At 62.9% G+C, this 100,895-nt stretch carries 91 protein-coding genes and 1 tRNA gene; 38 read left to right on the top strand and 54 right to left on the bottom strand.

Annotated features, from left to right (window positions below):
- Nucleotides 1-321 precede the first annotated feature (321 nt).
- The 5 genes from ACT3UA_RS12040 to ACT3UA_RS12020 all read left to right on the top strand — a co-directional run bounded on the left by ACT3UA_RS12040 (nucleotide 322) and on the right by ACT3UA_RS12020 (nucleotide 5,008).
- Nucleotides 322-3,057 carry an aminotransferase class I/II-fold pyridoxal phosphate-dependent enzyme gene (locus tag ACT3UA_RS12040; RefSeq protein ID WP_255248311.1) on the top strand — a complete coding sequence of 912 codons (2,736 nt, stop codon included), beginning with the start codon at nucleotides 322-324 and terminating at the stop codon, nucleotides 3,055-3,057.
- Nucleotides 3,058-3,291: 234 nt separating this feature from the next.
- The gene (locus tag ACT3UA_RS12035) at nucleotides 3,292-3,801 is read left to right on the top strand and encodes a Dps family protein (protein WP_096283082.1); all 510 of its coding nucleotides are present in this window, start codon (nucleotides 3,292-3,294) and stop codon (nucleotides 3,799-3,801) included.
- Between the two features lie 172 nt (nucleotides 3,802-3,973).
- On the top strand, nucleotides 3,974-4,243 hold the full coding sequence (locus ACT3UA_RS12030; protein WP_444616641.1) for a DUF7218 family protein: 270 nt from the start codon (nucleotides 3,974-3,976) through the stop codon (nucleotides 4,241-4,243).
- Between the two features lie 20 nt (nucleotides 4,244-4,263).
- The gene (locus tag ACT3UA_RS12025; protein ID WP_444616639.1) at nucleotides 4,264-4,416 is read left to right on the top strand and encodes a hypothetical protein; all 153 of its coding nucleotides are present in this window, start codon (nucleotides 4,264-4,266) and stop codon (nucleotides 4,414-4,416) included.
- A gap of 337 nt (nucleotides 4,417-4,753) precedes the next feature.
- Nucleotides 4,754-5,008, top strand: a complete 255-nt coding sequence (locus ACT3UA_RS12020) for a hypothetical protein (RefSeq protein WP_096286620.1) — start codon at nucleotides 4,754-4,756, stop codon at nucleotides 5,006-5,008.
- A gap of 243 nt (nucleotides 5,009-5,251) precedes the next feature.
- Here ACT3UA_RS12020 and ACT3UA_RS12015 read toward each other — a convergent pair whose 3' ends face one another.
- From ACT3UA_RS12015 to cobA, 6 genes are all read right to left on the bottom strand, one after another.
- Nucleotides 5,252-5,698, bottom strand: a complete 447-nt coding sequence (locus tag ACT3UA_RS12015) for a hypothetical protein (RefSeq protein WP_444616637.1) — start codon at nucleotides 5,696-5,698, stop codon at nucleotides 5,252-5,254.
- 246 nt (nucleotides 5,699-5,944) lie between these two features.
- Entirely contained in the window at nucleotides 5,945-7,615 is a 1,671-nt protein-coding gene (gene hutU, locus ACT3UA_RS12010) for a urocanate hydratase (RefSeq protein ID WP_096286624.1), read from the bottom strand.
- A gap of 101 nt (nucleotides 7,616-7,716) precedes the next feature.
- On the bottom strand, nucleotides 7,717-8,505 hold the full coding sequence (locus ACT3UA_RS12005; protein WP_096286627.1) for an IclR family transcriptional regulator: 789 nt from the start codon (nucleotides 8,503-8,505) through the stop codon (nucleotides 7,717-7,719).
- A gap of 77 nt (nucleotides 8,506-8,582) precedes the next feature.
- Nucleotides 8,583-9,497, bottom strand: a complete 915-nt coding sequence (locus ACT3UA_RS12000) for a carbohydrate kinase family protein (RefSeq protein ID WP_444616634.1) — start codon at nucleotides 9,495-9,497, stop codon at nucleotides 8,583-8,585.
- A 242-nt stretch (nucleotides 9,498-9,739) separates the two neighbouring features.
- Nucleotides 9,740-10,861: a uroporphyrinogen-III synthase gene (locus ACT3UA_RS11995; protein ID WP_105552941.1), complete on the bottom strand. Its 1,122-nt coding sequence runs from the start codon at nucleotides 10,859-10,861 to the stop codon at nucleotides 9,740-9,742.
- A complete protein-coding gene (gene cobA, locus ACT3UA_RS11990; protein WP_444616632.1) occupies nucleotides 10,858-11,871 on the bottom strand; it encodes a uroporphyrinogen-III C-methyltransferase in 1,014 nt (337 codons plus the stop codon). The genes ACT3UA_RS11995 and cobA overlap by 4 nt, the downstream gene beginning before the upstream one ends.
- A gap of 501 nt (nucleotides 11,872-12,372) precedes the next feature.
- Here cobA and ACT3UA_RS11985 point away from each other — a divergent pair.
- Both ACT3UA_RS11985 and ACT3UA_RS11980 read left to right on the top strand, forming a co-directional pair.
- Complete coding sequence (locus tag ACT3UA_RS11985; RefSeq protein WP_444616630.1) at nucleotides 12,373-13,095, top strand: sirohydrochlorin chelatase; 723 nt, start codon at nucleotides 12,373-12,375, stop codon at nucleotides 13,093-13,095.
- 56 nt (nucleotides 13,096-13,151) lie between these two features.
- The gene (locus ACT3UA_RS11980; RefSeq protein WP_105552944.1) at nucleotides 13,152-13,820 is read left to right on the top strand and encodes an alpha-ketoglutarate-dependent dioxygenase AlkB family protein; all 669 of its coding nucleotides are present in this window, start codon (nucleotides 13,152-13,154) and stop codon (nucleotides 13,818-13,820) included.
- Between the two features lie 4 nt (nucleotides 13,821-13,824).
- Here ACT3UA_RS11980 and ACT3UA_RS11975 read toward each other — a convergent pair whose 3' ends face one another.
- Nucleotides 13,825-14,769 (bottom strand): endonuclease/exonuclease/phosphatase family protein, encoded by a 945-nt coding sequence (locus ACT3UA_RS11975; protein WP_181148404.1) that lies wholly within the window; start codon nucleotides 14,767-14,769, stop codon nucleotides 13,825-13,827.
- Between the two features lie 170 nt (nucleotides 14,770-14,939).
- On the opposite strand from ACT3UA_RS11975, the gene ACT3UA_RS11970 reads away from it, so the two are divergent.
- Nucleotides 14,940-16,184 carry an MFS transporter gene (locus tag ACT3UA_RS11970; RefSeq protein ID WP_444616627.1) on the top strand — a complete coding sequence of 415 codons (1,245 nt, stop codon included), beginning with the start codon at nucleotides 14,940-14,942 and terminating at the stop codon, nucleotides 16,182-16,184.
- A 67-nt stretch (nucleotides 16,185-16,251) separates the two neighbouring features.
- On the opposite strand, the gene ACT3UA_RS11965 is transcribed toward ACT3UA_RS11970, so the two are convergent.
- Nucleotides 16,252-16,686 carry a VOC family protein gene (locus ACT3UA_RS11965; protein ID WP_096286644.1) on the bottom strand — a complete coding sequence of 145 codons (435 nt, stop codon included), beginning with the start codon at nucleotides 16,684-16,686 and terminating at the stop codon, nucleotides 16,252-16,254.
- A 193-nt stretch (nucleotides 16,687-16,879) separates the two neighbouring features.
- Here ACT3UA_RS11965 and ACT3UA_RS11960 point away from each other — a divergent pair.
- A tRNA-Ala gene (locus ACT3UA_RS11960) sits at nucleotides 16,880-16,952 on the top strand.
- A gap of 98 nt (nucleotides 16,953-17,050) precedes the next feature.
- Here the strand turns inward: ACT3UA_RS11960 and ACT3UA_RS11955 are convergent.
- From ACT3UA_RS11955 to ACT3UA_RS11945, 3 genes are all read right to left on the bottom strand, one after another.
- Nucleotides 17,051-17,650 carry an NADPH-dependent FMN reductase gene (locus ACT3UA_RS11955; RefSeq protein ID WP_096286646.1) on the bottom strand — a complete coding sequence of 200 codons (600 nt, stop codon included), beginning with the start codon at nucleotides 17,648-17,650 and terminating at the stop codon, nucleotides 17,051-17,053.
- A 138-nt stretch (nucleotides 17,651-17,788) separates the two neighbouring features.
- Entirely contained in the window at nucleotides 17,789-18,055 is a 267-nt protein-coding gene (locus tag ACT3UA_RS11950) for a hypothetical protein (RefSeq protein WP_096286648.1), read from the bottom strand.
- A 13-nt stretch (nucleotides 18,056-18,068) separates the two neighbouring features.
- Nucleotides 18,069-19,265 (bottom strand): S8 family serine peptidase, encoded by a 1,197-nt coding sequence (locus tag ACT3UA_RS11945; protein WP_096286650.1) that lies wholly within the window; start codon nucleotides 19,263-19,265, stop codon nucleotides 18,069-18,071.
- Between the two features lie 575 nt (nucleotides 19,266-19,840).
- On the opposite strand from ACT3UA_RS11945, the gene ACT3UA_RS11940 reads away from it, so the two are divergent.
- Nucleotides 19,841-21,724, top strand: a complete 1,884-nt coding sequence (locus ACT3UA_RS11940) for a BCCT family transporter (protein ID WP_096286652.1) — start codon at nucleotides 19,841-19,843, stop codon at nucleotides 21,722-21,724.
- A gap of 201 nt (nucleotides 21,725-21,925) precedes the next feature.
- Entirely contained in the window at nucleotides 21,926-23,140 is a 1,215-nt protein-coding gene (locus tag ACT3UA_RS11935; RefSeq protein WP_096286654.1) for an NAD(P)/FAD-dependent oxidoreductase, read from the top strand.
- Here the strand turns inward: ACT3UA_RS11935 and ACT3UA_RS11930 are convergent.
- From ACT3UA_RS11930 to ACT3UA_RS11900, 7 genes are all read right to left on the bottom strand, one after another.
- Nucleotides 23,113-23,541, bottom strand: a complete 429-nt coding sequence (locus tag ACT3UA_RS11930) for a cupin domain-containing protein (RefSeq protein WP_096286656.1) — start codon at nucleotides 23,539-23,541, stop codon at nucleotides 23,113-23,115. The genes ACT3UA_RS11935 and ACT3UA_RS11930 overlap by 28 nt on opposite strands.
- Before the next feature lie 21 nt (nucleotides 23,542-23,562).
- The gene (locus tag ACT3UA_RS11925) at nucleotides 23,563-24,384 is read right to left on the bottom strand and encodes an IclR family transcriptional regulator (RefSeq protein WP_444616622.1); all 822 of its coding nucleotides are present in this window, start codon (nucleotides 24,382-24,384) and stop codon (nucleotides 23,563-23,565) included.
- Between the two features lie 55 nt (nucleotides 24,385-24,439).
- Nucleotides 24,440-25,783 (bottom strand): MFS transporter, encoded by a 1,344-nt coding sequence (locus ACT3UA_RS11920; protein WP_096286660.1) that lies wholly within the window; start codon nucleotides 25,781-25,783, stop codon nucleotides 24,440-24,442.
- A gap of 184 nt (nucleotides 25,784-25,967) precedes the next feature.
- Nucleotides 25,968-27,224 carry an aminopeptidase P family protein gene (locus tag ACT3UA_RS11915; RefSeq protein ID WP_444616620.1) on the bottom strand — a complete coding sequence of 419 codons (1,257 nt, stop codon included), beginning with the start codon at nucleotides 27,222-27,224 and terminating at the stop codon, nucleotides 25,968-25,970.
- A 299-nt stretch (nucleotides 27,225-27,523) separates the two neighbouring features.
- On the bottom strand, nucleotides 27,524-29,215 hold the full coding sequence (locus ACT3UA_RS11910; protein ID WP_444616644.1) for a BCCT family transporter: 1,692 nt from the start codon (nucleotides 29,213-29,215) through the stop codon (nucleotides 27,524-27,526).
- A gap of 52 nt (nucleotides 29,216-29,267) precedes the next feature.
- Nucleotides 29,268-30,062, bottom strand: coding sequence for a creatininase (locus ACT3UA_RS11905; RefSeq protein ID WP_096286664.1), 795 nt, complete (start codon nucleotides 30,060-30,062; stop codon nucleotides 29,268-29,270).
- Nucleotides 30,063-30,445: 383 nt separating this feature from the next.
- A complete protein-coding gene (locus tag ACT3UA_RS11900; protein WP_096286666.1) occupies nucleotides 30,446-31,105 on the bottom strand; it encodes a GntR family transcriptional regulator in 660 nt (219 codons plus the stop codon).
- Nucleotides 31,106-31,256: 151 nt separating this feature from the next.
- On the opposite strand from ACT3UA_RS11900, the gene glyA reads away from it, so the two are divergent.
- The 7 genes from glyA to ACT3UA_RS11865 all read left to right on the top strand — a co-directional run bounded on the left by glyA (nucleotide 31,257) and on the right by ACT3UA_RS11865 (nucleotide 39,761).
- Nucleotides 31,257-32,573 (top strand): serine hydroxymethyltransferase, encoded by a 1,317-nt coding sequence (gene glyA, locus ACT3UA_RS11895; protein ID WP_096286668.1) that lies wholly within the window; start codon nucleotides 31,257-31,259, stop codon nucleotides 32,571-32,573.
- A 2-nt stretch (nucleotides 32,574-32,575) separates the two neighbouring features.
- On the top strand, nucleotides 32,576-33,793 hold the full coding sequence (locus tag ACT3UA_RS11890) for a sarcosine oxidase subunit beta family protein (RefSeq protein ID WP_096286670.1): 1,218 nt from the start codon (nucleotides 32,576-32,578) through the stop codon (nucleotides 33,791-33,793).
- 16 nt (nucleotides 33,794-33,809) lie between these two features.
- The gene (locus ACT3UA_RS11885) at nucleotides 33,810-34,109 is read left to right on the top strand and encodes a sarcosine oxidase subunit delta (RefSeq protein ID WP_096286672.1); all 300 of its coding nucleotides are present in this window, start codon (nucleotides 33,810-33,812) and stop codon (nucleotides 34,107-34,109) included.
- Entirely contained in the window at nucleotides 34,106-37,015 is a 2,910-nt protein-coding gene (locus ACT3UA_RS11880; RefSeq protein WP_444616616.1) for a sarcosine oxidase subunit alpha family protein, read from the top strand. The genes ACT3UA_RS11885 and ACT3UA_RS11880 overlap by 4 nt, the downstream gene beginning before the upstream one ends.
- A complete protein-coding gene (gene soxG, locus ACT3UA_RS11875) occupies nucleotides 37,008-37,628 on the top strand; it encodes a sarcosine oxidase subunit gamma family protein (RefSeq protein WP_444616614.1) in 621 nt (206 codons plus the stop codon). The genes ACT3UA_RS11880 and soxG overlap by 8 nt, the downstream gene beginning before the upstream one ends.
- A gap of 182 nt (nucleotides 37,629-37,810) precedes the next feature.
- Nucleotides 37,811-38,302, top strand: a complete 492-nt coding sequence (locus tag ACT3UA_RS11870; RefSeq protein ID WP_096286678.1) for a universal stress protein — start codon at nucleotides 37,811-37,813, stop codon at nucleotides 38,300-38,302.
- 58 nt (nucleotides 38,303-38,360) lie between these two features.
- On the top strand, nucleotides 38,361-39,761 hold the full coding sequence (locus ACT3UA_RS11865) for a mycothione reductase (RefSeq protein ID WP_444616612.1): 1,401 nt from the start codon (nucleotides 38,361-38,363) through the stop codon (nucleotides 39,759-39,761).
- Here the strand turns inward: ACT3UA_RS11865 and ACT3UA_RS11860 are convergent.
- Together ACT3UA_RS11860 and ACT3UA_RS11855 are read right to left on the bottom strand one after the other, a co-directional pair.
- On the bottom strand, nucleotides 39,758-40,081 hold the full coding sequence (locus tag ACT3UA_RS11860) for a CHY zinc finger protein (RefSeq protein WP_096286682.1): 324 nt from the start codon (nucleotides 40,079-40,081) through the stop codon (nucleotides 39,758-39,760). The genes ACT3UA_RS11865 and ACT3UA_RS11860 overlap by 4 nt on opposite strands.
- Nucleotides 40,082-40,498: 417 nt before the next feature.
- Nucleotides 40,499-40,747, bottom strand: a complete 249-nt coding sequence (locus tag ACT3UA_RS11855) for a hypothetical protein (RefSeq protein ID WP_096286684.1) — start codon at nucleotides 40,745-40,747, stop codon at nucleotides 40,499-40,501.
- 25 nt (nucleotides 40,748-40,772) lie between these two features.
- On the opposite strand from ACT3UA_RS11855, the gene ACT3UA_RS11850 reads away from it, so the two are divergent.
- Nucleotides 40,773-41,321, top strand: coding sequence for a CGNR zinc finger domain-containing protein (locus ACT3UA_RS11850; RefSeq protein WP_096286686.1), 549 nt, complete (start codon nucleotides 40,773-40,775; stop codon nucleotides 41,319-41,321).
- A 66-nt stretch (nucleotides 41,322-41,387) separates the two neighbouring features.
- On the opposite strand, the gene ACT3UA_RS11845 is transcribed toward ACT3UA_RS11850, so the two are convergent.
- Nucleotides 41,388-41,813 carry a LysR substrate-binding domain-containing protein gene (locus ACT3UA_RS11845; protein ID WP_176484189.1) on the bottom strand — a complete coding sequence of 142 codons (426 nt, stop codon included), beginning with the start codon at nucleotides 41,811-41,813 and terminating at the stop codon, nucleotides 41,388-41,390.
- Between the two features lie 21 nt (nucleotides 41,814-41,834).
- Between ACT3UA_RS11845 and ACT3UA_RS11840 the strand changes: the two genes are divergently transcribed.
- The 5 genes from ACT3UA_RS11840 to ACT3UA_RS11820 all read left to right on the top strand — a co-directional run bounded on the left by ACT3UA_RS11840 (nucleotide 41,835) and on the right by ACT3UA_RS11820 (nucleotide 45,411).
- Nucleotides 41,835-42,218 (top strand): hypothetical protein, encoded by a 384-nt coding sequence (locus ACT3UA_RS11840; protein WP_176484190.1) that lies wholly within the window; start codon nucleotides 41,835-41,837, stop codon nucleotides 42,216-42,218.
- Between the two features lie 41 nt (nucleotides 42,219-42,259).
- Nucleotides 42,260-42,520, top strand: coding sequence for a hypothetical protein (locus ACT3UA_RS11835; RefSeq protein WP_141393542.1), 261 nt, complete (start codon nucleotides 42,260-42,262; stop codon nucleotides 42,518-42,520).
- On the top strand, nucleotides 42,517-43,668 hold the full coding sequence (locus ACT3UA_RS11830) for an ROK family transcriptional regulator (RefSeq protein ID WP_141393543.1): 1,152 nt from the start codon (nucleotides 42,517-42,519) through the stop codon (nucleotides 43,666-43,668). The genes ACT3UA_RS11835 and ACT3UA_RS11830 overlap by 4 nt, the downstream gene beginning before the upstream one ends.
- A 111-nt stretch (nucleotides 43,669-43,779) precedes the next feature.
- Entirely contained in the window at nucleotides 43,780-44,589 is an 810-nt protein-coding gene (gene ppgK / locus ACT3UA_RS11825; protein WP_096286693.1) for a polyphosphate--glucose phosphotransferase, read from the top strand.
- 6 nt (nucleotides 44,590-44,595) lie between these two features.
- The gene (locus ACT3UA_RS11820; protein ID WP_096286696.1) at nucleotides 44,596-45,411 is read left to right on the top strand and encodes an HAD family hydrolase; all 816 of its coding nucleotides are present in this window, start codon (nucleotides 44,596-44,598) and stop codon (nucleotides 45,409-45,411) included.
- A 145-nt stretch (nucleotides 45,412-45,556) separates the two neighbouring features.
- Here the strand turns inward: ACT3UA_RS11820 and ACT3UA_RS11815 are convergent, their stop codons facing one another.
- The 5 genes from ACT3UA_RS11815 to ACT3UA_RS11795 all read right to left on the bottom strand — a co-directional run bounded on the left by ACT3UA_RS11815 (nucleotide 45,557) and on the right by ACT3UA_RS11795 (nucleotide 51,449).
- Nucleotides 45,557-46,753 carry a serine hydrolase domain-containing protein gene (locus ACT3UA_RS11815; protein WP_444616607.1) on the bottom strand — a complete coding sequence of 399 codons (1,197 nt, stop codon included), beginning with the start codon at nucleotides 46,751-46,753 and terminating at the stop codon, nucleotides 45,557-45,559.
- 87 nt (nucleotides 46,754-46,840) lie between these two features.
- Complete coding sequence (locus ACT3UA_RS11810; RefSeq protein ID WP_096286700.1) at nucleotides 46,841-48,481, bottom strand: biotin carboxylase; 1,641 nt, start codon at nucleotides 48,479-48,481, stop codon at nucleotides 46,841-46,843.
- Between the two features lie 242 nt (nucleotides 48,482-48,723).
- On the bottom strand, nucleotides 48,724-49,935 hold the full coding sequence (locus ACT3UA_RS11805) for an amidohydrolase (protein ID WP_444616605.1): 1,212 nt from the start codon (nucleotides 49,933-49,935) through the stop codon (nucleotides 48,724-48,726).
- A 23-nt stretch (nucleotides 49,936-49,958) separates the two neighbouring features.
- Nucleotides 49,959-50,684, bottom strand: coding sequence for a hypothetical protein (locus tag ACT3UA_RS11800; protein WP_444616603.1), 726 nt, complete (start codon nucleotides 50,682-50,684; stop codon nucleotides 49,959-49,961).
- 15 nt (nucleotides 50,685-50,699) lie between these two features.
- A complete protein-coding gene (locus tag ACT3UA_RS11795; RefSeq protein ID WP_096286706.1) occupies nucleotides 50,700-51,449 on the bottom strand; it encodes a DUF5058 family protein in 750 nt (249 codons plus the stop codon).
- A gap of 188 nt (nucleotides 51,450-51,637) precedes the next feature.
- Here ACT3UA_RS11795 and ACT3UA_RS11790 point away from each other — a divergent pair, with 188 nt between their 5' ends.
- Nucleotides 51,638-52,591 (top strand): Lrp/AsnC family transcriptional regulator, encoded by a 954-nt coding sequence (locus tag ACT3UA_RS11790; RefSeq protein WP_444616601.1) that lies wholly within the window; start codon nucleotides 51,638-51,640, stop codon nucleotides 52,589-52,591.
- Here ACT3UA_RS11790 and ACT3UA_RS11785 read toward each other — a convergent pair.
- The 3 genes from ACT3UA_RS11785 to ACT3UA_RS11775 all read right to left on the bottom strand — a co-directional run bounded on the left by ACT3UA_RS11785 (nucleotide 52,577) and on the right by ACT3UA_RS11775 (nucleotide 56,813).
- Complete coding sequence (locus ACT3UA_RS11785) at nucleotides 52,577-53,992, bottom strand: NAD-dependent epimerase/dehydratase family protein (protein WP_444616599.1); 1,416 nt, start codon at nucleotides 53,990-53,992, stop codon at nucleotides 52,577-52,579. The two genes, ACT3UA_RS11790 and ACT3UA_RS11785, sit on opposite strands and share 15 nt — an antisense overlap.
- A 213-nt stretch (nucleotides 53,993-54,205) precedes the next feature.
- Nucleotides 54,206-55,711 (bottom strand): sodium/proline symporter PutP, encoded by a 1,506-nt coding sequence (gene putP, locus ACT3UA_RS11780; protein ID WP_444616597.1) that lies wholly within the window; start codon nucleotides 55,709-55,711, stop codon nucleotides 54,206-54,208.
- A 157-nt stretch (nucleotides 55,712-55,868) separates the two neighbouring features.
- The gene (locus ACT3UA_RS11775) at nucleotides 55,869-56,813 is read right to left on the bottom strand and encodes a LysR substrate-binding domain-containing protein (protein WP_444616595.1); all 945 of its coding nucleotides are present in this window, start codon (nucleotides 56,811-56,813) and stop codon (nucleotides 55,869-55,871) included.
- A gap of 259 nt (nucleotides 56,814-57,072) precedes the next feature.
- On the opposite strand from ACT3UA_RS11775, the gene ACT3UA_RS11770 reads away from it, so the two are divergent.
- Entirely contained in the window at nucleotides 57,073-60,594 is a 3,522-nt protein-coding gene (locus ACT3UA_RS11770) for a bifunctional proline dehydrogenase/L-glutamate gamma-semialdehyde dehydrogenase (protein WP_444616593.1), read from the top strand.
- Between the two features lie 107 nt (nucleotides 60,595-60,701).
- Here the strand turns inward: ACT3UA_RS11770 and ACT3UA_RS11765 are convergent, their stop codons facing one another.
- The 11 genes from ACT3UA_RS11765 to ACT3UA_RS11715 all read right to left on the bottom strand — a co-directional run bounded on the left by ACT3UA_RS11765 (nucleotide 60,702) and on the right by ACT3UA_RS11715 (nucleotide 72,460).
- Nucleotides 60,702-61,787 (bottom strand): peptidase C39 family protein, encoded by a 1,086-nt coding sequence (locus tag ACT3UA_RS11765; RefSeq protein WP_096286718.1) that lies wholly within the window; start codon nucleotides 61,785-61,787, stop codon nucleotides 60,702-60,704.
- A gap of 50 nt (nucleotides 61,788-61,837) precedes the next feature.
- On the bottom strand, nucleotides 61,838-63,979 hold the full coding sequence (locus tag ACT3UA_RS11760; protein WP_217990383.1) for an iron ABC transporter permease: 2,142 nt from the start codon (nucleotides 63,977-63,979) through the stop codon (nucleotides 61,838-61,840).
- 13 nt (nucleotides 63,980-63,992) lie between these two features.
- Entirely contained in the window at nucleotides 63,993-65,060 is a 1,068-nt protein-coding gene (locus ACT3UA_RS11755; RefSeq protein WP_096286720.1) for an ABC transporter substrate-binding protein, read from the bottom strand.
- A gap of 45 nt (nucleotides 65,061-65,105) precedes the next feature.
- Nucleotides 65,106-65,948 carry an ABC transporter ATP-binding protein gene (locus tag ACT3UA_RS11750; RefSeq protein ID WP_096286722.1) on the bottom strand — a complete coding sequence of 281 codons (843 nt, stop codon included), beginning with the start codon at nucleotides 65,946-65,948 and terminating at the stop codon, nucleotides 65,106-65,108.
- Nucleotides 65,949-66,065: 117 nt separating this feature from the next.
- The gene (locus ACT3UA_RS11745; RefSeq protein ID WP_444616589.1) at nucleotides 66,066-66,899 is read right to left on the bottom strand and encodes an AraC family transcriptional regulator; all 834 of its coding nucleotides are present in this window, start codon (nucleotides 66,897-66,899) and stop codon (nucleotides 66,066-66,068) included.
- A 62-nt stretch (nucleotides 66,900-66,961) separates the two neighbouring features.
- Nucleotides 66,962-67,102 carry a hypothetical protein gene (locus ACT3UA_RS11740; protein ID WP_444616587.1) on the bottom strand — a complete coding sequence of 47 codons (141 nt, stop codon included), beginning with the start codon at nucleotides 67,100-67,102 and terminating at the stop codon, nucleotides 66,962-66,964.
- Between the two features lie 519 nt (nucleotides 67,103-67,621).
- Nucleotides 67,622-68,248 carry a hypothetical protein gene (locus tag ACT3UA_RS11735; protein WP_141393544.1) on the bottom strand — a complete coding sequence of 209 codons (627 nt, stop codon included), beginning with the start codon at nucleotides 68,246-68,248 and terminating at the stop codon, nucleotides 67,622-67,624.
- A 47-nt stretch (nucleotides 68,249-68,295) separates the two neighbouring features.
- Entirely contained in the window at nucleotides 68,296-69,468 is a 1,173-nt protein-coding gene (locus ACT3UA_RS11730) for an ABC transporter permease (RefSeq protein WP_096286726.1), read from the bottom strand.
- A complete protein-coding gene (locus ACT3UA_RS11725) occupies nucleotides 69,465-70,346 on the bottom strand; it encodes an ABC transporter ATP-binding protein (protein ID WP_096286728.1) in 882 nt (293 codons plus the stop codon). The genes ACT3UA_RS11730 and ACT3UA_RS11725 overlap by 4 nt, the downstream gene beginning before the upstream one ends.
- A gap of 87 nt (nucleotides 70,347-70,433) precedes the next feature.
- Nucleotides 70,434-71,093, bottom strand: coding sequence for a response regulator (locus ACT3UA_RS11720; protein ID WP_096286730.1), 660 nt, complete (start codon nucleotides 71,091-71,093; stop codon nucleotides 70,434-70,436).
- Nucleotides 71,090-72,460 (bottom strand): sensor histidine kinase, encoded by a 1,371-nt coding sequence (locus ACT3UA_RS11715; RefSeq protein WP_176484191.1) that lies wholly within the window; start codon nucleotides 72,458-72,460, stop codon nucleotides 71,090-71,092. Before ACT3UA_RS11715 ends, ACT3UA_RS11720 begins: the two co-directional genes overlap by 4 nt.
- A gap of 164 nt (nucleotides 72,461-72,624) precedes the next feature.
- Between ACT3UA_RS11715 and ACT3UA_RS11710 the strand changes: the two genes are divergently transcribed.
- Complete coding sequence (locus ACT3UA_RS11710) at nucleotides 72,625-73,176, top strand: acyl-CoA thioesterase (protein ID WP_176484192.1); 552 nt, start codon at nucleotides 72,625-72,627, stop codon at nucleotides 73,174-73,176.
- Here ACT3UA_RS11710 and ACT3UA_RS11705 read toward each other — a convergent pair.
- Complete coding sequence (locus ACT3UA_RS11705) at nucleotides 73,173-73,784, bottom strand: phosphoribosylanthranilate isomerase (protein WP_096286734.1); 612 nt, start codon at nucleotides 73,782-73,784, stop codon at nucleotides 73,173-73,175. The two genes, ACT3UA_RS11710 and ACT3UA_RS11705, sit on opposite strands and share 4 nt — an antisense overlap.
- Nucleotides 73,781-74,782, bottom strand: coding sequence for an acyl-CoA thioesterase (locus tag ACT3UA_RS11700; RefSeq protein WP_096286736.1), 1,002 nt, complete (start codon nucleotides 74,780-74,782; stop codon nucleotides 73,781-73,783). The genes ACT3UA_RS11705 and ACT3UA_RS11700 overlap by 4 nt, the downstream gene beginning before the upstream one ends.
- A gap of 71 nt (nucleotides 74,783-74,853) precedes the next feature.
- Here ACT3UA_RS11700 and ACT3UA_RS11695 point away from each other — a divergent pair, with 71 nt between their 5' ends.
- From ACT3UA_RS11695 to ACT3UA_RS11685, 3 genes are read left to right on the top strand one after another with little or no spacing between them, the layout of a single operon-like run.
- Complete coding sequence (locus ACT3UA_RS11695) at nucleotides 74,854-76,584, top strand: ABC transporter ATP-binding protein/permease (protein WP_444616582.1); 1,731 nt, start codon at nucleotides 74,854-74,856, stop codon at nucleotides 76,582-76,584.
- Entirely contained in the window at nucleotides 76,581-78,350 is a 1,770-nt protein-coding gene (locus tag ACT3UA_RS11690) for an amino acid ABC transporter ATP-binding/permease protein (RefSeq protein ID WP_096286740.1), read from the top strand. Before ACT3UA_RS11695 ends, ACT3UA_RS11690 begins: the two co-directional genes overlap by 4 nt.
- Nucleotides 78,351-78,389: 39 nt before the next feature.
- Entirely contained in the window at nucleotides 78,390-80,153 is a 1,764-nt protein-coding gene (locus tag ACT3UA_RS11685; RefSeq protein ID WP_096286742.1) for an FMN-binding glutamate synthase family protein, read from the top strand.
- 7 nt (nucleotides 80,154-80,160) lie between these two features.
- Here the strand turns inward: ACT3UA_RS11685 and ACT3UA_RS11680 are convergent, their stop codons facing one another.
- The 4 genes from ACT3UA_RS11680 to ACT3UA_RS11665 form a co-directional block, all read right to left on the bottom strand.
- The gene (locus ACT3UA_RS11680; RefSeq protein ID WP_255248448.1) at nucleotides 80,161-81,189 is read right to left on the bottom strand and encodes an enoyl-CoA hydratase/isomerase family protein; all 1,029 of its coding nucleotides are present in this window, start codon (nucleotides 81,187-81,189) and stop codon (nucleotides 80,161-80,163) included.
- A 43-nt stretch (nucleotides 81,190-81,232) separates the two neighbouring features.
- Nucleotides 81,233-82,138 (bottom strand): LysR family transcriptional regulator, encoded by a 906-nt coding sequence (locus ACT3UA_RS11675; RefSeq protein ID WP_096286746.1) that lies wholly within the window; start codon nucleotides 82,136-82,138, stop codon nucleotides 81,233-81,235.
- Nucleotides 82,139-82,184: 46 nt separating this feature from the next.
- On the bottom strand, nucleotides 82,185-82,421 hold the full coding sequence (locus ACT3UA_RS11670; RefSeq protein WP_096286748.1) for a hypothetical protein: 237 nt from the start codon (nucleotides 82,419-82,421) through the stop codon (nucleotides 82,185-82,187).
- Between the two features lie 121 nt (nucleotides 82,422-82,542).
- Nucleotides 82,543-83,019 (bottom strand): Lrp/AsnC family transcriptional regulator, encoded by a 477-nt coding sequence (locus ACT3UA_RS11665; protein WP_096286750.1) that lies wholly within the window; start codon nucleotides 83,017-83,019, stop codon nucleotides 82,543-82,545.
- 241 nt (nucleotides 83,020-83,260) lie between these two features.
- On the opposite strand from ACT3UA_RS11665, the gene ACT3UA_RS11660 reads away from it, so the two are divergent.
- Nucleotides 83,261-84,511 (top strand): MFS transporter, encoded by a 1,251-nt coding sequence (locus tag ACT3UA_RS11660; RefSeq protein ID WP_096286752.1) that lies wholly within the window; start codon nucleotides 83,261-83,263, stop codon nucleotides 84,509-84,511.
- Between the two features lie 185 nt (nucleotides 84,512-84,696).
- Here the strand turns inward: ACT3UA_RS11660 and ACT3UA_RS11655 are convergent, their stop codons facing one another.
- The 3 genes from ACT3UA_RS11655 to ACT3UA_RS11645 all read right to left on the bottom strand — a co-directional run bounded on the left by ACT3UA_RS11655 (nucleotide 84,697) and on the right by ACT3UA_RS11645 (nucleotide 87,829).
- A complete protein-coding gene (locus ACT3UA_RS11655; protein ID WP_096286754.1) occupies nucleotides 84,697-85,689 on the bottom strand; it encodes an LLM class flavin-dependent oxidoreductase in 993 nt (330 codons plus the stop codon).
- A gap of 130 nt (nucleotides 85,690-85,819) precedes the next feature.
- The gene (locus ACT3UA_RS11650; protein WP_096286756.1) at nucleotides 85,820-86,023 is read right to left on the bottom strand and encodes a cold-shock protein; all 204 of its coding nucleotides are present in this window, start codon (nucleotides 86,021-86,023) and stop codon (nucleotides 85,820-85,822) included.
- A gap of 288 nt (nucleotides 86,024-86,311) precedes the next feature.
- A complete protein-coding gene (locus ACT3UA_RS11645) occupies nucleotides 86,312-87,829 on the bottom strand; it encodes an MFS transporter (RefSeq protein ID WP_096286758.1) in 1,518 nt (505 codons plus the stop codon).
- Between the two features lie 137 nt (nucleotides 87,830-87,966).
- Here ACT3UA_RS11645 and ACT3UA_RS11640 point away from each other — a divergent pair, with 137 nt between their 5' ends.
- Together ACT3UA_RS11640 and ACT3UA_RS11635 are read left to right on the top strand one after the other, a co-directional pair.
- A complete protein-coding gene (locus ACT3UA_RS11640; protein WP_096286760.1) occupies nucleotides 87,967-88,521 on the top strand; it encodes a TetR/AcrR family transcriptional regulator in 555 nt (184 codons plus the stop codon).
- 19 nt (nucleotides 88,522-88,540) lie between these two features.
- Nucleotides 88,541-89,794, top strand: coding sequence for an MFS transporter (locus ACT3UA_RS11635; protein WP_096286762.1), 1,254 nt, complete (start codon nucleotides 88,541-88,543; stop codon nucleotides 89,792-89,794).
- A 6-nt stretch (nucleotides 89,795-89,800) separates the two neighbouring features.
- Here ACT3UA_RS11635 and ACT3UA_RS11630 read toward each other — a convergent pair whose 3' ends face one another.
- Entirely contained in the window at nucleotides 89,801-90,457 is a 657-nt protein-coding gene (locus ACT3UA_RS11630) for a trimeric intracellular cation channel family protein (RefSeq protein ID WP_096286765.1), read from the bottom strand.
- 45 nt (nucleotides 90,458-90,502) lie between these two features.
- Complete coding sequence (locus ACT3UA_RS11625) at nucleotides 90,503-91,060, bottom strand: DUF1697 domain-containing protein (RefSeq protein WP_096286767.1); 558 nt, start codon at nucleotides 91,058-91,060, stop codon at nucleotides 90,503-90,505.
- Between the two features lie 75 nt (nucleotides 91,061-91,135).
- Between ACT3UA_RS11625 and ACT3UA_RS11620 the strand changes: the two genes are divergently transcribed.
- A complete protein-coding gene (locus ACT3UA_RS11620) occupies nucleotides 91,136-93,088 on the top strand; it encodes a S9 family peptidase (protein ID WP_096286769.1) in 1,953 nt (650 codons plus the stop codon).
- Here the strand turns inward: ACT3UA_RS11620 and ACT3UA_RS11615 are convergent.
- Both ACT3UA_RS11615 and ACT3UA_RS11610 read right to left on the bottom strand, forming a co-directional pair.
- The gene (locus ACT3UA_RS11615) at nucleotides 93,085-93,480 is read right to left on the bottom strand and encodes an RNA-binding S4 domain-containing protein (protein ID WP_096286771.1); all 396 of its coding nucleotides are present in this window, start codon (nucleotides 93,478-93,480) and stop codon (nucleotides 93,085-93,087) included. The two genes, ACT3UA_RS11620 and ACT3UA_RS11615, sit on opposite strands and share 4 nt — an antisense overlap.
- A gap of 27 nt (nucleotides 93,481-93,507) precedes the next feature.
- Nucleotides 93,508-93,864, bottom strand: coding sequence for a hypothetical protein (locus ACT3UA_RS11610; protein WP_096286773.1), 357 nt, complete (start codon nucleotides 93,862-93,864; stop codon nucleotides 93,508-93,510).
- A 93-nt stretch (nucleotides 93,865-93,957) separates the two neighbouring features.
- Here ACT3UA_RS11610 and ACT3UA_RS11605 point away from each other — a divergent pair, with 93 nt between their 5' ends.
- The 3 genes from ACT3UA_RS11605 to ACT3UA_RS11595 all read left to right on the top strand — a co-directional run bounded on the left by ACT3UA_RS11605 (nucleotide 93,958) and on the right by ACT3UA_RS11595 (nucleotide 97,797).
- Nucleotides 93,958-96,330, top strand: a complete 2,373-nt coding sequence (locus ACT3UA_RS11605) for a Tex family protein (protein WP_444616573.1) — start codon at nucleotides 93,958-93,960, stop codon at nucleotides 96,328-96,330.
- A 147-nt stretch (nucleotides 96,331-96,477) separates the two neighbouring features.
- Nucleotides 96,478-96,981, top strand: coding sequence for a ferritin (locus ACT3UA_RS11600; protein ID WP_096286777.1), 504 nt, complete (start codon nucleotides 96,478-96,480; stop codon nucleotides 96,979-96,981).
- A gap of 204 nt (nucleotides 96,982-97,185) precedes the next feature.
- Nucleotides 97,186-97,797, top strand: coding sequence for an SH3 domain-containing protein (locus ACT3UA_RS11595; protein WP_096286779.1), 612 nt, complete (start codon nucleotides 97,186-97,188; stop codon nucleotides 97,795-97,797).
- Here the strand turns inward: ACT3UA_RS11595 and ACT3UA_RS11590 are convergent.
- A complete protein-coding gene (locus ACT3UA_RS11590) occupies nucleotides 97,794-98,438 on the bottom strand; it encodes a response regulator transcription factor (RefSeq protein WP_444616570.1) in 645 nt (214 codons plus the stop codon). The two genes, ACT3UA_RS11595 and ACT3UA_RS11590, sit on opposite strands and share 4 nt — an antisense overlap.
- A gap of 534 nt (nucleotides 98,439-98,972) precedes the next feature.
- Here ACT3UA_RS11590 and ACT3UA_RS11585 point away from each other — a divergent pair.
- The coding region (locus tag ACT3UA_RS11585) for a choice-of-anchor G family protein (protein WP_444616568.1) at nucleotides 98,973-100,895 on the top strand (1,923 nt) is incomplete at its 3' end.

The raw sequence follows: 100,895 nt of genomic DNA, 5'->3' as shown, positions 1-100,895 counted from the left end.
CTCGCACTCGACAACGCATCTGTCTGGAATTTCGGACAAGGTGGCCGAGTGGATTCTAGATTTATAAATTTCAAAAATGTTCATCTCGTTGTCGCAAATCAATTCCCTAATTTCGTATATTTCATTCTGCGACAGAAAGGGAGAGCGATAGTTACGAGAATTTCGTGAATTGGCTTCATGAATACCAAAACTAAGATGAAGTTGACGTAGGCTCTGGAGATCAAGGCACAAAGACGTGGCATGGCCTTGTTAACAAACCGGTTAACGAGGCAACGAAGAACGAGCGAAGGACCGGCAACCGTGAGCGCAAGGTTGACCACAATGAAGAATCAAGTAACAGCAACACCAGAAAGCGCTTGGCGAAAGCGCAAGGATGCATGGGAGCACCTGGGATATGTACTTGGCGAGATCATTCGCGGTATCGACGACAAGGTCTCCGGCGAGCTGCATGAGCACGAGGCTACGCAACTACTGAGCCTTCTTTCTGCCATCGAACCCTACTGGGCCACGCCGGGCTTAGACTACTTCAACGAAGTTGAAACGTTGATGCACGATGGCCACTTCCGCGACGCGCTGAGCAAGGTATATCTGGCGAACCAGTCCTTCCGGACGCAGACCCAATACATCGATGGCGAAAGCAACGACAGCGATGCGGAGGAAGCCGAAGCTGCTGCCCAAAGCAACGAGCTCGGCGGTGGTGAGCCTCGATCAATCCATCGGAAATTCGTCCCCAGGGTTGAAATTCTCTTGGTGGACAACGGCCCCTCCGACGAGATCGAGCGATTCAAAATCGAGATGCTCGAACAGCGTCAGCGAACCGACTCATTCAACTACAGCTTCGTGGTCGTGCCCAGCGTCGAGGACGCGCTGGCCGCGATTGTCATCAACCCGACCATTCAAGCGGTTGTACTCACAGCCCGCTTCGAATTGGACACGCGTCGCCGCCTGAGCTCCACCCTGGGAAAGTACGTATCACGGCATACGGCCGGACACTTTTCCACGGCAAGGCAAATCGACCGGATCTTGGATCTGGAAGAGATCATCGATCTGCTCCGCCCAGAGATCCCGGTCTACCTGATCGCCGGTGTTGCCCTTGAGTCCATCGCGCATGAGATTACCGGTCGCTTCAAGCGCATCTTCTCACGTAACGATGGAATGGATCTGCATCTGTCGATCATTGCCGAGGTGCTCGAACGCTACAACACTCCGTTCTTCCACGCGCTGCAGAAGTACGCCAAACGCCCCGGCGGAGTATTCCACGCGATGCCAATTTCTCGCGGCGGTTCGGTGCAGAACTCCCCATGGGCACGAGACTTGGTGGACTTCTACGGGAAGAACCTGCTGTTGGCGGAAACGTCTGCCACCTCCGGAGGACTGGATTCCCTGTTGGATCCGCAGAGCTCCATCAAGGAAGCCCATGAGCTGGCGGCCCGCGCCTTCAACAGCCACCGCACCTACTTCGTCACCAACGGCACCTCCACCGCGAACAAGATCGTGCACCAGTCGATCCTTGCACCCGGTGACATCGTGCTGGTTGACCGCAACTGCCATAAATCGCACCATTATTCCCTGGTGCTTGCCGGCGCAAGCGTCAGCTATCTGGAGGCCTACCCGCTGAACGAGCACTCCATGTATGGTGCTGTGTCGCTGGAAGAAATCAAGGGACGGCTACTGGAGTTGCGCCGCCAGGGCCTGCTGCACAAGGTCAAAATGCTCACGCTGACCAACTGCACCTTCGACGGGATTATTTACGATCCGCGCCGGGTGATGGAAGAGTGCTTGGCCATCAAGCCCGATCTGGTCTTCCTCTGGGATGAAGCATGGTTCGCTTTCGCCGGGTTCCATCCCGTCTACCGTCAGCGCACCGGTATGTCCGCGGCCCAACGCATGCAGACCGCGTTTGAGACGTCTGAATATCGTGAGCGTTTCGCCGCGCAGCGAGCCGAACTGCCCGAACCGGGAACCCCGGATGACCCGGCAAACGACGAGGTCTGGTTGAAGACGCGACTGCTTGCCGATCCAGCAAAGACCCGCTTGCGCGTGTATTCGACGCAGTCCACGCATAAGACGCTGACCTCGCTGCGCCAGGGGTCAATGATTCACATTCACGATCAAGACTTCGCAGAACGTAACCGCAATACGTTCCGCGAGGCCTATATGACGCACACTTCGACCTCGCCGAACTATCAGATCCTCGCCTCGCTTGATATCGGGCGTCGCCAGGCCGAGCTTGAGGGCTATGCGTTGGTGCAGCGCCAGGTTGACTTGGCGCAATCGATCGTCCGGGCGATGTCACGTAATAAGCTGCTCAGCAAGTACTTCCAGGTACTCGATACGAGGGACCTGATCCCGCAGAAATACCGTTGCAGCGACACCGGCAACCCGGTTCGCGACGGGCTGGAAGTTTGGGACAGGTCTTGGTCCGAAGATGAATTCGTCGTGGACCCATCACGGCTGACCTTGGACATCAGCCGCACAGGAGTGGATGGAGACACGTTCAAGCACACCTATCTGATGGACGGCCACGCGATCCAGGTGAATAAGACCAGTCGCACCTCGGTCCTGTTGATGACCAACATCGGCACTAACCGTTCGGCGGTGGCCCACCTGATCGAGGTGCTGGTCAAGATCGCCGAAGAGCTGGAGCATAAACGCCGATTGGATGGCCGGGCGCTAGCGGACGGGAAGAAGGTTCCTCCGACGCAGATCCCGATGCCTGATTTCAGCTATTTCGCCGACGAGTTCAGCGGTGGTGGCGGCAGTGGCGATATGCGTTCGGCCTACTATCTGACCTATAAGGATCCGGCCACGCACTTCATTTTCTCACCCGAGATTCGTCAAAAAATTCAAAGTGGTGAACAGGTAGTCTCAGCGGCGTTTGTCACTCCCTACCCACCAGGGTTCCCGGTATTAGTTCCGGGGCAAGTCGTGTCGACCGAGATTCTCGATTACATGGATGTGCTCGATACCCGAGAAATCCACGGATATCACCGTGACTACGGGTATCAGGTCTTTACCCGTGAAGCATTGGCCGAGGTGGCAGCGAAGAAGTCGTGATTGTTCGTATGGGCGGGAATCTCAATTGAGATTCCCGCCCATACGTTTACCCACCGCCATGCAGGCAGTTCCTAGTAACTGCCGCTGACAACTGTGAAATTAGTCAGAAGGACGTGTGAGTATTTGGTCTGAGCTGGCTTCATTGGCTCGTTGCGGGTAGCGTCCGTAACGAGGGCTCGGCCCCGCTGGCTGAGTCAGATGCACGGTAACTTCACTGTAAAAGGAGAAGGATCTATGGCAAAAACCAAGAACACCCCGGCAAGCAAAACCTCAAAGGAGAACGCTGAAGGTGGTTTCGTTGCCACTGCTGCCCTCGGAGATGCCTTGCAGTCCGTGTTGGTGCAACTGCTGGACTTGCAGCTTGTTGGCAAGCAGATCCATTGGAATGTTGTCGGCCCAAACTTCCGTGACCTGCACCAGAACCTCGATGAGATCGTGGATATCGCGCGTCGCGGCTCGGACGAGATCGCAGAGCGTATGCGCGCTATGCACATCACTCCGGATGGCCTGGCCGGCACCGTAGGTAAATACAGCGAACTAGAGCAACCAAACAATGGCGAGATTCTGACAACCAAGGCCGTGGATATGGTGGTCAAAGCCCTGCAGAGCACCGTCGGAGTCATCCGAGATGTACATGACGCAGTCGATGAGGAAGACCCGACCAGCGCTGACATTCTGCACGAGTACATTGCAGGCCTTGAACAGCAGGCGTGGTTCATTAGCGCCGAAAATCGCAAACCATAGCATCACTGATTTAGGGGGAGCCGGGGCAACTGTTGCGTCGGCTCCCTCGCCGTTTTCGGGTGCCGTTCGAAAACTCGAAAACCCCTAGAATCTGCAGCACGAAGAGCCTACCGTTGAAGATAGACGACGTGTTCTCGCGACGTCTACACGTCAATTGAGAGGTGACTCATCTATGGCTATGGACAACGGGTCAAACCCAGTTAAGGACGAAGAACTCTACGAGAAATTGCGGGAGGAAGGAAACTCCAAGCAAAAGTCTGCGCGCATTGCCAATGCAGCCGCCCGGGACGGCCGATCGAGCGTCGGGAAACGCGGAGGCGAGTCTGGCAATTACGAGGACTGGACGGTCGAAGAGCTCAAGCTCCGGTCGAAAGAGATCGGTCTGACGGGCTACTCCGACAAGCGAAAGGCCGATTTGATCCAGGCCCTTCGAAACTCCTAGTGAACTAAGGACGTCGCGCCGTGAATAACAACGACATCATCGGAGGCCAATCCGAGCCGGAAGAGGGAGAGGAACTCAAGGAGCAGTATGTTGCCCGTCGAGGTCCGATTCACCACCCATCGGTCCAGGAGCTAGAGCAAGACGCAAATGACGACAGATTTGACGCCGGTTAAAACGCCTCCGGTTGCTGAAGGATCTGTGTGAACCCTCGTTGGAACGTCTTTTCGGGAGTATCGTGGTAAGTAGTAGCCGTGATCGGATGGCATGGCTACCCGGCCATTTAATGGTCGAAAATTGACCCGGAAGGGACCAACCTATGGGAGTTCAAAACAACGACGGTGACTAGGTCATCGACGTCATCGACGTAATTCGCGAGTCTCAATGTGAATTAACGTTATTCACGTCGAGGCCTTTTCGCTTCGCAGGCGGAGCCTTTCTTGCTGCACCGCCAACCCAATGGAAGATAGCCGATTCTAAGCCGGGAATACCGGTAAGAACAGGAGAGACGCCATGTCGACAATTCACGGAGCGTCCAGACCGCACAGCACACATTTGGGTTTGGGACTAGCCGCGGGCGGTGCCCTGCTTGCAGCCATGTTCCTAGCCATCATATTTTGGGTTCCCATGGGACTCATTCCCAGCATGAATCCCATGTGGATCGTCGTCGCATGGGGCGCCATGCTCATGTGCTGGGGTGTTTTCCGGTTGATCGCCGGGCCCAGCAGCCTAGACCATTTTAATGGCGGTACCAGCGCAGGCTCTTAGCCTCAGAGAGAGTGCTTTCTGCCGAAGGGCGGAGCACGAACTCACAGCTTAGAAAAACGAAGCCACTGTGCCACTTGAATTCGAAGTGGCACAGTGGCTTCGTAAAAGCTACAAAAGTGATACCTGCAGATATTGCGTCGCCGACGCGTCAGCTTCGGTTACTAGATCTCAATACCGGGATCTGCCCGTTTCCGGCATCAGTAGTCGACGAGGCCCTAATCAGTAGCAAGTACCACTTCGGTTCTAATTTCCGAACTGGTTGTCTTCTCCACCTTCGCTGCCGAAATCATTGCCACGATTGGCTGATTCCGTTGAGCCAAACTGATTTTCTTCGTCGTCGTCTCCACCGTAGGATCCCTGGCTGGAGTCTTGGTTGCTGTTGCTGCCGTAGGAACCTTGGCTGGAGTCTTGGTTGCTGTTGCTGCCGTAGGAACCTTGGCTGGAGTCTTGGTTGCTGTTGCTGCCGTAGGATCCCTGGCTGGAGTCCTGGTCGCTACCGCTACCGTAGGATTGCTGTCCACCACCGCTGCCGAAATCACTGCCATCGTTGGCGCTGTTTTCGGAATCTGGCTGGCGTTCGTCGTTGCCACCGCTATTCTCATAGCCACCCCGAGAGCCGAAGTCGCTGGTCCCCTCGGATTCGTTGTTGTCGAAGTTCCCGAACTGCTCACTTGAATCGTGCTCGGACATGATGTCCTCCTTGATCGTGTTGATCGTGGTTCCTGACTAGTTCCACGCTATGGACCCCTATCCGAAGTACGCAAGGTATGTGCAAGTTCTAACTGTGAAATGCTATGTAACGTTCAGGTAACGCTCACACTTGTTTCGAATTCCTCAACGGCGAGGCAAACTTCCGGTGAACAACTGACAGCCACGGGGACCTTCCTGCACTAGCGCTGAAGATCCCCGTGGCTCTCGAAATGAGAATGTACATTTCTATTTGTGGTTCATCGGAATGCGTACGCCGCGTTCGGCGGCAACCTCGATGGCGCGGTCATAGCCAGCATCAACATGGCGGATGACCCCCATGCCAGGGTCGTTGGTAAGCAGGGCCTCTAGCTTTGCGGCGGCCATTTCCGTGCCGTCGGCTAGGGATACCTGGCCTGCGTGGATCGAGCGGCCCATGCCCACGCCACCGCCGTGATGGATCGAAACCCACGAAGCACCGGAGCTCGTCGCGGTCAGGGCATTGAGCAGCGGCCAATCGGCGACAGCATCCGTACCATCGGCCATGGCTTCGGTCTCCCGGTATGGCGATGCCACCGAACCCGAGTCCAGATGATCGCGTCCAATGACGATCGGCGCAGAGACTTTCCCGTCGGCAACCAGCTGGTTGAATAGCAAGCCTGCCTTGTGGCGTTCCCCGTAGCCCAGCCAGCAGATGCGTGCAGGCAGGCCTTCGAATTCGACACGTTCCGCCGCGGCATCCAGCCAACGGTGCAGGTGTACGTTTTCTGGAAACAGCTCCTTGAGCGCTTGGTCAGTCACGCGAATATCCTCCGGATCGCCGGAGAGCGCAACCCAACGGAATGGGCCCAGACCCTCGCAGAACAACGGACGGATGTAAGCCGGAACGAAGCCAGGGAATTCGAAAGCACGCTCGTACCCACCCTTGCGTGCTTCATCGCGGATGGAATTACCGTAGTCGAAGACCTCGACGCCGAGGTCCTGGAACTCGACCATCGCCTCAACCTGCTTGGCCATCGCTGCTTGGGCCTTGAGGGTGAAATCGGCTGCGTCTGCGGCCGCGGCGGGGGCCCACTGGTCCAGCGTGTATTCCACCGGCAGGTAGCTCAGCGGATCATGGGCACTGGTCTGATCGGTGACGACGTCAATCGAGATCTCGCCTGCCTTCTGGCGCCGCAAGAGCTCCGGGAAAACTTCCGCCGCATTGCCGACGAAACCTACGGAGTGTCCGCGGCCTTCGGCCTTAGCCGCTGCTACCTTGGCTAGAGCCTTGTCGAGGTCCAGCTCCACCTCATCCAGGTAGCGCTTTGAAACGCGTCGGCGCAGACGCGACTCGTCCACATCCACAATCAGGCAGGCCCCCTCGTTCAAGGTCACCGCCAATGGCTGGGCACCACCCATACCGCCGCAACCGCCGGTGAGGGTCAGCGTGTTTGCCAGCGTACCGTTGAAGCGTTTCGCGCCGATAGCTGCGAAAGTTTCATAGGTGCCCTGCAAAATGCCTTGAGTGCCGATGTAGATCCACGAGCCGGCGGTCATCTGGCCATACATCATCAGGCCTTCGGCTTCGAGCTTGCGGAAGTGCTCCCAATTTGCCCAGTCTCCCACCAGATTCGAGTTGGCGATGAGCACACGAGGTGCCCACTTGTTGGTGCGGAAGACACCGACGGGCTTGCCCGACTGGACCAGCAAGGTCTCGTTTTCTTCCAGGTCCTTCAGAGTCTCGACAATTGCATCGAATGCTTCCCAAGAGCGTGCCGCCTTGCCGGTTCCTCCGTAGACGACGAGGTCTTCGGGGCGCTCGGCAACTTCTGGGTCGAGGTTATTCATCAGCATGCGCAGCGGGGCTTCGGTTGCCCAGGACTTGGCGTTCAGCTGGGTCCCGCGCGGGGCGCGGACGACTCGTGGTTCATGATTCATGATTGGCTCCTTTGGCAGCAGCGGAAGTAACTTTCTATCTTCCATCATTGGCCAAAGCAGGCAAGGAGGGTACGCCCTAGCACAGGGTCATGTCCGGAATTTCAGACTGGGCGTACCGGAGCGAGGCGTCGCCCATGCACCCGGCTGGTCAGCTGCCCTGCGGTTTGCCGAATCTGTTCGAGCAACGGTTCCCAACGTTCCTCGGGGACCCGATCACCGAGGAACGTCACCGCAACCGCGGCTACCGGCCAACCATTCGCATCCTGTATTTCGACGGCAAGGGAATGGAAGTCCGCGGTGACATCCCCGCGTTCTACGGCGAACCCGCGTTTTGTTGTCTGGTCCAGCTCGCGGCGTAGCTGCTGATAGGAATTAATCCCGCTATCTTGCGCGCGATTGCTGAAACTTGAGGTGCCCGGGTACAGCGCACGAACCTGTGACTTCGGCAGGGCAGCCAGAATCGCGCGGCCCGAGGCGGTCAAATGCGAAGGCAGGCGCACCCCGACGTCGGTGACCAGCGAGGGGCGGCCCTTGGCGCGTTCCTCTACGATATAGAGCACGTCAGGCCCGTGGAGCACGGCCAGATGGGCGCTTTCGCCTACCTTGTCCACGAGTTGCGCAATCAGCGGTGCTCCGAACCTAGCCAGAGGTTCTTGCCTGGTGTAGGCACTGGAGAGCTCGAAGGACGATACCCCCAAACCGTAGGCTTTCTCCTCGGGGTAATGGGCGATGAAACCTTGTTCGAGCATCACATTCAGCAGCTGGTACACACTGGATCTGGGCAGCTCCAGCAGCTTGGCGATCATCGCCGCCGGGGTCGGCGACTTTCGGCTTGCGAGTAAACGCAAGACGCGGAGCGTATTTTCCGCTGCCGGAACCTTGCTGCCCATCAATGACCCCTTAGTCGAAAAACGCCTACCTGCTAGGGAACTCTAGCAAGACTCTGAGCAAAGGAGCGTTTTCTTCCCTAGGAAATTTGGTCTTGAAAAGACTCGTTGAGCTGTTCGAGCCTTGGCGGGTGGGCCCCGGAAACCAGTACTGTCAGCTCCGAACAACGAGTCGCCTGAGTCAGCGCAGACTCCAATTCCTTCTGGTCCAAGGCTTCGCCCTTTGTGATGAGCGCCTGCGCCAACGAACTATTGAGCAGCCCATGAAGCAGGCCGGACATGAATGCGTCGCCAGCACCGATGGAGTCCACGACCTTCACCGCACGGGAATGGACGAGTACCTCGGTGTTCTTCGTGCGGGCGGTTGCGCCGCGTGCCCCGAAGGTCATCACGGCAAGCTTGGCGCCGCGTTCCAGAATATGATCCAGGATGCGTTGGCAGTCCCAACCGGGGTAGAGCCACAAGGCATCGTCATCGCTGAGCTTGACCACATGGGAGAGGCTCATCAGTTTTTCTACCTGCTTCAGCGCCGCGGCACGCTTGGGAATCAGTTGCGGACGCAGATTCGGGTCATAGCTGCGCAATTGCGTTGCCGGAGAGCCTTGGAATGCTTCCAATACTTTCTCGCATCCCGGTGCCAGCCATCCGGCGATAGATCCTGCATGCAGGAGTTGCGCCTCGGAACTTGGAACGCCGCCCGGAAGTTCCCAGGACAAATCGAATTCATAGCTCGCGTCGCCAACTCCGTCGACGGAAACTGTGGCGGTGTTCGTGGACCGCTGCGCGACGCTGCCGGCCGCGAGCGCTACACCGGAATCTTCGAGGTGCGCGGCGATCAACTTGCCGTACGCATCTTCGCCTAGCTCTGTATGCAATGTGACCTGATGGCCCAAGCGTCCTAGACCCACCGCGACATTCATCGGGGAGCCACCTGGATGAGCCACGTCATCAACGATATCGGCTAGAGCTTCGCCAACCACCTGTATCTGTGCCATGACTCGATACTACGGAAATTCACTTAAATAGCCATTTCCGGGGCGTGGGTTCGGCGCTTATTGCGCGGAACCTCACAAATGCAATGCAGGACCGTGGGAAATCGGTGAGCTAATTCGCGCTGGGCAACCAGGAACCACCGCCGTCGTGAGTCGCCTTCGGCACCGTGGCCCTGAACCGGCGGGGCAGGAAGTCCCGGCCCGCTGAATCCTGAACGTTTCCGGGATTCAGCAGGCCGGCGGACTCAATAGCGCGCGGCCTCGACATTCAGCCGGTAGCCGCGCTTGATAACGGTGGTGATCAGGTCCGGGTGCGGGAGCGTGCGCCGCAGCCGGCTGAGCGTCATGTCCAGCGCGTGCTTCGAAGACACCGTGGGCAGCACAGCGCCGAGCTCGTCGCGCGAGACGACCGACCCTCCGGCCTCCAGCAGGCAGCGCAGGATCTCGGTCTGTGCCGGGGTGAGCTCGCAGCGCTCATCGTTCAGGCTCAATGTGCGTCCCCGAAGTTCGCATTCCCCGAAGACCGTCGGCGCGCTGAGCGTGCCCAGCGCGCCCAGATGCTCGACCAGTTGCAGAATCATCGCGCCCATGCGGTGGCGTTCGGGAACCAACGCGCCGTGCACACCGGAGGACTGCAGCGGGGCCGCCGTCACCGGGCCCACCGTTGCCACCGCAACTCGTTCGTTCAGCGAGCGAATCAGCGCCTGGTAGCGATTGCGCGTGCGGGCCGCGGCGAACAGCGCATGCACGCTCGGCGCGCTGGTGAAGGTGATCGCGTCGAAATGCGCGGCGCAGATTCCTTCGACCAGAAGCGAAAGGTGCTGGTCAGAGCTGGTGTCCAGCCAGCGGTACGGCTCGACCTTCAAAACCCGCGACGCGCCCAGATCCCGCAGCGACTGGGCGAGCCCATGGTCGCTGTCCGCATGCAACTGCACCGCCACGGTTTGCCCCGCGATCGAAGGCCCCAGCAGCGGAAGCAGCCCGGCGGTGGTGCCGTCCTGGGCGACACCGGCGGCGTGGAATCCCAGGGCGCGCACCGCACCGTGGGCCTTCGCACCGCGAACGTAGAGCTTCGCCGCCTTCATGGACTGGCACAACTGGTGGCCGAGACCAGCGGCCTCGGCCGAATCGAACCAGCGCCGCAGCCCATAGGCGGTGGAAATGATGACCGCTTCCGGGCGCAACTCGATCAGCTTCCTGGTCTGCTCCACGAGCAGCGCCTCGTCGTCCAGCGGTGCGAGCTTCAGCAACGGTGCGTGCGTGACCTCGGCGCCGCGGCGCTCCAGCGCTTCGATGAGTTCGGCCGAACGCCGGTCGCTGGTCACCGCGATCCTGAAACCAGACAATGGCAGAGCCAGCGCGCTCATGCGATGGCCCCAAAATTTGCCATTTCCTCGGCCAGCAGCCGCTGCGGCAGGGCCGCCACCTCGCCGATGACGATCACCGCCGGATTCGCGCAACCGCGCGCCCGGGAGGTCGCCGTCAGGGTCGCCAGCGTTGCAAAGGTGGTGCGTTGGTCGCCGGTGGTCCCGGATTCGACGATTGCACAGGGCATGGTGGCTGCCATGCCCTGGCGCAGCAGGCCGGAAGCGGTGCTTTCCAGGGTTCCCATGCCCATCAGGATGATGATGGTGCCGCCCAGCCCGGTGAGCTGCTCCAGTTGCTGGCTTTCCAGCGGGTCGTGGCCCGAAATGACCGAGAATACCCGGTTCACACCGCGTGCCGTGACCGGAATGCCGGCGGCCGCGGGAACCGTGATGCAGGAACTGAGTCCGGGCACCACGCTGATGGCGATGCCTGCCTTGGAGGCCGCGGCCATCTCTTCGAATCCGCGGCCAAATACGAATGGGTCTCCGCCTTTGAGCCGAACCACATTTGAACCGGCCTTGGCGGCGGTCAGCATCTGCTCTTCGATCTGGGATTGGCTGACCTTGTGGTGCCCGGGCTGCTTGCCAACATCCACGATCACCGCCTGCGGGGCGAGCTTCCGCACGAGATCGCCGGGGCCCAACCGGTCAACGAAGACCATGTCGGCGTCGGCTAAGGCGCTGACCGCTCGCACGGTCAGCAGATCAAGTGCGCCGGGGCCACCACCGACCAGGGTGATTTGGCCGGAGTCGGCGGCCGGTTGGCGCGTCAAGACCGGCAGTCCCCGCCGCTGGGCCGCTTCGCGCAGCGGCTGGAAGCGCTGGGGCAAGGCATCGCAGATGACCAGCAGGTTCGCGGTTTCGAGCGCCACGAGTCCACCTTCCGGGGTATCCGCGGAAAGTACCTGCGCCCCCTGCGCGATGAAATGCTCCGCTGCCCCGCGTGCACCCCTCAGCCCGCCGGCGAGCAGCAGCGTGCAACCCTTGACCTCGAACGCTGTGCCGTTCATCGGATCGACTCCGCCGCGAGTTCGCAAGCCGTGTGGTCGGCGCCGAATAAGCCTGCTTGTCCAACAAAAACCTTTTTTCCGCTCGCCGCTTCGGTGATGCGGTGAGCGGGCAAGCAGTCGCCGGCAGTATGGGTCGTTTGATCATTTGAACGGTTTGACATGGGAAGTCAGCTCCACTTGATTCTCGATGGCTCGATGCTGACAACACTATCGAGGAACCTTTGCCCCGAAATTTCCCATTTGTTTCCATAGGAATAATTCATACATAAACTCGACGAGAACTACGGGGGTCGTGTTTGCGCCGCCGCGCAATGAAGCCTGGCCGTGGCCAATGCCGGTGAAACGAGATTTACCTGGGCGCAACAGAACCGTGCGATCGGCCGTAACAGGCGCTTCGTAGACTGCAACCACAGGCTCGTGACAACGAGCCTCGAAACTACCGAAGGGAAGAATCATGGGCCTACTCATTGCCCGCGAAATGCCGGAGCCCGGTCAGCCCGCATGAGCGGGGGATCAACAACCGAACCGCGAACCGAGTCCCTGGTGGCCGTCTCGCACGGCACCAGCGATCCGGCAGGCCAACGGGCGATCAACTCCTTGGTGGAGGAAATCCGCCGGGCGGCCGCAGTGGCCGTGCACCAGTCATTCGTCGACGTCCAAGAGCCCCGGGCAAGTACGCTGCTCCTCGGGCTGCCGGACGAAGAGCAGCACGCGGTCCTCGTGCCGCTGCTGCTTTCGCGGGGTGTGCACGTGGATCAAGATCTCACCGAGGCGGCGGCGCTTCGGCCCAATACTCGCATTGCACCGGCCCTCGGCCCGCACCCGTCGCTCGCTCTGGTTATCGAGCACCGACTCGTGCAGGCTGGATGGCGGCGCGGCGAACCTGTCATCCTCGCCGGTGCGGGGACACGGCTGGCCCAGGGCGTGCATGACTGCCAACAGGTTGCCAACCTGCTGGCCGGCCTGCTGGGGGTGCAGGTTACCGCCGCCTTCGTGGCCGCGGCGACCCCGTCGCTGGGGGAAGCGGTCGCCGCGGCCCGGGCGGCGAGCCCGCAACACCGCGTGGTCGTGGCCAGTTACCTGTTGGCGCCCGGCTACTTTCAGTCCCTGATCGAGCGCTGCGGCGCAGATCTGGTCAGCGATCCATTGCTTGCCCCGGACGCTGAGGTGCCCGCAGAATTGGTGAACCTCGTATTGCATCGCTTCCTGGCGGCGTTATCCTAGGCCCGGACCAACCTTCAGCACTTGCCGGCAAGGGCCAAGAACGGCACAGTGTAAACATGCAGTCGCTTTTCGATGACGGCGCCTTCGAGCGTCGGCCCCATACCGTGCGCGCGGGCGCGGTCCATCTGCCCAGCTGGCTAACCCGCGAGCAGCAGGACTGGATGACCGAACGCTTCCTGGATTGGGGCAATGGACCGGTCCCGCCGCATTCCACGCTGGTCAATGGACACCCGATGAAGGTCAAGACGGTATGCCTGGGCTGGCATTGGGGAAACTACACCTACACGCGCACCGCCGAAGACCTCAACGGCCAGCCGGTGCCACCGATGCCCGATTGGCTGGCGTCACTGGGACGGCGCGCGGTGCTGGAAACGACCGGGGACGGAGCAAAAGCCGCGGGCTACAACCCCGATGTGGCGATCATCAATTACTACCCGCCGGGCTCGACCATGGGCATGCACCAAGACGCCGAAGAGAAAATCAACGCACCGATCGTCTCGCTGTCCATTGGCGAGAGCGCGAACTTCCGCTTGGGCAACAACGAGACGCGCACCAAGCCCTACCAAGATGTGCGTCTGGCTTCCGGAGACTTGTTCGTCTTCGAGGGTCCCGCCCGGTGGGCCTTCCATGCGGTGACGAAGATCTATCCGGGTACGGCTCCGGCCGGCTGGTCGCTGGGCAGCGGCCGGATCAACATCACGCTGCGTGAGACGGGGATGGGCTAGGCCGCTATTCGGAGGCCAGATCGAGGGTGGCAATGACCGCCCGGTGGTCGGAATCTCCCACCGCCAACGTGTCCGAGGAGCCGGTATCGAGGCCGCGAACCAGCACGTGGTCGATGCCCAACATGGGCATCGGACGGTTCGGCCAGGTCATCCCGAACCCCCAGCCCTCATGCGGCACCTTGTTGAGCTGCTCCGAGACCGGCGAGAAATGGCGGTCGGCATTGGTCGCATTAAAATCGCCCAAGGCAATAATTTTCGCGCTCCGATCGGCGGCGAGCGTGCGTCCAAGATTGCTTAGCATCAGGTCGCGTTCCGCATGCTCCAGGGGCCGGGCCGAAGCCACGTGGACCGCGTACACCGTCACATCCCCGGCGTCGGTTCGAACGCGCAGCTTCACCGCCCGGGACCAACCCAACCCAAGGTCCAGCGGCTCTTCGTCGAGGATCGGATACTTGCTGTAGACCCCCACGGTTCCCACGGTGTACTGGTGCGGGTGGGTTTCTTCCAGCAGTGCAGCGACTTCCTGGGCCTGTCCTTCACCCAGTTCCTGCAGGCTTATCAGATCTGCGCCCGTGGCGAGGAGACCCTGTGCGGAGCTGTGCGCCCCGTCTTCGTGCACATTCTGCGTGGCGACAATAAATTTGGCGGCCGGTTCGGGGGCATTGGCCGGCAGGAACGCCGCGCCAAAGATCCACGACCAAGCCACCAACGGAAGCAGGAGCACCAAAAAAGAGATGCGGCCACGCGCCGCCAGCGCCCAGCAGAACAACAAGGGCACGCCGAGGCCTAGCCAGGGAGCCAAATTGTCCAGAAACAGTCCGAGCCCACCGCGTTCGGGGAAGCTGCGGTGGGCAACTAGCACTATGGTCAGTGCCAATGACAAAAGAACTATCAATAACCGGGCGGCCATCCGGCCGGCGGTGAGGCGTTTATGAGCTGCATGGGACATGAGAATTCCACAGTGCCACATGTTCCTCGCCCAGCCGTGGATTGAGCGTGGAATACCCGCACCGCGTTCTCTGTTGGGTACCCGAGAGGTATTGTCATTACGATTGATACGGGCGCCAACGTAGCCGTGCCATGAACACACCCGAATCGCAGCAAAGTAAGAGGCCCCCAATGAACCGTTTAGCGCCCCCGCGGTATTTAGAAGGCAGGACACTGCTCTTCGCAATTATTGCCCTAGGCATGGGTGGCTTTGGCATCGGTGTGACCGAGTTCGCCATGATGGGCCTGCTCCAGGAAGGCGCCGAGGACTTGAACGTCACGAATTCCCAGATGGGGCTCGTGATCAGCACCTACGCGATCGGCGTGGTTGTCGGTGCGCCGCTGTTGACCGCGGTCGCCGCAAAAATCCCGAAAAAGCGTGCGGTGCAGCTACTGATCCTGCTCTTTGCCGTGGCAAATCTTTCCTCATTCTTCGCTCCGGATTACGGAACCATGCTGTTCACCCGGTTCCTTTCCGGACTGCCGCACGGGGCCTACTTCGGGTTGGCAGGTGTGCTGGCAGGTAATTTGGTGCCCGGCAGCATGCGTGGGCGAGCCATCGCGTGGGTAATGCTGGGCCTGTCGGTGGCAAACGTCGGCGGTGTCCCCTTGGTGACCTTGCTGGGCCAGGAAGTCGGATGGCGTTCGATGTTCCTTGTGGTCACCGCGGTGGCGCTGCTCACCTTTGCCTTGATCACTATTTTCGTCCCGCTGCGCAGGGCCGAAGCGGGAGCAAGTATGCGCCGCGAACTTTCGGCGCTTAAAAGCCTGCAAGTCTGGTTGGCCATGGCAACCGGCATCGTAGGCTTCGGTGGGTTCTTCGCGGTCTACTCCTATATTTCTCCAACCCTCACCGACGAAACCGGGCTGGATATTGTGCTGGTTCCACTGGCCCTGGCGCTCTACGGGGTGGGCATGGTGGTCGGCTCGTTGATCGGAGGACGGCTGGCCGACTGGTCGGTGTTCGGAGCGATCAAGCTGGCCAGTGTGCTCATGGTTATCAGCATGCTGGTGTTTGCCGCCGTTGCCTCGTGGGTGATCCCAACACTCATCATGGTGTTCGTCCTGGGCAGCGTCGGTTCGCTGCTGATCCCGAGCCTGCAGACGCTGCTGATGGATTCGGCCCCACATGCGCAGTCGTTGGCCGCGTCGCTGAACCACTCGGCGCTCAACGTGGCCAATGCCCTCGGCGCTGCGCTCGGCGCGATCGTGATCAGCGCGGGCCTGGGCTACCGTGCGCCGTCGGTGGTCGGAGCCGGACTTGCGGCCCTGGGCTTGCTGATCGCGTGGATTACCCAGCTCCGAGCCCAGAAGCTTGGCCTGGTTATCGGCGCCGCAGCGGCTCTCGAACGGGTAGACGCACCGGAACAACGCTAAACGTCGAATGCTGACGAGTGCGGGGCGTGGATCCAATGGATCCATGCCCCGCACTCAGCTGTACTGGTCAGCCCTCTTGGCTTCCTACGGCGCCGATATTGAACATCCAACACACCCCGAACTTGTCGGTCAGCATTCCGAACGAGTCACCCCACGGGGCCTTGGCCAGAGGTTCATCGATGCGCGAACCCTCGGAAAGTTTCTCCCACCAGGCGGTGAGCTTCGCTTCGTCTGCTGGGTCGGTGGCATCGTTGCTCAGGGCAATGGTGCCGTTTCCGGTCACATTCATTTCCGGCAGGGCATCGGAACCCATCAGGTGCAGTCCTCGATCGACGAATAAGGAAGAGTGCATGATCAGGTCGGCGGTGGCGGGATTGCCGTCATCCATTCCTTCTTTGAATGTCATGGCGGAGTATTCTCCGCCGAAAACGGAGTGGTAGTACTCCATTGCCTCGCGGGCGACGCCGCCAAATTGCAGATAAGGGGTCATAGCAACGGACATTGGGAAGTGACCTTTCGCCGAAGTTCGTAGGACGGATCCGTCCACGAGGCACATTCTTCCACCGGAATTCGAGGATGGGAAGAGTGGCTGTGATTAGCCTCTCGGATTCCCGATTGGTATTTATCTGCAGGCTCCGGTAGAGTTATATCTCGGTTCGGAGGTCCAAAAGATCGTAAGAACTAAACCTTCATCTGGGGGTATGGCGCAGTTGGTAGCGCGTCTGCATGGCATGCAGAAGGTCAGGGGTTCGAATCCCCTTACCTCCACAGATTAAAATCCCGGTATCACTTGCAAAAAGTGATACCGGGATTTTTTCGCTTAAGCTTCTGCGGCCCTTTGCCGAATTCCGGGACGCGCCGGGCGTCTAGCCGTGCTGCGGGCTCGGGTCGCCGATATGGCCCTCGGCGCTGGCATCCAGCACGCGGGCGACAAAAGCTGCATACTCACCCATGTAGTGCTTCAGGAAGTCGGCCGTCGAATGATTGAGCACATTGCCCTCGGCGTCGAAGTCTTCCTGATTGAACGCCAGATAGACCTCGGGGGAGTTCAGCTGCGGGGAGTCGAGGAAGCTGAGCACGCCGCGCATCGAGGACTGCATCACCGCGGTGCCGATGGCACCCATTGAGGCTCCGACAAGTCCGCTGGGCTTGCGGGCGAACGAGTTGGTGCCCCATGGCCGTGAACCCCAATCGATCGCATTTTTCAGCGCACCGGGAATCGAGCGATTGTATTCGGGGGAGATGAACAACAACCCGTCCGAAGCTTCGATGGCCCGTTTGAGTTCGGTACCGACGGAAGGGTAATCCTCGTCGTAATCGTAGCTGTAGAGCGGCAGATCCTTGATCGGGATTTCGGTGAATTTCAGATTTTCCGGGGCCAGTTTGATCAGGGCCTTGGACAACGTGCGGTTGATGGAATTCGTGGCTAGCGAACCGACAAAATAGCCGATGCTGTACTGTCTCATGTCCCCAGTTCACCACCGTCGCCGGCATCCGTCTAGAGATTTTCGAAGAAGAAATTCGCCGGGCATCATTTCCTTGCGGCGCAATAGAATGACGCACGCCGAGAGCCTGCGTCATTCTATTGCGCCTCAGGTCAGCGACTACTGCAGGGGATCTTTCGGATTGGGCAGCCGATAAACTTTTTCATCATCCACCGACTGCACGCCTTCGACTTGCTGCAGCTGGGCACGCAGTTCCTCGTTGCCGTGACCGATCACCTGGCCCAGTGTGCCAAGTACCTTGTTGATCCGCAGCCCGGAGGCTTCCAGCGAACTGACCACCTGATCGATCCGAGCGGTATAGGTCGCCGTCACGGTCACGACATAGGTGTGCGAGGAGGCTACCCGATCATCGGATGATTCGCTCATGATCTCCGCGCCCCTAAGCTTCGGCCGGTGGCGGAGCTTGGGTGAGGCCTGATCCAACATCCACGGAGAACAGCTCCAACCGCTGGGCTTCCTGCACGAGCTCCGCCCACAACTCCCGCGCCCGGAAGCCGGTGGCCTCGGCAAGCAACGCCGCGATGCCGGCCACATGCGGGGTAGCCATGGAGGTGCCGCTGATGGTGTTGTACCGTTCGGCCCCCGGCCACGAGGAATAGACCGCTACCCCCGGACCGCAAATATCCACCTGGCCGCCACGGCCCGGCAGCGTGCGAGCGGAGAAGTCGGCTATGTCCAGCGTGTTATCCAGCGCGCCGACCGCCATTACGTAGGGGCTGTTGGCCGGTGCGCCGACGAACCCTGCGTTCCCCTGCGAGCGTTGGGCGTTATTGCCCGCCGCGGCGATGATCAGCGAACCGAGTTCCAGCGCCCGGCGTCCGGCGGTCACATAGGGCGGGTGCACCTGCGGCACATCGGCCCCCAACGACATGGAGATCACCTGGCATTCATTTTCCAAGGCCCAGTCGATACCGGCCAGGATGGTTGCGTCAGACCCGGAGCCGTCGGCGCCAAGCACCTTGCCCGCGTAGATATCCGCCCCGGAGGCCACGCCGTAGCCGCGTCCGTCAGCCAGGGTGCGCGGCCCGCAGGAGGAACCGATGCAATGGGTGCCATGTCCGTGGCCATCTTGGGCGTCCTCACCCTCGACGAAGGACTTGGACACCACCGTGCGTCCGGCAAAGTCGGGGTGGGCCAAATCAAAGCCGGTGTCCAGCACCGCCACCTTGACGCCGGCGCCGGTGAATTTGGAGTCGACCGCGGCTACCGCCTGCAGGCCCCAGGTCGCTTGGTCGGTGTCGTTGAAAGAATCGGAGGGCTGCGCGGCGGGCTCTGCCGACAAGGCGTAATAGACCATCTCGGGGACCACGCGGGTTGGCATCCGCCGGCTGGCGCAACGTGCCTGGAACTCGTCGAGATGCTCGGCGGCGCTGCTGACCACGGCAATGCCCAGCCGCGGGAAGTATTCGGTCAAGCCGTAGCCTTCGGACTCGAGAATCTGCGGGACATCCTCGGAAAGCGCGCGGAGTCCAACGCTTGCGCTCTCGGTTTGTTCGGCCGAATCGAAGACCAGCACGTAGCGACCAGGAATAGGGGTAGCGCTGGAACGGAGAAAGGGAACCTCTGGGGTGAACATGGTCGACTCCTTCAGAACAAGTCAGCTTCCAGCTCCGCGCCGCTAGGTGAATTCATCCGCTGCCGAAGCTGTGGGTACTTAGCACTGTACAGCTCTTGGTGTGCGCGTCACCACGATTTGGCATGAAACTTTTCGGCCTGCGCACTGCGGGGTTAAAACTGCCAGAAGATCCAGTGGATTGCGCTCTGATATCGGTCGAGTCGGAGATGAATGAATATTTCGCCCAGAATCGTGCCGCACAGAAGAGATGAATTTTCTCTCAATTACTTGACGTCTGGATTTGCGGATCAAGCGCCGGGAATCCGTGGAAATCTGCGGCTACGGCAGCGCGGGTTCTTCGCTAAATTTGTTTTTAGTCTCGACAAACGCACTAGTCAAGGTCGAATCAATGGTCAACCGAACGAGATTTCGAATATTTTTCGCCTGTGCGTGTCACGCAGAGCAAAGCTGATGCACAAGGCGCCGAACCCACAGGGATAATGGGACTAATTTTCCCGGTTCCACTTGTATCTTAGTCCGCGACGCATAAGGGTGTTAAACCATAGGGCAATACTCGCAGCAAAGGACAACTTACGATGACGCGAAATATAGACGAGGTCGAACCTCCCGAGAATCCGGATGGACTCGGGGTGGACGAGACTGTTTCGGACTCACCGCATACCGCGCCGATTCCGGTGCATATGCACATTGCCGAAAACGACACCGACGAACAGATCACCGCTAAGCTCCGCCGCCAAGGCGTGCGTTTGGGCAAGGGCGGAATCGCGCCAGCGGTCTTCTGGCCGTCATTGATCGTGATCGTGGCCGTGGCGCTTTTCGCCATTTTCCTGCCCAACGCGGCGGATACGGTGTTCAAAGGGGTCCAGAACTGGATCGTGACGAACCTGGGTTGGTACTACATGCTGATCGTCGGCGGCTTCGTGGCCCTGGTGATCGTGATCGGCTTCTCCAAGCTCGGGCGGATCACGCTGGGCAATGACGGGGAGAAACCGGAATTCGGCTTGTTCAGCTGGTTCGCGATGCTCTTCGCCGCCGGCATGGGCATCGGCCTGGTGTTCTACGGCGTCGGTGAACCGCTGATCTATGCCACGGTTGACCCGAAGCCCGGATGGGAAGGCACCGAAGCGGAGCTGGCAGGCCTTGCCATGGCGCAGACCTTCATCCACTGGGGCCTGCACCCGTGGGCCATCTACGCCGTGATCGGCCTGGCCCTGGCCTACGCAATCCACCGCCGCGGCCGTCCGGTCTCCATTCGCTGGGCGCTGGAGCCGATCCTTGGCGATCGCGTCAAGGGCTGGTTGGGCGACGTGATCGACGTGCTGGCCATCTTCGGCACGGTCTTCGGCGTGGCTACCTCGCTGGGCCTTGGCGTGCAGCAGATCAGCTCGGGCATGGAGGCCATCGGCCTGGTCGACTCGGTGGACAACACGCTGCTGGTCATCCTCATCGTCATCATCACCTTCCTGGCCACCATGAGCGTGGTCAGTGGCCTGGGCGCCGGCATTAAGTGGCTCTCGAATATCAACCTGTCCATGGCGGGCCTGCTGATGATCAGCGTGCTGCTGCTGGGACCAACCTTGTTCCTGTTCCAGAACTTCGTGCAGTCCATCGGCGTGTATCTGGCCAACTTGATGAACATGACCTTCGACGTAGGAGCATTCCAGCAGGGCGAAGCAGCGCAAACCTGGTTCTCCAGCTGGACTGTCTTCTACTGGGGCTGGTGGATCGCTTGGGCGCCGTTCGTCGGCATCTTCATCGCCCGCATCTCGCGCGGGCGCACCGTGCGCCAGTTCATCACCGGCGTGCTGCTGGTACCGACCATCGTCGGGTTCCTCTGGTTCTCGGTGATGGGCGGCTCGGGAATATTCCGCCAGTTCTTCGGCGCCGGGGATATGGTCCAGGACGGTGCGGTTTCCGCCGAGGGGTCACTGTTCCAGATCCTCGGGGACCTGCCGCTGGGATCGATCCTCTCGGTAGTGGCGATCATCCTGGTCGCGATCTTCTTCATTACCTCCTCGGACTCCGGCTCGCTCGTCGTGGATATGCTCGCCTCCGGCGGACACCCGAATCCACCGACCTGGTCCAGAGTTCTCTGGGCCGTGCTCGAAGGCGTGCTGGCCGCTGCACTGCTGATGGCCGGCGGACTTCAAACGCTCCAGGCGGGCTCGCTGGCCACGGCGCTGCCGTTCAGCGTTATCCTGATCCTGATGGCGGTGGCCACGCTCAAGGGCCTGCGCCACGAGAGCAAGGCCCTGGAAGTCATCGAGGCGAAGCTTCGGCTCGAAAAGGTCACCGAACATGTCTCCGACGAGCTGTGGGGCGCCCTGGATGACCAGCCGGAACTGCGCCGTTACGTCGATGACCGCATCGACTATCGGGTGACGCGCTCGCGCGGCGTTTTCGGCCGACGCGATGAAGGTAGCGGAAAGGCCCAGCATAAAAGGGGAACCGAGCAGTAGCAACGCCTTTCGGTAGGCTTTGAACGTCGGCTGGCGAGCCGACCGCATCTTGCGGTCGGTTCGCCAGCTTTTTCGTTACCGGTAGCTGAACGGCGCAAACCTTGCCAAGCGGGTCATGGAAGTGTGAGGATCGAAGAGACAAGCACTAATCAACTGCCGGCGGCAACATGCTTGCCGCCGGCAGAAGTTAAGGGGTGTTCGATGAGCCAGGAATCAATCGTCATCGTTGGTGCGGGTCTTGCCGCGGCCAGCGCCGTGAAGGAACTGCGCAGCTTGGGGCACACCGGGGCGATCACCCTGATCGGCGAGGAGCAGGAACTGCCCTATGAGCGGCCGCCCCTGTCCAAGGGCTACCTCCAGGGCCAGGAGAAGCTCGAGGACTTCACGGTTAATACCGCGCAGTGGTATGCGGACAATGAGGTGGAACTGCGGCTCGGGGTGCGGGTCGAGGAAATTGACCGGAAAGCACAGACGCTGGCCCTCGCCGATGGCAGCAGCGTCCCGTACGGCCAATTGGTCTTGGCCACCGGCGCCCGCCCGAACCTCGGCGGCGCCCATCCCTTCGCCGGCCATGACCTGCCCGGCGTGCACGTGCTGCGCACCGTACAGCAGGCGCATGCACTGCGCGAATCGCTGGACGAAGACACCCAGCTGGCGGTGATCGGTTCGGGCTGGATCGGCATGGAGGCCGCCGCGAGCGCCCGGCACCGCGGGGCGCGGGTCACCGTGTACTCCCCGGACGAGGTTCCGCTGGGCAAGGTCTTCGGCGACCGCTTCGGACATCACCTGCTGGAGCTGCATCAGCGCAACGGGGTAGACGTGCGCACAAGCACCCAGGTGGAAGCGATAAAGGAAACCGGCGGACACCTCGAGGTGGTCAGCAGCGCGGGAACCAGCCGCGCCGACGTGGTGCTCCTGGCCATCGGCGCGGTGCCGAATATCGAATTGGCGCAGCAGGCGGGGTTGGAGACCGATCGCGGGGTGATCGTCGATGCCGCGCTGCGCAGCTCGGATCCAAAAATCCTCGCAATCGGAGACATCGCGCAGGCCTTCAACAGCGCACTGCGCCGGCAGCTGCGCGTGGAGCACTGGGATAACGCCATCCGCCAGGGCAAGCTCGCCGCCGCGACCCTGGCCGGGAAGGACGCAAACTACGATTGGGCCCCGTACTTCTTCACCGACCAGTTCGATCTGGGCATGGAGTATGTCGGCTATGCGGCGCCGGAGGACACCACGGTGGTGCGCGGGGACACCGAATCGGGGGAGTTCATCGTCTTCTGGCTCGATGGCGGAAAGCTCACCGCGGCGATGAATGTGAACATCTGGGATGTGAACGAGACCTTGCGCGGATTGCTGGGACGGAGCATCGCCCCGGAGCGGCTCACCGATCAGTCGGTGGAGCTGGGTGAGCTCTGAGCCGCGCCGCGTAGCTGCTCCGCGCGGCGGTGCGACCCGTAGGGCGTGAGGTCGACGCTGCCCGGCGGGCCCCACACCACCAGCACCCGCAGCTCCGCGGGCCCGGTGTTCGTCAGGCCATGCAGCTCGGCGGGCCCGGCGAGCACCGAGTCCCCGGAAGCCAGCTCATAGGTTTTTGTGCCCACGCGCATGCGGCCGGTCCCTTCCAGCACCTGGTAGAACTCGACCAGCTGCTCGCCCTGGTCGTGCCGGTGGAGTCCCTCGAAGCCGCCGGGCGGGATCACCCAGGTTTGAATGGCCACCGGCAACCCGGTGTGCCCGCCGAAATGGTGGTGCAGCAGCATTTCGCTGCCCTCGTGAAGCCGGTAGCCGAAGCCATCGGAGTCGCGTTTTTCCAGCATCTTTCCTCCGTGACGGTAGCGCTAGGCCAGCTGGCGGGTATATCCCATGCGCTGGCTGATTTGGCGTGCCGTGCCTACGCACGCGGTGATCAGTTCGTCCAGGATTTCGGGCGTGATCCGGAAGAACGGTGCCGCGATCAAGACGCTGGCGACTACCTCGCCGCGATGATTGAATATCGGGGCCGCCACACCGACTTCCTCTGGTGAAGTTTCGCCGTAGTTCACCGCGTAGCCCCGGTTTTGTGCGACGCTGATCCGATCAAGGAATTGCTCCGCCGAAAGATCGCCTTGCAGGAGGATGCTGCCGTTCTCCAAGAGCTCCCGGGTGCTATCCGGAGTCTCATAGGCTAGAAACAGCTGAACCGTTGCGCTCAAGGCGGTGTTGTAGCGGCTGCCCATCGCGGAAGTGTGCTTGACCGGCCGCGAGGAGGGGATCTGCTCCACCGACACCGATTCGTGGCCATCCCAGATGTTGAGCACCGCGGTTTCCCGGACGCTCTCAGCGAGTTCCTTCAAGGGCAGATATGCCGTCTGGCGCACGTCGAGATTCGCCAGCAGCGGGCCGGCGATGGCGATCAATCCCAATCCCAGGCGGAATTTCCGGGTGGGCTCGTCGCGTTCCACGATGCGTTCCTGAACCAGTGCGGCAAGAATCCGGGACACGCTGGATTTATGCAGACCCACTTCCGCCGCAATCTCCGTCACGCCAACCAGCTGCCGCTCGACGGTGAAGCAACGCAAAACATCAATCACGTTGACGATCACCGATGCGCCGCGGACTTCGGGAGTCCGCTCGTCGTCGACGTGTGGTGCGCCCGATCCTTCGTTCTCGAATGCAGTCATGATTTCCTCAACCTGTACGTGCGGGTAATTCAGCTAATCCTAGCTGGCCAAAGAGCTAAGCTAGCGGCTTCTTGCTCGTTTCGACGGAGAGCGCCACGGCAATCAGCGAGACCACCGCAGCGCCCATCAGATACCAGCCCGGGGCAAGGACGCTGCCCGAGGAGGCGATGAGCAGAGTTGCGACGAAGGGCGCGGTGCCGCCGAAGAGGGCATTGGAGAGGTTGAAGGAGACGGCGAATCCCGAGTAGCGCACGCGGGTCGGGAACATCTCGGCCAGGAAGCTGGGCAGGGTTCCATCGTTCAGCGTCAGCATGGCGCCGAGCAGGACCTGGACCAGCAGGATCATGGCGAAGTTGCCGGACTCCAGCATCATGAAGGCGGGAACGGTGAACAGCACGAACAGCACCGATGCGGTGATCAGCACCCGGCGTCTGCCGAAGCGGTCCGAGAGCAAGCCGGTGAGGAAGATGAATCCGATGTACGTGGTCAGGGCCACCGTCGTCGCGATATAGGCCGAGGTGCGATCCAAGCCCAGCTCTTCGGACAGGTAGGTGGGCATGTAGCTGAGGATCACGTAGAAGCCCACGGCGTTGAGCAACACCGCTCCGGAGGCCTGGAGAAGCTGGCGCCAATGGTTCCGGAAGAGCGATGACACCGGAGTCTTGGAGGTATTCTCCTCCTTGGAAAGTTCCCGGAAGACGGGGGAGTCCTCGAGCTTGGTGCGGATGTAGCGACCGATGAGGCCCATCGGCGCGGCGAGCAGGAACGGGATGCGCCAGCCCCAGCTCTGCATCTGCGCCGGGTCCAGAAGCCCGGTGAGCAGGGCCGCCATCAGCGAGCCGAGCAGCAGGCCCGCCGCGGTGCTTGCCGGCACCACCGCGGCATACAGGCCGCGGCGATTGGCTGGCGCGTATTCGACCAGGAACGCCGAGGCCCCGGCGTACTCCCCGGAGGCGGAGAAGCCTTGCACCAGGCGAAGAGCGAGCAGCAGCAAAGGTGCGCCGATGCCGATGCTGGCGTAGCCCGGCAGCAGCGCGATGGCGAAGGTCGCTCCGGACATCAGCAGGATCGACCAGCTCAGTGCCTCGCGGCGCCCCACGCGGTCACCGATGTGGCCCCAGACGAAGCCGCCCAGCGGGCGGACCAAAAATGAGATCGCGAACAGCCCGAAGGTCAGCAGCAATGCCGTTTGGGGAGCCGATTCGGGGAAGAATACCGCGGCAATGGTCACGGCGAGATATCCGTAGGCCGCGTAGTCGAACCACTCCACGAAATTTCCGATGAAGCTGGCGGCGACCACCTTGCGGCGGGTCTGCGGGTCGACGGAAGCCGATGCCGGGCCGTTATCGGCCGAGAGTGCGGCTGCTGCGCCCGGTGGGTTGTTGTTGCTCTGGATCATGGGAGATGCCTCTGCATGGGGGCGGCGCCGGCCGCTTGGCCGCGATGCCGCGGGGATATCAGGTGGTGTCGGAACGCCGTTCGGAGCCCGATACTTGGCGCAGCGCCCGTGCATGCTGCGCATCAGATGGTTAAAGCAGCCGCGGGGCGGGGTTCGGGCCCCGCCCCGCGGTTATCGCTTGCCCTTAGGCATCGATGATGTTGTTCTCCGGACCGAAGCCGAACTTGGTGATGTTCTCGACGCCACCGTCCTCGCCGATGACCAGGATGTCGTGCTCGCGGTAGCCTCCGGCGCCCGGCTCGCCGTCCATGACGGTGAGCATCGGTTCCATCGAGACGACCATGCCCGGCTCGAGCACTGTGTCGATGTCCTCGCGCAGTTCCAGGCCGGCTTCGCGGCCGTAGTAGTGCGAGAGCACGCCGAAGGAGTGGCCGTAGCCGAAGGTGCGGTTGGGCAGCAGGCCGTGGGAAATGTAGATCTCGTTCAGTTCCGCGGCGATGTCCTTGCAGACCGCGCCGGGCTTGATGAGCTCCAGTCCGCGCTTGTGCACCTCGACGTTGACGTTCCACAATTCCAGGCTGCGGGCATCCGGCTCGCCGAGGAACAGGGTGCGCTCCAGCGCGGTGTAGTAGCCGGAGGTCATCGGGAAGCAGTTCAGCGAGAGGATGTCCCCGCGCTCAAGCTTGCGGGTGGTGGCCCAGTTGTGGGCGCCGTCGGTGTTGATCCCGGACTGGAACCAGACCCAGGTATCGCGCACCTCGCGGTGCGGGAAGGTCTTGGCGATCTCGTGCACCATCGCTTCGGTGCCGATCAAAGCTACTTCGTATTCGCTGATTCCTTCGCGGATGGCTGCCTTGATGGCTTCGCCGCCCAGATCGCCGATGCGCGCGCCGTGCTTGATGACTTCGATTTCCTCTGCGGACTTGATCATGCGCTGGCGCATGGCATCCTGCGAGACATCCACCAGCGCGGCACCACTGAAGCTGTCGGCGATCTGCTGGCGGGTCAACCCCGGCAGGGCGTCGTCCTCCACGCCGATCCGGGTCGCCTTCACACCGTCGCGCTTCAGCGCTTCCTGCAGGCCGTAGAAGAAGTTGTCGCGCTTCCAGTCGGTGTACACGATGTTCTCGCCGTAGCTGGTGCGCCATGGCATGCCGGCATCGATGTTCGCGGTCACCGTGGTGGAGTTCTTCGCGGTCACCACGAGCGCGTAGTTGCGGCCGAAGGTGGTGTACAGGAAGTCCGAGTAGTACTTGATGCCGTGGTAGCTGGTCAGGATGACCGCGTCCAGGGACTTGGCCGCCATGATCTGGCGCAGTCCGGCCAGGCGGCGTTCGAACTCGGCATCCGAGAAGGTCAGCTGCTGCTTGGCTCCGTTGTGCAGGGTCTTCAGTCGCGCCAGCTCGGAAACGTTGGTGGCGGTGTTTGCGGCGGTGGTCATGGTTTTGGCTCCTTGTAAGAAATGAAGTGTCAAGGTAGGCCGGCCCAATCAGATGGATTGCGAGGATTCATGGGAATCGCCGGTGAAGAGTTTACGAGTTGCAATGAACGCAACGTCGTTGCAAGAAGACTATGTGTGCTGCGGATCACTGTCAAGAAGTATTTTGGAAACCCTGCAGGCCCAAGTAAAAGAATCGGTGTGACTTGGAATGATCAATGCTTTCAGCGGAATGGATGAAGGCCGTGAGGCTCATTGTTTCGAGCTTCACGGCCTTCCTGGATGTACGGGTTTGCGCAGAACTAGCCCTGCTCGCCGTCCTTCGGCGCCTTCTTGCGGATGGCACCCTCCCCGTCTGGATCCGGGACGAAGACCAGGCTTGGATCCGGATTATTGATGTCCTTCTCCAGCTGCCTGATCGCCTTGTCTCGTTTGAGCAGCCGGCGGATCAGGTTGATGATCATCAAGATGATCACGAAGGAGAAGGGGAAGGCGCCGATGATCGTTCCGGTTTGCACGGTATCGACCACCGCGGTTCCACCCATGGTCAGCAGCACGGTCGTCACCGTAGCAACGGAGAGCACCAAGACGACACGGAACACCGGGCCGGACTTGTGCGGAGCCGAAACGAACTCACTCAGCGCATAAATCCCGGAGTCCAGCGAGGTGACGTAGTAGGTGGCAACCAGCACGGTGGCTACGACCAGCAGGACGGTTCCGATGACCGGTACCGAATCGAGCATCGCAAACAGGCCCGAGGAGGTATCGGCGGCCACGGCGTCGCTGATGCCGCGGTTGGACTGGTCGTCGTAGTAGATGGCGGCCGAACCGAGGATGGCTACCCAGACCATGACGATCAGCGATGGAATGATGGTCACGCCGAGAACGAATTCGCGAATGGTTCGTCCGCGCGAGATCCTGGCGATGAAGCCGGCCACAAATGGCGAGAATGCGATGACCCAGCACCAGATGAAGACCGTCCACCAGCCGTTCCAGCTGTCCTTCCAGCTCTCCAAGGTGGTGGCAGCCAACCCCGAATCGGTCCAGAGGCTCATAGTCGCGAAGTTCGTGAAGAAGCTGCCAAAGGTCTGGGACATATTTGAGATGATGAACAGCGATGGGCCGAAGACCAGTACCGCGGCGATCAAGGCGATGCTCAGAATTGAATTGAGCCCGCTGATCCGGGCCATGCCCTTGTTGATTCCGACGATGGCGGAGATCGAGGTGATGCCCGCGAAGACCAGGATGACCATCAGCCACATCATTGGGGTGGCGTTCAATCCGGTGAATGAGGTGAGGCCGGAGGAGAATTGCATGGCCGCAAAGCCGAAGGAGGTGGCCAGGCCGAGAACCGTCGCGATAATAGCCAGCAGCTCGATGACGACGCCCGCCCCGCGGCGCGACCAGCGCGGCAGGATATCAACCGTCGCCTCGCGGAAGGTGAGCGTCTTGCCCAGATTGTGGTGCGAATAGGCCAGGCAGACCGCGACGGCGCAGTACATGGCCCAGGCCGTCAGCCCCCAGTGGAAGTAGGTCCAGACGATGGCCCCCTCCTGGGCGCCATTCGGGCCGGATGGGATGACCGGATTCTCCTCGCGCAGCATGATCGGTTCGGCAACCGACCAGAAGATCAGCCCGATGCCCTGCCCGCAGGCGAAGAGCATCGAGTACCAGGCGAACTTGCTGTGCTGCGGTTTCGCCAGCGGCCCGCCAAGGCGGATCTTGCCCACGCGGCTCATCGACAGCCAGATGCAGACCACCACGGTGAACACGGAGTACAAGATGAACAGCCAGGTGAATTTCCCGGTCACGAAGGTGCGCATTTCGGAAATTGCGGCGGAGGCGGATGCCGGGTTGCCGAGCACCCAGATGATCACCGCAAGGATCAGCACCGGAGGGATTACGCGGATCAGCAATCGATCGATGGGCGGAATGTGCCGGCCCATGAATCGCGGAACCTCTACCTGTTGGCTTTCCCGGTCTCCTTGGCGCATGGCCTTGCCTGATTTTTTCCGGCCCTGGGACGTTGAGTGATCCACCGACATGCTAGTTCGCCTCCAGGGGCATGCCGCCGAGCAGCAATTCGTTCTTGAGGGCGTCGGCCACCTGGCTCGTGACGGTTTCGAAAAGCAGCCGCCCGCGCTCGGCGGTCGCCCCCTTTGCCGAAGAGAGGCAGCCGCTGTCCGGTGTCCGGGACGGGTCTTCGGGAAAAATGTCGTAGGGGGTGAGCTTTGCCGGTGGGTGGTCGACAACGCGATCCATGCTGACCAATTCGGGGTGCAGCAGCAGCATCAGCGACGTTTCGAGGATGCCTCCATGTTCTATGTCCCAGCCGAGGAAGCCGTCCGGGAAGACCTTGGACAGGGTCTCTTCGTCGACGAAGTCCCAGTAGGAAAGCAGCATGGCTCGGGCGGCGGATCCGGGATTGCGGGTGCTGGCCACCGCGTTGTCCAGGCCCTCGTAGATGAATTGGTAGTTCTCAAAATGCCCATTGAGCACGACAACATTGTCGAACCCCTGGGCTATGAATGAACCGACGACATCTTCAACCATCTGGCTGAGCGAGCAGCCGCCGAGGCTGACGGTGCCCGCGCGGTGGTTGCCGCCGCCGGAACGGGGCTGTGATTTGTAGCCGTAGCAAAGGGCAGGAGCGACCAGTGCTCCGGTTTTTTCTGCCACGGCTCCGGCGATGGTGCGTGAGAGCATTGCATCGACGCCCAGCGGCATGTGGGGACCGTGCTGTTCGGTGGCTCCGGCTGGAATGATAATGGTGGATCCGGTGCGTGCCAAGTGCTCCGCGTAGGTTTGGGCATCAAGCTCTTCGATGAATACTGAGTGCATGGAAATCTCCTGGCCCCAAGGGGCGCCGAAGCGCCGCGGAAGGGACTTGTTCTGTTTCGGAGTCTGGTTGCAGTAAACGCAACACTGTTGCACTGCATCATTTCAGTGGCTCAGGTCACAGTCAAGACCTCGCGTGAAATAATTTGACGCACCGGATGCACATTGAAGCCGCGCTGGATACCGGTCCGGAGGGGTTGCGGCGAGAAGCGCCGCTAGGCGCCAGGGCGCGAGGAAGCTGCCGATTGGCCTCCTGGATGCGCAGGCGATCGGCGGCATGCCTTGAGGGGTGCAACTCGGCGCGGAAATCCGCTGAGCCATTCGTTCCGCTGGCGGTCGCGCGCGGGGACGGCCCTTCGGCGACGAGTCGGGGTGGATCGGGGAATTTACAGGACCGCGCGCACCGACGACTCAAAGTGCACGATGTGTTCCAGCGCCAGCTCTTCGGCCGCATGGACGTCGCCGTCCAGAATGGCTTGGAGCAAGTTGGCGTGTTCTGAAATGTGCTCATCAACCGTGGGCATTCGGTCAAGCGTCATGCACCAGATGCGTGTGGCCAGGTTATCCAGTCGAATGAGGGTTTCTTCGAGGTGGTGATTGCCGGCCGCGCGATAGATCAGCCGGTGGACCTCCAGATCGTTCTCCATCAGCTCGCGGCGGGCAGTGGTCGAGTTCAGTGCGCCGACCGCCCTGACGGTGTCCTCCATCCGGGCGCGGGCGATCCCGCCGTGCAGGGCGGCGGCTTTTCCTGCCGCCAATGGCTCCAGGGCCTGGCGAACTTCGGTGATATCGGCCAGTTCGGTAATGTCAACGCGCGTGGCGAAGGTTCCGCGGCGCGAATAGGACTGCACGAGATGGTCGACTTCGAGGCGCTTGAGCGCCTCGCGCAGCGGGGTGCGTCCAAGGCCCAGCTCTTCGACCAGCCGGGCTTCGTTGATGGGGTCGCCCGGGGCGATGTCCATCATGATGAGCCGATCGCGCAGTACCAGATAAGCGCGTTCGGCCATGGACTCGCCGCCGCTAATCAGCTGAGCTGTCATGGTCATCGTGTCCTCCGAATTCCCGGCGCCATTGTGCCGAAATGCTATGCGTCAAAGAAATTCCAGCTAACCCATTGACTGGGTGTGACTCCCATCATACAGTGAATTACAGATTGATATATCAGTTGTCGGCAATTCATACATTTAGGAATGGGCAATGACTCTAACTACCTCCCTCGCAGCGGATTCGCTGACCGAGGATCTCGGAACCCTGGACCCGGAGATCGCGCAGCGCATCGACGCGGAGCTGGCTCGCCAGCAGCGTGGCTTGGAGATGATCGCTTCGGAGAACCATACCGCGCAGGCCGTGATGCAGGCGCAGGGTTCGGTGCTGACCAACAAGTACGCCGAGGGCTACCCGGGCCGCCGTTATTACGGTGGCTGCGAAGAGGTCGACGTGGTGGAGACGTTGGCGATCGAGCGTCTGAAGGCTTTGTTCGGTGCGGAGTATGCCAATGTGCAGCCGCATTCGGGGGCGCAGGCTAACGCGTCGGTGTTCCATGCGCTGGTTCGCCCGGGGGATACCGTGATGGGCCTGAACTTGGCTCATGGCGGTCATCTGACCCACGGGATGAAGATCAACTTCTCCGGTCGTCTGTTCAACATCGTTCCTTACGGTGTGGATGAGCAGACCTATGAGGTGGATATGGATGAGGTGGAGCGTCTTGCCGTGGAGAGCCAGCCGAAGATGATCGTGGCTGGTTGGTCGGCGTATCCTCGTCAGTTGGATTTCGCCCGTTTCCGTGAGATCGCTGACAAGGTCGGTGCGTACTTGTTCGTGGATATGGCGCACTTCGCTGGGTTGGTGGCTGCTGGGTTGCATCCTTCGCCGGTGCCTCATGCGCATGTGGTCACCTCCACGACGCATAAGACTCTTGCCGGTCCGCGTGGTGGCATCATCCTGACTAATGATGCTGATATTGCCAAGAAGATCAATTCGGCGGTGTTCCCTGGTCAGCAGGGTGGTCCGTTGGAGCATGTGATTGCTGGCAAGGCGGTGGCGTTCAAGATTGCTGCGTCGGCGGAGTTCAAGGAGCGCCAGGCGCGTACGTTGGCTGGGTCGCGGATTCTGGCTGAGCGTTTGGGCCAGGGGGATGTGGCGGCTAAGGGTATTAGCGTGTTGACCGGTGGTACGGATGTGCATTTGGTTCTGGTTGATTTGCGTCATTCGGAGCTTGATGGGCAGCAGGCCGAGGATTTGTTGGCGCAGGTGGAGATCACGGTGAATCGTAATGCGGTGCCGTTTGATCCGCGTCCGCCGATGGTGACTTCGGGTTTGCGTATTGGTACTCCGGCGTTGGCGACTCGTGGTTTCTCGGAGGCTGCGTTTGGCGAGGTGGCGGAGATTATTGCGCAGGCGTTGATTGCTGGTGCTGATGGTGATACTGGCGTATTGCCGGAGTTGAAGGAACGTGTTTTGAAGTTAGCTGCCGCTCACCCGCTGTACCCGAACCTGCCGAAGATTGGAGCATAATCATGGCTGACCTGCTTCCCGAGCACCCAGAATTTCTCTGGAACAACCCGGACCCGAAAAAGTCCTACGACGCGGTGATCGTCGGCGGCGGCGGGCACGGATTGGCGACCGCCTACTACCTGGCCAAGAACCACGGCATGACAAATATCGCCGTACTTGAAAAGGGCTGGCTGGCCGGCGGTAATATGGCCCGCAACACCACCATCATCCGTTCGAACTACCTGTGGGACGAATCCGCAGGCATCTACGAGCACTCCCTGAAGCTCTGGGAGCAGCTGCCCGAGGAACTGGAATACGACTTCCTCTTCTCCCAGCGCGGGGTCATGAACCTGGCCCACACCCTGGGAGATGTGCGCGAATCGGTCCGCCGCGTGGAGGCGAATAAGCTCAACGGCGTGGACGCCGAATGGCTGAGCCCGGAACAGGTCAAGGAAGCCTGCCCGATCATCAACATTTCCGACGACATCCGCTACCCGATCATGGGCGCCACCTACCAGCCCCGTGCCGGCATCGCCAAGCACGACCACGTTGCCTGGGCCTTCGCCCGCAAATGCAACGAGCTGGGCGTGGACCTGATCCAGAACTGCGAGGTCACCGGAATCCTCAAGGACGGCAACAAGGTCACCGGAGTGAAGACCAACCGCGGCACCATCCTGGCCGGCAAGGTCGCCCTCGCGGGCGCCGGCCACTCCTCGGTGCTGGCCGAAATGGCCGGCGTCGACCTGCCGATCCAGTCCCACCCGCTGCAGGCGCTGGTCTCCGAACTCTTCGAACCGGTGCACCCGACGGTGGTCATGTCCAACCACATCCACGTCTACGTCTCCCAGGCGCATAAGGGCGAACTGGTGATGGGCGCGGGCATCGACTCCTACAACGGCTACGGCCAGCGCGGGGCCTTCCACGTGATCCAGGAGCAGATGGCCGCCTCCGTGGAGCTCTTCCCGATCTTCGCCCGGGCCCACGTGCTGCGCACCTGGGGCGGCATCGTGGACACCACCATGGACGCCTCGCCGATCATCTCCAAGACCCAGGTCGAGAACCTCTACGTCAACTGCGGCTGGGGAACCGGCGGCTTCAAGGGCACCCCGGGTGCCGGCTGGACCTTCGCGCACACCATCGCCAACGACGAGCCGCACAAGCTGAACAAGCCGTTCGCGCTGGAACGCTTCGAAACCGGCTACCTCATCGACGAACACGGCGCCGCAGCCGTGGCCCACTAAGAAAGGGAACCAGCTCATGATGCTGATTGACTGCCCGAACTGCGGGCCACGCAATGAAACCGAATTCAAATTCGGCGGCCAGGCGCACGTCGCCTACCCGGAGGACCCGCAGGCGCTGAGCGACAAGGAATGGGCCCAGTACCTGTTCTACCGCAAGAACCCCCGAGGCATCAACGCCGAACGCTGGGTGCACGCCGCCGGGTGCCGCAAATGGTTCAACGCCCTGCGCGACACCGTTACCTACGAATTCAAGGCAATCTACGGTGCCGGCGAAGCCCGCCCGGCACTGCAAAACACCGAGGGAGGCACCCGATGAGCACCACCGATTCATACCGTCTGGACGCTGCGCAGGCAGCCGACGCCCGGGTGGACTACGCGCAGCCGCTCGACGTGAAGCTGAACGAGAAGCCGCTGTCCGCGCTGCGCGGGGATACCCTGGCCAGCGCGATGCTGGCCTCCGGCATCCGCCGGGTGGGCGACTCGCTGTACATGAAGCGCCCGCGGGGCATCTTCGCCGCCGGGGTGGAGGAGCCCAACGCGCTGGTCCACATCCACGCGCGGCACAGCGATGACGTGGACGAGTCGATGCTCGCCGCCCCGGTGGTTCCCGCCGCCCAGGGGCTGTCCGCCCGCACCCTGTCGGGCCTGGGCACCATGGATCCGCGCAAGGACGAGGCCTACTACGACCACGCGCACGTGCACACCGACGTGCTGGTGGTCGGCGCCGGCCCGGCAGGCCTGGCCGCCGCCCGCGAGGCCGCCCGCAGCGGGGCCCGGGTGATGCTGCTCGATGAGCGCGCCGAAGCCGGCGGAAGGCTGCTCGACGCCCCGGACGAACAGATCGACGGGATCGACTCCTGCCAGTGGATCGCCCAGGTCGCCGCCGAGCTTGACGCCGCGGAGGAGACCACCCACCTGCAGCACACCACGGCGCTGGGCAGCTACGACTCGAACTACGTGATCGCCGTGCAGCGCCGCACCGCGCATCTGGACGAAGCCCCGGCTCCGGGGGTCTCGCGCGAACGCGTCTGGCATATCCGCGCCGGTCAGGTGGTGCTCGCCACCGGCGCCCACGAGCGTCCGCTGGTCTTCGAGAACAACGACCGCCCGGGCATCATGCTCGCCGGCGCCGTCCGCTCCTACCTGAACCGCTACGGGGTGCGCGCGGGGTCGCAGATCCTCGTGGCCACCACCAACGACTCGGTCTACCCGCTGGTCACCGAGCTGGCCGCCAGCGGCGGGGTCGTCGCCGTCATCGACGCCCGTGAAAACGTCTCGGTGGCTGCCGCCGAGGCGGTTGGCACCGGGGTGCACGTGATCACCGGTTCGGTGGTCGTGGATACCGAGGCCGGCGCCAACGGCGAGCTGTCCGCCGTCTGGGTCGCCAGCCTGGATGCGCAGAACGATATCGGCGCCGCGCAGCGCCTTGAAGCTGACACCCTGGCCATCTCCGGCGGCTTCAACCCGGTGGTGCACCTGCACTCCCAGCGCCAGGGCAAGCTGGCCTGGGATGCCACCGTGCACGCATTCCTGCCCGCGGCACCCGTCGCCAACCAGCACCTCGCCGGTTCGCTCACCGGCCGCTTCGACACCGCCGGAGCGCTGGCCGGGGGAGCCGCCGCAGGTGCCGCGGCGGCCACCGCCGCCGGTTTCGAGACGATCGCCCGCGTGCCCGAAGCCATCGAGGTGGCTCTGGGCGAAACCCGCCCGGTCTGGCTGGTCCCTTCCCGCCTGGGCGAGGATGCGGTGCACTACAAGCACCACTTCGTGGATCTGCAGCGCGACCAGACCGTGGCCGAGGTGCTGCGCTCCACCGGAGCGGGCATGCGCTCGGTGGAGCATGTGAAGCGCTACACCTCGATCTCCACCGCCAACGACCAGGGCAAGACCTCCGGGGTGGCGGCGATCGGCGTGATCGCCGCGGTGCTGGGCATCGAGAACCCGGCGGAGATCGGCACCACCACTTTCCGTGCCCCCTACACCCCGGTCTCCTTTGTCGCCCTGGCCGGGCGGAACCGCGGCCAATTGCTGGACCCGGCCCGCGTCACCGCCATGCACCCCTGGCATCTGGCCCAAGGCGCCGCGTTCGAGGACGTCGGGCAGTGGAAGCGCCCCTGGTACTACCCGCAGGCGGGGGAGGACATGGACGCGGCGGTCTACCGCGAATGCGCCGCGGTGCGCGACTCGGTGGGCATGCTGGATGCCAGCACGCTGGGCAAGATCGAGATCCGCGGGGCGGATGCGGCCGAATTCCTCAACCGCATCTACACCAACGGCTACACCAAGCTGAAGGTCGGCATGGGCCGCTACGGGGTCATGTGCCACGCGGACGGGATGATCTTCGATGACGGGGTGACCCTGCGCCTGGCGCAGGACCGCTTCCTGATGCATACCACCACCGGGGGCGCCGCCGAGGTGCTGGATTGGCTGGAGGAGTGGCTGCAGACCGAGTGGCCGGAACTGGATGTCGTGTGCACCTCGGTCACCGAGCAGCTGGCCACCGTCGCGGTGGTCGGGCCGAAATCCCGCGCGGTGATCTCCAAGCTCGCCCCGGAGCTGGACGTGTCCAACGAGGCGTTCAAGTTCATGGCCTTCGCGGATACCACGCTGGAGAACGGCACCCCGGCACGGATCAGCCGGATCTCCTTCTCCGGGGAACTCGCCTTCGAGATCGCGGTGCCGAGCTGGTACGGGCTGGGCACCTGGGAGGCCGTCTACGCGGCCGGCGAGGAATACAACATCACCCCGTACGGCACCGAAACCATGCACGTGCTGCGCGCCGAGAAGGGCTTCATCATCGTCGGGCAGGACACCGACGGCACGGTGACCCCGCAGGACGCGGCCATGGGCTGGGTGGTCTCCAAGCTGAAGGATTTCGTGGGAAACCGCTCCTTCAGCCGCGATGACAACCAGCGCACGGACCGCAAGCAGCTGGTCTCCGTGCTGCCGGTGGACAAGACCCTGCGCCTGCCCGAAGGCACCGCGCTGGTCGGAGCCGGAACACCGTTCACCCCGGCCGACGGCCCGGTCCCGATGGAAGGCTGGGTCACCAGCTCCTACAACTCGCCCGCGCTGGGCCGGACCTTCGGCCTGGCCCTGATCAAGAACGGCTTCAACCGCATCGGTGAAGTCCTCAAGGCCCCCGTCGGCGACCAGCTGGTCGACGTCGAGGTCTGCGAAACCGTCCTCTACGACCCGGAAGGCAGCCGCCGAGATGGCTAAGCACAGCGTAATCGAACCAACCACCGATCTGCGCCGCTCCCCGGCCGCGCACCTGGCCGAGGCGATGGCCCGGGCCTCCGTCGCCGGGGCGCGCGCCGTCGCATTGCGCGAGATCGCGCTGGCCACCGCCGTGTCGCTGCGCGCGGTTCCCGGCAGCGCCGGGCACCAGGCGCTCGCGGCGGCCACCGGCGTGGGCTTGCCCGCCGGCGTCGGCGAGGTCGCCGGGTCCATCGAGGGCACCGCGGTGCTCTGGCTCGGACCGGATGAATTCATGGCCTTCAACGCCGCCGGGGAGGAGCTCACGCAGCCGCTGGACTCCGCCCTGGGCGAGGCGCCGGGCCAGGTCATCGACCTCTCGGCGAACCGCGCGGTGCTGGAGCTGCGCGGCGAGGCGGCCAGCCTGGTGCTGCGCAAGAGCTGCCCGGCCGATCTGCATCCGCGGGCCTTCGCGGTCAACCAGGCGATCACCACCACGCTCGCGAACGTGCCGATCCTGCTCTGGCGCACCGCGGAGAACAGCTGGTACGTCATGCCGCGCGCCTCGTTCACCGAACATGTGGTGCACTGGATGATCGACGCGATGGCCGAGTTCGCCTCGGACCCGGTCATCTAGCCGAAGCACGATCGGCAACAAGAGGGCACCTGGCGGGCCGGTCCATCTTCGGGCCGGCCCGCCGGTGTCCGGCGGCAAAAATTTGCGGACAAGACAGCGGCGCGCTGGCATACTGGGATTAGCGACGCAATCCCGTTGCGGCGGATGAAAATCCGCACTCGGCACGATCCGTGGGAGTCCTGATGACTGAGCGTATTTTGTTGGTTGGCGTTGAACTGGGGCAGGCACCGGCGGTCCTTGAAGCCGTCATCGAGCTGGCCGAGGCCACGGGCGCGAAGGTCATGTGCCTCTACGCGGACTCGGGCCGATTCGTCACCGAACGCCTGCCCACCGGAGAAATAGTCGAAGACACCACCTTCGACGGGGACGAACAGTTTCAGCAAGATTTCTCCCCGGCGCTCGCCGAACAGCTTTCGAAGGCCTTCGCCGGGACGAAGATCAGCTGGGCGGCGCGCACGGTCGCCGGAGATCCTGCCAAAGCTCTGATGCGGGTCGCCGCAGAGCTTGACGCGCAATTGATCGCCATCGGCACCCGGCGTCCGGGGCTGCGCAGCAGGATGGAAGAGCTGATGGATGGTTCGATCGCCGTTGCGCTGGCCCATCGGCAGTCCCGCCCGGTGCTCGTTGTCCCGCAGGTTCCCGGCTTCTTTGAGGCGCAGCCCGCCAAGTCATGAAACTTCGCTCGGCGGCGAAAATGTTTCTCTGGCTGGGCCGCTGGCCTACGATGAAGCCATGACTCGGCGTAACGTAGATCTTGCAATCATTGGCTCCGGTTCCGGCAATTCGCTGATTACCGACTACTGGGATGACAAGCAGGTAGCTATCGCCGAAGGCTCAACTTTCGGCGGCACCTGCTTGAATGTCGGTTGCATCCCGACGAAGATGTTCGTCCGCCCCGCCCATCTGGCCCGCGGGACCGAGGAAGCGGCCCGGCTCGGGGTGCAGATGGCCGTGGAGAAGGTCGACTGGCTGGCCATCCGCGACCGGATATTCGGGCGCATCGACCCGATCTCCGCAGGCGGCGAAGACTACCGCAAGCGGTTGGAGAACGTCGAGCTCATCTCCCAGTTCGTCACGCTGCGCGAAGGCAAAACCCTGCGGGCCGAAGACGGCACCGAAATCACCGCCGAGCAGCTGGTCATCGCCGCTGGTTCCCGCCCCACCATGCCCGAGCTGGAAGGCATCGAGCTGGACGGGGTGCACACCTCGGACACCATCATGCGGCTGGCGAAGCTTCCCGAACGGCTGGTGATCATCGGCGGCGGCTACATCGCCTGCGAATTCGCCGCAATCTTCTCCGCGCTGGGCACCGAGGTCATCCAGCTGGTCCGCTCCGGAGCGCTGATGCGCCACCTGGATGCCGAAATCCGCGGGGCCTTCAACGCAGAAGCGACCGGCCACTGGCAGGTGCGCTATCACACCGAAGCCCGCGCGCTGCGCCCGGCCGATTCCGGGCTGGACGTGGTGCTCGGGTCCGAAACGCTGCGAGCCGACGCGGTGCTGGTGGCCATCGGCCGCACCCCGAATACGGATCTGATCGGCGCGCGGGAAGCCGGCCTGGATCTGCACGAGGACGGCCGGCTGCAGGTGGATCAATACCAGCGGGTGCTGCGCGGCGGGCAGCCGGTGACCGGCACCTACGCGTTGGGGGACATCAGCTCACAAACGCAGCTGAAGCATGTGGCGAACTACGAGGCGCGGCTCGTCGCCCACAACTTGGAACACCCCGGGCAGCTGCGCAAGAACTCCGATCGTGCGGTCCCGGCAGCGGTGTTCACCCACCCGGAACTTGCCACCATCGGGCTCACCGAGGAAGAAGCGCGCGCGCAGCTCGGAGCGGAGCACCTCACCGTGAAGACGCAGAAGTTCGGGGACACCGCCTATGGCTGGGCGATGGAGGACCGCTCCGGTCTTTTCAAGGTGCTGGCCGACAAGCGCACCGGCCAGCTGGTCGGCGCGCACGCCATGGGGCCGGAGGCCTCGAACCTCATCCAGCCGGTGATTATGGCGATGAACCTGGGCATCGATGCGCACACCGCGGCCACCGGCCAGTACTGGATCCACCCGGCGCTGATGGAGGTCGTGGAAAACGCCCTGCTCGGTTTGGATGTCCCGGACTCTGGGCTGCTCTAGACCTCGAAATACAGTGCCAGGTGCAGCTTGCACCCGGGGTTGAAGAGCGCATCGCAGGCAGGGCAATGGCTCGCGCCCAGATAGTCCGTGACGCTCAGCTGCGCTTTGCAGACTCCGCAGAGCACCGCCGGTTCGCCGAAGCGCTCCGCGGGCCAGAGTCGTACCTGGTGGCCGGCAACTTCCGCGTGGCACAGGTGGCACGGATAGTACTGTCCGCAGCAGAAGTGCTTGATAGCGATGATATCGACGTCCTGATGATAGTGGGCGCAGCGCGTCTGCGGGTCGACCTCGACCCCGCGGACCGTGGGTGTATCGCTCATTTGTGCTCCTTGGTTCGTGCAGCGCCCGAGAGCCTGCGGTGCTCCTACGCTACCGCGAGGACGCGCGTTGCCGGGCAGAACCCGAAACCATTGTGCATTGATGCACGCTCGATGTGCGAAAGCGGAACCCGCAATGGGGCGCCAACACCTACCTTCCAAGGGTGATCCAGGACATACTCGTGATTGATCATCACAGGTGGGGTTCGGTGGCTGAATGAATAATATTTTTAGTCAGTGCCCTGGTTGGTGCGGTGCTAGGCAGGCATGCTGGTGGAGCGGGCTAGCCGTGTGGGGGTGAATGGAAAATTTATTCACTCATCGTCTTGCACCAGATTCGTGGATGGCGGTCCGGTCGCAGCGGAACGGCAGCCCGGTCTGCGGGTGCTGGGACTGTTGTTCGGTCCAGATGGGAAACCGTCAGTTGCTCCTCTGACTCACATTGCTCGATGCCCGACCTGGCAGGGGGTGCAGCTCGGCGCTCACCGGTGTTGGTACGAGGTTCGTTTGGTTCTGGATGTCCACTCGCCGCACTCCGCAGGCATTGCAACGCACGTAGATGACATAGCCGATCGAAGTAGGGTGCTTGGACTCGCTGATCCAGCTGTGCTCGTGGGTGCCGACGAGCGACGTGTTTTGCTGAGTTTTGATGTTCTGTTTAATGTGCATACTACTACCATGATGTAATGGTCTTATGCATCTCAACCCTTACGGAGAATATGCGGTTCTGCTAGCTGCCTCGCTCGCCTCGTCCTGGCCGGAAGACCGTGCCGGAATCGTCTCTCGCGCACGGGAATTCGGAATGACAGTTCCCTTTCCCGAGGAAACGGGGGACTACATTGCGGTTCGCCGTGTCATCGACGACTGGCTGACCGTGGTGGATGCACCGGACCCGCAAGAGCGTGCACGCATCCTCAATGAGCACATGGCCACCGCCTCTGCGTATCCGCGGCTTACCGACCACGATGATGAAGGGTGGCATCTGCACTACCGGGATGACGACGCGCGCGCCTTGCCCCACGTGCTCTCGGCTGTCTTCAGCGTGGGAACCGCCTTGCATCTCACCACCCGTGGGATGCACCGGCTGCACCGCTGTGCCGCGGGAGCGACGCCGGGGGATCCCTGCACGGCGGTGGTGGCCGATGTGACGCGCAACGGACGGCAGCAGTATTGCTCGGTGCGCTGCGCGAATCGGGCGGCTGTGCGCAGGCATCGTGCCCGAGCGGCGGCGGGCAGCGACTAGTGCGGACTGGCTGCAATCGAGGGGCAACGGGTTCGGGGCTGCCCTTTGCCTGGGTAGTGCGCCAGTTCAGCAGTCGAAGGGCGGGATGAACCAGTTGCCATTTGCGGCGGCATCGTTCAGCGCACGCACCGTCGCATGCACCGCCTTGTTGCGCAGCGCCTCCTCGCGGCCCACCAGCCAGTACTCCGAGGTGTAGGAGAACTGATCGTGCAGCACCGGCGCCAGGGTCGGGTACTGCTCGGAGAGGAAGACCGGCAGCAGGCCTAGTCCGGCGTGGTTCATTGTCGCGGCGAATTGCACCGCGATACTGGTGGAGGACACCGAGCGGCGCATCGGCGGAAATAGGCTGGTTGCGTCGTCGAGCTTGTCCGCGGTCAGCGCGGTGTCGATGTAGTAGTTCAGATAGTGCTCGCGCAGGCCCTCCAGCGTGGTGGGGGTGCCGCGCCGCTCCAGGTACTCGGCGGTGGCGTAGAGCCGCAGCTCATAGTCCATCAGCTTCGGGGAAACCGCGCGGTGAGCAACGCGGGCCGGCCGGTGCAGGGCCAATCCCTGATGGTGCTGGGCCTGGGCGGGGTGGGCATGGCGGCGCTGCTGGTAGCCATCGCCCATACCGCAGGCTGGAAGCGCCCGGCCCGGCTGATCGCGGTGGATATGAACCGCGAGAAGCTCCGGCGCGCACTGGAGCTAGGTGCCACCGAGGCGCTCACCCTCATCGGCTCCTACCTCGGCTCGGCCGTCCCCGCCCGCGACATCCCCTACTACGAACAGCTCTGGCGCGACGGGCTGCTGCCGGTCGAGGAATTGCTTACCGGCCAGCGCCCGCTGAGCGAAATCAATCTGGCCTTCGACGAGCTCGCCGATGGGAGCAGCATCCGCCAGTTGATCACCTTCGACTGACCACGCCAGACAACGGCGCCAGCCGTGATAGTTTAGCGATTATGTCCGTGAAGAATGAGCCGCCCGCCTTGCCGAACCTGCGTGAGGCCGGCGGGATTCCCGCCGCCTGGCTCGACTCCATGCGCACGATGCTGTCCGAAGAGCTTCGCCATCTGATGCTTGGCACCAGCGTCGCCGGGCTGGAGCGGGCCCCGGACCTGGGCATCGCGCAGCACGGTTCGCTCGGCGACTACCGGTCCGCCCACGGCTTGAGCACCCGGCGCTTCGAACGCCTCGCGGAGCGGCTGGTGGACTCCCGGTGAGCATCCCCGCACCGACCTCCGGTCCGCGGGCCTTGGCCACGCTGACCGACCGGCAGATCTTCGATTACCTGTGCCTGCGCCAGCCCGCCACGCGCACCGATATCGCCGATTCTCTGGGCCTTTCCAAACCCACCGCCTCCCAGGGGATCTTGCGCCTCCAGGAAAACGGCCTGGTCAGCTCCGTAGCTGCCGACTACGATCCGAAGGCCGCGGTCCGGCGCGGACGTGCCCCGGAAAGCTACGGAATCAACCAGGACTTCGGCCATCTGCTCGGCCTGAGTCTGGAAGCAGGCACGCTGCTGGGCCGTACCACCGATCTGTCCGGCCGCACCCTGGCCGACGCGCACCTCGCGGTGCCCACCGAGGCCAGCGCCGCGGCGGTGCAGCAACTAGCGGCGGACATGGTCCAGGAATTAATTGCCGCCAGCGCGGGGCAGACCCTGGCCGCGGGGGTATCGCAAAGTTCGCCGGTGCAGCGCGCCGGAGAGCAGAGCACGGCGCTGCCCACCCCGGTTTATGCCGGTTCCTCGGCCTCTGTGGCGCCGCTGGTGCGCGAGCAGACCGGGGCTCCGACCAGCTTGGACAATGACGTGAACTGGATGGCGCAGGCACAGATCGCACTCGATGCGGGCCGTGCTGCCGGGTCCTTCGTGCTGCTCTATGTGGGGCCCGGTATCGGCACGGCGTTGGTCATCGACTCCAAGGTGCACCGCGGCGCCAGCGGCACCGCCGGCGAGCTGAGCGCGCAACGCTTCGCGGAACACACCTTCCTGGAGCGATTGCGCGCCGCCGGGCTGACCGAGGCCGGCAGCTCCCGGGTGGATTGCGCCCGCCTGCTGCGGGCGCTGAGCGGGAAGGAACCGGACGATCACCTGGTCGCCGGGCTCACCGAGTTGCTGGCCGACGTGCTGGGCAACCTGCTGGCGTTTTTCGATCCGCACCGCTTGGTGCTCTGCGGTCCGCTGGCTCCCTTCGAGTCCTTCACCATTGGTCTGCAAAGTGCGCTGGCCCGTAGGATGGGGCTGGGAAGAACCGAGTTTGAGGTCAGCACGCTGGGCGAGGATGCGGCACTGCGCGGGGCGCTGCATGGGGCGAGGTCGAAGCATCTGGTTCGGCTTTGGTCCAGCTACCGGGCAGAAGCCGTCTAGGCGTTGACTGCGAACGCCGCCGCTAGCTATTGTTAAGAGTCCTTAATATAGTTTCTGGTTTGCTTTCCGTGGGTACCCCACGGCATGAACCACTTGCAGGGGAGTATCCTGATGGCAACATCTGACGCATCGGCAGCTGAGTCGCAGTACGCTGCCATCGGCCTTGACCTGGGCGGATCATCGATCAAATACGCCTTGGTCGACTCCGCCGGCAAGCTCGTGGAGAGCACCTTCGGCCAGGCCACCACCCCTGAGGGTGCCCACCCGGACGCCGTGGCCCAGGTGATGACGGAGATTATCGGCGAGCTGCAGCGGCTCACCGGCGAAGAGCTGGACGGCATCCCCGCCGGCGTCACCGTGCCCGGCGTGGTGATCGACGGGGTGGTGCATACGGCCGCGAATATCGATGAGGCCTGGATCGGATTGGATGCCACGGCGATGCTGGGCCAGCTGCTGGGCCGCGAAGTTTCGGTGCTCAATGACGCCGACGCGGCGGGCATGGCCGAGGTATACGCCGGCGCCGGCTCGCAGGACGGCCGGCCGATCAAGGGCAGCACCTTGTTGCTGACCCTGGGTACCGGCATCGGATCGGCGTTCTTCCGCGACGGGGTGCTCTTCCCGAATGTGGAATTCGGGCATCTGGAGATCGACGGCTTCAACGCGGAGAGCAAGGCCGCCGCCCGGGTGATGCGCGAAGAGAACCTCAGTTGGGAGCAGTACATCGCGCGCCTGCAGCGCTACCTGTCCCACGTCGAATTCCTCTGCAGCCCGGATCTGATCGTCATCGGCGGCGCGATCTCCGAAGACCATGAGCAGTTCTTGCCGCAACTGAAGCTGCGGGCCAAACTCGTGCCGGCAGAATACAACAACGCCGCCGGGGTGCTGGGCGCCGCGCATCGCGCCCTGCACTCGGGCACTTAGGAACCTATGCATACCATTGACCCGAACGCCCAAATCAAGCTCGTCGCCGTTGACATGGACGGCACCTTCTTGGACGGTGAGGGCCAAATCCCCGACGCGGCCTGGGCCGTGATCGACGAACTGCAGGATCGGGGCATCAGCTTTGTCCCGGCCTCCGGGCGGCAGTTCGCCACGTTGCGCGAACAGTTCGCGCAATTGGGCGAAATCGCCATCATCGCCGAAAACGGCACCGTGGTGATGCACGGCGAGAACGAGATCTATTCGAACATCATCGCCGGAGAGTCGGTCGCCGCGGTGATCGCCGCGGTCCGCGGCCAAGGGCAGCTGAATGCCGGGCTGGTGCTCTGCGGCCGCCGCACCGCCTATGTGGAACGCAGCGACGCGGCCTTCGCTGCCGCGATCGCCCCGTACTACCGCGCGGTGGAGGTCGTCGAGGACCTGGCCCAGGTGCAGGACGAGATCATCAAGATGGCGGTGAACGTGGGCACCGGCGCGGTCCAGGAGATGGCCGCGGCCCTGGACGTTGAGCTGCAGGTGGTGATCTCCGGAAGCCATTGGGTCGACGCCATGAACCACGGGGTGCACAAGGGCCTTGCGCTCAACGCGCTGCAGGAGAAACTCGGCGTCAGCGCCGGTGAAACGGCGGTCTTCGGTGACTACCCGAACGATCTGGAAATGATCAAGGCCGCCACCTATTCCTTCGCCATGGCCAACGCCCACCCGGTGGTGGCCGCCGCGGCGAACTTCACCGCCCCGGCGAATACCGAGCACGGGGTGCTGCAGGTTTTGCGTGCCTACCTCCAGGGCCGCAGCGAACTCTGACCCCGTCTGCCTTTGCGGGTGCCGGGTTTCAAACTGGCCGCACCGCGCTGGGCAGGAATTTGGCCGGGAAACGAAGAGCGCCCCAGTCTCGGCACACGGTGCCGAAGCTGGGGCGCGGTCAGCCGATGGCCGCGAGGCCGAAAGCCTAGCGGCCGTCCTGTTCGGCCAGATGGTTGGCGATCGCGTCGAAGGCGCGGATAGTGGGGAAGAGCTTGGAGGCATCCTGCGGCAGTGGCCAGCTGGAGAGCTTCACGCAGACCATCTTCGTTGCGGGATTCATGTAGATCATCTGCCCGTGGATGCCCAGCGCCAAGGCAACATTCGACTTGGGGTAGGGGAACCAGATCTGATTGCGGTAATGCCCGCCGGGCATCATATTATCGCCCGGTGAATCGGCGAAGGCTTTGAGCTGGTCTTCGGTGGCGGTGAAGGTATCGCGAATCCAATCTGGCTCGAATACCTTCTGCCCGGTCAGCGCCACCCCGTCATTGACGTACAGGTGGCCGAGGCGCGCCAAGTCGCGCAGGGTCGCATTGAAGCCGCCGTCGTACATGCCGGTGCCGAATTGGTCGGTGCCCATCACCAGGTCCTGCTGTGCGCCGATCTTGGCCCATACATACTCGGAGAGCAGCTGCGCCATGCGCGCACCGCCGGCCGCCTCCAGTACCCAGCCGAGCACATCGGTCTCGCAGGAACGGTACTCGAAAGGACCGCCGTGTTCGGTTTTGGACTTCAGCGTCAGCAGGTAGTCGTACATCCCGATCGGGCCGATCGCGCCGCTGGGTTCGGTCCAGCCGATGGCCTCCTCCAGCAGGCGCACCTCGGCTTTCGGGTCCAGATACTCCTCGGAGAACTGGATGCCCGAACGCATGTCCAGCAGGTGGCGGACGGTCGCCCCGGCATAGCCCGAGCGTTCCAATGACGGCACATAGTCGGTGACCAGCGCGTCCACGTCCAGCTTTCCGGCGCCTACCAGCGCGCCCGCCACGGTGCCCACGACGGTCTTGCTCATCGACATCAGCAGATGGTCGGTCAGCGAGGTCATGGTGTTGTAGTACTTCTCCACCAGTACCCGGCCATTGCGCATCACCAGCAGGCCATCGGTGTTCGTCGAGTTGATGACCCCGCGCACGGTCATCGACGGTTCGGACGCGGAGACCTTGGCTACCTCAAGCTCGCCGATCTCCATTTCGGTGAACGGCAGTTTCGCGATCGCGTCATCGCCGCGGGAGACCTTGGTGGTAGGCAGGAACTCGGCGATGTTCTGGAAGGATATCTGGATGTTTTCCGGATACTGCCAGTTGGCGATCGTTAACTCGGTTGTCGCTAGGCCGCTGGTCATCTGCTGGTCCGTCTTCTCTTGGGAACGCTGTTGTGCTCTGTGTTTCGGAGCCTACCACCAGCAGTTGAATGGGGCAGTGATGCTGGGTTAGCGGTTTTCCGCCGGCGGAACGTCGATGCCCTTGTACTGCGCGCGGATCGAGGAGATGAAGTGCTTCGCGTCGATGGTCAACTTCGTCTTCTTCTTCCCCTCATACTGCAGCTTCGCCTTGGTCACCAATACACCCAAGTCAGCGCCCTTCCAACGGTAATCTTCGGCACCGTAGATGCGCAGGAAGAACGCTTCCTTGTGGTTCTGCAGCTGGTGCCAGTCCAGCGCGCTGCGCGAGAACTGCAGCTTGCCCTTGGAGTCCAGGAAGTACTTGCCGGTGCGCGGGGCATGGGTGATGTACTGCACGATGTCATCGGTTTCCTTGATGATCATGTGGCTCCAGACATCCGCCCCGGAGAGCTCCTCCCAGCGCGCGTTGATCTCATCGACGTCCAGCTCGAAGTCCACGTCGAGGTATTCGAGCAGGTGGAAGAGGAACAGCGGGATATCCGCGTAGGCGCCGGCGGTCACGTTGGTGATCGCGCTCGCCCCGGAGATGCGCGGGTTCAATTCGCCCAGGTACACCTCGTCGGTGTCGGTATCGACCAGCACGTCGACCTCGAAGAAGCCGCGGTAGCCGGTGGATTCAAGCCCCGCTCCGACCTTGCGGACCAATTCGATGGCGCGGGCGCGCTGCCCGTCGGTGACCACATCGGGGTGCATCTCGTTGCCGCACCAGCCGCCCTTGTACGGGGTCAGCTCCTTGTATCCGGCCAGCTCGGTGAGAATCGGGCCGACGACGGTGCCGCAGCGGGTGAGCACCGCTTCCACGGCCACCGGCTGGTTGTTGATCCGCTTCATGACCTTGAGCTGTTCGCCGATGATGTGCTTGGAATACTGGTTCCAATCATCCTCGCTGGTGATGAAGAACGTGGTCTTGCCCGAATCGCCGTATGGGGTCTGCACCACCAGATCATCGCCGAGCTTCGCCCCGCGGGAAAGCTTCTGCAGCTGCGCATAGGAGTCGGCGGTGCCCAGCACATTCGGGACCGAGTGGGCGCCGGCGGCGTTGCCCAGTTCGGTGGTGACGATCTTCGAATCCAGATGGGTGCGCAGCTCGTGCGATGGCAGGATCAGGTCGTAGCCCAGCTCCTCGCAGATCGCCTCGGTTTCCTCGTCGAAAAACACCATCGCGATCTTCGGGCGCTGGCCTCCGGGGGTGCGGCGCGCATCGATGTATTCGCGCACCTCGGGGTTTTCCAGCAGCCAGTTGTTGATTTCTTCGGAGCTCTGGAAGTCCACATGCGGCTTCTCGCTCGGGGTGAAAACCCGCGGGTGGTGTCCGTCCCAGCCATCGTAGTAAGTGATATAGCTGAATTTGCGCACCCAGCGGTCAAGGCCCAGCAGGTTCACCGGGGTGGCGCCGATGAAATAGATCGGAGTCTGGTTGGTGCGGAAGAAATGGCGCGCCTCGCTCATATTCTTCAGCGTGCGGCCAAAATTCACGATGCGTGGAGCCTCCACGATGCTCTCGTCGTCGTTATAGGCGGCATCCACGGCAACATTGGCAGTCATCTCGTCCAAAACGCTTTCCTGCGACTGCGTTTTGCCGGCCTGTTTGCGTAATTTGGCCAGATCGCTCGGTTTGGGCATCTGCGGTCGTGCCGTGCCTTCGCTCGCCTCAAGAAAATTTGCCATGGGATGTCGTTCCTTCAAAGTGGTAGACCTAGTAATTCTTCACGTGCCCGACGCTGGACACGCTGCGTACCGGTTGCTCTATCCATGCTTCGGGGTGCGAGTAAGGCGAGAGCAACGGTGAGGTAAAGCTGCGGTGAATAGTGAGTTTTGGGGCGCTTTGGCGTTGGGTAATAGCCTAGACGCGCGAAAGTCCTAACGTGAATTTAATGACACGTTAGGACTTTCTCTGTCATGTGACGATGTCAGCTAGCGGAGCCGACGTAATACCCGATGGCTGCCAGGGCTGCCCGCACCCCGGTATCCAGGGCTGGAACATAGTCGGGCAGGAAATGCGGGGAGTGGTTTACCGGGGCAGGCCGAGCGGTGGTGTCGAAGCCGCCGAACATCCAGAACACATTCGGTACGCCCAGCGCATCGGCCAGCGCCCCGAAGTCCTCCGAGCCCATCGCCGGGGGCACAAAGCGCACCTGTTCGGCACCGAACTCGGTCCCGAAGGCCGAGGCCATGGACTGGGTTTGCTGCGGGTCGTTGTAGAGCCGCGGGAAGTTGTAGAGCGGCTCGATCAGCGGCGCCGGCGCATTGCCGGCGGCGGCCTCGGCTTCGATGATGCGGGTGACCGCGCTGAGCACCTGCGCGCGGACCTCTTCGGTGAGCGTGCGGATATTCAGCGTGAACTCCGCGCGATCCGGAATGATGTTCTCCTTCAATCCCGCATGGAAGGTGCCGCAGGTGATCACCGCCGGGCTCAGCGGATGCAGTTCGCGCGAAACGATGCTCTGCAAGCGGGTGATGATATGCGCGCCGAGCACGATCGGGTCGATGGAATCCTGGGGTTGCGAGCCGTGGGACTGCTTGCCGAAGAGCGTCACCTTCAGCGAGTCGGCCAGCGCCATCGCGCTGCCCTCGGTGACCGCAATGGACCCGGTCTGGAAGGGGAAGACATGCTGGCCGAGCACCACCTGCGGGTGGGGGACCTTGTCCCACAGCCCGTCCGCGAGCATCGCCTGCGCGCCGGCCGCGGTTTCCTCGCCCGGCTGGAAGATCCACAGCACCGTGCCGGACCAGCTGTCAGTGCTTCGGGCCAGCACCTGCGCCGCGGCCAGCGCGGAGGCCACATGCGTGTCGTGGCCGCAACCGTGCATCACCGGAACCTCGGTGCCGTCGGCTAAGACCCCGGTGGCCACCGAGGCGTAGTCCGCGCCGGTGTCCTCCTTGATCGGCAGCCCGTCGGAATCCGCGCGGAAGGCGATCACCGGGCCGGGGCCATTGGCATGGATCCCCACCACCCCGGTGCCGCCGCAGCGGAAGTTCTCGATGCCCAGATCGGCCAGCCGGCCCTGGATGTAGTCGGCGGTGGCGTGCTCTTGCATCGATAATTCGGGGTGTGCGTGCAGGTGCAGGTAGCTTTCGTGCAGCGCACGAGTCTCCTGGAGGTTCAGCGCGATCTCGTTCATGGTCTTCCTTTGCTTGGTGGTGCTTAGTCTTCGGTGTTCGCCGAGAACTGGGTGCGGTCCCGGACCAGCCAGGAAACGATGATAGAGGCGATGACCACCAGCGCGGTGGCGAACATCGCCAGCCCGGGAGCCGCCGGCAGGATCACGAAGTTCATCAGCAGCGCGAGCGCAATGGCCACCAGCGTGGGGCGCAGCGACTTCATCGCAACGATGGACTGCACGAGCACCGCACCCATCAGCGAGGGCAGGATGTAGAGGCGGGCGACCTCGACTACCTCGGCGGGAACCATGGATACCAGCCAGGTGCCCAGCAGCCCGACGAAGAGCAGCAGGCTGGTGAGGTGGACCGTGGCCGCGCCGCAGATGGCCATCACCGCGGCCAGGTCTCCGCGTTTGCTGCCCGGCTTGGCGCCGATGGACGCCTGGGCGACGATCGCGGCCGGAAGCAGCTTATTGGAGATGTTGCCGATCATGAACGCCTGGTACATGGCGGCCGAGCCGAGGATCGGGAAGTAGGTGGCCGGTTCGACGATCCACAGCACCCCGAAGGTCGCCGCGACCGCGAGGAACGCCACCCAGATCATCGACGGGGCGATGTCCAGATCGCTGAAGAAGACCAGATAGATCGGGCCGAGCAGGGAGAAGAGCAGGCCGGCGGACATGGTCAGCGAGCCGTAGCGGGTGGTTTGCTTTTCGAAGCGCGCCATTGAGGCGTCGGCTCCGGTCAGTTGTGCTGCTGAGGTGCTCATGTGGTGCTCCTGGTCTTAGGCTGCGGTGTGCAGGAAGTAGCCGGCGGTGATGGCAACGGCGATGGAGATGCCCAACGCCCATTCCTTCAACCATTTCGCGTTCAGCGCCTTGGCCAGGAAGAGGCACAGCGCCATGGTGGCTGCGGACACCGCAACCAGGATCAGGTGGACGTTCGATTTGGGCAGTTCGGCAATGGTCAACGCGGAGAAGGCGCCGAGCAGGGCCGCGGTGGGGATCAGCGCCATCACCGCGGGATTGCGTTTGGCCAGCGACTTGCCGCCCTTTTTCATGATCGGGGTGAGGATCAGCGTGGCGAGCATCCACATGGCTCCGGACAGGCTCATCGCCATGAACGCGACCGCGAAGACCTGCTGGGTGTAGTCTGCTCCGCCCAGCGAGGCGCCCATGGCGACCGCGGAGATGGTCGCCGATCCGGTTTCCGCCGAGACCGAACCGATTAGTCCGATGCGCACCAGCACCGCGGGGGTGCCGAACAGGGCCAGCAGCGCGATGGCGACGAAGACGACCGCCAGCGAGGGGCCGACGGAGGCGACCGCACCGGCGCGGAAGGATTCCTTCAGCTCGCGCGCCGGCATGTCCACATGCGGCGCGGCGACCTTGGCCGCCCGCGAGTAGAGGACCGTCTGGATGAAGATGACTGCGAATACGCCCAGGGCGCAGAACCACAGGAAGGGGGTGTTGGCGATGGCCCAGATGTTCGTTGAACTCGGGTCGCCAGCGGCCAGAACGAGCTGTGGCTGCATGGTGGGCTCCTGAAAGGGGTAGGTGGCAAAGCTTGATGTGATGTGGATCGCATCTAGTAATAACCTTGCTAGCTCCCGTCAATAACGGCAATAATTGGCACGTATTGCCAAGTTTCTGTCGTTTTCCGCCAAATCCATGATGGACTTGCCCAATAGATGCAGGATTTAGTCACCAAGGGGAGCCTGTGATGGCGCAGCATGAAGTTCTCAACGAGCTGGAACGCCGCATCGTCATCGCGATGCAGATCGACGGTCGGGCCACCTGGCGGAAGATCGCCAGGGTGCTGCACGAGCCGGAACGGACCGTCGCGCGCTATGGCCAGGCGCTGCTGGAGAGCGGGAGAGTTTCGGTGGCGGCGATCGCGCACCGGTCCGGGTCGCTGGTCGCCTCCTTCACCTGCGCGCCGGGGACCGTGCGGGTGGCCTGCGAGGCGCTGGCCCAGCGCCCGGATACCAGTTTCAGCTATATGGTCACCGGGCAGAGCGACGCGGTCACCGAGCTGCACTACGACGGGGACCTGGCCGAAATCCTCACCATGCAGCTGCCGGCTACCCCCGGGGTGAACTCGCTGGCTGTCTACCCGATCCTGAAGTACTTCAAGACCATTCGCGCCTGGCGCGCCGAACCGGTCAGCGAGGCCCAGGAGCGTGCGCTCACCCCGGCCACCGGCGGGGAGCTGACCGAATGGAATCCGGCCCCCGGGCTCACCGAAAACGATTTGATGATCATCGAGGTATTGCGCAAGGACGGGCGGGCGAGCATCGATGCGATCTCCCGGCAGGTGAAGATGAGCGAATCCTCGGTCTCCCGCCGGGTGGACTGGCTGCTGCGCGGCGAGCAGATCAGCATCCGCACGCTGGTGGAGCCGGCGCTGCTCGGCTTCCCCGTGGAGGCGCTGCTGTGGGTGCAGACCTCCCCGCACAGCGTCGAGGCCCTCGGCCAGCGCCTGCGCCTGCTGCCCGAGGTGCGCTACGCGGCGGCCGTCGCCGGGGACGCGCAGCTGATCGTCGACGTCACCGTGCGCACCCAGAAGGACCTGTACCGGTTCATCTCGGACACCGAATGGGGCGAGATGGTGCAGATCAAGACCGCGATGGTGCTTTCGGCACGCAAGCGCGGAGGGCGGCTATTCGCCGTGTAGCGTGGCGGAGAAGTCGTTCTGCGTGAATTCGAATCCGGCGTCGGCCAGCACCCTGCTGGTGACCTTGCGCCCGGTCAGCGCCACCCGGGCGTTGGAGCCCAGCGCCGCTGCGCCAAGCTTGGGCAAGAGCGTACCGGTGGGCAGCCCGGGCAGCCCGGCGATCGAGCGCAGCGCGGCCATCACCTCGTGGTTGCGCAGCGGATGCGGGTTCGCCGCGTGCACCACACCTGCGGGGATCGGCGGGGTCTCCAGGCCCAGCAGATTGCGCACCAGGCGCAGCCAGTCCTCCATCCCGATCCAGCTGAACCACTGCTTGCCGCTGCCCAGCGGACCGCCCATGCCGGTGTGCACCAGCAGGCTCAGCGGCTTGAGCAGCGGGGCATCGGGGTGCATCACCAGCGAGGTGCGCAGCACGTAGCTGCGCGCGGCGTTGACCTGCGCGTCGTTGAAGGCCTGCTCCCAGGCCGAGGCCACTCCGGTCATTTCCGGCAGCGCGCGTGCGTCCTTAGGCAACGGGCTGTCTTCGGTGAATTCGGTTTCCCCGCCATCGCCGAAGATCGCCGTGGTGCTGGACTGGATCCAGCTGGCCAGCGGGGTCTCCAGCGCGGCCGCGGCCTCGGCCAGGGTAGCGGTGCTCTGCACGCGCGAGGCGGTCAGCTTGGCGATATTCTCCGCCGTATTGCGCTTGTCCACGCGCTCGCCGGCCAAATTGATCAGGTGCACCGGGTACTTCTCGTGCGTCAGCGCGCTGGCCCAGGCCCCCTGATGGCGCCCGTCCCAGGGGTACTGCTCGGCCGGGAAGTCCGGTTCCGCGTTCCGCGTGAGCACCGCGACCGAGGCGCCGCGGCAGACCAGCTCGGCGACCAGATTGCGCCCCAGGAAGCCGCGTCCCCCGGAGATGACCACATGGGCCGGTACGGTGCGGTGCGCGGCCGGCGGGATGACCTTGAACAGGCGTGCGGCCGCCAGCGCGAAGTCGGCGCATAGCGCGTTGGCGACGCTGAATTTGAAGGCGGCGGTGCCGACCCCGCGCAGCGCAACGGTAAGGCGCAGCAGTGCGCCGCTGCCCGCGGAGTCGACTTGCCAGCGCAAGACCATCTCCCCGCCGGGCTGCGGCTGGGTGAATTCCACCATGCGTTGGGCCGGATTGCGGCGGGTGATCGAACCGGCTGGGGCGGTGGCGCGGTGCAGCGGGCCGAACAGCCTGCCCGGCGGGCGCAGGTCGACCTTGGTGCCTACCCCGCGCTGGTCATCGTGCACCACGAAGCCGTCGAAGCTTTTCATCCAGCTGCCGGTCTGCGACAGGTTGCCGACGATGGAATACACGGCCTCGGGGTCCGCGGCGAGGTACTGCGATTCGGTGCGCTGCCAGCGGGTGAACTTATTGAGCATCTGCGCCATTCTCAGATCATCCTTCGAGTTGATCAGAAACTTCGGACTTCTCCAAGGCTACTTCGGTTTGCTGTGCCCGGGCGTGATGCCCGCCCGATGCTGTCCTGAAGTGTCGCGCCGGACTTGGAGGTGGCGCGGTGATTAAAGGAGAAAACCGGCGTCCGCAGAGTGCCGTTGGGCATTCGGCGGGCGCCGGTTTTCTCGGGAAGAACGACTTGCGCGTTAGGCGGTAACCTTCGTGCCGAGTTCTTCTTCCATGGCGGTGAATTCCGCGTCGATCTCCGCGTTCGGCTTGTAGGTCGCCCGCGAAACGAGCCACGCGACAACCAGCGAGACGATGAAGCCCGGGACGATCTCGTACATGTTGCTGGCAAGCACGTCGATGTTGCCCCAGATGTAGACGACCGCGGCACCGGAAACCATGCCGGCGAAGCCGCCCAGAGCGGTCAGCTTGCGCCAGTACAGGGCCAGCAGCACGATCGGACCGAAGGAGCCGCCGAAACCGGCCCAGGCGAAGGAGACCAGGTCCAGGATCGAGGAACTTGGGCTCAGCGCCAGCAGCGTGGCGATCACCGCCACGATCAGCACGCCGGTACGTCCGAGCATCACCAGTGCCTTAGGCGAGGCCTTGCGTCCGGTGATGTTGTAGAGATCTTCGACCAACGCCGAGGAGCAGACGATCAGCTGCGAGGACATCGTCGACATGATGGCTGCCAGCACGGCGGCCAGCACCAAACCGGCGATCAGCGGGTGGAAGAAGATCTGGCTGAGCAGTAGGAACACGGTCTCGCTGCTTGCATCGGTCAACGGTTCGTCGGCGAAGTAGGCGACGCCAACCAGCGAGGTGGCGATGGCGCCTGCCGAAGCCAGGAACATCCAGCCGATGCCGATGCGGCGTGCCGTCTTGGCCTCGCCCGGGCTGCGCAGCGCCATGAAGCGCACGATGATGTGCGGCTGGCCGAAGTAGCCCAGTCCCCAGGCGGCGGTGGAGAAAATTGCCACGACCGCGAGGAACCAGTTGCTGCCGGTGAAGGAGGAGAACAGGTTGAAGGCTTCCGGATTCACCTCGGTGATCTTCGAGGCCAGGGAGCCGAAATCGCCCATCTGGATGACGGCGACGATCGGCACCGCGATCAGCGCGGTGAACATCAGCAGGCCCTGGGCCACGTCGGTGAGCGAGGCTCCGAGGAAGCCGCCGAACAGCGTGTAGAGCAAGGTGATGATGGCAACGAAGATCATGCCGTTCAGATAAGGCCAGCCGAAGGAAGCTTCGAAGAACTTGCCGGCGGCGACCATGCCCGAGGACACGTAGAAGGTGAAGAACACCAGAATGATGACCGCCGAGGCGATGCGCAGCAGGTGCTTGCGGTCCTTCAGGCGCTTCTCGAAGAAGCTCGGAATGGTGATCGCGTTCTGTGAGATGGCGGTGTAGGAACGCAGACGAGGGGCGACGAACTTCCAGTTCGCCCAGGCGCCGATCAGCAGGCCAATGGCGATCCAGGCTTCGTGCAGGCCGCCAAGGTAGATGGCGCCGGGCAGGCCCATCAACAGCCAGCCCGACATGTCACTTGCACCTGCGGATAGCGCTGCCACCCAAGGCTTCAGGCCACGGCCTGCGAGCATGTAATCGTCGATATTCGATGTTCGCCTAAAAGCTATATAGCCGATGCCAAGCATCACGGCCATATAAAAAGCGATTGCGATGATCTGATAAGTCTGGTCAGACATTTTTCCTCATTGCCGTTTTTTGTTCGCCGGCGCGTGTTATTGCCCGGCGAACCGCGGATCTAGTGGTGCGAATCACCACTATTGCACTTATTTTTCTATTTGTCTTGGCTGCCTTCACTGCTCGTTATGGATTTGTAACTTAAAAGACCGTATCGAACTAGTGCGCAGAATCAGAATCGAGTTCCTGCGCTTCGTGTTGAATTGCCAGCTCTTCGTGCACCAGCGTGCGCACCGCCGCGATCGCCGGGGATCGCGCCGAAGAGTGCCGCATCGCGGTGAAAATGGTGCGCACCGGGGCGTTGTGCAGGTCCACGAAACGCAGCTGCCGCTCGAACTGGGTCCACACCAGATCCGGCAGCAGCGCCACCGCCGTGCCGGTCTCGACCAGGGTGACATGTGCCTGAAGATCGGCCGTTTCGTAACGTACGTCCGGCTCGAATCCGGCCATGCGGCAGGACTGCTCCGCCCAGTGCCGGCTTGCCGCGCCCGGCGGTTCCATCACCCATGGAAGGGCCGCGGCATCGGCCAGGGAAGTGGCCCGGTCGAATTCGGCGTTGCCCTCGCCGCCGGGCAGCGGAAGCGCCAGGCGGATCGGGTCATGCGCGAGGTGGCGCCGATCGAGAGTTTCAAAGATCGGTGCCGCATGCCCCTGATACTGTTCGGCGATCACCAGATCGAAGTTGCGGGCGCTGGTTTCGTGCAGCGCTTCTTCGGGTTCGTGCTGGGTCATCTCCACGCGCAGATGCGGATGCATGGAGTGCAGCTTGCGCAAGACCGATGGCATGATGGCGAGCATCGCGGTCTGGAAAACCGCTAGGCGCACGGTGCCCGAGACGTTGGACATGGTCGCCGCCAGGTCCGCTTCGGCACGTTCCATCGAGCCGAGCAATTCCTCGGTGTGGGCGACGAGAACCTGGGCTTGCGGAGTCAGCTGGAGCTTGCGTCCATTGCGTCGCAAAAGCTCGACTCCGGCTTCGTCTTCGAGCTGGCTGAGCTGCTGCGAAACCGAGGACGGGGAGTAGCGGAGCACATCCGCAACCTCGGCGATCGTTCCGCGAATACTTAATTCTCTGAGAAGACGTAATCGTCGCAGTTCAAGCATTGATTCATATCCTAATCACACGCATGTTAAGTGGAATTATGCCCGGGCGTTTCGTGCACCCATTAATACATTAGCAAACCCGAACGAAGCCCTTCGGCTTTGTTCACTTTTGCTTAATCAAAGTTGGGGTCATACTCGATCTTGCACACAGCATTTTCGCGGCCAACTATCCGGTGATTCCGTAAGCTCGTCAGCCACAACGAAATTCGCGATCGGTGTATCAATATAAGGACGAACTGCATCGAAGGGAACGGCACATATGTCATCCTCTATCACCTCACAGCGAACCGTCGCTCCGGCGGTTGACGCAACAGGCAAGCCACTGACCCACCCCACAGAACTTGCCGATGAGACCATCGCCTTGGTCCGCCACTGGCTGACCGAAGCCGCCAAATTCCCGGTCGACGCCTCTGCGGCGCGCCTCGCGGGAGTACTGAAGGACCCGAAGGGCCTGGACTTCACCGTTGGATTCGTCGACGGCGTGATCCGCCCCGAAGATCCAAAGGTCGCGGCCAGCAACCTGAAGCGGCTGGCCCCGATGGTCCCAGCCTTCCTGCCGTGGTATCTGCGCAAGGCCGTCGCACTGGGCGGCACCATGGCTCCGCTGCTGCCGGGAATCGTCGTGCCCGTGGCCCGCAAGGTGCTGCGTGAAATGGTCGGCCACCTGATCATCGACGCCTCGGATACCAAGCTGGGCGGCGCGATCTCCAAGATCAAGCGCGAAGGGGTGAACCTGAACGTGAACCTGCTCGGCGAGGCGATCCTCGGCGAGGGCGAAGCGACCCGCCGTCTGGAGGGCACCTCCAAGCTCTTGGCCCGCGATGACGTGAACTACGTTTCGATCAAGGTTTCCTCCACCGTGGCCCCGCACAACCACTGGGCCTTCGACGAGGCCGTGGAGCACATCGTGGCCAAGCTGCGCCCGCTCTACGAGCTGGCCAACAACGCGAGCGCGAAGAAGTTCATCAACCTGGACATGGAAGAGTTCAAGGACCTGGAACTGACCATCGCGGTCTTCACCAAGCTCCTGTCGCTGCCGGCGTTCAAGGACCTCTCGGCCGGGATCGTGCTGCAGGCCTACCTGCCCGACGCCCTGGGCGCGATGATCGAGCTGCAGGAATTCTCCGCCGCGCGCGTGGCCGCCGGCGGCGCGCCGATCAAGGTGCGCGTGGTCAAGGGCGCGAACCTGCCGATGGAAATCATGGAAGCCGATATCCACGGCTGGCCGCTGGCCACCTGCCACTCCAAGCAGGACACCGACACCAGCTACAAGTCGGTGCTCGAATACGCGCTGCGCCCGGAACATGTGCCGAATGTGCGCATCGGCATCGCCGGGCACAACCTCTTCGACGTGGCGCTGGGCTGGCTGCTGGCCAAGGCCCGCGGCGTGCAGCATGGCATCGAGTTCGAGATGCTGCTGGGCATGGCCACCGGCCAGGCCGAAGCGGTGCGCCGCGATGTGGGCGAGCTATTGCTCTACACCCCGGTGGTGCACCCGGCAGAATTCGACGTGGCCATCGCCTACCTGATCCGCCGCCTCGAAGAGGGCGCCAGCCAGGAGAACTTCATGTCCGCGGTCTTCGAACTGGAGAAGAACGAGGAATTGTTCGAGCGTGAAACCAACCGCTTCCTCGCCTCGCTGGAAAACCTGACCGACGTGGTGCCCGCAACGCACCGCGTGCAGAACCGCCAGCTGCCCGACGCTTCGCTGACCGAGGTAGTGGCCGGATTCGCCGATGGAAGCACCGAGTTCTTCAACACCCCGGACACCGACCCGAACCTGGCCGCCAACCGCGCCTGGGGACGCGAGATCCTGTCCAAAATGCAGGATTCAAATCTCGGCAAGGACCTGGTCGCCGCCCATACCCTGTCCTCGACGGCGCAAATGGATGAGGCCATCGCCATGGGCGTGGACGCATCGGCTAGCTGGCAGGCGCTCGGCGCGGCCGGCCGCGCGGAGATCCTGCACCGTGCCGGGCTGCTCTTCGAAGAGCGCCGCGCGATGCTGCTGGAGGTGCTCGGCTCCGAATGCGGAAAGAACATCGACCAGGGCGACGTGGAGATCTCCGAGGCGATCGACTTCGCCCACTACTACGCGCAGCGCGGCCTGGACCTGGAAAACGTCGACGGGGCAAGCTTTGTGCCCTCGAAGCTGACCGTGGTCACCCCGCCGTGGAACTTCCCGATGGCGATCCCCGCCGGGTCGACGATGTCCGCGCTGGCCGCCGGATCCGCGGTGATCATCAAGCCGGCCACGCTGGCCGCCCGCATCGGCTCGGTGATGGTGCAGACCCTGTGGGATGCGGGAGTGCCCCAGGACGTCTTGCAGCTGGTCTTCGCCGGCGAGCGGAAGCTCGGCACCCAGCTGGTTTCCGACGAGCGGGTTGACCGCTTGATCCTCACCGGCGGCTACGAGACCGCGCAGCTGTTCCGCTCCTTCCGCAAGGATCTGCCCTTGCTGGCCGAAACCTCGGGGAAGAACGCGGTGATCGTCACCCCGCACGCGGACCTGGACTTGGCCGCACGCGACGTGGTGGCCTCGGCCTTCGGGCACGCCGGGCAGAAGTGCTCGGCCGCCTCGCTGGTGGTGCTGGTCGGCTCGGTGGCCGAATCGCGGCGCTTCAACAGCCAGCTGATCGACGCGGTGAAATCGCTGACCGTCGGCTACCCGTGGAACCCGGAATCCCAGATGGGACCGCTGATCGACGTACCGGGGGAGAAGCTCGTGCGCGGCTTGAGCACCCTGGGCGAAGGGGAGCGCTGGGCCATCGAGCCCAAGCAGCTCGACGAGTCGGGCAAGCTCTACTCCCCGGGCGTGCGCTACGGGGTGCAGCGCGGCAGCGAATACCACCAGACCGAGTACTTCGGTCCGATCCTGGGCGTGATGACCGCGCAGAGCCTTGAAGAAGCGGTCGAAATAGTCAACGACATCGACTTCGGACTCACCTCCGGGCTGCACTCGCTGGATTCGGAGGAGATGGCCTACTGGCTGGAGCACATCCAGGCCGGCAACATCTACGTGAACCGCGGCATCACCGGTGCCATCGTGCAGCGCCAGCCCTTCGGCGGCTGGAAGCGCTCGGCGATCGGCGCGGGCACCAAGGCCGGCGGCCCGAACTACCTGGTCGGCATGGGCAGCTGGCGCGATGCTCCGGTGACCGAAACGGCCACCTTGTCGGCCTTCGACGAGCGGCTGCTGAACGCCGCGGAGCTATCGGGCGAAGACGCCGACTGGTTGCGCGGTGCGCTGGGCAGCGACAAGCTGTGGTGGCACCAGGAGTTCAACGCGGCCAAGGACCGTTCGGGACTGGCCGCCGAGCGCAATATCTTCCGCTACAAGCCGGTGGATGTCACGGTGCGCTTCGAAGCCGCCTCCAGCGGGCACGGCATCACCGAGGCCTTGCGCGTGGTGGCCGCCGGGGTGACCGCCGGTTCCCGGGTGATCTTCTCCGCGGATGCGGACCTGCCACGCGGGGTGCGCAACCTGTTCGCCGAGCACTCGGTGACGGTGGTCCGCGAAGATGCAGCGGCGTTCGCCGCCCGGGCCGCGCGCCTGGCCGCGAAAGAGGGGCCGACCGCGGCCTCGCGCATTCGCTTGATCGGCGGTTCGGCCAAGGCCGTTGCCGAGGCCACCGACGGCAAGCCCGATGTGGCGATCTACGCCTCGCCGGTCACCGGTGCCGGACGCGTGGAGTTGCTGCCGTTCCTGCACGAGCAGGCGGTATCGATCACCGCGCACCGGTTCGGTACGCCGAACCACCTCAGCGACGAGCTGATCTAGTCCGCTAGTTTCCTGCGTTGACCGTGGGCCGGTCCGTACCTCGTTTGAGGTCCGGGCCGGCCCGCGGTTTTTTGTGCTTCGTTTCAGGCCCGAGACTCGCTGGTCATTCAGTCAGTCAGGATCAGCGCAGCGCGATATCCATCTGCCTCAAGACAAGACATGGCATCTAATTCTTGGCCGGTGATGGGAAGGCAGGTCGCATCCACCCAACTCTCCCCGCTAGGAGCATCAATCCACGAATCATCGATGATGATCACCGGATGTTCCGCGGAACCCGCTGTCCCATGGCACAAGATCCAATGCGGGACGTCGTAGCCGAGCATCTGCTGCAACGACACCAGCAGCAGCACCCGGGCACCGTTACCCACCGCTTCTTGGATCTGTGAGATCTGCAGCCGCGTAGAAGTCACCGGCAGTCCGGTCGCCTTCGCCCGGCGGTGCGATTCAGCTTGGAGGATGCCGCGCCAGCCGCGTTCGGCCTCGGGATAGTAGTCAACGATGACCGGCTTTCTGGTATCCAGAGACACCTGGACCGAGCTGGCTGGCCAACGCTCTGCGATGGCCAGCCCGAGCCCCACTGGTTCACAGGCCATGAAGTTGGTCGCTTGACGCCACAACAGCAACTCCGCGGTGCGTAGTTGATCCAGCTCGGCGATGCTGGTGGTTTCCCCGTGCGCGGCCAGGGCGGCAACCGCCGCGCAGGTGAAGTTCTCGCTTTGCTGGTAGTGCGCGGTTCGCAAGTAGCTGGCCGGATGCATCCAGCGCACGTAGCCTGCTTGTGGAGTCGAGTCCGAAGCTTGTGTGGCGCAGCGCGGGGCGGGCAGCGTCTGGAAACCGGTTTGTTCGGCCAGGGCGGCTAGCCGCGGATCTTGGGTCCAGTTTTCCCATTTCACGCAGGCTAGGTTTTGAACCCGGGCGTAATCCAGCACCGCGCGGATGACCTCTTCGCGTGTTGCTGCGTCGCGGGCGAGGAGCCCTGCGATCTTTACGTAGGCTGCCGCCGGACGGGCGGTGAGCAATGCGGCACCGACTATTACGGCTTCGGAAAACTGTATCGTCAGCAGTCGGGTGCTGGCAGCCGGAATTTCGCGTTCCCACGGACCGGTCATGGAACCCAGGTGCTTCAGTTGCGCCGGATGCTGATCCGGGTCGAAGTCTTGGAGCCTAGCGCGAAGAGCAGGGTGATGTGCCATGGGAGACTTTCGGTTCGGTGGGTAACTGGTTTCAGCTCCTTGCTTAGCAACTAGGCGCGTGAGCGGTAGAGCAGCCAGATGAAGTACGGCGCGCCAAGGAGGGAAACGATCAACCCGGCTGGGATCTGTGACGGCGCGATCACTGTACGGCCCAGCGTATCGGCCAGGCAGACCAGCAATGCTCCGAAAACCATGGATACCGGAATCACCCGGTGATGGCGCGCCCCCACCAGCGACCGGGCCAGATGCGGGGCGATGAGTCCGACGAAGCCAACCACACCCACTGCTACCACGCTGAGCGCTGCGAGCAACGCTGCAATTGACAGAGCGATCAGCCGGGTGCGGGCCGTCTTGATGCCCAGCACCCGGGGCAGATCCTCGTCGATGGCCAGCAAGTCGAGTTTGCGCCCCATGAGCAGCACCACCGGAAGGCTGAGTGCCAGCACCGCCACAACCGGCGCCACGTCCCCGAACTGACGGCCATAGGTTGAGCCAGACAGCCAAGTATAGATGCGCGGGGTTTCCCACGAGTTAATGCTCAACAACAGGTAGGTGGTGACCGCGGAGAGGGTGTAGCCAGCGCCAATGCCGATCAGCACAAAGCGTTCCGGGGAGAAACCTCGGCGCCAGGCCAGCGCAGTGATGACGGCGAACGTGGTTAAAGAGGCTATGACCGCAAAAATCACCAGCAGCGAGCGTGAACCGCCAAGGGCGGTGATCACTATGGCCGCGCCCAGCCCGGCACCCGCGGTGATGCCAAGGATGCCAGGTTCGGCCAGGGGATTGCGCACGGTGCCCTGTACCAAGCAACCAGCTAGGCCCAGTGCGGCTCCGGCGCCCAGAGCCGCAGTGATCCGTGGTGCCCGTTCGGAGAAAGCGCGGGCGATGAGCTTGGGTGCATCATCCTGGAACCACAAGGCCAGGTCTCCCAGCTTCAGGAACATGCTCCCAGCCAGAAGGCCTAGAATCACCGTTCCGAGCAGCAAAATGAGACCCAGCACCATGGTGAGAATGAACCGGCGGCGGCTAAGCAGTTTGCTAGCCACCTGCAAGGAGTTGCGGGTGCTGGAAGCTTCGGGCAGCCGCATCGCCAGGATGATAATCAGCACCCCGCCCAGGATCGCCGTGGGGACGCCGGTGGGAATGGAGGCTGCACCTTGTGCGCCTAACAAGGAACGGAGGACCGCATCGGCCAGCAGGATCAGTAGCGCACCGATTAGCCCAGTGGCTGGAAGCAAAAATAGCTGGCGGCGCAACACGGTTAGTCGACGTGCGAGCAGCCGGGCGAGCACCGGGGCGCCGAGCCCGACAAAGGTGATGGGTCCGGCCAGCGAAACGGAGACGCCGGTGAGCACCACGGCGCACAGGACGGCTAGGGTGCGCGTTGAACGAACGGGAATGCCGAGCACCGCAGCGTTTTCATCGCCCAGGGCGAGCACGTCCAAACGGCGACAGAGCAAGAGGCAGATGAGCAAGACCGCCAGGATCACCGGAAGGCTGCGTAAAAAAGCATCCAGGTTCAGCTGGGACAGTGAGCCTGAGCCCCAGGCGTAGAGTCCGGTGGTATTTTCCTTGAAGAGCAGCAAGATGATGCCGCTGCCGGCTTCCAAAGCCATCGCGATGGCTGAGCCTGCGAGGATCAACCTGGTAGTGGCGGTCCCTACACTGCGCCCGGAGATAGCCAGCACGACCCCGGCGGCGAGCAGACCGCCGGCGAATGCTAGGGTGCTGGATGCCAAAGTGGACAGGCTCAGGCCCAAGGCTGCGGCCACGCTCAGCGCGAAGTAAGCTCCGGAAGTGACGGCCAAGGTGTCCGGTGAGGCCAACGGATTGCGGGTAACCGATTGGAGCAGGGAGCCGGCGACTCCCAAAGCCAAACCTACCGCGGCCCCCGCGCAGAGTCGTGGCATCCGGGAGCCGGTGAAGATCTCGGCGACCCCTACGCCGCCAATCCGGGTGTTCTCCCCGAACAAAGCGCGCAGCAGTTCACCCAGCCCTACCCCGGAAGTTCCTTGCGTCAGATGCCAGGCGCCGACCAGCAGCACTGCTGCTGCCAAGGCGGCTAGCAGGCCTAGACCTGCTGCGATTCGAGCGCCGGTGGCCGGCACGAAAGAATTTTCCGTGCCGGTCATCGAGACGCTCACGTCACCGGCAGCTGGCAGCCGGTCTGCGGATTTTTCAGCGGTAATCATGCTTTGCCGTGGACTACTTGGCTTCCGAAGCGGAGGTCAACGCATCGGCGAAAGCATCCACGGCCTGGCTGGTGGACTTCGGTCCACCAGCACCCCAGATGTTCGGGAACTGGAAGGTCCGGCCTTCCTTGACTGCGCTGAGGTTCTTCCAGATCTCGCTGGAAGTCAGTTCGGTGGTCCAGCCAGTTCCTGCGTCGTTGGAGTAGAACAGGTTGGCTTCGCCCACACCGGCCAAGCCTTCCACATCGGTTTGGGCTAGACCGTATTCCTTGTTCACTCCGCCGGAGCCAAAGGACTTGTTGATGCCGTCGCTCCAAGCCGGTGTCAATCCCAGTTCCTTACCGAGCTCGGTGAACAGCGCGCCGTCGGTGTAGGGACGGATGGTCAGGTTGGAGCCGTCAACCCAACCGTCGAAGAACATGAAGTCAGTGGTTTCCATCTTCACATCGGCCACCTCCTGCTTCTTGGCCGCTAGGTGGGCATCGAATTCGTTGAGCACTGCGGTTGCGCGCTCGGTGCGGCCGGTGGCCTCGGCGACCTGCGAGAAGACGTTCTTCATATTGCCAATGGGGTCTGAAGAATCGTTGCCCCTAACCGCCAGAACTGGAACGTCGCCCTTATCAAGCTGCGATAGCACAGGGTCCTGGTCGCTAAAGGCATCCACGATAATCAAATCGGGATCTAATGCGTAGATGGAATCCAGATCTGGTTCGCCGCGTTCGCCTACCGAGGCGACGCCTTCTGGAAGTTGCTCTGCTGTGACGTAGGTGGTGTATCCATCGGGGGAGGCGACGCCGACCGGGGTGACACATAAGGTTAGTGCATCTTCAATTTCCTGCCATTCGAGCACGACCACGCGTTCGGCTGGCTTATCTAATTCCAGCGTGCGGCCCAGATCATCGGTCATCGAGACCGAGTCGGTGCTCGTGGCAGTGGTGTCATCCGCGCAGTTTGCAGAGGCCGCGGAGGGGCTCTGTGCGGAGGCAGATCCGGAGGTGTCGGTGGTGCCGCAAGCGGTGGCCGTGAAGAGAAGGGCGAGGGCGGCCACGGAAGTGACGGCGCTACGGACGAGTGGAGACATAGTTTTTCCCTTGTTAATGAGTGTTTCGGTGGTAAGCAGAAGTGGTCAGCTTTGCCGGTGGCGGCTGACCGGTTCGATACGCAGCAATCCGGTCTGCTGATCGGTGCTGACCTGCACGCTGATCTCATAAACCTCTGAGAGGTTCTCGGCGGTGAGGACCTCGGCGGGAGTTCCAGTGGCGTGCACCCGACCTTGCTTCATCAGCACCAGCCGGTCCGCCAGCGCGGCGGCCTGGTTCAAGTCATGGAGCACAATGCCGATGGCCAGCCGGTTTTCACGGGCCAGATCGTGGACTAGGTCCAGGGTCTCGACTTGGTATCTCAGGTCCAGATGGTTGGTAGGTTCGTCGAGCAGCACCACGTTGGTTTGCTGTGCCAGGCACACCGCTAGCCAAACACGCTGAAGTTCTCCGCCAGAAAGCTCCCCGGCTGCCTTTTGCGACATAGCTGTTGTGCCGGTCAGCTCCATGGCCCGAGAAATAGCTGCGTGATCCGTCTGGGATAGTCCGGCGAATCCGCGCCGATACGGGTGGCGGCCGAAAGCGATGATATCTGCCACCGCCAAGCCCTCCGGGGTGGCGTGGGACTGAGCAAAGAGCGTGACTTCGTGCGCGAATTCGCGTCCGTTCAGCGTGCTGATTTCGCGGGGCTTCGAATGGGAACCGGTGAGGGTGATAACCCCTGCGGCTCGCTCATGCAACCGTGCCATGGAACGCAGCAGTGTCGATTTTCCACTGCCATTGGGTCCAATGAGCGCGGTGACTTCACCCGGGGATAAGCTGATGGAGGCACCGTCGACCACGGTGCTTTTGCCATAGCGCAGCACCACCTCATGGGCGTGCATGCTTCCGGCCCCAGCGGAAGCTGATCCGGCTGCTACGCCTGGCATGAGCGTTGGGCGGACTGATTACGTCCGGATTTGTTAATGATTTTCACTTAGGTAAGTCTAAGTTAACTATTGTGTGTCAGCAATCAATGATTTCTGACATTCAATCAGGTTTTCCGGTCACTTCTTCGAGTTCGCCATGGTGAATGCGCCGGGTGTCGATCCCATAGTGCGCCGAAAAGCATCAATAAAAGTACTCGGCTGAGCGTAACCTAACAAGTCAGCCACGTCCTGGACTCCTTCGCCAGTGGCCAGCAGCTCCATTGCGCGGTGAACTTTCACCGCTTGGCGCCACTGGGCAAAGGACAGGCCTGTCGCCTCACGATAGGCGCGGGTGATGGTGCGTGCGCTGATCCCAGTTTCCACTGCCCACTGCTCAAGGGGTCGATTATCCGACGGGTTTGCCAATAACTGGTGTGCAATGCCACTGATCCGCGGGTCATCGGGCAGACGCAGCGCCACTTGGTGGGCGGAAGGTTTGAGCACGTCAAAAACGACGGCCTCTGCACGGGCTCTGGCTTCTTGGCTCAGTTCCCGACTAGAGAGGTGGATCAACAGCGACTCAAGCAGCGGTTCCATGTCGATCACCGTCGGGACTCTGAATTCGGTGGTGGTTCGTTCGGGGGCGAAGAAGGCGCTAAAGAGTTTTATGTGTGCTGTCAGCCGTCCACCATGAAGCATCTTGGCTGGAATCCAGAGGCCGTAACCCTCGGAGACCGTAAAAATCTGTCCCTCAATTTGTGCGGTGAGCGTGCCCTCCTGTGCCCACAAGAGTTCATGGGCCAAGTGCGAATGCGGCTCCCATTCCGTGGACGCCTCAATGTCGAACGCTTCGCTCAAGATCACGAATGAAGAAGTCGCGCCGAGGGGCAGCTCGGTTGCTCGCACCAAGGAGGTGTCCGGCTCACGGGACCAGGTGCCTAGCCCGATAGCTGGTGCAGAAATACGGGTCATGCTAGCAGTATAGAAAGTTATCGACATGACGCAGACCGCGCCATAGCCATGCAGGAATCTGATCAGCGTTCCACTTCATAAACAAGGCTAACCCAGTGTGCAATGCGCAAGCTGGCGGAGACAGCGTTACCCGGAGCGACTCGGGCGCTGAGTTTATTGATTCCGAAGGCCCCGGGAATGATGGACAGGGCATTGTCGAGCATTGCTCCGCCGATTCCTCGTCCCCATTTATCTGCCGATACTCAGAAGCCGAGCTCCACACAGGCTTCTTGGCGGGTGGAAAACACGATGCCGACGGGCTTCGTTTGCCTCAGTTGCTACGAACCAGCGCGATGCTCCCACAAGGTCCAGCGGTTCTTGTTCAAGGGCTTCGCGAACGCAGGCCGTGATAGTTTGCCGTTCCTACGGTTGCCCATAACCAATAAAGCGGACTGCTCGTTCGTCCGTGGCCATCGTGGCAATGAAGTCTGTGTCTGCATTCGTGAATGGAAGCAGGGTGATTGAGGAAGGAAGCAACATCCCGACCCTTTTGATGTCGAAGAATTAAACTACCCATGGAAACAAGAACTTTCCCAAAACACCAAGCCAGCGCAGAATCTGGTGCTTCTGCGACCAGAGGCGGCAGTACTGTCAGCAGCAATCACAAGACTAGATTAACAACATGATTACCGCTGGATTTGCCCGCGTCAGGGGCTTAGTGCCGCACGCCCGGCAACGGGTAACTAGGATTTTGCCGATTTCTTCTTTGCTTGACGTTCGCCACCGCCGGGGCGCGCGGCCAGCACGTCTGCGGCCACGGAGAGCAGCGCGGGCAGGATGTAGCGGGCGAGCGTGGCGAGCACGAAGAGGGCCAGCGAGCCCTCGGGGGCCTGCGCGGCGGCCAGCGCCAGGAAGCCAAAGCCGAGCCCGCTGGCCAGGCCCACGATCCAGCCGGCGGCACCGCGCGGGCGCAGGATGAACCAGCCGGTGAGGGCCACCAGCGGAAGGATCAGGCCCAAGGTGTGGAAGTAGCCGGTGTAGGCGCCGGTCAGATCGAGCGCGGAGACGAAGAACCAGTCGCCGTATTCCACGCTGCCCAGCACCGGGAGCTTGAGCAGCAGATCGAGCAGGAAGCTAAGCATGATGATTCCGATGCCGAAGATTTTTGCCGCACGGGTGATTGGCAACAACCAAAAAGTGGCTAGTACCAGGCAGCGCAGCACCCAGAGGCTGACTACTACCAAGGCGTTCGAACCTAAGACCAGATGGGTCATGGCTAGCGCGGTGTTGCCGGCCAGTCCGAGGATCACCGCGAACCAGATGAAGATGGACAGGGCTGAAAGCTGCATGCGGGGTTTGTTCTCGGTCACCGAATCAAGTGTAGTCAGCGCGGCTGTGTACTGGCTATATTGGCGGTTTAGAGTTCCAGTTTGAGCGCCTTGCGCAGGGTCAGCGCCCCGCCGGTGTGCATCACCGCACGGCGGTAGATCCGTTCGGCGAACAAGATAGTGAACCAGCAGGTAGCCAGCGTAAGGGCCAGTGAGATGAGCGGTTCAACCAGTGAGACTTCACCGCCGAGCAGGCGGATTGGCATCGCGACGGAGGAAACAATTGGCACATAGGAGGCGATGACCAAAAATCCGTCCTTGGCGTAGATTCCGATGAACAGCACCGCCATCAACACACCGACTACCGGCCCAGAGGATTGTTGGAGGTCTTCGGTACGGCTGGCTAGTGCTCCCAGCGTCGCCCAGATTCCGGCGAGGACCAGGAACCCGACGAGGAAGAAGGCCACAAACCAGCCGGCTACTTGCGAGACGACTCCAAGGAACGGGATCTGAACTGGTGATAGATAGGCGGCGAACAGGCCCACGGAGAGGAAGAGCAGCAGCTGGGCCAGCGCGAGAATCACGTTGCCCAAGATTTTGCCCGCAAGCAGCTGACGCAGATTGATCGCGCCGGCGAGGATCTCCACTACCCGGTTTTGTTTTTCTTCGATCACCGAGTTGGCTATCGGCATGCCGAAGATGAGTGCTGACATATAGAACAAGAAGGAGAAGAGGAACGCCATAGCCTTGATCATGGAGGCACGTTCGGCGTCCCCATGCATTTGGGTGACCGTTAGTGCACCGTCGCCCGGTAGCTGATCTGCGTTCAGCCCGGCCGAAGTGAGCAGTCGCGCGGTCAACACCTTCTCGGTGGCTTCGCGCAGCGCCCCATGGAGTTTGTCCGGGACTTCATCGGATCCGGTGAGCGTAAATTTATTTGCTGGGCCCTGGCTCAGCGTGGCATCAAGCTCCCCAACATCAAGTTGCGCGGTGGCATCATCGGCCGGTAGCTGTTCGACGTTGATTTTCAGCTGGTCTTCGGCGTCCGAGGCCGCTTGGTTGAGGACGGTGAGACTGGCCTGATCGGTGGCCGCCACCGAAAACTGCGTGGTGCGTGTGGCGAGAAATCCGGTAACGGCGATCGAACCGATGATCAGCAACAGCGTGACCAGGGTGGAGATGATGAAGGCCTTGTCGCGCAGCTTCGTTTCGACTTCGCGCAGGGTGACGATCAGCCAGGCGGGGGTGGCAAGGGTGTTCATGCGATGATCTCCCGGTAGATATCCGCCAGCGCGGGGCGGTGCAGGGCGAATTCGGTGACCGTGCCGCGGGAGAGCGCGTGGGCCAGCACGCGTTGCGCGTCGCCTGGCGTGCCGAAGCTGACCAGGGCGTGCTGCCCGGAGAGGTCGATCACCTCGACCCCCGGCTCGGTGCGCAGCCAGCCGGCGTCGGCGCCCAGGGCCAGGCGGTGCCTGCTGGCTTGGGCGGTGCGCAGCTCGCTGGCCGGGGCGTTGGCCAGGATCTTGCCCTCCTGGATGATGACCAGGTGGTCCACCAGGGTATCGAGCAGATCCAGCTGGTGCGAGGAGAAGAGCACCGGGACGCCGCGGGCCGCGTAGTCGCGCAGGATGGAGCTCATCGCGTCCACCGCCAACGGGTCCAGCCCGCTGAAGGGTTCGTCGAGCACCAGCACGTCGGGTTCGTGCAGCAGCGCGGCGGCCACCTGCACGCGCTGCTGGTTGCCCAGCGAAAGGGCCTCCAGCCTGGATTTGGCCCGGTCCGCCAGGCCGAAGCGGGCCAGCAGGTCCATCGCGCGGGTGCGTGCGGTGCCGCGGGCCAACCCGTGGAGCTGACCGAGGTAGATCAGCTGGTCGATCACCGGCTGCTTGGGATACAGCCCGCGTTCCTCCGGCATGTAGCCGAAGTTGGGGCGGGTGGGCGCGTCCAGGGCGGCCCCGTCCAGGGTGAGCCGGCCGCCGTGGGCGTTGAGCAGTCCCATGATGATGCGCATGGTGGTGGTCTTCCCGGCGCCGTTGGCACCGACGAAGCCGGTCAGCGCCCCGCGCGGCACGGTGAAGCTCACCTCGTCCAGGACCTTGGTTCCGGCAAAGGACCGGGTGATCTGCTGAAGTTCGAGCATGCTCGGTCTTTCTGGCTTGGGAATCTCTTCGCTTGCCTTCCAGCTTAGGAAGGCCGGGGCGGATCCGCCTGATGCTTGGGGATGAAACTATTGGATGAGCCCGGCGCGGTGGGCGTAGAGGGCCGCCTGGACGCGGTCGCGCAGGTGGAGCTTGGCCAAGAGATTCGACAGGTGGGTTTTCACCGTCGCCTCGGACAGGGCCAGCAGGGCGGCGATCTCCTGGTTGTTCTTGCCGCTGGCCAGCGCGGTGAGCACCTGGCGTTCGCGGGCGGTCAGCGCGTGCAGCGCCGCGCTCTCTGCGCCCGGTGCCGAGGTGCCGGGGCGCGCGCTGGTCTTGCGGGCGATGAGCTTGAGCGTGGCCTCCGGGGAGAGCAGCGCGTATCCGGCGTGGATCTGGTGGACCGCGTTGAGCAGCAATTCCGGTTCGGCGTTTTTCAGCAGGAAGCCGCTGGCCCCGGCATCGAGCGCGTCGAAGAGGTAGTCCTCGCGGTCGAAGGTGGTCAGCACGATGATCTTGGTGTCCACGGTGCCCGCGAGCCGCGCGGTGGCCGCGATGCCGTCCAATGCGGGCATCTGGATGTCCATCAGCGCGACATCCGGGGTGCGGGTGCTGATCAGCTCCACGGCTTCGGCGCCGTTGGCGGCGGTGCCGATGACCAGCAGCTGCGGATCGGTTTCCAGGATGAGCTTCAGCGAGGAGCGGATCAGTGGCTGGTCATCGCAGATCACGACGGTAATTTGGCTCATGGGCTTAGCCTAGTTCCCTTCGGGGGATCCGGGCAGGCGCAGCCGGGCGCGGGTGCGCCAGCCGCGCGGGGTGCGCGGGCCGATCTCCACCAGCCCGTGATGCAGCGCGGCGCGTTCGCGGATGCCGCGCAGCCCGAAGCCGCTGCCGGCGCTGTCCGGGCGGGGGCTCCCTCGTCGGTGACTTCCACCTCCACCCAGGATCCCTGCGCGTCGGTTCCGGAGCGCAGCGCGAGCGTGGCGGCGCGGGCGGTGGAGTGGCGCCGCACATTGGCCAGCGCCTCCCCGCAGATGCGGTAGAGGGCCAGCGAGAGGCCGGGGGCCAAGGAGGCGAAGAAGCCCGGGGCGTGCTCGTCCTCGGAGAGCTGCACGTGCAGCCCGTGCGCGGCGTTCTGCTCTAGCAGCCCGGGCAGCGCCGCCAGCGAGGGCTCCGGGGCGCGGGCGGCGGAATTGCCGGTCTCGGGATCCTGCGGGGACTGCTCGCGCAGCACGCCGAGTAGCGAACGGGTTTCGGCCACCGCGCTGCGTGCTGAGGACTCGATGCCGCGCATCAGTTCGATGGCCTGGGCCGGATCGCGGTCCTGGACCAGCCGGGCGGCGGAGGCCTGGACTCCGACGGAGGCGATGTGGTGGGCGATGACGTCGTGCAGCTCGCGGGCAATGCGCAGGCGTTCGGCGTTGACCGCGCGCGCCGCGAGCTCTTCGGCCTGCGCGGCGATGCGCGCGGCCTGGACGAGCACCAGGGATTTGGCGTAGGAATTCGACCAGCTGGTCAGCCCCAGGAAGATCGCCCCGCCGAAGAAGAGCACGTTGATCAGGAAGCTGTACAGCGGCAAGGCCAGCTCTTCGGGGATCGAGCCCATCGGGTTTTCGACCAGCAGCTGGTTCGCGGCCGAATACAGGTCGCTGGTGAAGAAGGAGAGGACCAGCCACACCGCCATGCTCAGCAGCACCAGGGCCATCGCGGTCCACAGCCCGCGGCGGTTGCGGGCCCAAGCCACGGCCGTGTACAGGCCCAGGAAGTAGGCCAGCTGGGCGCAGAACTGCATGACGACGGTGGCCGTGGCGGGGGAGCTGCCGATCAGGAAGGCGGCCGAAGAGATGAGCATCATCGTGATCGGCCAGCGGCGGCGGAACATCAGCGGCAGGATCAGGGCCGCAAGCAGGGCGAAGGCCAGCGGGCGCTCGGCGCTCTTGCCCGTCTCGGTCAGCGAGAGCACCAGTTCCAGCATGAGCAGCGCCAGCAGGTAGAAGCCCAGCGCCACCGCGATATCGCGGCGCAACGCGGTTGCCGACGGTGCCGCGCGTTCCCAGTCGGCCGGCGGCAGCGAGGGGACCTGGCGGTGCAGCAGCTGCGAAAGGCGGTGCATAGTTCTTCCTGTTCGGTGCATTCGTTGCGGATGCGAGGGCTCTTCCGCACTGGACTTTACCCGCCGACCGGGCCCGGGTGAATGCGCCTTGGGGATTACGCCATTTGTCGCGGTGGGCGGCGGCGGGCTTGGCCACATAAGTTACTAAGCGGTAATGTGATCTCATGCACATGATTTTTCGCATCCTGCTGATGCTGCTCCAAGGCAAAAAAGCCCCGAGACTGTCCATGCTCGACTCCGGAACCCTTAGGATGCGCGCGACGCTGACCGATATCGACTTCGCCGGGCATATCAACAACGGCATGTACTTCTCGATCTTCGATCTGGGCCGCTTCGATCTGATGTTCCGCTCCGGGGCCTGGAAGGTGATCCGCGAGCACAAATGGAGCCCGGTGGTGCAGGCCGAAACCATGACCTTCCGGAAGTCGGTGAAGCTCGGGGTGAAATTCACCCAGGAGACCCGGGTGCTGGGCATGGATGAGCGCTGCATCTACTTCGAGCAGCGCATCGTGGTGGACGGCGAGATCTACGCCCGCGGCTACATCGCCACGCGCATGACCTCGAAAAACGGGCCGGTGCCCAATGAGCAGATCCTTGCCGCGCTCGGGCTGCACATGCCCGAAGACCGGGTCCTGCCCGAATGGGTCGCCCGCTGGCGCGAAGAAACTGCCCTGCCTTCGGCGCGCAAGCCCGCCGTCCACAGCTGGATCCGCTAGACCGGACGGCGCGCGGCGTCCAGGAACCGGGCGATCAGCTCCGGGTCCTTGACCCCGCGGGCGGACTCGACCCCGGAGGAGACATCCGCGCCGCTGGCCGCGGACTCGGCGAGCGCCGCGGCCACATTCTCCGCGGACAAGCCGCCGGCCACCAGCCAGTTGCGCCCGGCCGCGCGGGTGCGCACCTCTGCGTAGTCCCAGCTTTCTCCGCTGCCCGGAACCGCGGCGTCGATCAGCAAGAAGTCCTCGCCCCAGTCCTCGAACTCTTCTGGCTGCGCGTCCATGCGCACCGCGCGGATCACCCGGAACCCGGCCGCGCGCACCGCTTGCACCTCTGCGCGGCGCCGTTCCCCGTGCAGCTGGATCCAGCCGAGCCCGGCGGCGGAGGTGCGCGCGATGGCCGTTGCGGTGTCCTCATCGCGGAACACCGCCACGGTGGCCACCTCGCCGGGGACCTGCGCGGTGAGCGCGGAGGCCAATTCCGCGGAGACCTGACGCGGGGAGTCGGTCAGCACGAAGCCCAGCGCGTCGGCCCCGTGCTCCAGCGCGACCGCCACATCCTGTGCCGTGGCCAAGCCGCAGATCTTCACAAACGGGAGGGCGCTCATCGGGTAGCCTCCGCGCCGGCCTGCGGGCCGCTCAGATGCGTGGGGGTGTAGCCGCCGGGGGCGTTGGCGCGGATCTCAAGCAGCTCCCGGGCGTGCTCCCAGAGCCGGGAGTCCTCCGCGCTGACCGGCACCCAGGTTTCTACCGGCACCGCCGTGCCGGTGCCGTCGCGGGCGACCAGCACGGTCAGGCAGTAGGTGGTCAGCTCCATCTGCGTGGTTTTCGGATCCCCGGAGCGCACGTGCACCGCGATGTGCATGCCCTTGGAGCCGGTATAGACCAGCCGGGCCTCGACCTCGACCAGATGGCCGATGAGCAGCGGGCGGTAGAAGCGCACGCCGCCGGAGAACACCGCGACGGTCTCCCGCCCGGCGTAGCGGCTGGCGCACAGGGCGGCCGCCTCGTCGATCCACTTCATCACGATGCCCCCGTGCACCTTGCCGCCCCAGTTCACGTCGGTGGGCGCGGCGAGGAAGCGCAGGGTCACCCGCGGCGCGGTGCCGGCGTCGGTATAGGACTGGTCGTTCATCGACTCGACGATGCGTTCGCGGATCTCGATGCGCGCCAAGGCATTCTGCCGCAGCTGCAGCTCGCGCGGGGTGCCCGGGGTGAAGGAGGGGACCGGGGTCGGTTTACCCTTCTCATCTACCGCCACGAAGATCACCAGACAGGTGGAGGAGGTGACCGGGCGCAGTTCGCGCGGATCGGAGAAGGAGACCTCGGTGCGGATATGCATGGAGCTGGTGCCGGTGTAGACCACCGAGGCGGTGACCTCCACCAGGTCCCCGGAGTGGATCGGGTCCGCGAAGTGGATATTTCCCACGTAGGCGGTCACGCAGTAGCTGGCGGACCAGCCCACCGCGGCGGCATAGGCGGCCTTATCCACCCATTCGAGCACCGTGCCGGCGGCCACCGTTCCGGTGATCCCCACATCCGTGGGCGCTGCGAGGAAGCGGAGGGTCACCGAATGCGGCCGGCTGGCCGTTTGCAGAGCAGTCATTTGACTAGTTTCCCCCGCGCGGGCGCCGGTTGCCAACCTATGACGCCGGGCTTTCGACTTAGGATGGAGGGGTGCGTAGGGTCTTTGGAATTTTTTCGGCATCCACCGCGGCGGTGGTCTGCCTCGGGTTGCTCTCGGCCATCGGTGCCATCGGGCTGGCGGTGCTCATCGGGCGCGCCATCGATGCGCTGCGCGCGGATCAGCCCTTGGACGTCGGCTGGTATGTCGCGGTGGGGTACGAACTGCTGGTGGTGGCCGCCGCGGCGCTGCTTACCCCGGTGCTCATCGCCCGCTCGGGGCGCAAGCTCGGCGCGCTGCAGCGCCACCAGCTGGTGCGCCACTATTTGGCCATCGGCCCGTTGGCGGTGCGCCGGCTCGGCGAGGGCGAACTGGTCGATGCGGCCATGGACGCGGTCGATCGTTCGGTGCGCTTCCGCACCGGCTTCATGGGGCCGGCCATCTGCGCGGTGGCCACCCCGGTGCTGGTGCTGCTCGGCATCATGTTTTTCATCGATCCGCTCAGCGCCTTGATTCTGCTGCTGCCCACCATGCTGGTCCCGGTGCTGGTCATCGGCTTCCAAAGGCTTTTCCGCGGTTCTTCGGGCGAGTACCGCCGGGCCCAAGGGCTGCTCTCGGCCACCTTCCTCGACGGGTTGCGGGCGCTGACCATGCTCAAGCTCAACGGCGGGGCATCCTGGATGGGGCAGCGCATCGCGGTGGCCAGCGAAAGGGTGCGCCAACAGGTGATGAAGCTGCTGGCGCGGAACCAGCTGGTGCTGCTGGTGATCGATGCGAGTTTCGCGGTGCTGCTGCTGGCCACCGCCGCGCTGCTTGCCTGGTGGCGGGTGGGCAGGTTGGCGATCACCGCCGGTCAGGGGGCCGCGCTGGTGCTGCTCAGCTTCCTGATGCTCGCCCCGGTGAACTACGTGGGCAGCTTCTTCTACATCGGAATGACCGGCAAGGCGGCCGAGCAGAAAATTGCGAGCATCATGGGCACCGAGCGGCACCGCGCCGCGGCGAATCCGCTGCGCGTAGACCTGCGCGCCGACGCCTTGCAGCTGCTGGATCTTGGGGCCGGATACGAGGGGCACCCCGCGGCGCTGGAGCAGCTGAACTTCAGCTTCCCCGCCGGCTCGAAAACCGCGGTGATCGGGGCCTCGGGCAGCGGTAAAACCACCTTGCTGCGTGTCTTGCAAGGTCAGCTGGAGACCACCGCCGGGATCATCCACGACGGGCACCAGGCCTTGGGCCCGGCCACGCTGCGCTCGAACACGGCGGTGGTGGAACAGGGCACAACGCTCTTCGGGATCAGCCTGCGCGAGAACCTGTTGCTTGCCGCGCCGCAGGCCAGCGACGATAAGCTGCGCGCGATGGTGCGCCGCGCCGGGTTGGCGTCGTGGTTTGCGCAGCAGCAAGCGGGGCTGGACACGATACTTGGTGAAGGCGGGGCAACGCTCTCCGGAGGCCAGGCCCAACGCCTGGCCATCGCCCGCGCGCTGCTGGCCGAGCGGCCCATCCTGCTGCTCGACGAGCCGACCAGCTCGCTGGATGTGCAGACCGAAGCCGAGGTGCTGGACACCCTGCGCGAGGCGGCGGCGGAGCTCACGGTCATCACCGTGACCCACCGCTTGGGGCTGCTCGCCGACTACGACCAGGTGCTGGTATTGGACCGGGGGCGGATCGTGCAAGCCGGGCCCCGGGAGGAACTGCTGGGCGCCGAAGGGTACCTGAAAACGGCGATGGAGAATTTCGGCCAGCGCGTCGCAGCGCTGGGCAGCCAAAGCGGAAACGAGGCGAAATGATGAATCCGCGCATCCAGCAGCCAAGCAGCCTCGCCAGCGCCCGCTGGCTGATCGCCCAGACCCGGGACCTGCTGCCTCCGGTGCTGCTTGCCTGCCTGCTCGCCTGCCTCACCCGGCTGGCCGCACTGAGCATCTATCTCTTTGCCGGGCTGGGGCTGGTGGCGGCCATCGGCCTTCAGCTGCCCGCCGGGCTGCCGCGGCTTCCCTTCGGCCTGCTGGTGGCGGCGATTATCCTCGCCGGGCTGTGCAAGGGAGGGCTGCGCTATGCCGAACAGTATGTGGGGCACAGGCTCGCCTTCCTGGCCCTGGCCAGGCTGCGTTCAACCATGTATGCGGCCTACCAGCGGCAGGCGCCCTTCGCGGCGGCCAGCAAGAATTCCGGGTCCATGCTGGCCAAGGCCACCCGCGATATCGACAAGGTGGAAGTGTTCTTCGCTCATACGCTGCCGCCGGCCGCGGCAGCGCTGCTGGTCAGCGGCACGGTGCTGGGCTGCGTCTACCAGGTCTTCGGCGGCACCGCGACGCTGATCCTCGCCGGAGGCTATCTGCTGGTCGGGCTGCTGCTGCCGCTGCTCGGGGTCGGCGCGCTGCGCCAGGCGGCTGGCAGCGCCGCACAGGTGCGCGGCAATCAGAACCGGATCATCATCGAATCCCTGGCGGGCATCGAGGTGCTGCACGCCTTCGGCGCCGGTGGGCGGATGCTCAAGCGCATGGACGAGGCCGGAGCGGCGGATGCCCGGCAAGCCCACCGGGCCGGCTGGGTGACCGGGCTGCGCGCGGCGCTGAGCCAGATCGTGCTCTGGGGCAGCGCGCTGGCCCTGCTGCTGACCGATTCGGCCCAAGGCCCGGCGGCCACCATCATCCTGGTGGTGATCGCGGTCCCTTCCTTCGAGTCGGTGCGCGCCGTGGACGGGTTCGTGCTGGGGCTGCAGGACTCCCTGGCGAGCGCTCGCCGATTGTTTGCCACCGCCAGCGCGCCACCGGCCGTGGCCGAGCCGGGCGCGGCGGGCGACCTGCCGCATACCGGGACGCTGCGCGTCCAAGACCTCACCGTGCGGCACGCGCAGCGCCAGGCGGTGCAGCAGGTGGACTTCACGGTGGAGGCCGGGGAACTGGTGGCGCTGGTGGGGGCCTCGGGTTCGGGGAAATCCTCCATCGCCGCCGCGCTGGTCCGTGCGCTGCCTGCCGGCGGGAGGCTCAGTTTTGGTGCGGTGGCCCTGGATGCGGTACCACTTGAGCTGCTGCGTGCGCGCATCGTGGTGGTCTCCCAGGAGGCGGTGATGGTCCGCGGCACGGTCCGCGAAAATCTGCTCTTGGGATCCGCCGGAACCACCGACGCCCAGCTTTGGGCGGTACTTCACGAGCTGGGCCTGGGTGAATGGCTGGAGCAGCAGCCACAGGGGTTGGACACCCGGCTGGCGGATCGTTCCACTAGGCTTTCCGGCGGCCAGCGCCAGCGCTTGGCCCTGGCGCGCGCCCTGCTGCGGCACCCGGCGCTGCTGGTTATGGACGAATCGACCAGCGCACTGGATGCCGCGAGCGAAGCGCTGGTGCTGAAGGCGATTAATGAGCGCCGCGGATACGGGATGGGGGTGCTGATGATCAGCCACCGCCTTTCCATCCTGCAGGAGGCCAGCGAGGTGCTGGTGCTGCGCGAGGGGCGGGTCATCGAAACCGGCTCTCCCCAGCACCTGCTGGCCGATGGCACCAGCGAGTTCTACCAGATGGTGCTGCGCGAAAACGATCGGATCAATACCGGGGGCTAATCCCTGACAAGTCCCGGTGCAGGCAGTAGGGTCGAAAACATGATGCGAATAGTAGTGATCCTGTTCCTGTTCGTGCTCGCCGCCGGGTTTGTGCTCACCGCGCTGCTGGCGGGAACTTCCGGCAACTGGGTGTGGTGGATTCTGGTGGCGCTCACCGCGGTGCTGGTGGCCGTGGGGATCCGGGATATGACGCAGAAACGGCATGCGATCCTGCGCAACTTCCCGATTCTGGGACATGCCCGCTACCTGTTCGAATTCATCCGCCCGGAGATCCAGCAGTACTTCATCGAGCGGAACACCGACGGCACGCCGTTTGACCGCGACACCCGCTCGATGATCTACGCCCGGGCCAAGGGCACCGACAGCCACAAGGCCTTCGGCACCGAGCTGAAGGTGAACGAGGTCGGCCACGAATACCTGCTGCATTCAAGCGCCCCGGTGGCTCCGAACAAGGAGCAGCACCGGGTGAACATCGGGTCGAGCCAGTGCGCCCAGCCCTATGAGATGTCGCTGCTGAACATCTCCTCGATGAGTTTCGGCTCGCTCTCGGCCAACGCGGTGCTGGCGATGAACAAGGGCGCGGCGATGGGGGATTTTGTCCACGAGACCGGCGAGGGCGGGCTGACCAAATACCATCTGGAGCACGGTGCGGACCTCTTCTGGGAGATCGGTTCGGGCTATTTCGGCTGCCGCACCCCCGAAGGCCGGTTCAATCCCGAGACCTTTGCGCGCAAGGCCAACCTCCCGCAGGTCAAGGGCATCACCATCAAGATGTCGCAGGGTGCAAAGCCCGGACTCGGCGGGGTGCTTCCGGCGGCGAAGGTGACCGCTGAGATCGCCGAGGCCCGCGAGGTGCCGATGGGCCAGGACTGCATTTCCCCGGCGAGCCACGGCGAATTCTCTACCCCGCGCGAGCTGCTGGCCTTCGTGTCGAAGCTGCGCAAGCTCTCGGGCGGCAAACCGGTGGGAATCAAATTCTGCGTGGGTTCGCGCACCGACGTGATGGCTATCTGCAAGGCCATGATCGAAACCGGCGTGCTGGTTGACTTCATCACCGTGGACGGTGCCGAAGGCGGCACCGGAGCCGCACCCCTGGAGTACGAGGACCATGTGGGAACCCCGCTGACCGAGGGGCTGATGCTGGTCCACAACGTGTTGATGGGCGCCGGGTTGCGCCACGAAATCCGCTTGGCGGCGGCCGGGAAGATCGCCAACGGCTCGGATATCGTCAAGAGAATGATCCAGGGCGCGGACTTCGCCTTTTCCGCCCGGCCGATGATGATGGCCACCGGCTGCATCCAGGCGCAGAAGTGCCATACGAACCACTGCCCGGTTGGCGTAGCGACGCAGAACAAGCGGCTCATGCGCGCCTTGGACGTGGAGGACAAGGGCCACCGGGTGTACAACTACCACCGGCTGACGGTGACCGAGGCGGGACAGATCATGGCGTCCATGGGCCTGCGCGGCCCGGACCAGCTGAACACCCGGATGCTGCGGCGCCGGGTGAATCTCCAGTCGACCCGCTCCTACGCCTCGCTGTTCCACTGGCTGCAGCCCGGCGAGCTGCTGGAGAACCCTCCGGCCTCGTGGCGGGAGGACTGGCAGGAGGCGGACCCGGATCACTTCGGTGAACACGCCCCGGTGCATTTCGGCATCCCGAGCAATGTAGCCTTGGCTCCCGCCCGCCAGCTGCGCGAACCGGTCGAAGCGGTGAAGGCCGCGCGCGTGGAGCCGCGCGATTCGCAGAAGGTCCATCCGGTGCCCAGCGATGTCACCCGGCCCGAGGGCCAGCCCGGGTCCTGAACCGGGGCTATTCGCCCATGAGGTCCAGCAACGCCGCGGCGTCGACCTCGCGCGGTGCTGCTGGCTGCCACCTGGGATTGCGGTCCTTGTCGATGACCTGGGCGCGGATGCCCTCGGCCAGGTCGGGCCGTTGCATCAGGTGTGCTGCCAAGCGCAGCTCCCGGTCCAGCGCGCCGCGCAGGTTCTGCTCGGCGCGGGCCGCACGCACCGAATGGAACGCGGCGGCCACGCTGGTCGGGGAGTTCGCGGATATCGCCTCGGCGGCGCGGCGCGCGCCGGGGTGCACCATGGACTGCAGGCGTTCCAGGACCGCGTCCGGGGACTCGGCGCCGAAGGCGTAATCGATCCAGCCCTGTTCGATTTCCAGCCGGCGGGATTCGGGAACCGAATGGAGCACCTCGAAGGCGGCGGCGATCTCCGCGGCGCCCAGGCCGATCAGGTCATCGAGTTCATCAACTATGGACGCGGCGAGGGATTCGCTAATGACCGCGTCGGCGAAACCCAGGAAGACCGCGTCCGCGCCGCTGAAGGAAGTGGCCGTCATGGCGAAGTACTCGCCGAAATGGCCCGGCGCGTTGGCCAGCAGATGGGTTCCGCCAACATCCGGGGTGTAGCCGATGCGCGCTTCGGGCATCGCCAGCTTCGCGTCGGCGGTGACCAGGCGCACCGGTGCGTGGCTGGCCAGGCCGATGCCGCCGCCCATGGTGATCCCGTGGGCCAAAGTAATCAGCGGCTTGGGGTAGACCGAAATCAAGTGGTCGGTGCGGAACTCCAGGGCGAGCAGTTCCAGGAAGTCCGCGTGCCGGCCACCGGTGAGCGCGGCATGGAAGTCGGCGATATCCCCTCCGGCGCAGAAACCTCGCTCGCCGCGCCCGGTGAGCAGGACGAGCTGGATTTTCGGGTCCTCGGCCCACAGGTGCAGGACCCGGTGCAGCTCCTGGAGCATGGGCAAGGTCAGGGCGTTGAGTTTGCCCGGACGGTGCAGTTCAAGATGACCTACCGGTCCGTGCACTGAGGCTACGACAAGTTCTTCCACGATCGCCCTTTCCGAGGCTGCCTACCGATGACCGCTTTCCAGCCTAGTCGGAAAGGATCTGTGTGAGCCGGTCCAAAACGAGGGCAACCTTGGGCTTCTTCGAATTCTCTGGCTTCAAGGCGAAAATCGAGCGGGCGAGCCGGATTTCCGGTGCGTCGACAATACGCAGGCCGGCGGGGGCCTGGGTCATGGCCAGATCCGGCACCAAGGCGGCGCCGAGGCCCGAGGAGACCAGATTCAGCGAAGCGTTAAAATCGTCGCAGTAGGCCGCAACCTGCGGGTGGATGTTGTACGAGGCGAAGAGCCGGGAGATCAAGGTGGCATCCGAGGTGCCCGGGTGGTGGAAGATCCACGGCCATTCGGCGAGCTGGTCCACGGTCAGCTGGGCGTCGTCTGCGATCGGCCACGAGGCGGGGATGACGACGCGGAACTGGTCATCGCCCAGCCAGGCGCGCTCCAGCGAGGCGGGCCAGCTCAGTCCGCCGGGTCCCACCTGGAAGATGAGCGCGAGGTCCAGGTCCCCGCCGTTGCCCAGGCCGGCGACGGTTTGCTGGGGTTCGCCGATCCACAGGCGCAGATTGATGCCCAGGGAGTTCCAGTCTTCGCTGGTCAGCAGCTTGGGCAGCGCGTAGGTGGCCAGGGACGGGAAGATGCCGAGCTTGATCTCTTCACGGTCTGTGGAATCCGTGGAGATGGTTGCTACGTCGGCCATCAGGGCGTCGAGGTCGGTGAGCACGCGCTTGGCGTGGCGCACCATGCGCAGCGCCCCGGGCGTGGGGGTGATGGAGCGGGCACCACGCAGGAACAACGTGGTTCCGGTGCTGCGTTCTAAGGCGGTCATCTGTTGGGAGACGGCGCTGGCAGTGTAGCCCAGCCGGGTTGCGGCCGTGGCAAAGGAACGATGCGCCACCACTTCGAGCAGGGTGCGCAGATGAACTGGATTGATCACTTCTAAAGTCTAAACGCTGAAGCCTAAGGGCTGCTTAGTCAGTGAGCTAGTCCTCATCTTCGTCGGCGTTGGATTCTTCGGTGAATTCGTTATCCAGCTGCGCCTCGGTTTCCAGATCGTCATCGAGCAGGTAGGCGCGGGTGGCCAACGGGTCGATGTTCCGCATCGTTTCGGGCGAATCGCTGGAGCCCTCATAGGCTTGCGAATCGCGGCCGTCGTCGGGCTCGTAGATGTCGTTCCCGTATTCGGGTGCGAAGTCGGTTGGTTCAAAATCCTTGGTCATCACGTACTCCTCCACAGAATGCGAGGGACCCGACGAGAGCCGGGGCTATCCCTCATGACTTCTCGTAATCACAGCCTAGGCCGGGAAGGCGCACAAGGAAAGACTTGTATTTTCGCGCTGCTCAGTGATTGTGTTCGGCGTAGTGCTCCAGCAGCGGAGCGGCCCGGTAGGCCAGGTGGGTGTGGAGTGCGAAGGTGGTTTCGGACCGGGTGACACCCTTGATCCGCAGGATCTGCCGCAGCCCGGACTGCAACTGGTGGGTATCGGTAGCGATCAGCCGCACCCAGACATCTCCACGGCCGGAGGTTTCGTGGATTTCCAGCACGTTGGGAATCTGCCGCAGCGAGGTCACCACGGTATCGAGGTCGCGGTGCAGCACCTCCAAGGTGACAAAGGCCAGCACGTCGTAGCCGAGCTTGGCCAGGTCGAGGTCGCGGCCGCCTTCGCGCAGCACATCCGCGCGCTGCAGGCGGCGGAGGCGCGACTGGGCGGTGTTGCGGGCCACGCCGACCTCGTCGGCGAGATCCGAGATCTGGATCCGCGGATCGCGGATCAACGCCAAGAGAATTTTCAGATCCACGTCATCCAAACGCACCATTTGCTCACTCCTAGGACCCGCGGGGGCCAAGTTTTTGACTATTTTGCTCAAACTCTAACAACTTTAGAGCCGAAGCGTCCTTCTTTGGCGGATATTTATGAGTGAACGATCTAGATCAGTAGACATTTTCTTACAGATCGCTCAACTAGCCGGTGGGGTAGCGAGCAACCCCACCGCTAAAAACTTTTGAGTGCAACAACCTGGCGACATCCTTTGGACCACCCGCCTTTTGGGAGACCCCATGTCGGTAATCAGCGAACTGCGCATGCAGCCGGCTCGACTCAGGCCGCTGACCTGGAATCCGGGCATCACCACGCGGCTGAGCATCACCGTGCTGGTGAGCTTCACCTTGCTGGTGGGCGCGAATTTGGCGACGCCGCTCTACCCGCAGCTGCAGGCCGACCTCTCCCTGGGCGCCATGGGGACCACCATCGCCTTCGCCAGCTACGTCTGTTCGCTGATGTTCTTCCTGTCCATCGTGGGCCACTGGTCCGATCACATCGGCCGCCGGGCCGCGCTGGTGCTTGCCATCATCATCTCGCTGGTGGGCACGCTGAGCTTCGGTGCTGCCTCAAACCTGTGGGAACTGTGCCTCGGCCGCGGCCTGCAGGGGGCCGGGGTGGCCCTGGCCACCGGGGCCAGCGCCGCGGCGCTGCGCGAGTTGCTGCCGCATAAACCCGAATGGGCCTCGCGCTTCACCCTGCTGGCTTCCTCCGGGGGCGTGGCCTTCGGTCCCTTGCTCGGCGGCGTGCTGGCCTTGCTGCCCGGCGGACGGGCAACGGTGTTCACCGTGCAAGCGGTGCTCTTGCTCGTGACGCTCATTCCACTGGTCGCGCTGAAGGCGCGCCCGGCGATAGCCATGGCCGAGCGCGGGCAACGGCACCGCGCGCTGGCCCCGCGCCGGCTGGGGATCCCGCGCGAGGCGCGCGCCAAATTCTGGATGGGCGCGCTGGTCGGATTCTTGAGCTTTGCCGTGTTCGGTTTCACCTTGTCCTTGGCCCCGGGCTATTTCGCGCAGGTTTTCGAGCTGACCTCGCTGCCGATGATCGGGCTGGTTGCGGGACTTCCCTTGGGAATCTCGGCGCTGTCCCAGGTGGTGATCCGCGGCGGCCAGCGCCTGCTGCCGCTCGGCCTGATGCTGCTGGCCGCCAGCACCATTGGCCTGGTGGTGGCCGCCGAGCTCGGCTCGCTCTGGTTGGCGATGCTGGCGCTGGCGCTGATCGGCCTGGGGCAGGGGATCGCGTTCCGAACCGCGTTCAGCGGCGCGGTGAATGCCGTGGCGGCTTCCTGGCACGCCCAGACCGTGTCGACCATCTACCTGGTGACCTACCTCGGCAGCGCGCTGCCGGTGATCGTCTTGGGCTGGGCGGTGGGGGTCTATGGCCAGGAACTGAGCATTCTGGTCTTCAGCGTGCTCTGCGCGCTGCTGGCGCTGCTGCTCACCGGGTGGTCCGTGGCCTCGTTGGCCAAGGACCGCGCCGCTCGGGCGTAGCCCAGAATCGCTGAGTGCTTCCGCCTTTCCGCCCGGCCACTCGGTCCGCTTGCCCACGTGGGCGTTAAAACACAAACGATCCACCCCGGAATCCTGCCACGCACCGCTATGGTGCGTGGCCGGTTCCTTTCGGGGCGGATCGCTGTGGCGCTAGGGCGGCGACGAGATTGCCGGCCCGGTGCGCATCAGCCCGCGCTAACCAGCTTGCAGGCCTGCGCGGTGAGGTTGACCGAATTCAACCGGTCCTCTTCGAGCAATGGGTGGTGCACGGTGATCAGCTCGTCCGCCTGGGCGGTTTCGGCGAAATCGGCAAGGTACTCGGCCACGTTATCCCCGGTTCCGATGGCGGTGAAGCGCATCATGTCCAGGATCTGCTCGGCCTGCGGGGTATCCATGACCATGTCGAGTTCGGCTTCGGTGAATTCCTTCTTTGCATTGCGGCCCAAGAAGGACGCGACGCGGTGGCGTTCGGAGGCCACCTTGAGCTCGTGGGCGTGCTGCACGCTTTCGGCGGCAATCACCCCGACGCCGGCGATGACATATGGTTCGGCCAGCTGGGCCGAGGGCTTGAACTGCTCGCGGTAGGTCTTAACCGCCTGCTGCAGGGCCGCCGGGGCGAAATGCGAGGCGAAGGAGTAGGGAAGGCCGAGCTGCGCGGCTAGCTGCGCGCCGAAGAGCGAGGAGCCCAGAATGTAGAGCGGAACGTTGGTGCCCGCCCCCGGGATGGCCTGCACCCCGGGAATGCGTGACTCGCCGGCCAGGTAGGCCTGGAGTTCCAGCACATCGTGCGGGAAGGAGTCGGCGGAGGAGGCGTCGCGCCGCAGCGCGCGCAAGGTGGTCATATCGGTGCCCGGGGCGCGTCCCATTCCCAGATCGATCCGATCGCCGAAGATCTCGGCCAGGGTGCCGAATTGCTCGGCAATCACCAGCGGCGAGTGGTTGGGGAGCATAATGCCGCCAGAACCCAAACGGATGCGCTCGGTGTGGTGGGCCACGTGGCTGATCAACAGGGAGGTCGCGCTGGAGGCGATGGTCGGCATGTTGTGGTGCTCAGCGTACCAAACACGTTCATAGCCGGTGCGCTCAGCAAGCTGAGCGAGGCGTACAGATGACTTGAATGAGTCGGAAATGGTGCTATTAGGTGCAACCGGGGCAAGGTCCAGAATCGAAAGCTTCACGTTTGGTACAACCCACCGAGGTGCGGGACTATTCCGTGAAGCCAATTACACGTGAAAACGGCGTCTTCCCGGATGATTCCGGGAAGACGCCGTTGACGCTAATGTCTAGGGGCTATTCGCCTAAGACGCTTTAGAGTCCGCGGATGTCCGCTGCCTGAAGACCCTTAGGGCCCTCAACTACTTCGAACTCAACCTTCTGGCCTTCTTCCAGGGTACGGAAGCCCTGGGTCTGGATGGCGGAGAAGTGAGCAAAGACGTCAGGATCTCCGCTGTCTGGAGCGATGAAGCCGAAGCCTTTTTCAGCATTAAACCACTTGACGATACCGGTTGCCATTATACTATTTGGTCCTTTCAGACGTTCCTCACCGATTTTTTGGTGAGCTTGGTTGTAATCCACGAGAGACGTTGAAACCGAAGTTCCCTCGTCCTACGAAGCAGCCAAGTCATTCACTTCACGTCTAGAAGGGGTTCGCGCCAACCATGCGGATCGACATTCACAAACTTCTAAAGGGTTCTTCGCGAATTACTTTGGAACTACACTGCCTAGCCTACGTCGAGATTCGCAACTTTTGAATAACTTTGACCTAATTAATCTAGATTTTCGGAAAGTGTCCCAAATCGTTTACCGAGTAGCGGGTTTGATGATTCGAGCCACCACGATTGCGGCGACCAGGGCCAGCACCGCTGCGATGCTCGAAGTGATGAGCACCCCGTGGTCAAAAGCGTGGGCGGCGGAGGCCAAAAGCGCCTGCGCCTGATCGGCGGGCAGCCCCTGCGCAATCTGATGCGCACCGCTCAGGGTCTCCCCGGCCGCTTGGGTCGCCGCGGCGTCGAGCGCCTCCGGAACCTTGAGCTGCGCGGCATAGACGGTATTCAAAATTGTGCCGAGCACGGCCACCCCGAGCACCGCCCCGACCTCATAGGCGGTTTCCGAGATTGCCGAGGCCGCCCCCGACTTCGAGGCGGGCACCGCGGTGAGCACCATGTCATTGGACAGGGTCTCGGACATGCCCACACCGATTCCCAGGACGCAGAAGGCCGCCATGAGCCAGAAGACATCTCCGGAGGAACCGGCGAAAACGACCACCGCGTAGGCCGCGGCCGAAAGCATCAGGCCGCCGACCATGATGGCCGGTGCGCCGAAGCGCGCGGCCAGTGGGACCGAAACGAGGCCGAAGACCATCGTCAAGACCAGGCCCGGGGTCATCAGCAGACCGGCATCGAGCGGGCTGTATCCGGCGATGAGCTGCAGATGCTGGGAAACGAAGTAGATGAAGCCCACCAGCGAGAAGACGCCGATCAGGTTCACCGTCAGCGCTCCGGAGAACGCGGCATTGGAAAACAGGCGCACGTCGATCATCGGATTGGCGGCGGCCAGCTGGCGGCGTACGAAGCCCACCCCGCTGGCAACGGAGAGCGCTACGGCGCCAATGACCACGTACAGCGGCTCGGAGGTGAAGGACTTGATCGCGTAGACGAAGGGCAGCAAGGTGAAGATGACCAGGACGATGGACAGCGGATCGACTCGCCCGGGATTCGGGTCCTTGGATTCGGGCAACAGCAGCAGGCCGCCGATGAGCAGCGGCAGCAGCATCGGAACTGCCAGCAGGAAGACCGAACCCCACCAGAAGTGCTCCAGAAGGAGCCCGCCGATGATGGGGCCGAGGACCGCTCCGCCGGAGAATGCGCTGGCCCAGATGGCTACCGCGGTCCGGCGTTCTTTGGCGTCGGGGAAGATATTGCGGATCAAGGAGAGCGTGGCCGGCATCAGCATGGCGCCGAAAATACCGAGCAGGGCGCGGGCGAGCACCAGCTGGAAAGCGTCGGTGGCGAAGGCCGCCAACGCGGAGATCAGCGCGAATCCCGTGGCACCGATCAGCAGCACCTTGCGTCGGCCAATCCGGTCACCCAGGAAGCCCATGGGGACCAGCAGTCCCGCGAGGATCAGTGGGTAGATGTCGATGATCCATAACAGTTGCGTACCGCTAGGCGATAGCGCACCCGAGATGGCGGGAACCGCGAATGACAGCACCGTATTGTCCACGGAGACGAGTAGTACCGGGAAAAGCAGTACGGTCAGAGCGGCCCAGCGGCGCGAACGACTCAGCGTGGAGGCGCGTTCGGTAATCTGTGAGCTCATGGGATTGGCCTTTGAAATTAGTGCGTAGGAAATTGGGGTGTGGTTTCACCCTCAAGAGTAACTATACCGTCCGGTTGGTATAGTTACCATCGAATGTAAGGTTAAATCCGTCACCGTCTAAAATCCTAAGGAGATTCATGGCCCGTCCACCTGCGGCACGCACGAAGGTACTGGATGCTTATATCTCGCTGCTCTGCGAAGAAGGGGAACGCGCGGCAACCCTCGAAGCCGCCGCGACACGAGCAGGAGTTTCAAAAGGCGGACTGCTTTACCACTTTGCCTCGAAGGAAGCGCTCGCCGCCGGGGTGATCGAGTCCACCGAGGAGCACGTCCAACTGGATCTCGATCGGATGCACGAGGCCGCAGAGGGCGCCTCGGTTTATTACGTGCAGACCTCGGCGGAAGTCGACACCGAATTGGACCGCCATCTGGTCGCGGTGCAGCGCCTGGCGCAGGCCGGAGTCGGCAGCGCCGCGGCGATGCTCGAGGACGTGCACGCCCGGTGGCTGCAGCTAATCCTCGACGAAGTGGGGGACCCGGCGATCGCGCATCTGGTCATCCTGATTGGCGAGGGGCTCTATGCGCATCTGGCCATGCCCGGCTCCTGGTATCAAAGCAATTTTGAGGGTCGGCTCAAAGAATTACTAGAATTGGTCCCGCAACTCAAAAAGTTGAAAGAACTCAACGAATAATTCTGCAGGGATGTGTCACATGGCCGAAGACGGCACAAGGAACCGGCTCAAAGGCCGTATCGGGGCGCTGCTTGGCATCTTGCTGATGGCCCTGTCGCTGCGCGCGGCGGTAGTGTCCGTGCCGCCGCTGCTGGCCCGCATCCAAGAAGATATCGAGTTCACCGAATTCACCACCGGGCTGCTGGCCATGCTGGCACCGATCTCATTCGCCGTCTTCGGGCTGTTGACCCCGCGGCTGATTCGGCTCTGGGGCCTGGAGCGTACGCTGGTCATCGCGGTCGCGCTGGCCGTGGCCGGACAGCTGGCACGGCCATTGATGCCCAATGTCTATCCCTTCCTGGCCTTGTCCATTGTCACCCTGGCCGGTTACGGCATGGGCAACGTGGTGCTGCCGCCGTTGGTGAAAAAATACTTCCCGGACCGCATCGGCGTTGTCACCAGCGGATACGTCACGATGATCGCCATCGGCACCTGGCTGGCGCCGCAATTCTCGGTTCCCTTCGCCAATGTCGGCAGCTGGCAGACCTCGATCGGCTCGTGGGCCCTGTTGTCCGGGATCGTGCTGATCCCCTGGATGATGCAGCTGTTTGCGGACCGCCGCGTGGAGCGCCCGGAGGCGGCATTGCCGGCGGCCGGGGGACACGAGATCGCGCGGATCAACCCGTGGAAGTCCAAGGTCGCCTGGGGGCTGGCCATCTTCCTTGCCGGCAACTCAGCGCAGACCTATGTGTACTTCACCTGGCTGCCGCCGTACCTGTACGCCCAGGGCCTGGACGAGGCGGCCAGCGGAAATATGCTCGCGCTCTTCGCGATCCTCGGATTGCCGGTGGCACTGTTGGTCCCGCTGTGGGTTCCGCGCTTGAAGAACCCGATCATCGCGGTGGGCGTGTTCACCGCCTGCTGGATTACCGGCCACCTCGGAATCTATCTTTCCCCGACCCAGGGAACCTGGTTCTGGGTGTCGATGGCGGGCCTGGGCCAGGGCACATTCGCCATTGCGCTGTTGATGATGAACCTGCGCTCGCGCACCACCTACGGTTCGGGCGTGCTTTCGGGCTTTGCCCAGGGCCTGGGCTATGCCGGCGCCGCCATCGTTCCGATGCTCTTTGGCGTCGTGCAGCAGGCCAGCGGATCCTGGGGCGTGGCCTTCTCGATGCTCGGGGTGTGCATCGTGGTGATGCTGCTCGGAGCGGTGATCATCAATCCATCGCGCACCATCGAGGACAGCGCGCCGGGTGCCGAAAACGAGGGCAAGCTCGAACGCGTGGACTAGGCGGAACTAGAAATGCCGTTGCGGTCCGTTCTCCGGTGGGGATCCCGGGGTAGGCCGGTGCCAGTGTCCGGCCGCCAGCGGGATGCGCCAGCCGAACTTCAGCGAGGCCAGCCGCGTGGCAAAGGTCAGCGCCGCGATGCCCACGCCGACCATGGGGTTGAAGAGCTCAAAGCTCCAGCACACCGCGGTGAGGATGCCGCCGATCATCGCCGGGATCGCATAGATGTCCCGCGGGTTGAACAAATCAGGGGTGACATTGGAAATGACATCACGCATCAGCCCGCCGCCCACCCCGGTAATCATCCCTAGCAGCACCGCGGTGACCGGATTAAAATCGTGCTGCAGGGCCTTGAGTGTGCCGGTCATGCAGAACAAGCCCAGTCCCGCGGCATCGAAGACCAGCACCAGGCGGTGAAGTTTTTGGATGGCGGGAGTAAAGCCATAAACGAGCAACGCGGCCAGCACCGGCGGCAGGAAATAAATGGGATGCCCGAAGGTGGCCGGGGACTCGTTCAGGATCAGGTCGCGCACCACGCCGCCGCCCAGGCCGGTGACGCCGCCGAGGAATACCGAACCGAGCATGTCAAAACCGCGGCGCGCGGCCATCAACGAGCCGGCGACGGCGAAAAAGAAAATGCCAACGAGTTCGATGACAATGAGCATGTAGTGGCCCTCAGCGAGTTGGAGTGGAAGCAGATGCAGAGCTTATTATTCTCCGAGTTCCTGCGCGCGAATAATCGTGGAAAGTTTTACTAAGGTATTCAGGTTGCGCGTGGTGATAATCCGCTGGCGCGCCTGCGCGGTGACAAGCTTCGAAACCGGGGTTTCAAGGCTTTGGCCCTTTGGGCTGATCCAGCACAAGCTCCTGGCGCGCACCGCCACCACCGTAGCATCGGCGAGTTGGGCCGCCGCGGCATATAGTTCCTGGGCATCGCGCTCACTGGCGCACAGGGTCAGGTAGCGGTGGAACTCGGCAGCTGCCGCGGGCACCGGCACCGGGAAGTCGGCGGCGAGTTCATGGACTTCGGCGGCGCTGAAAGCCAGCGCCGGAATGGGGCGGCCGTAGTAGTCGGCCAGCAATTGCTCGCAGTGCGCACGCAGCTCGGGCGCCGCGCCGTGCGGCGCGTCGAGGATTGCATTGCCGCTGGCGAGCACGGTTTTAACCGGGCCGTAGCCGGCCTCGCCGAGCAGTGTCGCGAGATCTTTCATCAAAACTTTGACGCCGCCGACGTTAACCCCGCGCAAGAACAATACGAACTTTGCCATGGCTCCATCCAAGCGCACCGAGTTAGCGCTTGTCGAGGGTCGTTCCTGGCCCGAAATATGACTAGGATCGAACACATGCTTCAGCACATGCCCTTTGGTTCCTGGCCCTCGACCATCTCAGCTGCGCAAGTAGCGGCTGGCACTAAACCGCTCGGCGGCGCCTGCTTCTTCGGAGACAAGCTGATCGTGCAGGAAGGCCTGCCCGCCGAGGGCGGACGGGTGACCCTTGTCGAGTATGGGCGCAGCGCTGCCGCGGCGGGGCGTCAGCTGATCGCGGCACCGTATAACGTGCGCTCGCGGGTGCATGAGTACGGGGGTGCCAGCTGGCTGCTGCTCGAAGGGGCGGTCCCCGCGGTGGTCTTTGCAAACTTCGAAGACCAGCGCGTCTACCTGAAAGTGCTGGCCAATGAAGAGCCGGTGGCGCTGACCCCGCCAAGCATGATCGACGGCGATCAGGCACTGCGCTTCGCAGAATTCGTTCCGGGGCCGGCGGGCCAGGTGCTGGCAATTATGGAAGACCTGCGGGCCGAACCGGTGCGCCATATCGTGGAAATCCCGCTGGACGGCAGCGCCAGCGAAGATCTGGCGGCCATTCGACTGCTCAGCACCCCGGCGCGGTTTGTCGCCGGGCCGCGGCTGAGCCCGGATGCCACGCATCTGACCTGGATCAGCTGGGAACACCCGGATATGCCCTGGGATGCGACCGAACTCCACCTCGCCGAATACACCGAGCAGGGAACCTTGCGGGGCTCGGTGATCGCCGGAGGACCGGAGGTCTCGGTCATGCAGCCCGAATGGACCGACGATGACCGGCTGACCTTCATCTCGGATGCCTCGGGATGGTGGAATCCCTACACCTACCAGCTCAGTTCCGGGCGCACCGTGCGTTTGGTTGACCGTGCCGCAGAGTTCGCTGGTCCGCTGTGGCAGGTAGGCACCGGATGGTATCTGAACGAAAATCAGCAGACGCTGTTGTGTTCCTACGGAACGGGCACGACCAAGCTGGCACGGGTGCATACGATTACCGGGGGACTGGAAGACCTCGCCTTGCCCTTCACCCGGGTGCGTCCGCTCGCGTTGCAGGATGGGTGGCTGCTGGCCGGCACCTCTTCGCTGACCCAAGGCGAAGAGATCTCCTTGATCAACGTGGAGACCCTGGAGCACCGGTCGGTGACCCGGTCGATCGCCGAGCTGCCAGAGCCCGCCATGCTTCCGGAAGTCGAAGAATTCGAATGCGCCAACGCGGCCGGCCAGGCGGTCCACGCGTTGCTCTACAAGCCCCGCCAAGAAGGCTTTGCGGGAGCAGAAGGGGAACTGCCCCCGTATGTCACCTTCGTGCACGGCGGGCCAACCAGCCAAGCGGTCGCAACGCTGAGCGCCACCGTCGCCTACTACACCTCGCGGGGCATCGGTGTGGTGGACGTGAACTATGGTGGCTCCACCGGTTATGGCCGGGACTATCGAAACCGGCTCCGTGGCGCGTGGGGTGTAGTCGACGTGGCGGACACCGTGGCGGTGATCAAGGCGCTCATCGCCCGGGGACTTGCCGATCCGGCAAGGATCGGCATCGAAGGCGGCAGCGCCGGCGGCTGGACGGTGCTGTGCGCGCTGACCTTCTCCGAGGTCTTCACCGCCGGCATCAGCCGGTACGGCGTCTCGGACCTGGTGGGTTTGGTGCAGGATACCCACGACTTCGAATCCCAGTACATGTTCTCCTTGGTCGGTCCCTACCCGGAAGCGGCAGAGCTGTACGAAAAGCGTGCGCCTATCAACCATGTGGAGAAGATTTCCTGCCCGGTGCTGCTCCTCCAGGGCGATGAGGACAAGGTGGTCCCGCCGGCTCAATCACAGGTGGTGGCCGACGCGTTGGCCAAGCGGGGGATTCCGCACGCCTACATCCTGTTTGCCGGAGAACAGCATGGCTTCCGCAAGTCGGTAAATATCATCAAGGCGCTAGAAAGCTCGCTGTCGTTCTATGCACAGATCTTCGACTTCGCGGTGGACGTGCCAGCGATCGAGCTGACTTAGTCTTCGGGTCCCTGCCAGGAGGTGCGCAAGCGATCAATTTCGCGGCGGTCCTTCTTGGTGGGGCGCCCGGTACCCCGGTCGCGGATCGGGACCTGCGGGATGACGACCTTCTCGCGGGGCGGGGTGTGGTCCAGATAGCATTTGACGGCTACCGGCGCGCCGACGCGCTTAGAAATGAGCCCGGTGACCTCAAGGTCCCGGTCCCAGCCGTCCTTACGGACCCGGATGCGGTCCCCGGGAACGACGATCTGCGATGCCTTGACCGGATCCCCATTGAGCCGAACATGACCGGCGCGGCAGGCGGTGGTTGCCGCCGAGCGAGTCTTATACATGCGCACCGCCCAGAGCCAGGCGTCAAGACGGACCTTACCGCCGGTGGGAATTTCGACCATAGGTCAAAAGTCTAGATCACCGTGGGATTAGTTGTTGTTTGCGTTGGCATCATCGCAGGCCTGCACCAGGCGATCTTGCAGTGCTTGCGGCGCCTGGTCTCCCGAACTTGCCAGTTCCTTGAGCACATCGACTATTGGCTGCGGCAAACCGCCGCCTTCAACCGAACCGATGATGGAACTGAGCACACGCAGCTCTCCGGCATCTATGCTGCCATCCTGGACCGGCGCACAGGCCTGGCGGACCATCTCCGTGGCGGCAGCGTCGGTGAGCTGCGTGGCAGCCGACGTGGCGGTGTCTTCCAGCACGGAACAACCAGCGGTCACCATGATGAGCGACGATACTGCGAGTATCGCGGCTGACTTTCGAATTGCTACATTCCCCATAGCTAGCAAGTCTAGCGTCCAAGTTTTAGGATCTGCTGGGTGTGAACCGAGTTGATCATCTGAAGATTAAGCTCTTTGGGGCACAATGGTTCGGTGAGTAGCACAGAGCAGAAGATCATTGAACAGCTGGCAGCCGAACTATCTGGAAACTCCAAAGTCGCGGTCTGGCAGGTCAAAGCGGCCGTGGAACTTTTGGACTCGGGGTCAACGGTTCCCTTTATCGCCAGGTACCGAAAAGAAGTCACCGGGATGCTCTCGGACACGCAGCTGCGTTTGCTCGAAGAACGCCTGCGGTACTTGCGAGAACTCGAAGAACGCCGCGTCACGGTACGCGAAGCCATCAGCGAAGCCGGAAAACTAACCGATCAGCTTGACGCCGCGATTTCGGCGGCTGCCACCAAGGCCGAGTTGGAAGACATCTACCTTCCGTTCAAGTCCAAGCGGCGGACCAAGGCGCAGATAGCTCGTGAAGCTGGGCTGGAACCGTTGGCGGATTTGCTGCTTGGCGATCCGAGCACCGATCCGCAGGTGGCCGCGGCCGCTTACCTCAACGTCGAAGCCGGCTTCGGCACCGAGCTGGATGTGCTTTCCGGTGCCCGTTCGATCGTGACCGAGCGGGTTTCCCAGGATGTCGCCTTGGCTTCCGAGCTTCGCGAGCGGCTGTGGAAGTCGGGCAAGATCGGGGCCAGCGCCGCGGCCGCCGCTACTGTTGAGGCGCAAGGTAAATACAAGGACTACCTCGACTATGTGGCGACCCTGGATTCGCTGCCTTCGCACCGAGTGCTGGCCTTGCTGCGCGGCGAACGCGACGGAGCGCTGAAACTGCAGTTCGCCGAGGCGGATCCGCGCGATGAGCAAGCGCTCGCCGCGGCGCGCACCGGTTACGAAAACGCCATCGCTTCCTCCCTCGGAATTTCCACCAGCCCCGATGCACCGGCCGCTAGCTGGCTGGCGCAGACCGTTCGTCTGGCATGGAAGGCCCGGCTGCTCACGCGATTTGAATCCGATCTGCGCGCTCGCCTCTTCGAAGCGGCCGAGGATGAATCGGTGAAGATTTTCGCGGCCAACCTGCGCGATGTGCTGCTGGCTGCGCCGGCGGGCAGCAAGGCAGTGCTCGGCCTCGACCCGGGTCTGCGCACCGGGGTGAAGGTCGCGGTAGTCGATCTCACCGGCAAGGTCGTAGATATAGCCACCATCTACCCGCATGCCCCGGCTAATCGGTGGGACGAGTCGGTGAAGACGCTGACCAGATTGGCGCAGAAGCACGGCACCTCGCTGATTGCCGTGGGCAACGGCACCGCGGGACGCGAAACCGATCGCCTGGCCGCAGAGGTCATCAAGGCACTGGGCGGCAAGGACCTGTCCAAGGTCATCGTGTCCGAGGCCGGAGCGTCCGTCTACTCTGCCTCCGAACTTGCCAGCCAGGAACTACCTGACCTGGACGTGTCGATCCGCGGCGCGGTGTCCATTGCCCGGCGCCTGCAGGATCCCTTGGCCGAGCTGGTCAAGATCGATCCGAAATCCATTGGTGTGGGCCAGTACCAGCACGATGTCGGGGCCACGAAACTGGACCGTGCCTTGGACGCTGTCGTTGAGGACTGCGTGAATGCGGTCGGCGTGGACGTAAATACCGCGTCCCCGGCGCTGCTTTCCCGCGTGGCGGGTGTAGGCCCCCTGCTCAGCAGGAATATCGTCGATCACCGCAACGCCAACGGGGCTTTTGCCACGCGCAAGGAGCTGCTGAAGGTGCCGCGCTTGGGCGCCAAGGCCTTCGAGCAGTGCGCCGGCTTCTTGCGTATCACCGGTGGCAAGGAACGCCTGGATGCCTCCTCGGTACATCCCGAAGCGTACGCGCTGGCCAATAAGCTGCAGCAGGCTGCCGAAAGCCAGGGACGGCGTTTAGAAGAGCTGAACCCCGCCGACTTCACCACCGAGCAGTTCGGCGAGCCGACGATACGGGATGTCATTGCAGAACTTCGCCGTCCGGCGCGTGACCCCCGCGGCGAATTCGTTACGGCCGCATTGCGTGAAGGCGTGGAAACACTTTCCGACGTCAAGCCGGGGATGATCATGGAGGGCACCGTGTCCAACGTGGCAGCCTTCGGCGCGTTCGTAGATTTGGGCGTGCACCAAGACGGACTGATCCATGTCTCGGCGATGAGCAACAAGTTCATCTCCGATCCGCGCGAAGTAGTCAGCTCGGGACAGATCGTCAAGGTGAAGGTCCTCGAAGTCGATGCGACGCGCAAGCGCATTTCGCTCACCTTGCGTTTGGACGACGAGCTGCCGGGCGAGAAAACGACGCCAGAACAGACAAAACCGCGCGGTCAGGGTGGGCTCCGGTCCAACGGCGGGCCAAGCAAGCGGGGCGAGCGTGGCCAGGAGGGGAATCGCAAGGCCGCACCGGCAGCCAACGCCAATACGGCCATGGCCGAAGCTCTGCGCCGCGCTGGGCTGGGGAAATAGGTAGGACCCAGGTGGTTGTTGCCCTTGCCTTTGTTAGCATCGGCTCAATTAACTACTGGTCAACGCTAAAGTGTGCGCTAATTACCCTCGTGATAAGTGTGTCCGAACTTCGGTGACAAGCAGGAAAATGAGTCGTAGTCTGTAGACATGGAACTTACAGGAAAATTGGCAGAGGCCTTCAACACTCAGTTAACTCTCGAATTGACAGCTGCGACCGTTTACCGTCAGCTGGCAGTGGAAATGGACGTTATGAGCCTTTCCGGCATTGCCGGTTGGTTCCGTGCGCAGGCGGCCGAAGAAGTAGTGCATGCGGAGAAGTTCATGACTCACATGACCGACCGTGATGCCCGCCCTAAGATCGGCGAACAGCCGGCACCGGTGATGAACGTCAAGACCGTTGTCGACGCTTTCACCGTTTCCCTGTCCCACGAGCGCAAGGTTTCCGAAGCAATCCGGGAACTCTACCGACTGGCACAGACCGAGGGCGACATCGATTCGATCCCGATGCTGAACTGGTTCATCGAGGAACAGGTCGAAGAAGAGGCCACCGTTTCCGAGATTCTGGACCGGCTCAAGCTCGTCGGAGACGACGGCAGCGGCATTCTGCGACTGGACCGCGAGCTCGGGGCACGTACGTCGGCAGGCGAATAAAACTTCAGGAAGATAAAAACTCTTCAAACATGAAATAAACTTAGGGAATCAGCTAATTGCTGGTTCTCTAAGTTTTTCTATATCGAGGTGGTTGTGAACCAATTGGGTTATCCGCATCCTTCGGCTCGGACGTCGTCACCGACGCATACGCACCGCACGACGGCAGAGCTGAAACTACGTAAGGGTGCCGGGCGACACTACCTTGTGCAGAGCAATCTGAGCTCGGGAACGGAACTTGCGCTCGTTGAAGTGCGCGGCTCCTGGGCGCACGTTTACGTTCACCGAATCTATGGGTGGCTGCCGAATATCTATCTTGAACCGATTCCGGCGGCCTTTGAAGAAAACGTTGAAGGCAATCCTGAAGTAGCTAGCGGTTCGCGGGTGCTTTCGCGCTATTCGCTGATCGAGGCAACTCATCTCACCACCGCGACTCTCAATCTGCGCCAGGGCAGCGGCACGGGATATCCGGTACTCAAAGTCGTCGAGCAGGCGAGCAAGGTGCGGATGGTGCTGCAACAGGGACTGTGGTCGCAAATCCAGTTTGGCCAACTGCTGGGCTGGGTCCCGAGCATGTATCTGCAGACCTTGCCGTCGCGTCCGGCCAAGGGCGGGCTCATCGCGGTTCCCAACCAACGGGCTCTGACGACCATTCAACTCAATGCCCGACGCGGACCTGGAGACCACCACTCTTTGGCGCGCATTTTGCAGGCCGACACCGCCGTGGTGATCGTGGCCCGCCAGGGTGCCTGGCGGCAGATCGACCGCGACGGTGAAGAAATGTGGATTCCAGCCAGCCAACTGCGGACCGTCTACTAAGCGGTCAGCAGATCCGCTGAGGTAATGAGCCCTGTCTCTGCTGCGATGACTGCCAGCTGAACTCGGTTCGAAACGCCGAACCCGTCCATGATCCGGGCCAAATGCAATTTCACCGACCCTTCGCTGATGTGCGTTGATCGCGAAATCTGGATGTTCGTCATACCTGACGCGACACCACGCACGAGTTGCCTGTCGCGATCACTCATTTTGTCAATGATTGCTTGATTCTGGGATCGCCTGGCGAATCGCAGCGGCTTCTCCCAACCTTCGGAGGGCTGGGCAAATAGTTGATAGCCGGCGGCGACCATGCGAAGCGCGCTGGGCAGCTCGGCGCTAATCGAATTCTTCGAAATCAGTCCGGAACTACCCGACTCGTAGGCCTTCGCGAGTTCCGCGCGCCCGTATGAATTGGCGAGCAGCACGACCTTCGTCGATGGTGCTTGGGACGTAATATCCTGGATGGCGAGATGGATATCGGTGCCGCTAAGTGAGTACTCAAGAATCACGATGTGCGGGGTAAAGCTCACGGCATTTTGCACTGCTTCATGCATCGAGTCCGAGATTTTCTCGATCGTAATGTCATTGGCCGATGCTAAAACAGCGGAAATCCCTGCGCGCGAAAAATGATCGCTATCGGCCAAATGGACTCGAATAGGGGGCAAGGGGCATCATCCTTATTCAGAAAATACTCAGGTTGAGGTGCAACAGATCGCCCCTTCATGTCCCCACATGAGTTCATCCATTGCTTGTAGTGTAATCCTATAGCCATGTGGCTAAAAAAACACTCCGACAGTCGGCTGTTAAGTCTCAAATCAGACACGGTTTTCCGAATTAGTTTTTACTCAAGTGGCGTCAATACCTGCATTTGATGAATTTCAGTTGAAGTGCATATACAAACTACTTCCCAGTAACCCCTATTAGCTAGATTTTTTAGCCAAGTGGCCAAGATTAATAACCTGAATTAGCAAAGAATTGGCTGAAAGAAACCTGAGAATTGGGGTTTGCTCGGCATAGGGTCAAAGTTGGGTCACTTTTGCAGGAGTGCACTCGAAGAATTCCGATTGAACGACTTGGCTTCTGCTCCGACAGGAGTAAAGGGGCATCGCAACTTGAGGACAAATTGGGCTCGCTGCAAATCGGGCGTCAGTGAAAGACTTTGTGGGAGGACACGAGTTTTGAAAGATACCAACAAGATGCCGCGTTTTCGGCGTAGGGCCACTACAGGCCTAGCGTTTGGAACAACAACGGCTGTATTTGCTGCTTCGGCAGTCTTTTGCGCAGCACCGGCTAGTGCATTCAGCGCTGACGATCCTTCGCAAGCTCAAGCTCATATTATTGACCTTGATTTGTCGACCTTAGACCTCGTGGGTTCCGGCTTTACTCAGCAGAGTTTCCCGGATGACGGTGCTCCAGGAGCCGATAAGGGGCAGCTGGATGTCGGACTACTTTCCGATGAGACGATTGATCTAGGTTCAGGCATCCAACTTCCACTCTTGAAGAATGCCGCTGGAGAAGGTCTCATTGATCTCGGGGAGCTGGGCGCGCTAAACAGTTACAGCCTTGCTGATACAGAGACTCATGCTCGCGCATCTTCCGGTGCCGTTACCGATGGTGGAGCGATTGCAACTTCCCCCAATAGCGGCGTAGGGGATGACCCTGCATACATCGACCTTGCATCTCTGTTCGATCAGGCCGGCATTGAAGGTCTAACGGATCAGATATTGGATGAAGCTCGTATCGAGCTTGGTGCGTTGGCATCGGAAGTTGACAGTACTAATGATGTAGTCACCAATGATAATTACGTAATTGCTGGCGCAGAGCTGGAATTGAGCAGCCCGCTTGTGGCTACTTTGGGCACAAATTTGGGTGAAGTGTTCCAGACTGCGGTAAACCCGGTGAGCGGGCTAATTTCCACGGGCGGTGCTCTGGACTCGCTGCTGAACGACGTGGAAATTGCTGCGGAGGCTATTCCACTTGTTAACGTCAACAGCGCGCAAGTGACGATTGACGGTCTGGATACCGTGGGCCAGACGGTCGTTGATCAACTGATCGCGACGCCAATTGCTAACGATAGTGGCTCGATTTCAGTTGATATTGGAACAGGTGAGGTTCACGTTGACCTGGCTAAGCTGATTGAAGAAAACGGCCAGGATCTGAATAACTTCGATCCGAACACTCCGCTCATTGGTGAAGATGTCTTAAATGCTATAGCCAATGGCATTACCGAATCGTTGTCTGGGATCACTACCAAGGCGACTTCCATCGTCGAGTCAGTCTTGAATGACTTGAACGTGAAGGTCGAACTGAACATTACAGCAGGAGTGTTCCCTCTCACTGCGACCGGTGGCGTACTGATCGAAGGTACCTTGGCCCAATTTGCTGGAACGCAAACGCCAGCACCAGAGGCTGAGACGCAACTTGATTTGCTTGGGATTATCGATGTTGGTGACCTGCTAAACCCAATTACTGCCGCTGTTGCAGATGGTATTACCACTACTACTGGCCCATTGGTGCAGGGAGTGCTCGACAACGTCGGCAATGGTCTTGGCGAGGTTGTAGACCCAGCTGTAGGTCTAGTTGCCGGTCAACTTGAGCCAATTTTGCGACAAGTGCTTGATCGCGTCGTAACCATCACGGTCAACGAGCAGCCAACTGAGGCGCCGTTGCTCACAGACGGTGACTTGGGCCCAGATAGCTTCACCGTCCGTGCTCTGGCTGTGACCGTATTGCCAGGTGCTGCTCAAGGTGGTCTAGCTAATCTTTCTCTAGCGTCGTCATCCGTGCAGTCGGCAGCCGAAGCAGTAGAGATCGCTCCAGTCGTTATCCAGACTCCGGTTGATGGTGAGGAAGTTCCTGTCGGTCCCGTTAATGTGACTGGTACCGGTGAGCCAGGTACAGGAGTAACTGTCTCAATTCCGGGACAGGCCGATCAGGTGACTACTGTTGATGCTGAAGATGGTACCTGGACTGTTACATTCCCTGACTTGCCAATTGACGACTATACAGCCACTGCAACTGACGAAAACGGATCAAATGACGCAGTGAACTTCAGCGTTGTTGGAGCCAACACCGATGTGAACACTGCGGATAATACCGAG

Source organism: Glutamicibacter sp. 363, assembly GCF_052379505.1.
GTDB lineage: Bacteria > Actinomycetota > Actinomycetes > Actinomycetales > Micrococcaceae > Glutamicibacter.
Note: the sequence above shows the minus strand (reverse complement) of the source record. Positions and strands in the feature narration are given on the sequence as shown.

What these genes read in the sequence shown, in the direction of transcription:
- ACT3UA_RS12040 (WP_255248311.1), top strand. Translation starts at nt 322, where the DNA reads ATGAAGAATCAAGTAACAGCAACACCAGAAAGCGCTTGGCGAAAGCGC.
- ACT3UA_RS12035 (WP_096283082.1), top strand. Translation starts at nt 3,292, where the DNA reads ATGGCAAAAACCAAGAACACCCCGGCAAGCAAAACCTCAAAGGAGAAC.
- ACT3UA_RS12030 (WP_444616641.1), top strand. Translation starts at nt 3,974, where the DNA reads ATGGCTATGGACAACGGGTCAAACCCAGTTAAGGACGAAGAACTCTAC.
- ACT3UA_RS12020 (WP_096286620.1), top strand. Translation starts at nt 4,754, where the DNA reads ATGTCGACAATTCACGGAGCGTCCAGACCGCACAGCACACATTTGGGT.
- ACT3UA_RS12015 (WP_444616637.1), bottom strand. Translation starts at nt 5,698, where the DNA reads ATGTCCGAGCACGATTCAAGTGAGCAGTTCGGGAACTTCGACAACAAC.
- hutU (WP_096286624.1), bottom strand. Translation starts at nt 7,615, where the DNA reads ATGAATCATGAACCACGAGTCGTCCGCGCCCCGCGCGGGACCCAGCTG.
- ACT3UA_RS12005 (WP_096286627.1), bottom strand. Translation starts at nt 8,505, where the DNA reads ATGGGCAGCAAGGTTCCGGCAGCGGAAAATACGCTCCGCGTCTTGCGT.
- ACT3UA_RS12000 (WP_444616634.1), bottom strand. Translation starts at nt 9,497, where the DNA reads ATGGCACAGATACAGGTGGTTGGCGAAGCTCTAGCCGATATCGTTGAT.
- ACT3UA_RS11995 (WP_105552941.1), bottom strand. Translation starts at nt 10,861, where the DNA reads ATGAGCGCGCTGGCTCTGCCATTGTCTGGTTTCAGGATCGCGGTGACC.
- cobA (WP_444616632.1), bottom strand. Translation starts at nt 11,871, where the DNA reads ATGAACGGCACAGCGTTCGAGGTCAAGGGTTGCACGCTGCTGCTCGCC.
- ACT3UA_RS11985 (WP_444616630.1), top strand. Translation starts at nt 12,373, where the DNA reads ATGAGCGGGGGATCAACAACCGAACCGCGAACCGAGTCCCTGGTGGCC.
- ACT3UA_RS11980 (WP_105552944.1), top strand. Translation starts at nt 13,152, where the DNA reads ATGCAGTCGCTTTTCGATGACGGCGCCTTCGAGCGTCGGCCCCATACC.
- ACT3UA_RS11975 (WP_181148404.1), bottom strand. Translation starts at nt 14,769, where the DNA reads ATGTCCCATGCAGCTCATAAACGCCTCACCGCCGGCCGGATGGCCGCC.
- ACT3UA_RS11970 (WP_444616627.1), top strand. Translation starts at nt 14,940, where the DNA reads ATGAACCGTTTAGCGCCCCCGCGGTATTTAGAAGGCAGGACACTGCTC.
- ACT3UA_RS11965 (WP_096286644.1), bottom strand. Translation starts at nt 16,686, where the DNA reads ATGTCCGTTGCTATGACCCCTTATCTGCAATTTGGCGGCGTCGCCCGC.
- ACT3UA_RS11955 (WP_096286646.1), bottom strand. Translation starts at nt 17,650, where the DNA reads ATGAGACAGTACAGCATCGGCTATTTTGTCGGTTCGCTAGCCACGAAT.
- ACT3UA_RS11950 (WP_096286648.1), bottom strand. Translation starts at nt 18,055, where the DNA reads ATGAGCGAATCATCCGATGATCGGGTAGCCTCCTCGCACACCTATGTC.
- ACT3UA_RS11945 (WP_096286650.1), bottom strand. Translation starts at nt 19,265, where the DNA reads ATGTTCACCCCAGAGGTTCCCTTTCTCCGTTCCAGCGCTACCCCTATT.
- ACT3UA_RS11940 (WP_096286652.1), top strand. Translation starts at nt 19,841, where the DNA reads ATGACGCGAAATATAGACGAGGTCGAACCTCCCGAGAATCCGGATGGA.
- ACT3UA_RS11935 (WP_096286654.1), top strand. Translation starts at nt 21,926, where the DNA reads ATGAGCCAGGAATCAATCGTCATCGTTGGTGCGGGTCTTGCCGCGGCC.
- ACT3UA_RS11930 (WP_096286656.1), bottom strand. Translation starts at nt 23,541, where the DNA reads ATGCTGGAAAAACGCGACTCCGATGGCTTCGGCTACCGGCTTCACGAG.
- ACT3UA_RS11925 (WP_444616622.1), bottom strand. Translation starts at nt 24,384, where the DNA reads ATGACTGCATTCGAGAACGAAGGATCGGGCGCACCACACGTCGACGAC.
- ACT3UA_RS11920 (WP_096286660.1), bottom strand. Translation starts at nt 25,783, where the DNA reads ATGATCCAGAGCAACAACAACCCACCGGGCGCAGCAGCCGCACTCTCG.
- ACT3UA_RS11915 (WP_444616620.1), bottom strand. Translation starts at nt 27,224, where the DNA reads ATGACCACCGCCGCAAACACCGCCACCAACGTTTCCGAGCTGGCGCGA.
- ACT3UA_RS11910 (WP_444616644.1), bottom strand. Translation starts at nt 29,215, where the DNA reads ATGCGCCAAGGAGACCGGGAAAGCCAACAGGTAGAGGTTCCGCGATTC.
- ACT3UA_RS11905 (WP_096286664.1), bottom strand. Translation starts at nt 30,062, where the DNA reads ATGCACTCAGTATTCATCGAAGAGCTTGATGCCCAAACCTACGCGGAG.
- ACT3UA_RS11900 (WP_096286666.1), bottom strand. Translation starts at nt 31,105, where the DNA reads ATGACCATGACAGCTCAGCTGATTAGCGGCGGCGAGTCCATGGCCGAA.
- glyA (WP_096286668.1), top strand. Translation starts at nt 31,257, where the DNA reads ATGACTCTAACTACCTCCCTCGCAGCGGATTCGCTGACCGAGGATCTC.
- ACT3UA_RS11890 (WP_096286670.1), top strand. Translation starts at nt 32,576, where the DNA reads ATGGCTGACCTGCTTCCCGAGCACCCAGAATTTCTCTGGAACAACCCG.
- ACT3UA_RS11885 (WP_096286672.1), top strand. Translation starts at nt 33,810, where the DNA reads ATGATGCTGATTGACTGCCCGAACTGCGGGCCACGCAATGAAACCGAA.
- ACT3UA_RS11880 (WP_444616616.1), top strand. Translation starts at nt 34,106, where the DNA reads ATGAGCACCACCGATTCATACCGTCTGGACGCTGCGCAGGCAGCCGAC.
- soxG (WP_444616614.1), top strand. Translation starts at nt 37,008, where the DNA reads ATGGCTAAGCACAGCGTAATCGAACCAACCACCGATCTGCGCCGCTCC.
- ACT3UA_RS11870 (WP_096286678.1), top strand. Translation starts at nt 37,811, where the DNA reads ATGACTGAGCGTATTTTGTTGGTTGGCGTTGAACTGGGGCAGGCACCG.
- ACT3UA_RS11865 (WP_444616612.1), top strand. Translation starts at nt 38,361, where the DNA reads ATGACTCGGCGTAACGTAGATCTTGCAATCATTGGCTCCGGTTCCGGC.
- ACT3UA_RS11860 (WP_096286682.1), bottom strand. Translation starts at nt 40,081, where the DNA reads ATGAGCGATACACCCACGGTCCGCGGGGTCGAGGTCGACCCGCAGACG.
- ACT3UA_RS11855 (WP_096286684.1), bottom strand. Translation starts at nt 40,747, where the DNA reads ATGCACATTAAACAGAACATCAAAACTCAGCAAAACACGTCGCTCGTC.
- ACT3UA_RS11850 (WP_096286686.1), top strand. Translation starts at nt 40,773, where the DNA reads ATGCATCTCAACCCTTACGGAGAATATGCGGTTCTGCTAGCTGCCTCG.
- ACT3UA_RS11845 (WP_176484189.1), bottom strand. Translation starts at nt 41,813, where the DNA reads ATGGACTATGAGCTGCGGCTCTACGCCACCGCCGAGTACCTGGAGCGG.
- ACT3UA_RS11835 (WP_141393542.1), top strand. Translation starts at nt 42,260, where the DNA reads ATGTCCGTGAAGAATGAGCCGCCCGCCTTGCCGAACCTGCGTGAGGCC.
- ppgK (WP_096286693.1), top strand. Translation starts at nt 43,780, where the DNA reads ATGGCAACATCTGACGCATCGGCAGCTGAGTCGCAGTACGCTGCCATC.
- ACT3UA_RS11820 (WP_096286696.1), top strand. Translation starts at nt 44,596, where the DNA reads ATGCATACCATTGACCCGAACGCCCAAATCAAGCTCGTCGCCGTTGAC.
- ACT3UA_RS11815 (WP_444616607.1), bottom strand. Translation starts at nt 46,753, where the DNA reads ATGACCAGCGGCCTAGCGACAACCGAGTTAACGATCGCCAACTGGCAG.
- ACT3UA_RS11810 (WP_096286700.1), bottom strand. Translation starts at nt 48,481, where the DNA reads ATGGCAAATTTTCTTGAGGCGAGCGAAGGCACGGCACGACCGCAGATG.
- ACT3UA_RS11805 (WP_444616605.1), bottom strand. Translation starts at nt 49,935, where the DNA reads ATGAACGAGATCGCGCTGAACCTCCAGGAGACTCGTGCGCTGCACGAA.
- ACT3UA_RS11800 (WP_444616603.1), bottom strand. Translation starts at nt 50,684, where the DNA reads ATGAGCACCTCAGCAGCACAACTGACCGGAGCCGACGCCTCAATGGCG.
- ACT3UA_RS11795 (WP_096286706.1), bottom strand. Translation starts at nt 51,449, where the DNA reads ATGCAGCCACAGCTCGTTCTGGCCGCTGGCGACCCGAGTTCAACGAAC.
- ACT3UA_RS11790 (WP_444616601.1), top strand. Translation starts at nt 51,638, where the DNA reads ATGGCGCAGCATGAAGTTCTCAACGAGCTGGAACGCCGCATCGTCATC.
- ACT3UA_RS11785 (WP_444616599.1), bottom strand. Translation starts at nt 53,992, where the DNA reads ATGGCGCAGATGCTCAATAAGTTCACCCGCTGGCAGCGCACCGAATCG.
- putP (WP_444616597.1), bottom strand. Translation starts at nt 55,711, where the DNA reads ATGTCTGACCAGACTTATCAGATCATCGCAATCGCTTTTTATATGGCC.
- ACT3UA_RS11775 (WP_444616595.1), bottom strand. Translation starts at nt 56,813, where the DNA reads ATGCTTGAACTGCGACGATTACGTCTTCTCAGAGAATTAAGTATTCGC.
- ACT3UA_RS11770 (WP_444616593.1), top strand. Translation starts at nt 57,073, where the DNA reads ATGTCATCCTCTATCACCTCACAGCGAACCGTCGCTCCGGCGGTTGAC.
- ACT3UA_RS11765 (WP_096286718.1), bottom strand. Translation starts at nt 61,787, where the DNA reads ATGGCACATCACCCTGCTCTTCGCGCTAGGCTCCAAGACTTCGACCCG.
- ACT3UA_RS11760 (WP_217990383.1), bottom strand. Translation starts at nt 63,979, where the DNA reads ATGATTACCGCTGAAAAATCCGCAGACCGGCTGCCAGCTGCCGGTGAC.
- ACT3UA_RS11755 (WP_096286720.1), bottom strand. Translation starts at nt 65,060, where the DNA reads ATGTCTCCACTCGTCCGTAGCGCCGTCACTTCCGTGGCCGCCCTCGCC.
- ACT3UA_RS11750 (WP_096286722.1), bottom strand. Translation starts at nt 65,948, where the DNA reads ATGCCAGGCGTAGCAGCCGGATCAGCTTCCGCTGGGGCCGGAAGCATG.
- ACT3UA_RS11745 (WP_444616589.1), bottom strand. Translation starts at nt 66,899, where the DNA reads ATGACCCGTATTTCTGCACCAGCTATCGGGCTAGGCACCTGGTCCCGT.
- ACT3UA_RS11740 (WP_444616587.1), bottom strand. Translation starts at nt 67,102, where the DNA reads ATGCTCGACAATGCCCTGTCCATCATTCCCGGGGCCTTCGGAATCAAT.
- ACT3UA_RS11730 (WP_096286726.1), bottom strand. Translation starts at nt 69,468, where the DNA reads ATGAACACCCTTGCCACCCCCGCCTGGCTGATCGTCACCCTGCGCGAA.
- ACT3UA_RS11725 (WP_096286728.1), bottom strand. Translation starts at nt 70,346, where the DNA reads ATGCTCGAACTTCAGCAGATCACCCGGTCCTTTGCCGGAACCAAGGTC.
- ACT3UA_RS11720 (WP_096286730.1), bottom strand. Translation starts at nt 71,093, where the DNA reads ATGAGCCAAATTACCGTCGTGATCTGCGATGACCAGCCACTGATCCGC.
- ACT3UA_RS11715 (WP_176484191.1), bottom strand. Translation starts at nt 72,460, where the DNA reads ATGCACCGCCTTTCGCAGCTGCTGCACCGCCAGGTCCCCTCGCTGCCG.
- ACT3UA_RS11710 (WP_176484192.1), top strand. Translation starts at nt 72,625, where the DNA reads ATGCACATGATTTTTCGCATCCTGCTGATGCTGCTCCAAGGCAAAAAA.
- ACT3UA_RS11705 (WP_096286734.1), bottom strand. Translation starts at nt 73,784, where the DNA reads ATGAGCGCCCTCCCGTTTGTGAAGATCTGCGGCTTGGCCACGGCACAG.
- ACT3UA_RS11700 (WP_096286736.1), bottom strand. Translation starts at nt 74,782, where the DNA reads ATGACTGCTCTGCAAACGGCCAGCCGGCCGCATTCGGTGACCCTCCGC.
- ACT3UA_RS11690 (WP_096286740.1), top strand. Translation starts at nt 76,581, where the DNA reads ATGATGAATCCGCGCATCCAGCAGCCAAGCAGCCTCGCCAGCGCCCGC.
- ACT3UA_RS11685 (WP_096286742.1), top strand. Translation starts at nt 78,390, where the DNA reads ATGATGCGAATAGTAGTGATCCTGTTCCTGTTCGTGCTCGCCGCCGGG.
- ACT3UA_RS11670 (WP_096286748.1), bottom strand. Translation starts at nt 82,421, where the DNA reads ATGACCAAGGATTTTGAACCAACCGACTTCGCACCCGAATACGGGAAC.
- ACT3UA_RS11665 (WP_096286750.1), bottom strand. Translation starts at nt 83,019, where the DNA reads ATGGTGCGTTTGGATGACGTGGATCTGAAAATTCTCTTGGCGTTGATC.
- ACT3UA_RS11660 (WP_096286752.1), top strand. Translation starts at nt 83,261, where the DNA reads ATGTCGGTAATCAGCGAACTGCGCATGCAGCCGGCTCGACTCAGGCCG.
- ACT3UA_RS11650 (WP_096286756.1), bottom strand. Translation starts at nt 86,023, where the DNA reads ATGGCAACCGGTATCGTCAAGTGGTTTAATGCTGAAAAAGGCTTCGGC.
- ACT3UA_RS11645 (WP_096286758.1), bottom strand. Translation starts at nt 87,829, where the DNA reads ATGAGCTCACAGATTACCGAACGCGCCTCCACGCTGAGTCGTTCGCGC.
- ACT3UA_RS11640 (WP_096286760.1), top strand. Translation starts at nt 87,967, where the DNA reads ATGGCCCGTCCACCTGCGGCACGCACGAAGGTACTGGATGCTTATATC.
- ACT3UA_RS11635 (WP_096286762.1), top strand. Translation starts at nt 88,541, where the DNA reads ATGGCCGAAGACGGCACAAGGAACCGGCTCAAAGGCCGTATCGGGGCG.
- ACT3UA_RS11630 (WP_096286765.1), bottom strand. Translation starts at nt 90,457, where the DNA reads ATGCTCATTGTCATCGAACTCGTTGGCATTTTCTTTTTCGCCGTCGCC.
- ACT3UA_RS11625 (WP_096286767.1), bottom strand. Translation starts at nt 91,060, where the DNA reads ATGGCAAAGTTCGTATTGTTCTTGCGCGGGGTTAACGTCGGCGGCGTC.
- ACT3UA_RS11620 (WP_096286769.1), top strand. Translation starts at nt 91,136, where the DNA reads ATGCTTCAGCACATGCCCTTTGGTTCCTGGCCCTCGACCATCTCAGCT.
- ACT3UA_RS11615 (WP_096286771.1), bottom strand. Translation starts at nt 93,480, where the DNA reads ATGGTCGAAATTCCCACCGGCGGTAAGGTCCGTCTTGACGCCTGGCTC.
- ACT3UA_RS11610 (WP_096286773.1), bottom strand. Translation starts at nt 93,864, where the DNA reads ATGGGGAATGTAGCAATTCGAAAGTCAGCCGCGATACTCGCAGTATCG.
- ACT3UA_RS11600 (WP_096286777.1), top strand. Translation starts at nt 96,478, where the DNA reads ATGGAACTTACAGGAAAATTGGCAGAGGCCTTCAACACTCAGTTAACT.